The sequence below is a fragment of the Streptomyces sp. NPDC001568 genome (genome assembly GCF_042893755.1).
Classification (GTDB): Bacteria; Actinomycetota; Actinomycetes; order Streptomycetales; family Streptomycetaceae; genus Streptomyces.
Map to the genome: position 1 here is coordinate 54,932 of NZ_JBIAVF010000024.1, position 111,236 is coordinate 166,167.

Annotated in this window: 87 protein-coding genes, 1 tRNA gene, 8 pseudogenes and 2 CRISPR repeat arrays (1 of these 98 cut by a window edge); of the genes and pseudogenes, 56 read left to right on the forward strand and 40 right to left on the reverse strand. The window is 69.2% G+C overall.

The window, feature by feature from the left end; all coding sequences use genetic code 11:
* A protein-coding gene (locus ACFY0I_RS34235; protein ID WP_388903138.1) for an ATP-dependent DNA ligase crosses the window boundary here: on the reverse strand, positions 1–432 show its 5' end (the start). 594 nt of this gene lie to the left of the window's left edge; only the first 432 of its 1,026 coding nucleotides appear in the window; its start codon is at positions 430–432; its stop codon lies off the left edge, out of view.
* 578 nt (positions 433–1,010) lie between these two features.
* Between ACFY0I_RS34235 and ACFY0I_RS34240 the strand changes: the two genes are divergently transcribed.
* The 4 genes from ACFY0I_RS34240 to ACFY0I_RS34255 all read left to right on the forward strand — a co-directional run bounded on the left by ACFY0I_RS34240 (position 1,011) and on the right by ACFY0I_RS34255 (position 8,000).
* Positions 1,011–4,469 (forward strand): DNA polymerase III subunit alpha, encoded by a 3,459-nt coding sequence (locus tag ACFY0I_RS34240; protein ID WP_388903140.1) that lies wholly within the window; start codon positions 1,011–1,013, stop codon positions 4,467–4,469.
* Positions 4,470–4,474: 5 nt separating this feature from the next.
* Positions 4,475–5,536: a hypothetical protein gene (locus ACFY0I_RS34245; RefSeq protein WP_388903143.1), complete on the forward strand. Its 1,062-nt coding sequence runs from the start codon at positions 4,475–4,477 to the stop codon at positions 5,534–5,536.
* A 434-nt stretch (positions 5,537–5,970) separates the two neighbouring features.
* Entirely contained in the window at positions 5,971–7,014 is a 1,044-nt protein-coding gene (locus ACFY0I_RS34250) for a hypothetical protein (RefSeq protein WP_388903146.1), read from the forward strand.
* A gap of 54 nt (positions 7,015–7,068) precedes the next feature.
* A protein-coding gene (locus ACFY0I_RS34255; RefSeq protein WP_388903148.1) for an IS5 family transposase occupies positions 7,069–8,000 on the forward strand; the annotation gives its coding sequence in 2 pieces (ribosomal slippage) (positions 7,069–7,401 and positions 7,404–8,000; 930 coding nt in all).
* A gap of 1,187 nt (positions 8,001–9,187) precedes the next feature.
* Here the strand turns inward: ACFY0I_RS34255 and ACFY0I_RS34260 are convergent.
* Positions 9,188–9,475 (reverse strand): annotated as a pseudogene (locus ACFY0I_RS34260) (HNH endonuclease); the annotation flags it as partial.
* A gap of 126 nt (positions 9,476–9,601) precedes the next feature.
* On the opposite strand from ACFY0I_RS34260, the gene ACFY0I_RS34265 reads away from it, so the two are divergent.
* Positions 9,602–10,393, forward strand: a complete 792-nt coding sequence (locus ACFY0I_RS34265) for a hypothetical protein (RefSeq protein ID WP_388903150.1) — start codon at positions 9,602–9,604, stop codon at positions 10,391–10,393.
* A 100-nt stretch (positions 10,394–10,493) separates the two neighbouring features.
* Here ACFY0I_RS34265 and ACFY0I_RS34270 read toward each other — a convergent pair whose 3' ends face one another.
* A complete protein-coding gene (locus ACFY0I_RS34270) occupies positions 10,494–10,724 on the reverse strand; it encodes a hypothetical protein (protein ID WP_388903153.1) in 231 nt (76 codons plus the stop codon).
* A 112-nt stretch (positions 10,725–10,836) separates the two neighbouring features.
* Here ACFY0I_RS34270 and ACFY0I_RS34275 point away from each other — a divergent pair, with 112 nt between their 5' ends.
* The 22 genes from ACFY0I_RS34275 to ACFY0I_RS34380 all read left to right on the forward strand — a co-directional run bounded on the left by ACFY0I_RS34275 (position 10,837) and on the right by ACFY0I_RS34380 (position 35,937).
* Positions 10,837–10,971, forward strand: a complete 135-nt coding sequence (locus ACFY0I_RS34275; RefSeq protein ID WP_388903155.1) for a hypothetical protein — start codon at positions 10,837–10,839, stop codon at positions 10,969–10,971.
* An 814-nt stretch (positions 10,972–11,785) separates the two neighbouring features.
* Positions 11,786–12,469: a hypothetical protein gene (locus tag ACFY0I_RS34280; protein ID WP_388903158.1), complete on the forward strand. Its 684-nt coding sequence runs from the start codon at positions 11,786–11,788 to the stop codon at positions 12,467–12,469.
* Complete coding sequence (locus tag ACFY0I_RS34285) at positions 12,466–12,780, forward strand: hypothetical protein (RefSeq protein WP_388903160.1); 315 nt, start codon at positions 12,466–12,468, stop codon at positions 12,778–12,780. The genes ACFY0I_RS34280 and ACFY0I_RS34285 overlap by 4 nt, the downstream gene beginning before the upstream one ends.
* Positions 12,781–12,833: 53 nt before the next feature.
* Positions 12,834–13,286: a hypothetical protein gene (locus ACFY0I_RS34290; RefSeq protein WP_388903163.1), complete on the forward strand. Its 453-nt coding sequence runs from the start codon at positions 12,834–12,836 to the stop codon at positions 13,284–13,286.
* Entirely contained in the window at positions 13,283–15,847 is a 2,565-nt protein-coding gene (locus ACFY0I_RS34295; RefSeq protein WP_388903165.1) for an ATP-binding protein, read from the forward strand. The genes ACFY0I_RS34290 and ACFY0I_RS34295 overlap by 4 nt, the downstream gene beginning before the upstream one ends.
* On the forward strand, positions 15,844–18,765 hold the full coding sequence (locus ACFY0I_RS34300) for a hypothetical protein (RefSeq protein WP_388903167.1): 2,922 nt from the start codon (positions 15,844–15,846) through the stop codon (positions 18,763–18,765). The genes ACFY0I_RS34295 and ACFY0I_RS34300 overlap by 4 nt, the downstream gene beginning before the upstream one ends.
* Positions 18,762–19,886: an NlpC/P60 family protein gene (locus ACFY0I_RS34305; protein WP_388903169.1), complete on the forward strand. Its 1,125-nt coding sequence runs from the start codon at positions 18,762–18,764 to the stop codon at positions 19,884–19,886. The genes ACFY0I_RS34300 and ACFY0I_RS34305 overlap by 4 nt, the downstream gene beginning before the upstream one ends.
* On the forward strand, positions 19,883–20,533 hold the full coding sequence (locus ACFY0I_RS34310) for a hypothetical protein (RefSeq protein ID WP_388903171.1): 651 nt from the start codon (positions 19,883–19,885) through the stop codon (positions 20,531–20,533). The genes ACFY0I_RS34305 and ACFY0I_RS34310 overlap by 4 nt, the downstream gene beginning before the upstream one ends.
* Positions 20,515–23,124 (forward strand): ATP/GTP-binding protein, encoded by a 2,610-nt coding sequence (locus tag ACFY0I_RS34315; RefSeq protein ID WP_388903173.1) that lies wholly within the window; start codon positions 20,515–20,517, stop codon positions 23,122–23,124. Before ACFY0I_RS34310 ends, ACFY0I_RS34315 begins: the two co-directional genes overlap by 19 nt.
* A complete protein-coding gene (locus tag ACFY0I_RS34320; RefSeq protein WP_388903176.1) occupies positions 23,121–24,029 on the forward strand; it encodes a replication-relaxation family protein in 909 nt (302 codons plus the stop codon). The genes ACFY0I_RS34315 and ACFY0I_RS34320 overlap by 4 nt, the downstream gene beginning before the upstream one ends.
* Before the next feature lie 451 nt (positions 24,030–24,480).
* Positions 24,481–25,095, forward strand: a complete 615-nt coding sequence (locus ACFY0I_RS34325) for a hypothetical protein (RefSeq protein WP_388903178.1) — start codon at positions 24,481–24,483, stop codon at positions 25,093–25,095.
* 17 nt (positions 25,096–25,112) lie between these two features.
* Positions 25,113–25,964, forward strand: a complete 852-nt coding sequence (locus ACFY0I_RS34330) for an ATP/GTP-binding protein (RefSeq protein ID WP_388903180.1) — start codon at positions 25,113–25,115, stop codon at positions 25,962–25,964.
* Between the two features lie 67 nt (positions 25,965–26,031).
* Positions 26,032–26,748: an SAF domain-containing protein gene (locus tag ACFY0I_RS34335; protein WP_388903182.1), complete on the forward strand. Its 717-nt coding sequence runs from the start codon at positions 26,032–26,034 to the stop codon at positions 26,746–26,748.
* Complete coding sequence (locus ACFY0I_RS34340) at positions 26,748–27,557, forward strand: hypothetical protein (RefSeq protein ID WP_388903185.1); 810 nt, start codon at positions 26,748–26,750, stop codon at positions 27,555–27,557. The genes ACFY0I_RS34335 and ACFY0I_RS34340 overlap by 1 nt, the downstream gene beginning before the upstream one ends.
* A gap of 184 nt (positions 27,558–27,741) precedes the next feature.
* Positions 27,742–29,109: a CpaF family protein gene (locus tag ACFY0I_RS34345; protein WP_388903187.1), complete on the forward strand. Its 1,368-nt coding sequence runs from the start codon at positions 27,742–27,744 to the stop codon at positions 29,107–29,109.
* Positions 29,106–30,035, forward strand: coding sequence for a type II secretion system F family protein (locus ACFY0I_RS34350; RefSeq protein ID WP_388903189.1), 930 nt, complete (start codon positions 29,106–29,108; stop codon positions 30,033–30,035). The genes ACFY0I_RS34345 and ACFY0I_RS34350 overlap by 4 nt, the downstream gene beginning before the upstream one ends.
* A complete protein-coding gene (locus tag ACFY0I_RS34355; protein WP_388903190.1) occupies positions 30,032–30,916 on the forward strand; it encodes a type II secretion system F family protein in 885 nt (294 codons plus the stop codon). The genes ACFY0I_RS34350 and ACFY0I_RS34355 overlap by 4 nt, the downstream gene beginning before the upstream one ends.
* A 23-nt stretch (positions 30,917–30,939) precedes the next feature.
* Positions 30,940–31,137 carry a hypothetical protein gene (locus ACFY0I_RS34360; protein WP_388903192.1) on the forward strand — a complete coding sequence of 66 codons (198 nt, stop codon included), beginning with the start codon at positions 30,940–30,942 and terminating at the stop codon, positions 31,135–31,137.
* 140 nt (positions 31,138–31,277) lie between these two features.
* Entirely contained in the window at positions 31,278–31,628 is a 351-nt protein-coding gene (locus ACFY0I_RS34365) for a TadE family protein (protein ID WP_388903313.1), read from the forward strand.
* On the forward strand, positions 31,625–32,092 hold the full coding sequence (locus ACFY0I_RS34370; protein WP_388903194.1) for a TadE/TadG family type IV pilus assembly protein: 468 nt from the start codon (positions 31,625–31,627) through the stop codon (positions 32,090–32,092). Before ACFY0I_RS34365 ends, ACFY0I_RS34370 begins: the two co-directional genes overlap by 4 nt.
* 57 nt (positions 32,093–32,149) lie before the next feature.
* A complete protein-coding gene (locus tag ACFY0I_RS34375; protein ID WP_388903316.1) occupies positions 32,150–32,569 on the forward strand; it encodes a pilus assembly protein TadG-related protein in 420 nt (139 codons plus the stop codon).
* Positions 32,570–32,589: 20 nt separating this feature from the next.
* Positions 32,590–35,937, forward strand: coding sequence for a LysM peptidoglycan-binding domain-containing protein (locus ACFY0I_RS34380; protein WP_388903196.1), 3,348 nt, complete (start codon positions 32,590–32,592; stop codon positions 35,935–35,937).
* 142 nt (positions 35,938–36,079) lie between these two features.
* Here ACFY0I_RS34380 and ACFY0I_RS34385 read toward each other — a convergent pair whose 3' ends face one another.
* The 11 genes from ACFY0I_RS34385 to ACFY0I_RS34435 form a co-directional block, all read right to left on the reverse strand.
* Positions 36,080–36,349 (reverse strand): hypothetical protein, encoded by a 270-nt coding sequence (locus tag ACFY0I_RS34385; RefSeq protein ID WP_388903198.1) that lies wholly within the window; start codon positions 36,347–36,349, stop codon positions 36,080–36,082.
* A 685-nt stretch (positions 36,350–37,034) separates the two neighbouring features.
* On the reverse strand, positions 37,035–37,220 hold the full coding sequence (locus ACFY0I_RS34390; RefSeq protein WP_388903200.1) for a hypothetical protein: 186 nt from the start codon (positions 37,218–37,220) through the stop codon (positions 37,035–37,037).
* Positions 37,221–37,375: 155 nt separating this feature from the next.
* Positions 37,376–39,774: direct repeats of the CRISPR family, unit length 19 nt; unit sequence CCGCGGGTGCGGGGAGCAG.
* 80 nt (positions 39,775–39,854) lie between these two features.
* A complete protein-coding gene (gene cas2e / locus ACFY0I_RS34395) occupies positions 39,855–40,202 on the reverse strand; it encodes a type I-E CRISPR-associated endoribonuclease Cas2e (RefSeq protein ID WP_388903201.1) in 348 nt (115 codons plus the stop codon).
* The gene (gene cas1e, locus ACFY0I_RS34400; RefSeq protein ID WP_388903203.1) at positions 40,199–41,149 is read right to left on the reverse strand and encodes a type I-E CRISPR-associated endonuclease Cas1e; all 951 of its coding nucleotides are present in this window, start codon (positions 41,147–41,149) and stop codon (positions 40,199–40,201) included. The genes cas2e and cas1e overlap by 4 nt, the downstream gene beginning before the upstream one ends.
* A gap of 3 nt (positions 41,150–41,152) precedes the next feature.
* A complete protein-coding gene (gene cas6e / locus ACFY0I_RS34405; RefSeq protein ID WP_388903204.1) occupies positions 41,153–41,857 on the reverse strand; it encodes a type I-E CRISPR-associated protein Cas6/Cse3/CasE in 705 nt (234 codons plus the stop codon).
* Positions 41,857–42,633, reverse strand: coding sequence for a type I-E CRISPR-associated protein Cas5/CasD (gene cas5e / locus ACFY0I_RS34410; protein ID WP_388903207.1), 777 nt, complete (start codon positions 42,631–42,633; stop codon positions 41,857–41,859). Before cas5e ends, cas6e begins: the two co-directional genes overlap by 1 nt.
* Complete coding sequence (gene cas7e / locus ACFY0I_RS34415) at positions 42,630–43,856, reverse strand: type I-E CRISPR-associated protein Cas7/Cse4/CasC (RefSeq protein ID WP_388903208.1); 1,227 nt, start codon at positions 43,854–43,856, stop codon at positions 42,630–42,632. Before cas7e ends, cas5e begins: the two co-directional genes overlap by 4 nt.
* Entirely contained in the window at positions 43,853–44,599 is a 747-nt protein-coding gene (gene casB / locus ACFY0I_RS34420; protein ID WP_388903210.1) for a type I-E CRISPR-associated protein Cse2/CasB, read from the reverse strand. The genes cas7e and casB overlap by 4 nt, the downstream gene beginning before the upstream one ends.
* Positions 44,596–49,119 (reverse strand): type I-E CRISPR-associated protein Cse1/CasA, encoded by a 4,524-nt coding sequence (gene casA / locus ACFY0I_RS34425; RefSeq protein WP_388903212.1) that lies wholly within the window; start codon positions 49,117–49,119, stop codon positions 44,596–44,598. The genes casB and casA overlap by 4 nt, the downstream gene beginning before the upstream one ends.
* A 136-nt stretch (positions 49,120–49,255) precedes the next feature.
* Entirely contained in the window at positions 49,256–49,471 is a 216-nt protein-coding gene (locus ACFY0I_RS34430) for a hypothetical protein (RefSeq protein WP_388903214.1), read from the reverse strand.
* 588 nt (positions 49,472–50,059) lie between these two features.
* A CRISPR array of direct repeats spans positions 50,060–51,673; the repeat unit is 29 nt; unit sequence CTGCTCCCCGCACCCGCGGGGATGGTCCC.
* A gap of 1,301 nt (positions 51,674–52,974) precedes the next feature.
* Entirely contained in the window at positions 52,975–53,235 is a 261-nt protein-coding gene (locus ACFY0I_RS34435; protein ID WP_388903217.1) for a hypothetical protein, read from the reverse strand.
* Between the two features lie 550 nt (positions 53,236–53,785).
* Between ACFY0I_RS34435 and ACFY0I_RS34440 the strand changes: the two genes are divergently transcribed.
* Entirely contained in the window at positions 53,786–54,247 is a 462-nt protein-coding gene (locus ACFY0I_RS34440) for a hypothetical protein (protein WP_388903218.1), read from the forward strand.
* Entirely contained in the window at positions 54,244–54,717 is a 474-nt protein-coding gene (locus tag ACFY0I_RS34445) for a hypothetical protein (protein ID WP_388903220.1), read from the forward strand. Before ACFY0I_RS34440 ends, ACFY0I_RS34445 begins: the two co-directional genes overlap by 4 nt.
* Before the next feature lie 320 nt (positions 54,718–55,037).
* On the opposite strand, the gene ACFY0I_RS34450 is transcribed toward ACFY0I_RS34445, so the two are convergent.
* Positions 55,038–55,454, reverse strand: coding sequence for a hypothetical protein (locus ACFY0I_RS34450; RefSeq protein ID WP_362883743.1), 417 nt, complete (start codon positions 55,452–55,454; stop codon positions 55,038–55,040).
* A 51-nt stretch (positions 55,455–55,505) separates the two neighbouring features.
* The gene (locus ACFY0I_RS34455; RefSeq protein ID WP_388903223.1) at positions 55,506–56,210 is read right to left on the reverse strand and encodes a hypothetical protein; all 705 of its coding nucleotides are present in this window, start codon (positions 56,208–56,210) and stop codon (positions 55,506–55,508) included.
* Between the two features lie 1,076 nt (positions 56,211–57,286).
* Here ACFY0I_RS34455 and ACFY0I_RS34460 point away from each other — a divergent pair.
* On the forward strand, positions 57,287–57,499 hold the full coding sequence (locus tag ACFY0I_RS34460) for a helix-turn-helix domain-containing protein (protein ID WP_388903225.1): 213 nt from the start codon (positions 57,287–57,289) through the stop codon (positions 57,497–57,499).
* Between the two features lie 1,326 nt (positions 57,500–58,825).
* Here the strand turns inward: ACFY0I_RS34460 and ACFY0I_RS34465 are convergent.
* Entirely contained in the window at positions 58,826–59,455 is a 630-nt protein-coding gene (locus ACFY0I_RS34465) for a class I SAM-dependent methyltransferase (RefSeq protein WP_388903228.1), read from the reverse strand.
* Between the two features lie 36 nt (positions 59,456–59,491).
* On the opposite strand from ACFY0I_RS34465, the pseudogene ACFY0I_RS34470 reads away from it, so the two are divergent.
* Both ACFY0I_RS34470 and ACFY0I_RS34475 read left to right on the forward strand, forming a co-directional pair.
* Positions 59,492–60,401 (forward strand): annotated as a pseudogene (locus tag ACFY0I_RS34470) (IS5 family transposase).
* Between the two features lie 328 nt (positions 60,402–60,729).
* Entirely contained in the window at positions 60,730–61,131 is a 402-nt protein-coding gene (locus ACFY0I_RS34475) for a hypothetical protein (RefSeq protein WP_388903231.1), read from the forward strand.
* 11 nt (positions 61,132–61,142) lie between these two features.
* Here ACFY0I_RS34475 and ACFY0I_RS34480 read toward each other — a convergent pair.
* Both ACFY0I_RS34480 and ACFY0I_RS34485 read right to left on the reverse strand, forming a co-directional pair.
* Positions 61,143–61,283, reverse strand: a pseudogene (locus ACFY0I_RS34480) (ATP-binding protein); the annotation flags it as partial.
* Positions 61,281–61,524, reverse strand: a pseudogene (locus ACFY0I_RS34485) (IS5/IS1182 family transposase); the annotation flags it as partial. The pseudogenes ACFY0I_RS34485 and ACFY0I_RS34480, both read right to left, overlap by 3 nt.
* Positions 61,525–61,803: 279 nt before the next feature.
* Here ACFY0I_RS34485 and ACFY0I_RS34490 point away from each other — a divergent pair.
* From ACFY0I_RS34490 to ACFY0I_RS34500, 3 genes are all read left to right on the forward strand, one after another.
* The gene (locus ACFY0I_RS34490) at positions 61,804–61,869 is read left to right on the forward strand and encodes a DUF6221 family protein (protein WP_388903318.1); all 66 of its coding nucleotides are present in this window, start codon (positions 61,804–61,806) and stop codon (positions 61,867–61,869) included.
* Between the two features lie 374 nt (positions 61,870–62,243).
* Positions 62,244–62,906 carry a ParA family protein gene (locus ACFY0I_RS34495; protein ID WP_388903233.1) on the forward strand — a complete coding sequence of 221 codons (663 nt, stop codon included), beginning with the start codon at positions 62,244–62,246 and terminating at the stop codon, positions 62,904–62,906.
* Positions 62,906–64,129, forward strand: a complete 1,224-nt coding sequence (locus tag ACFY0I_RS34500) for a ParB/RepB/Spo0J family partition protein (protein ID WP_388903235.1) — start codon at positions 62,906–62,908, stop codon at positions 64,127–64,129. The genes ACFY0I_RS34495 and ACFY0I_RS34500 overlap by 1 nt, the downstream gene beginning before the upstream one ends.
* Before the next feature lie 367 nt (positions 64,130–64,496).
* On the opposite strand, the gene ACFY0I_RS34505 is transcribed toward ACFY0I_RS34500, so the two are convergent.
* From ACFY0I_RS34505 to ACFY0I_RS34535, 7 genes are all read right to left on the reverse strand, one after another.
* Complete coding sequence (locus ACFY0I_RS34505; RefSeq protein WP_388903237.1) at positions 64,497–65,441, reverse strand: phosphotransferase; 945 nt, start codon at positions 65,439–65,441, stop codon at positions 64,497–64,499.
* Positions 65,441–66,202 (reverse strand): hypothetical protein, encoded by a 762-nt coding sequence (locus ACFY0I_RS34510; protein WP_388903240.1) that lies wholly within the window; start codon positions 66,200–66,202, stop codon positions 65,441–65,443. Before ACFY0I_RS34510 ends, ACFY0I_RS34505 begins: the two co-directional genes overlap by 1 nt.
* Positions 66,203–66,276: 74 nt before the next feature.
* Positions 66,277–66,588 carry a hypothetical protein gene (locus ACFY0I_RS34515; protein ID WP_388903241.1) on the reverse strand — a complete coding sequence of 104 codons (312 nt, stop codon included), beginning with the start codon at positions 66,586–66,588 and terminating at the stop codon, positions 66,277–66,279.
* A 206-nt stretch (positions 66,589–66,794) separates the two neighbouring features.
* Positions 66,795–67,502 carry an SDR family oxidoreductase gene (locus ACFY0I_RS34520; protein ID WP_388903243.1) on the reverse strand — a complete coding sequence of 236 codons (708 nt, stop codon included), beginning with the start codon at positions 67,500–67,502 and terminating at the stop codon, positions 66,795–66,797.
* A 661-nt stretch (positions 67,503–68,163) separates the two neighbouring features.
* A complete protein-coding gene (locus ACFY0I_RS34525; RefSeq protein ID WP_388903245.1) occupies positions 68,164–68,313 on the reverse strand; it encodes a hypothetical protein in 150 nt (49 codons plus the stop codon).
* A gap of 72 nt (positions 68,314–68,385) precedes the next feature.
* Positions 68,386–70,011 (reverse strand): IclR family transcriptional regulator C-terminal domain-containing protein, encoded by a 1,626-nt coding sequence (locus ACFY0I_RS34530; protein WP_388903247.1) that lies wholly within the window; start codon positions 70,009–70,011, stop codon positions 68,386–68,388.
* A gap of 107 nt (positions 70,012–70,118) precedes the next feature.
* A complete protein-coding gene (locus ACFY0I_RS34535; protein ID WP_388903248.1) occupies positions 70,119–70,802 on the reverse strand; it encodes an RNA polymerase sigma factor in 684 nt (227 codons plus the stop codon).
* 572 nt (positions 70,803–71,374) lie between these two features.
* On the opposite strand from ACFY0I_RS34535, the gene ACFY0I_RS34540 reads away from it, so the two are divergent.
* From ACFY0I_RS34540 to ACFY0I_RS34570, 7 genes are all read left to right on the forward strand, one after another.
* A complete protein-coding gene (locus ACFY0I_RS34540; protein WP_388903250.1) occupies positions 71,375–71,611 on the forward strand; it encodes a hypothetical protein in 237 nt (78 codons plus the stop codon).
* Positions 71,611–71,880 (forward strand): hypothetical protein, encoded by a 270-nt coding sequence (locus tag ACFY0I_RS34545; protein ID WP_388903252.1) that lies wholly within the window; start codon positions 71,611–71,613, stop codon positions 71,878–71,880. The genes ACFY0I_RS34540 and ACFY0I_RS34545 overlap by 1 nt, the downstream gene beginning before the upstream one ends.
* 990 nt (positions 71,881–72,870) lie before the next feature.
* On the forward strand, positions 72,871–73,974 hold the full coding sequence (locus tag ACFY0I_RS34550) for a bifunctional DNA primase/polymerase (protein ID WP_388903254.1): 1,104 nt from the start codon (positions 72,871–72,873) through the stop codon (positions 73,972–73,974).
* Positions 73,971–75,488: a phage/plasmid primase, P4 family gene (locus tag ACFY0I_RS34555; RefSeq protein ID WP_388903256.1), complete on the forward strand. Its 1,518-nt coding sequence runs from the start codon at positions 73,971–73,973 to the stop codon at positions 75,486–75,488. The genes ACFY0I_RS34550 and ACFY0I_RS34555 overlap by 4 nt, the downstream gene beginning before the upstream one ends.
* Positions 75,485–75,859, forward strand: coding sequence for a DUF6009 family protein (locus ACFY0I_RS34560; protein WP_388903258.1), 375 nt, complete (start codon positions 75,485–75,487; stop codon positions 75,857–75,859). The genes ACFY0I_RS34555 and ACFY0I_RS34560 overlap by 4 nt, the downstream gene beginning before the upstream one ends.
* Before the next feature lie 598 nt (positions 75,860–76,457).
* The gene (locus ACFY0I_RS34565; protein ID WP_388903259.1) at positions 76,458–77,051 is read left to right on the forward strand and encodes a sugar nucleotide-binding protein; all 594 of its coding nucleotides are present in this window, start codon (positions 76,458–76,460) and stop codon (positions 77,049–77,051) included.
* Between the two features lie 97 nt (positions 77,052–77,148).
* A complete protein-coding gene (locus tag ACFY0I_RS34570) occupies positions 77,149–77,658 on the forward strand; it encodes a GNAT family N-acetyltransferase (protein WP_388903262.1) in 510 nt (169 codons plus the stop codon).
* Between the two features lie 634 nt (positions 77,659–78,292).
* Here the strand turns inward: ACFY0I_RS34570 and ACFY0I_RS34575 are convergent.
* A pseudogene (locus ACFY0I_RS34575) lies at positions 78,293–78,579 on the reverse strand (hypothetical protein); the annotation flags it as partial.
* Here ACFY0I_RS34575 and ACFY0I_RS34580 point away from each other — a divergent pair.
* A pseudogene (locus ACFY0I_RS34580) lies at positions 78,562–78,786 on the forward strand (peptidase M4 family protein); the annotation flags it as partial. The pseudogenes ACFY0I_RS34575 and ACFY0I_RS34580 sit on opposite strands and share 18 nt — an antisense overlap.
* A gap of 172 nt (positions 78,787–78,958) precedes the next feature.
* Here ACFY0I_RS34580 and ACFY0I_RS34585 read toward each other — a convergent pair.
* The 7 genes from ACFY0I_RS34585 to ACFY0I_RS34615 form a co-directional block, all read right to left on the reverse strand.
* On the reverse strand, positions 78,959–80,269 hold the full coding sequence (locus tag ACFY0I_RS34585; protein WP_388903264.1) for an LLM class flavin-dependent oxidoreductase: 1,311 nt from the start codon (positions 80,267–80,269) through the stop codon (positions 78,959–78,961).
* Between the two features lie 16 nt (positions 80,270–80,285).
* Positions 80,286–81,290 (reverse strand): GNAT family N-acetyltransferase, encoded by a 1,005-nt coding sequence (locus ACFY0I_RS34590; protein WP_388903266.1) that lies wholly within the window; start codon positions 81,288–81,290, stop codon positions 80,286–80,288.
* A gap of 69 nt (positions 81,291–81,359) precedes the next feature.
* Complete coding sequence (locus tag ACFY0I_RS34595; RefSeq protein WP_388903268.1) at positions 81,360–82,307, reverse strand: fatty acid desaturase family protein; 948 nt, start codon at positions 82,305–82,307, stop codon at positions 81,360–81,362.
* Positions 82,304–89,533 carry an amino acid adenylation domain-containing protein gene (locus ACFY0I_RS34600; protein WP_388903271.1) on the reverse strand — a complete coding sequence of 2,410 codons (7,230 nt, stop codon included), beginning with the start codon at positions 89,531–89,533 and terminating at the stop codon, positions 82,304–82,306. The genes ACFY0I_RS34595 and ACFY0I_RS34600 overlap by 4 nt, the downstream gene beginning before the upstream one ends.
* Positions 89,530–90,243: a DUF6875 domain-containing protein gene (locus ACFY0I_RS34605; protein ID WP_388903274.1), complete on the reverse strand. Its 714-nt coding sequence runs from the start codon at positions 90,241–90,243 to the stop codon at positions 89,530–89,532. Before ACFY0I_RS34605 ends, ACFY0I_RS34600 begins: the two co-directional genes overlap by 4 nt.
* On the reverse strand, positions 90,240–91,235 hold the full coding sequence (locus ACFY0I_RS34610) for a TauD/TfdA dioxygenase family protein (protein ID WP_388903276.1): 996 nt from the start codon (positions 91,233–91,235) through the stop codon (positions 90,240–90,242). The genes ACFY0I_RS34605 and ACFY0I_RS34610 overlap by 4 nt, the downstream gene beginning before the upstream one ends.
* Before the next feature lie 398 nt (positions 91,236–91,633).
* Positions 91,634–92,866, reverse strand: a complete 1,233-nt coding sequence (locus ACFY0I_RS34615; RefSeq protein ID WP_388903277.1) for an ATP-grasp domain-containing protein — start codon at positions 92,864–92,866, stop codon at positions 91,634–91,636.
* Positions 92,867–93,594: 728 nt separating this feature from the next.
* Between ACFY0I_RS34615 and ACFY0I_RS34620 the strand changes: the two genes are divergently transcribed.
* Both ACFY0I_RS34620 and ACFY0I_RS34625 read left to right on the forward strand, forming a co-directional pair.
* Positions 93,595–94,869, forward strand: a complete 1,275-nt coding sequence (locus ACFY0I_RS34620) for an MFS transporter (protein WP_388903280.1) — start codon at positions 93,595–93,597, stop codon at positions 94,867–94,869.
* Positions 94,870–94,989: 120 nt separating this feature from the next.
* On the forward strand, positions 94,990–96,183 hold the full coding sequence (locus ACFY0I_RS34625) for an argininosuccinate synthase-related protein (protein WP_388903282.1): 1,194 nt from the start codon (positions 94,990–94,992) through the stop codon (positions 96,181–96,183).
* A gap of 111 nt (positions 96,184–96,294) precedes the next feature.
* On the opposite strand, the gene ACFY0I_RS34630 is transcribed toward ACFY0I_RS34625, so the two are convergent.
* Both ACFY0I_RS34630 and ACFY0I_RS34635 read right to left on the reverse strand, forming a co-directional pair.
* A complete protein-coding gene (locus tag ACFY0I_RS34630) occupies positions 96,295–97,788 on the reverse strand; it encodes an IMP dehydrogenase (RefSeq protein WP_388903320.1) in 1,494 nt (497 codons plus the stop codon).
* Positions 97,789–98,104: 316 nt separating this feature from the next.
* Positions 98,105–99,448 (reverse strand): FAD-dependent oxidoreductase, encoded by a 1,344-nt coding sequence (locus ACFY0I_RS34635; RefSeq protein WP_388903283.1) that lies wholly within the window; start codon positions 99,446–99,448, stop codon positions 98,105–98,107.
* Positions 99,449–99,574: 126 nt separating this feature from the next.
* On the opposite strand from ACFY0I_RS34635, the gene ACFY0I_RS34640 reads away from it, so the two are divergent.
* Positions 99,575–99,721 (forward strand): hypothetical protein, encoded by a 147-nt coding sequence (locus ACFY0I_RS34640; RefSeq protein ID WP_388903285.1) that lies wholly within the window; start codon positions 99,575–99,577, stop codon positions 99,719–99,721.
* Positions 99,722–99,924: 203 nt separating this feature from the next.
* Complete coding sequence (locus ACFY0I_RS34645; RefSeq protein WP_388903288.1) at positions 99,925–100,605, forward strand: DUF6928 family protein; 681 nt, start codon at positions 99,925–99,927, stop codon at positions 100,603–100,605.
* A 320-nt stretch (positions 100,606–100,925) separates the two neighbouring features.
* Here ACFY0I_RS34645 and ACFY0I_RS34650 read toward each other — a convergent pair whose 3' ends face one another.
* Entirely contained in the window at positions 100,926–101,291 is a 366-nt protein-coding gene (locus ACFY0I_RS34650) for a DUF1330 domain-containing protein (protein ID WP_388903291.1), read from the reverse strand.
* Between the two features lie 173 nt (positions 101,292–101,464).
* Here ACFY0I_RS34650 and ACFY0I_RS34655 point away from each other — a divergent pair.
* Positions 101,465–101,583: transfer RNA gene (locus ACFY0I_RS34655), tRNA-OTHER, on the forward strand.
* 7 nt (positions 101,584–101,590) lie between these two features.
* A pseudogene (locus tag ACFY0I_RS34660) lies at positions 101,591–102,224 on the forward strand (IS5 family transposase); the annotation flags it as partial.
* A gap of 9 nt (positions 102,225–102,233) precedes the next feature.
* Here ACFY0I_RS34660 and ACFY0I_RS34665 read toward each other — a convergent pair.
* Entirely contained in the window at positions 102,234–102,656 is a 423-nt protein-coding gene (locus ACFY0I_RS34665) for a VOC family protein (protein WP_388903293.1), read from the reverse strand.
* Positions 102,657–103,109: 453 nt separating this feature from the next.
* Here ACFY0I_RS34665 and ACFY0I_RS34670 point away from each other — a divergent pair, with 453 nt between their 5' ends.
* From ACFY0I_RS34670 to ACFY0I_RS34700, 7 genes are all read left to right on the forward strand, one after another.
* Positions 103,110–103,913 (forward strand): YncE family protein, encoded by an 804-nt coding sequence (locus ACFY0I_RS34670; RefSeq protein ID WP_388903322.1) that lies wholly within the window; start codon positions 103,110–103,112, stop codon positions 103,911–103,913.
* Between the two features lie 48 nt (positions 103,914–103,961).
* Positions 103,962–104,279: an ArsR/SmtB family transcription factor gene (locus ACFY0I_RS34675; protein ID WP_388903294.1), complete on the forward strand. Its 318-nt coding sequence runs from the start codon at positions 103,962–103,964 to the stop codon at positions 104,277–104,279.
* A gap of 327 nt (positions 104,280–104,606) precedes the next feature.
* Complete coding sequence (locus ACFY0I_RS34680; RefSeq protein WP_388903296.1) at positions 104,607–105,326, forward strand: putative 2OG-Fe(II) oxygenase; 720 nt, start codon at positions 104,607–104,609, stop codon at positions 105,324–105,326.
* Between the two features lie 98 nt (positions 105,327–105,424).
* Positions 105,425–106,474 carry a beta-propeller fold lactonase family protein gene (locus ACFY0I_RS34685; protein WP_388903298.1) on the forward strand — a complete coding sequence of 350 codons (1,050 nt, stop codon included), beginning with the start codon at positions 105,425–105,427 and terminating at the stop codon, positions 106,472–106,474.
* Positions 106,475–106,877: 403 nt separating this feature from the next.
* Positions 106,878–107,690: a hypothetical protein gene (locus tag ACFY0I_RS34690; protein ID WP_388903301.1), complete on the forward strand. Its 813-nt coding sequence runs from the start codon at positions 106,878–106,880 to the stop codon at positions 107,688–107,690.
* Positions 107,687–109,087 carry an MFS transporter gene (locus ACFY0I_RS34695; RefSeq protein ID WP_388903303.1) on the forward strand — a complete coding sequence of 467 codons (1,401 nt, stop codon included), beginning with the start codon at positions 107,687–107,689 and terminating at the stop codon, positions 109,085–109,087. Before ACFY0I_RS34690 ends, ACFY0I_RS34695 begins: the two co-directional genes overlap by 4 nt.
* Complete coding sequence (locus ACFY0I_RS34700; RefSeq protein ID WP_388903306.1) at positions 109,084–110,274, forward strand: DNA glycosylase AlkZ-like family protein; 1,191 nt, start codon at positions 109,084–109,086, stop codon at positions 110,272–110,274. Before ACFY0I_RS34695 ends, ACFY0I_RS34700 begins: the two co-directional genes overlap by 4 nt.
* Before the next feature lie 304 nt (positions 110,275–110,578).
* Here the strand turns inward: ACFY0I_RS34700 and ACFY0I_RS34705 are convergent, their stop codons facing one another.
* Together ACFY0I_RS34705 and ACFY0I_RS34710 are read right to left on the reverse strand one after the other, a co-directional pair.
* Positions 110,579–111,097, reverse strand: a complete 519-nt coding sequence (locus ACFY0I_RS34705) for a site-specific integrase (protein WP_388903307.1) — start codon at positions 111,095–111,097, stop codon at positions 110,579–110,581.
* A gap of 56 nt (positions 111,098–111,153) precedes the next feature.
* Positions 111,154–111,236, reverse strand: a pseudogene (locus ACFY0I_RS34710) (IS5/IS1182 family transposase); the annotation flags it as partial.

Genomic DNA, 111,236 nt, shown 5'->3' on the forward strand with positions numbered 1-111,236 from the left:
TCGTCTCTCCCGGTACGGGAGCGTGAGCGTTTCGACGCCGCCCTGTTGAAGAACGTCGAAGGCCACGTACAGGGCGGGCAGTCGGGTCACGAGGGCGGGGGCGGTGCGGGCGCGAGCGGCGGCCCGACGCTGCAACCCCTCGAACGACAGCGCTTCCGCCTCGACGTCCCACGCGAGAACCTCGCCGTCCAGGACCAGGCCGTCGGGCAGCCGCGAGGCGGCGGCCACCAGGTCGGGAAACGCCTCCTGAAGCAGGGCGCCGCGGCGGGTCTGGAGCAGCACCCGCCCACCGGGGCCGGTCGGGGTGAACACAAGCAGCCGGTGACCATCGAATTTCTGCTCGTACGCGAGCCCGGGCCCGGAGCGGGGCGGGGTCGGGATCGTCTCTGCGGCTTGCGCCAGCATCGGCGCGACCGGCGGCCGCAGCACCATCACCCTCCCTTCCACTCCTCGACGGACTCGGGCCCGAAGCCCCACGCGGCACCGTCGGGTCGGGGGCGGTTGGATCCCGCGCGTGACAGGACCCGGCCGGCTTGAACCGGTGCGCCGTCCGGGGCATGTCTGGGGATGTCCGTCATCGTCGCCGGTTCCCATCAGCACCATCGCACGCCCCTGCCCCCGATGCCTCACCGGCGGGGGCAGGACGGATGATCATCGTGAGTCACACATCCACCCGTGTGACTGAGCAGCGCTCGTTCACCCGCCGGTTGTGGATCCGGTGGGCGGTGCCGCGCTGGCGTTGGTGGAAGTGGATGGCGCGGGTGTCCGTGGCCGTGTAGAGGCCCGCAGGCAGGCTTGCCAGGCCAAATGCCAAATTTCCGGCCCATACGGGACGAGCCATGTTTGCCGCCTCCTCCAAGACACCTCGGCTTCCCAGCTGACGACCTCCGCCCGGCAATCGCATCCCTGCTTCGGAGTAACGGATTCGCGCTGTTCGATTTTAGTTCGATACCGTGGAGAGAGAAGTTCCGGCCATATCGGCTGAAACTGTTCGTTCGTGGGAGGTGGGCATGCGTCACGACGTTCACCTTCACGTGGCGAGCGGCTACTCGGCCCGCTACGGCGCTTCCCACCCCCGTGACCTGGTGCAACGGGCCGCCGAACGCGGGATCGGCGTGTTGGCGCTGACCGACCGGGACTCCGTGACGGGCGCGGTGCGGTTCGCGAAGGCGGCGGCCGGCGCCGGGATTCGGCCCGTCTTCGGCGTCGACGTTGCCGTTGCCGTTGCCCCCCACTCCCCGCCCGCCACCGGCTCCACGGGGAGGCCCCGTACACCGGTGCGCGGTGGCGCGCACGTGGTGGAGCCGCCGCTGCGGATCACGCTGCTCGCACGGAGCGCAGCGGGGTGGGCGCGGCTGTGTCGGCTGGTGTCGGCCGCGCATGCGGGCGCCGGGGACGGGCTACCGGTGGTGTCGTGGGAGACGCTCGGCCGGTACGCGGACGCGGAGCTGCTGGTCCTGCTGGGACCGGTCTCCGAGCCGGTGCGCGCCTTGTCGGCAGGTCGGCCGGACTTCGCCGAGCGACTGATCGCGCCGTGGCGGGAGCTGGTCGGTGCGAACCTGCGGTTGGAGACGGTGTGCTGGGGTGTTCCCGGTACGGGGCCGGGCACGCTGCGGTTGGCCGCGCGCACGCTCGGTCTCGCCGACCGGCTCGGCGTTCCCGCGGTGCTGACAAACGCGGTGCGTTACGCCGACCCCGGCCAGCATCGGATCGCCGACGTCCTCGACGCGGGGCGGCTGCTGCGGCCGATCGACCGGCGCCGGCTGGATTGCGGCGAGCGCTGGCTGAAGGACCCCACCGCCATGGAGACAATCGCCGAACGGATCGCGGAGGCGTCCGGCGCCGGGCCGGGCCGCGCGGCCGCGCTGCTCGCCGAGACCGTCCGGGCCGGCGAGGAGTGCCGGGTCGATCCGGTCGCGGATCTGGGTTTGGGGCGGCCGCATTTCCCCGAGCCCGAGGTCGTCGGCGCCGAGCCGGGGCCGGGCGGGGCCATGGCTCTGTTGAGGCAGCGGTGCGAGGCGGGCATGTTCGCGCGTGGTCTGGATCGGGACCGGCGTGCGGTCGGGCAGCTGGAGTACGAGCTCGGGGTGATCGGGAAGCTGGAGTACGAGGCGTACTTCCTGGCCGTCGCCCAGGTCGTCGCGGATGTCCGCGCGATGGGCATCCGGGTCGCGGCCCGGGGGTCGGGTGCCGGGTCGATGGTCAACCACTCGTTGTTTGTGGCGACGGCGAACCCACTCGACCACGACCTCCTCTTCGAACGCTTCCTGTCGGTGCGGCGCCGATCGTTGCCGGACATCGACGTGGACGTAGAGTCCGCGCGCCGGCTGGAGGTCTACGACCGGATCATCGAGCGGTTCGGCACCGACCGGGTCGCCGTGACGGGCATGCCGGAGACCTACCGGGCCCGGCACGCCCTCAGGGACACCGGGCTCGCGCTGGGTATCGCCCCGCAGGTGATCGACCGGATCGCGAAGAGCTTCCCGCACATCCGAGCCTGCGACATCCGCAACGCGCTCACCGAGCTGCCGGAGCTGAAGCAACTCGCGGCGGAGGCCCGCTCATTTGGGCCGCTGTGGGAGCTCGCCGAAGGCCTGGACGCGCTCCCGCGCGGGATCGCGATGCACCCGTGCGGGGTGATCCTGTCCAACTCCTCCCTGCTGGAGCGGGTGCCGGTGCAGCCGACCCCGGGCGGGTACCCGATGGTCCAGGCCGACAAGGAGGACGTCGAGGACCTCGGCCTGCTCAAGCTCGACGTGCTCGGGGTGCGGATGCAGTCCGCGATGGCCCACGCCGTCAAGGAAGTCCGGCGCACGACCGGCCGGCAGCTCGACCTCGACAACCCCGACCACGTCCCCCTCGGCGACCCCGCAGCCTTCAACCTGATCCGCCGGTCCGACACGGTGGGGATGTTCCAGCTGGAGTCGCCCGGCCAGCAGGACCTCGTCGGCCGGCTCCAGCCGCGTGACGTCCAAGACGTCATCGCCGACATCTCCCTCTTCCGGCCGGGCCCGGTCAAGGGCGGCATGCCCGCGCTCTACATCGCCGCCCGCCACGGCGCCGCACCCCGCTACCCGCACCCGGACCTGGTCCCGGTGCTGGCGTCGACGTACGGGGTGACGATCTGGCACGAGCAGATCATCGACATGTTCGCCGTCCTGACCGGCTGCGACAGGGCGCTCGCCGAGGTCGCCCGCCGGGCGCTCGCCGACAAGGAACGCCTGCCGCTGGTGGAGGGCTGGTTCAAGCGGGAGGCCGCCGGCCGCGGCTATCCGCCCCTGGTGCTGGACGAGGTGTGGGAGATCATCAAAGGGTTCGGCGCGTACGGGTTCTGCCGCGCGCACGCGGTCGCCTTCGCCGTCCCCGCGCTTCAGTCCGCCTGGCTCAAGGCCCACCACCCGGCCGCCCTGTACGCGGGGCTGCTGGAGCACGACCCGGGGATGTGGCCGGCGCGGGTCATCGTCTCCGACGCCCGCCGCCACGACGTGCCCGTTCTCCAGGTCGACGTGAACCGCTCCGCCGCCGACTACCGCATCGAGCAGACCGAGCCTGGGGTGTGGGGGGTGCGGCTGTCGCTGTCGTCGGTGAAGGGCATCAGCGAGGACCAGGTTGCCCGGATCGCGGCCGGGCAGCCCTACACCGGTCTCCAGGACTTCTGGCAGCGCGCCCGCCCCGCACTCCCGATCGCCGAGCGCCTCATCCAGATCGGCGCGCTCGACGCGCTGCGCGGCCCACTCACCCGCCGCGACCTCCTGCTACAGACCGCCGAGCTCCACGCCCACACCCGCGCCCGCCCGGCCGACGGCCAACTCCCCCTCGGCGGGGAACTCGTCACCGCCGATCCTTCCGGCCTGCCGGAGATGACCAGCCGCGAAGCTCTGAACGCGGAGATCAGCGTGCTGTCCATCGACGTGTCCCAACACCTGATGACCCACCACCACCGGCTCCTGCGCGAAATTGGCGCCACCGACGCCACCCACCTCAAGGCGATGCATCCCGGGCAGAAGGTCCTGGTCGCGGGCGTGCGCGCATCCACGCAGACCCCGCCGATCCCCTCGGGCAAGCGCGTCATCTTCGTGACCCTGGAAGACGGCTCCGGGCTCGTCGACATCGCCTTCTTCGAGGACAGCCACGACGCCGTCGCCCACACCGTCTTCCACTCCGCCCTGCTGCTCGTACGCGGCACGGTCGAAGCCCGCGGCCCGCGCCGCACCGTCGTCGGGCAGATGGTGTGGAACCTGGAAGAACTCGCCGCCGCCCGCCGCGACCACGGACCCGAAGCCGTCCTCGCCCTCCTCGGCCAGAACGAGCTCTCCCCCACCCCCGCCCAGAGCGGCACCCCCGCCCGAACCCTGGCCAACGGCACCACCGGCGCGCGCCTGCACCCGTACGCAGACCTCCAGCCCGCCGGCAGCCGGGCCGCCGACCTCAAGAGCCTCGGGTACACCAGCCCCGGAAGTCCGGGGTGAGCGCCATGAACCAGCGCCGAATCCTCCACGCCCACTTCCACCTCCCCCACCCCGTCGACGCCGACCTGTACGCGCAGCTCCTGACCCTCGCGGAAGGGATCACGCCGCGTGTGCAGGCCCTCCCGCCGGACGCCGCGCACCTCGACATCACCGGGGCGCTGCGCTACTGGGACCGCGACCCCGCCGAGCTCGCCACGCTCCTGCGGCTGCGCACCCTGGCCCTGCACGGTGTACAGACGACCTGCGCCATCGCCCCCAACCGGATGCTCGCAGCGATGGTGGCCGCGGCCACCCCACCCGGCATGACCACGGTGATCGAAACGGAGGACATCGAACGGTGGCTGCGGCCGCGCCCGGTGGCATCGCTCCACGGGGTCGGCCCGGCGACCGCGGGCAAGCTGCGCACCTACGGCCTGCACACCATCGGCGACGTCGCCGACACCCCCGTGCCCACCCTGGTCCGTCTGTTCGGCGCCGCCGCCGGCCGGGCCTTGCACGCCCACGCCCGCGGCCAGGACCTGCGCACCGTCCAGACCCAGCCGGTCGCGAAGTCGCTGGGCGCGGAGAGGTCTTTCGAGCACGACGTCCTGGACCCGGTCGAGCACCGGCGAGCCCTGCTGTCCCTTGCCGAGGAAGTCGCCGCCCGCCTGCGCGACCAGCGGCAGGCCGCCGGCGGCCTGGCCCTGACCGTGCGCTACGCCGACCGCAGCTCCAGCACCCGCAGCCGCACCCTCACCGAAGCAAGCGCCCACACCCGGGCGATCGCCACGACGGCGTACGAGCTGTACGGCCTGCTCGCCCTCCAGCGCGCCCGCGTCCGCATCATCAGCCTGCGCGCCCAGGACCTCCGCCCGGCCGGCGAGGCCACCCAGCAGCTCACCTTCGGTCCCGGCGACGACCGCGCCCTGGCCATCGAAGCGGTCACCGACCGCGCCCGCGCCCGCTACGGCCCAGGCACCCTCCGCCCCGCCGCCCTCGCCACCAGCACCAAACGCGCCGACAAGGGAATAGCCAGCGCGAAAACGTTCTTGCCAGCACTGCCGCCATCCGAAGGGAACCGTCCATGACCACCCCCCAGACCCCAGCCAGAGTGCCCGCCCTCAGCTGTCCCCCGGCCCAGATCGGCCCCTTAGCGAAGTGACGTGTTAACTGCACCAGGGGCCGGACCGATAACGCATGGCGACCACGCCCGCGGCCGGGCAAGGTGTGGCGTGATGAGCTATCACGATGAGACGTCCCGCACCCTGTCCTATGCACGTCACGACACGCTGGAAGGGCTGCTTCAGCGCGGCCGGGGGCTAGGCGCAGCACGCAGTCTATGAACCTGAGGCCGCCGCGCCTTTCGTGTACGACGGGATCCACCGGGACTGGAAGTGGGACTACCAGACCGACACGCGCTACCTCTATCAGGCGCGGCTGATCCACGATCTGAAGCTGTCGCCGACGCCGGTCGTTGACCAGTTGAGGGGGGGACGACGAGGAGTCCTCGCGGGCCGCCAACGTGCTGGAGCGGCTTGCCCTCGCCGGTTCGAAGGAGGCTCGTGAGGGGCTTCGGGCATACGTCCGGGACGGCAAGGACTGGGTTTCCGTACTGGAATCGATCGCGGATGGATGGCCGGCCGAATGGTGGGAGGACCTGGGCGACGTCGCGCGCGCCCGCATCGCCGGGGAGGAGGATCTTCCGTGGTCTTTCGAGCTGTGGAGCCGTTTCGGGATCGAGGTACCGGGCCGCCGCTTCCCTCCGCGGCCGTCCCTTGACGGGCTGAGCGATGAGCAGTTGCTCGCCTTGCTGGCCGCCAACGGCACGGAGTTCAACACGAAAATCGATGCGCTGCGTGCGCTGGGCGCGCGGGAACCGGCCGAGGGACTGATCCCGCTCGTGCCCTCGCTCGGAACCCCGGACGGCCGCCGGTCCCTGCCGATGCTCCGGCGGGCGGTCGACCGCCTTGGTGCCCTCGCTGTGCCGACGGCGCGCGCGTGGGCCGGGGACAGGCGGGAGTGGCTGGCCCAGCTGGGGGCAGACGTCTTGTCCGACCACCCCGGGCGTGAGGCGCTGCCGGGGCTCGTCACCGAAATCGCGGAACAGTGGCAGGCGCGCGACTGGTGCGGTCCCGACACGACGGCTAGGACTTGTCCGGCCGATCACCGCCGATGCGGGAGTGGATCTATCCTGAGTGCCTGGGGAGGGGGTGACATGGAACGGGACGTTCAGCTGGTGCGGGACTTGGTCGCGGTTGCGCCCGGCTTCAAGGACCTGTTTGAAGCGCACGTCTTCAACGAGGACGGTGTCCTGCCCCACGTCTTCTTCTGGGATGTCGTTCAGGAGACCGTCGAGTCCTTCCTCGGAGGAGACACGACGGACTGGCAAGTCACACTGCGATTCCTAGAAGAGCAGTTTCGACTCGATGTCCTTGAAGTGGGCCAGGTGGTTACCACCTCGTTCCTCTTCAATCTCCCATGGCCTGATCAGCCCGGATATGGCCTTGTTGACCACCTTGGCCCCGCCCTGAGTGCGCGGTTCGCTGCGATCCGGCCGTCCGGCTAGGACCTGTCCGGTCGACCGTGTGACTACCGCGTGTCCAGGGCCGTTGATATGGACATGGGGCGGGGTGATCTGAGTGATGTCGAGTGGGAACGGCTACGGCCGTTCCTGCCGGTCAGCAACAGGCGTTGTGGCCGGTGGCGGGATCACCGTCAGGTGATCGACGGAATTCTGCACCGGGTACGGACCGGCGTGCAGTGGCGGGACCTGCCCGAAAGGTTCGGGCCGTGGAAGACGGTCTATGAACGGCACCGGCTGTGGTCGTCCGACGGGACGTGGGAGCGTCTGCTCCAACAGGTCCAGGCCGAGGCCGACGCCGCCGACGAGATCGACTGGGATGTCTCGGTCGACTCCACCATCGTGCGGGCGCATCAGCACGCGGCGGGTGCCCGCACCGACCCGCCGCCGGCGCCCGCCTCAAAGGGGGCCGAAGGCTCAGAACATCAGGACGAGACGTCGTGGCAGAGCCTCGTCGCCCGCCTGGTGGAGGTGGTGCTGGAGGTGAGGGCCTGGGCCGCTCGCGCGGCGGGTTCACCACCAAGCTCCACCTGAGCGCGGACGGCCGCTGCCGCCCGCTGTCCCTGATCGTCACGCCAGGTCAGCGGGCGGACTGCACCCAGTTCACGCCGGTACTGGAGAAGATCCGCGTCCCGAAGCTCGGGCCCGGCAGCCCCCGCAAGAAGCCCGACAGCGTCGCGGCCGACAAGGCGTACAGCAACGGGCCCTGTCGTGAGTACCTACGGCGCCGGGGCATCCGGCACGCGATCCCGGAGAAGACCGACAGCAAGGCCGCTCGCCTCCGCAAAGGCTCACGCGGCGGGCGGCCGCTCGGCTTCGACGAGGAGCGGTACAAGAAGCGCAACACCGTCGAACGGGCTATCAATCGGTTGAAGCAGCACCGGGCGGTGGCCACCCGCTACGACAAGCGCCGTTACGTCTACCTCGGCACCGCCACCGCCGCAGCCCTCACCATCTGGCTCCGCACATGATCGGCCGGACAAGTCCTAGGAGACTGGCGCTCTTCGGTCCTGAGGCCACCGACGCTGTGCCCGTCCTCTGGCGCTTTTGGCGGCACACCCCGCACTCGTACGAGCGCGCTGACTACCTGATGGCGCTCGCCGCGATCGACCCTTCCGGATTGGACGACGCGTACACCGAATCGCTCTGGGACTGTGAGGAACGGGCGCGGCTCCTGGGTATCGCCTCGGCACCCCGTCACCCGCAGACCCTGCACCGCCTCGCCGTACTCCGCGACGACCCTATGGAGACACACAAGGTACGCGCCGCCGCTGAAGCGCGGTTCGCCTCATAACCGAGCCCCTGACACAACGCGGACGGACGAAGGCCGCCGCGGGGTGCCTCCCGCTCTGCTCCTCGTAAACAGGGCCAGCTGTCGCGCCCCGGATTATGATGATGCCGTCCAGATCCGCTCACCTTGACTAGTGCAGAGAAGCCGTCAGCCCTGTTGCCGCTACGGCGTCGGAGCGAACTCGCTCTGCGTCCCGTGCCGTACCGCACTCCAACAGGCTCAGCAGAAGCCCTAGCCGGAGCCTGTCTTTCCAGGCTTACGAGGTCCGGTCCATGGGTGCGCGTCAGTCATGGACGCGCACGACCGTGACCACCGCGTAACCGACCAGAAGCGGTTCCAGGCCGCGGCTGAGGGGGTCGGCTCATGTGAGCCGACGCCCTGCCCGCCCGACCGACGTCAGGCGGGCAAGGAGAGGGCCCTCGCCTGGAGCCGTGAGACACCAGTGACATCACCATGCGATCACCGGTTGGGGCAGTGCCCCAACACAGCCGGGCCGCACACGCGAACCACCCCCTCGGACGCCGTCCCGGGGACCGCCCGGGGAGCAATTCGCGGGCGGTGAACTTTCCGGTGATGTCACAGCAGGGCCGGTGCACCGACCTGCCCGAGGGGGTGGAGCACGGTCAACGTCACCGGATCCCCCGGGCCAGGCCGGTGAGTTCCCCGCGTGCACGGCTCTGACCTGCGGTGGGGAGTTCGAACCACTACCGATACTCACCGGGAAAGTCACCGCCCTGGTCACCGGGGCGCCGATATCCCTGCACCGTCGAGGGTGTCCCGAGCCGGCGTTCCGCCCAGGGCGAGTCAACCGCCCGGAGGGTCGGATGCTCTCGGCTCCGGCCCGTCCCTCCGTCGTAGCCGATGTGGCTAGGGGGCGGGGGTGTAGGTGACGTCGTTCCCTCCGCAGCCGGCTGCGATGAACTGAAGGCGGTGCTTTTCGTCCTCGTCTACGGCCAGGCTCCAGCGGAGTTTGGTCGCGGTCCACTCCGCCGCGTACCGGCACAGCGCGTCCGAGGACGGAGGCAGCCACTCGAACGGATCCTGGTCGGACTTCTGGCGGTTCGACCGTGCCGTCACCGCGACCAGGCTGTCATCCTGGCCGAGGTCGTTGGCGTAAGCCTCCCGGCGGGCCGCGGTCCACGAACTGGCGCCAGTTGGCGGGGAGCGCTATTCGAAGCGTGCGGTATTCCCCCGATGTCGGTACGACTCCCCTGGGCGACGACGTCGGTGTCTGGGAGGGCCGGGAGCGCACACCCCACGAAGCCAGGCACCAAGTTGACGATGTCTCTCGGGAAGGCGTTGGGGTCCAGAGTCGACTCGAAGCTCGCGGGACGGTTCAATGCCTGGGTGGTGAACTGGGCACGGATGTACGACTGTCACTCTGACGTAGATCGCGTCCCTGAGCTTCTCGCTCGGGTGGAGCGTGAGTACGACTCGGATGCGTGGACGGAGCTGGGACACCGGCTGATCCTCGAGCATGACCTGCTGTCGCCCGCCAGCATCGCTGCCCTGCCCTTGCTGGTACGCCTTGCATCGGGGAACAGGGAGGCACGCCACCTAGCCGGCGAGATCATGGAGCGTGCGGCGAGCCACCATGGCAGCGACGAACTACTGGATGAGAGCGCCGACGTGATCGCCAAGTTCGGCGCTCTCCTGGACTGGCACCTGCAGTCGCGGCCATCCGATTACCTGGTTACCTTCCGCGCACTGCTTGCAGTCGAGGAGCAGTACCACTGGGCCAACGTCCTGGGGGACTTCGCGGACGACTTCTACGACCTGCATTGCCCTCACTGCGGTGTGGAGGTGACCGTCGCCATCGGCGACTACGGGCGCTACTCGGCGATCCGGGACTGGAACCTGGGCGACGTGGACCGGCGTGATCTGCGGCCCAGGCCCGGCGAGGAGCTCACGGGCGTCGGCCGGTGGATGCACGAGATCGCTGTCCGCGACGAGGAAGTCGCACTCGCTGAAGGAATCGCGCATCTCTTCGGCAAGGCCGAGTGCCCGAGATGCGCCAGCGTCTTCACCATCGCGGACGAGTATGAGGCTGCCAACCGCCCAGTCCTGCGCTAGCGCCATTGCTGCATTGCCTCTGCGCCCCCACCGGAACCGGCTGAAGCGGCCTCTCCTCTCACGCCACCTGCGAGACCTGGATGACCGAGGCCGGCAACGATCACGGCCCGGACCGTGATCGTCTGTCCGCGAGCGCGCGCTGGCGTGCCTGGAGGTAGGCGGTCCAGTCGGTTGCGGCTCGGCGGCGCCAGTGCAGCGCGGTGATGACGTGGAGCCCGAGGAGCGGGGCCAGCACCGCGGGCGGCATCTCCTCGGCGAGCTGGACCAGGGCGGTCGCCCGGGCACTCGTGTGCTTCGGCCGGGAACAGGTCCTCGGCTTCGACGCCACCACGGGGGCAAGCCTGTGGCGCCTGCCCGACGAGGCCGCCGGTCGCATCTCTCCCACGGTGACCGCCGTGTGGCACGGGCGGGTCTATGCCAGTGCACGCTCGGGAGGTGTCACCGTGACGCTGGACTCCCGCACGGGCACGGACCTGCCGACGCCTCCCGGCATCGCCCCGTACCTCGTCAGCGGATTCACCGGCATCGGCGTCTCCCCGGCGAGCGACGATCTGATGGCGTTCCCGACCGCCGGCTGACAGTGGGCGAGCACGTACGCCGCGAAGGCCGCGGCCGGCCCGACGTGCCCTCTCGTCCGCGACGCGAATCCCGAGGCGTGGCTGATGAACTCATGTCGAGGCGAGCACTCCAGCGGGTCGGCTCATCAGTGTCCGAAATGGGCAATCGCGCACCGGTGAGTTCCCTTCCGACCTCACCGGTGACCCGCGACAGCACTGGTGAGTTCCGCGTCGTCCAGGGCACTGACCTGCGGTGGGGATAACCGATGTGTGACTGGTGAGGTTGGCGGTGACTCACCGGTGGAAGCGTTCTCACCTTGTGATGACGCAAGGCTGACCGCGGTGATCCGACCGGTGAGAACGCGCCCGTTTCCTGAGGTGACACGAACCCCTCACCTCGGGAAGGCACCACATGAGCCCCCTCTCCACTCCGCGCGGCCGACGGCGGACGCCTCGCCGCTCCGCTGTCCGCACGGCTGAGGTTTCCGGACCGCTGCGCACGAAGCGCCCCGAGACGGTCCCCGTCGACCGGACGCGCACCGCATCCCGTGGGCCCTCTTTCACGCGGATCGGGGTCTGGGCCGCTCTGGCGGCCGGGCCTCTCGCCCTGGCCGTCGCACTCGTGCTCCCCCGCAGCACGCCCGCGATGGCCGCGCCCACTGCGAGCGTCGATCACGCCGCCCAGCCCGCCACCGACCCGGCGGGCGCGGCCGCCATGTTCGTAGAGCTGTGGCTGCGTACCGATGCTGCGGGGTCGGATTCGGGTGTGGCGGGGGCTGTCCGCTCACTCGCGCCGGACGTCGAGTTGCCGAAGCGGCCCCGCACGGAGGGAAGCGTGCCCTCGACAGCCCGGACGGTGGCGGTACGCACGTCCCGTACGGCTGACGGGTGGACGGTGGTGGTCGCGGCGATCGCCGACCGTGAGGCACCCGTGCAGTCGGCTCCCAGCCCGGCCGGCATCTCGTCCGCGGCCGGGGTTCCCCCGCTGGTCCGCTACTTCGCCGTATCCGGTCACGGTGGAAACGCGGGGAGCGCGGTGGTGATCGCCGGGGCGCCGGCGGAGGTGGCCGCCCCGTCCCCGGGCACGGTCCCCACTTCCCGGTTCACGCACACGGTGCCCTCCGCGGCTCCGCTGGCGACCACGCTGGGCGAGTTCGTCCGTACCTATCTGGGCGGCGGGCAGGGTGCGGGGCTGGATCGGTATCTGTCGCCGGAGGTGCGGCTGGCCGCGCCGTCGGTGACGTCTTACGTGCGCGTGGAGGTCGAGGGCATCTCCGCGGATGCCCCGGTCGCGGGCGCTGACAAAGTGCCTACCGACGGGACGAGGGCGCGGGCCCGGGTGCGGGTGGTCGGTGAGGACCGGGCCGGGGTGCGGTGGCCGCTGGTGTACCGGGTGGAGGTCACGGCGCGTGCGGCGCGGTGGGAGGTCAGCGCTCTGGAGACCGGCACCGGTCCGGCCGCCGACGTCGCGGCCGCTCCTTCCCCGTCGCCTTCGGCGGTTGTGGGCGGTGCGCGATGAAGACCTACGTGCTGGCCGGTCAGTTGGACGCGCTGGGGGATTCGATCATCGGCACGCTTGCCGGCTGGACGGATAGCGGTCTCAAGGTCGCCCTGGCCGCCGTGGTGCTGGTCACCATCGTCCGAAGGTTCAGCCTCAAGGCGGGTATCGGAGCCCTGCTGGCGATGGTGCTGGCCCTGGGCATCTACAGCGCCCGTGACTCGCTCTCGGGGAAGGTGAAGGACGAGGTCGAGAACCCGGCCAGGGGCGCCGGCGCGGTCACCGTCGTCATCGGGCCGGACGCGCGCGGTGTGCGGGGCGGAACCCTGTGAGCGGGCAGCCCCGCATCGCGCGGTCCTATACGAGTGCGCGCCGGCATCCGTGGGTGTTGGGGAAGTTGGGTGACTGGACGGTCTGGTTCGGCCCGTACACCCCCGCGCAGCTGGTCGTGTTGGGTGGCGGTGCGTTCGCGCTGGTCAAGGGGTTCGATTGGTGGTCGTGGGCCGGTCCGGTGCCGATCGTGTTGTGGCTGGTGGCGGTGTGGGCGGTGCGCGGTGCGCAGATCGCCGGGCAGAACCCGTTCACCGCCCTGTTCGGGGTGGTGTCGTTGCTGCTGCGGCACCCGGCGGGCCGGGTCGCCGGCCGTACGGCGCGCGATCGGGCCCCGTCGGTGTGGCGGCCGCGGTTCGTCATCGAGGCCGCCCCCGCCCTTACGCCTGTCCCGGCTCCGGGTCGGGCTCCGGCGGACGGTCCGCGCCCGGTTGCGGCACGGGCGGCGGCCGGTTCGGGGCTCTCCCGACTCGCCGGTGAGCTCACGGTGGTGGGGAGGGCGGCATGAGGACTCCGTTTCGGCATATCGCCGGTCACCTGCTGTGGTCGGAGTCGGGTCGGGTGTGGGCCGTGTGGCGGGTGGATCCGCTCCCCGGCGGCTATCTCCCCGCCCGCGTCCGGCAGGAACTCCTCGGGCGGGTTACGTCGCTGGTGCGATCGATGCCCGGGATGGAGCCCAGGTTGTTCGTTCTGGCCGCGCGGACGGATCCGGGGGAGGTCGCCGAGCGGATGGTGGCCGACGTGGACTGGCGGCGGCTTCCCGAGTGGGCCGAGACCTGCGCGGCGGCCGTGGACATGCTGGCGGGTGAGGAGATGCATGAGCGGACCCTGTGGCTGACGGTGCCCGTGGCCACGAACGGGTCGGTCGTGGGCGCGTCTCTGTCGGCGCTGTACGGGGAGCTGTCGGCGGGGTTGGGCGTTGCTCCGGTGCCGGTGCCCGAGGCGGAGGTGAAGGCCGCCCGCGCGCACGCCGCGCGGATCCAGACGTCCCTGGGCGGTGGGCTCGGGCTGCGGCCGGCGGCTCCGGCCGAGATCGTGTGGATGCTTCAGCACGCCGTCCACCGGGGCCTTGCGCAGGAGCCGCTCCTGGCGGACGCCGAGCACAGCCCCCTGTACGGGAGCCGTGTCCACGACGGCCTGCTGCGGTCCCCCTCCTACGCGGACCTCGGCGAGATCCGTCTGGCCGAGGGCGGCCAGGAAGTGAGCGAGGACCGCAAGCCCGCGGTGAGGACGCCGTGGTGGCGCAAGGCCGGCGCGTTGTCGCCGGTGGGCCGCCGGTGGCTTCAGGTCGAGTCCGAAGACGGCACCGGCTACCAGGCCCACCTCGTCCTCGCGCAGCTCCCGCCCGCGGTGATGGTGGAGGCCGCCGACGTCCTGGCCCAACTAGAGGGCATGCCGTTCCCCGTCGACGTCACGGTGGACATGCGGGTGATCTCCGCGAAGAAGGCCCGCGCCCAGGTGCAACGCAAGAAGCGAGAGCTCCTCGACCAGGCCGACCAGTACGGTGCGCAGCCCACCGGTCTGCCGCATTCGTTGCCGGACGCGGCGGAGGATCTGGCCGAGCAGGACGCGCGGATGGCGCGGACGTCGGTGGAGGTCGAGGTCCAGGCGGTCACCGTGCTGACGGTGTGGGCTGCTGACGCACTGACCTGTGACGCCCGTGCCCGCGAGCTGTCGGCGGCCCTGTCCGGTGGCGACTACCGGGTGGTGCGCCCCTACGGTGCGCAGGAAGAGCTGTTCGCCCTGGGTCTGCCCGGGACGGTGCGGGCGCCGAAGCTGGGCCAGTTCGCGCAGCACCAGCTGTCGGAGGACTGGGCGGCGAACGGGGCGTTCACTCTGTCGCGGGTGGGTGATCCGACCGGGATGATGATCGCCCATGACCTGGACAGCGGGACGATCCGGCCCGTCCTGCTGAACCCGGCCGACGCACCGCAGGTCAACGCGTCCGCGTCGAGTGCGGTGATCGGTGACCTGGGCAGCGGCAAAAGTGTTCTGGCGAAGCTGATCACGGCGGGTGTGGTGGACCGGGGCGGGCGGGCGATCGTGATCGACCGGACCCCGATCCGTGAGTGGGCGTCCTTCGCCCGCGCGTCGATGGGTGAGCGGTGCCAGATCATCGACGCCGCCGAAGCCAGGATCAGCATCGACCCGTTGCGGGTGTTCGGCGGTCCGATCGGCGCGCACTACGCCCTGTCCTACCTGACGCTGCAACTGGGAGTTGGAGCGATGACGGCCGCCGGCGCGGTCCTGCACCACGCGGTCGAGGAAGTGGCCGGCGGTCCCGACCCGTCGATGGGCAAGGTCCTCGACGTGCTGACCACGCTCGCGGCAAGCGGCAGCGGCGGCCGCGCCGAAGCGGCCACGACCATGGCCGACCTTCTCAAAATCGTCCGTAGTAACCCGCTGGCTGCCATGGTCTTCGACCCCGCGCTGCCGCCGGTGAACCTCGCGGGGGACCTGGGCGCGGACATGGTCGTGGTCACCACCACCGGTCTGACGCTCCCGCCGAAGGAGGCGTTCGCCGACGTCGAGGTTTTGCGGCAGCAGCCCTTGGAGGCTCTGATCGGGCGGGCGGTGCTGTATCTGATCGCGGCCATCGCCCGCCAAGCGGCATTCACCGACCCGAACAGGTTCTGCCTGGTCCCCCTGGACGAGGTGTACTGGCTCACCTCCTCCGCCGAGGGGGCCGCGCTGATCCACGAGATGCTGCACGACGGCCGCAAACACGGCGCCGGCGCCCTCCTCGGTGCCCACGCGGTCGAGGAACTCGGCAAGGACGCCGGACTGATCGCCTACCGCTATCTGGCCCGCACCGGGGACAGTGTCCGCGCGGCCAAGGGGCTGCGCTTCCTCGGCCTGGACGGCGAGGACGAGAACCTGCTCCGGCTGGTGACCAGTGGTCTCTCACCGGTCGGCCAGGAAGGCCGAGAGGGCGAGATGCTGCTGCGCGACCCGCGCATGCAGGTCGGACGGATCAAAGTCGTCGTCCCGCCGGTGCCCCGCCTCAAGGAGTCGATCTTCACCACGCCCGGCCGCGCCACGCGGCCCTCAGCCGGGGGACCGGCGTGAGGGCCGGGCGGGTCGTGATGGACCGGGGCACGCTGCGGGCGGCCGGCTTCGTCGCGTTCATGACGGTCGTGTTCCTGGTGACGAACACGTCGGTGGCGATGGCCGCCGATGGCGCGGCCGGCGGCGGTCTCCTGGGGCCGCTGGACATCCTCACCCGCGAGGGCGCTCCGCTGAGCGGCTACCAGCTGGAGGCATCCGCCAGACCCAAAACGGTCACCGGGGCGGCGCCGGTCGTGGAAGCGGCCATGACCGGTGAGGCGCCGGACCTCGGTATCGCCCGCGAAACCCAGCGGCTGGTCATGGGCGGCCTGTTCACGCTGGTGCGGCTGCTGGTCGGACTGTGCTGCTGGCTACTGTCCTTCATCTTCCGCTTCCCCCTGCACTCTCTGCTGGTCCAGCCCGCCCAGCGCCTCGCCGACGCCTACCAGCGGCACGTGGTCGACGTACTCGGCATCGAAGGCTTGATGCTGGCCTGGGCGTTCGCCTTCGGGCTGATCCTCTTCGTCCGCGGCCGCGTCGGCAAAGGCTTCGGCGAGATCGCGATAACGCTGGTCATCACGGCTCTGGCCGCGAGCGCCTTCGTCCGCCCCGACTACCTCCTGGGCAAGGACGGCCCCCTGGACCAAACCCACCAGGCCGCCCTCGAAGTCGCCTCCATCACCACCTCCTCCTACTTCGGCACCACCGCGCGAGGCGGCCGCCCCTGCGACACCGCCGTCGGTCCGGCCCACGACGCGTGCGTGCGCGAGCGCGCCGAGGTCAGAACCGTCGTCACCCCGATTCAGCACGCGCTCACCGACGCACTGGTCGTCAAGCCCTACATGCTGCTCCAGTACGGGCGGGTCCTCGACCCGAAGAAGCCGGGCCACGAGGCCGCCTACAAAGCCCACGCCACATGGGTCAAGAGCTCTCTGCGCCAGGGGAAGGGCTCCGGCGGAAAGCCTGTGGACACCAAGAAGTGCGACAACCTCATCGGATCGGTCAAGGAGTCCTGCGAGCGGTCGGTGACGAGCGGCGCTCCGGGCGAGCGTCCCAACCCGAACTGCGTGGGCGTCACCGACCTTCTCAAGGCCGACTGCGAGGCCAACAACCCCGACAGGTACGAGGAAGAGGACGAGGAGAAGGAGAACCCATGCCGGCTTCTGGACGGTGAGTCCCGGCGGTACTGCGAAGCCGGCACCGGCCACGATGAGATGGATCCCCTGTCCCGGCTCTTCAAAGATCTGGAGAAGGCCGGTCCGGTCGGCCGGGCATGCGCCGCGTACGCGGAAGAACCCTCCTGGGATCGGGTGTGGGCGGTGGTCGCCCTGTTGGTCGCCGTGGCGATCATCGCCCTCATGATCATGTCGATGGCCGTGGTCATGCTCGGCGCCCAGGGCGCGGACGCCGCGACCGCGGCCGTGGGGCCGATCGTGTGGGTGTTGGCGATGCTGCCCGGCCGCTCCCGGATGCTGCTGTGGCGGTGGTGGGGCGTGTTCGTCGTCTCCGCCCTGGTCAGCTTCGTGGCGGCCATGTGCCTTCCCCTCTTCGGGATCGCCGTCGACGCCCTGCTCTCCGACAGCGGCCCCGACCAGATGATGGAGCGTCTGCTTCTGGTCGACGCGCTCGCGTTGGCGTTCCTGGTCATGCATCGCCGGATCATGGCCGCGACCGCCTCGCTCGGACAGCGCATGGCCCTGCGCATGCAGTACGCGAGGATCGGCGGCAGCAGCCTGGGAGGGAACCACTCCGGCCTGGGCGCGGCCCTCGCCCTGGGCGGCGGGTTCGCTACCGGGGCCAGCGGTCCCTCGGTGGTGCACGGGGCTTTCGGGTCCAGGCTGCGGCAGCTGGGCAGCCTCGCCTCCCTCGGGGACGGCGCGGGCATGGCGATGTCGCCGGGCCGGCTGCTGGGCGACGCGGTCGCCGAGGGACGACGCGGTATCGCCCCGATCGCGATGGCCTTGCGCGGCGTGCACACCGCCCTCATCGGACCCAAACCCCGCCGGCACCCCGCGGCCGCCCAACTTCACGCCGCCGCGAACGGAAACGCCGCCGGTAAGAAGGGTGAGGTGGTGGCGGATCAGTGGACCGGTGAAATCCTCCACGATCCCGACACCGACCGACCACTGCTCGGATCGCGCATCCACCAAGGCGCCTCACGCCTGCGGGGCTACCGCATCGCATCGCGCACCGCCCGCTTCGCCTACGGCGCCACGCTGGGACTCCCCCGCAACGTCCGGCGCGGCAAGGAGGCCGCGACGACGTTCACCGACGACGCCCACACACAACTACGGGTGGCGGCCCACCGAGTACGCGAGGACGCGGCAGCATGGCAGCCCGTCACCGACGGGCTCCACAACACCGGCAGCGCGGTGGGAGCCGGTATCGGACGCACAGGGCGCGCGGTGGGAGCGGGCATCGGACGCACCAGGCGCGCGGTGGGCACCGGCGCGGTCGGCGCCGTCATCTACACCTCCACACCCACGGGAGCATCCGGCCCCCGACCCGGCGGGCGAGGAACCATCAGCCGCCAGGACTCCCCCGGTTCTTCCGGACCCACACCGTCGGTCTCCTCCATCCGTCCCCCCAGGCGAGGACCCAGCTCCAGCTCCAGCTCCAGCAGCGAGGGTGCCGGATCTGGTGGAAGGGTTCCCTCCCAGGTCTCGGTCAGCCCGGCCCGGCGCCGGTCACAGCCGGCCCGCCCGGCACCGCCCGAACGCCATCACAATCTGCCCGAGGGGTGGCCACGCCCACGGCGGCAGCGCCCGACGGCACAACGGGCACAGGAACCGCCGGAGCCGCCCCGGCGGCCGACGCCCGTCGAGCGCGCGGCGGAACTGGAGCGGTACCGCACGAACATCGAAAAGTTCGCCGCTGAAGCCCGGAAACGACGCCGTGAGGGTAACGAGCGGCCGCGCCGTGAGGGCGGTGCGGGGTGAAGAGCTGGAAGAAGCTGGGGTGTCTGGGAGTACTCGTGATGATCGCGGCGGTGTGCTGCGCCGGCCCGGCGGTTCTGGCGGCCGCGGTGGTCAAGAACCGGGGCGGCAAAGCGGTCGGCGGGAGTGTGAGCGCGGCCGCGGCCGGGATCCCCGAGCGGATGATGGCCGCCTACCTCACCGGCGCCGCCCAGATCGGCGCGCACGTGCCCGCCTGCAAGGGCATGCGCTGGCAAGTCCTGGCCGGGATCGCCCGGGTGGAATCCGACCACGCCTCCGGCCGTCTGGTCGGGGTCAGCGGGGACATCCAGCCACTCATCATCGGCCTGCGGCTGGACGGCTCCGGAGCCGGCGGGAACACCACCGCCATCCGCGACACCGACCAGGGACGTTGGGACAACGACACCGAATACGAGCGTGCGGTGGGCCCGTTCCAGTTCCTGCCCGAAACGTTCCGCGCGTACGGGAAGGACGGGAACGGGGATGGGGTGATCAGCCCGCACAACGCGGACGACGCCGCCGCTTCGGCGGCCATCTACCTGTGCGGGAAGGGCCGCAACCTAGGCGACCGGGAACAACTCCGAAAGGCCATCCACACCTACAACCTGTCCTGGGCCTACGTGGACGACGTCATATCGGGCATCGACCGCTACGACACCCTCGGCCGAACTCCCTCCCTTCCCTCCGGGAACATCGGCGCCGTCGTCCAGGCCGCCCTCGCCCAGCAAGGCCTCCCCTACTCGTGGGGCGGTGGCGGACCCAGCGGCCCCACCACCGGGATCTGCTGCTCCCCGGGTGGACAGGACGGTCGCACCGTCACCGGGTTCGACTGCTCCGGCCTCACCCAATTCGCCTACGCCAAGGCCGGAATCAACCTCCCGCGCACCGCGGCCATGCAGGCCGGAGTCGGACGGCGCATCCCCGCCTCCGCCGGATACAACGCGCTACGCCCCGGTGACCTCATCTTCTACGGCTACAGCCCGACAGCCGATTCGACCATCCATCATGTCGGGATCTACCTGGGCGACGGGAAGATGATCAACGCGCCGAGGCCGGGTAAGCCCGTGCGGATCGATCCGGTGACCGCGATGCCCGACTACGCGGGCGGGGCGAGGCTGCTGTGAACCGCCCACCAACGGGCGGCGGCCGGCTGATCGCCGGCGCCCTCGTCCTCGCCACGGTCGGAACACTCCTGCTGTACGCGGGCACCGGTGACAAGCCCGCCCCCCGAGCCGACAAGGTCTTGCCGGTTGAGGCGGGTCGGCCCTCATCCGCCTCGCCGTCGTCCATCCCGGCCAGGGGCTCAGCGTCGCCGGGCGAAACGGTGCACGCGCGGCCCTCCGTCACGGACTCCGCCACAGCGTCCACGTCGGCATCGGCGGATCCGGCGGCGGCCGGGCAGCTTCCGCCGCCAGGCTCCGGTCCGGCAGCCGACCCGCTGATTCAGCAAGTCCTGGACCAGGCCACCAGCCCTGATCTGCCGCCGGACAACGAGCGGCAGCTCCTCGCCCTCGGCCGGGCCGCATGGGAGCGGGAGACGGCCGGATACACGCAGGTTCGTATCCAGGCCGCCACCGCTCGCCGCGACACCGCTCCCATGCCGAGTCCCAGCGCCGGCACCGGCACTGTCGCGGGCCGGCCGGAGGTGGGGCGGGCGGTGGTGCGGCTGGTGTGGGCGGGAGCCGACCCGGCCGGGAACTTCCTCGACGGACGCCCCGCGGCCGTCCACTTCACCCAGAACGGAGATGGAACATGGAACCGCATTACGTGACCGCGTCCGATCTCGACACCGCCACTGCGGCCATCGAGGGGCTGCTGTCGCTCGCCGCGTGGGTAGGGGCGAACGGCTGGTGGCTCTCCCTGGCCGCAGCCGCCGGACTCCTCGCGTACGAGCTGGTGCAGCGGCACTTGACCGTCAAGGCCCTCGCCGAGCGCACGTCCGTCGAGCTCACCCCGACCTCCCAGTTCGCCCCGGACGCCGAACAGATCTGGCGTCAGGGAATGCAACTGGTACGGGCGGCCGGGTCGGGGCGGTGGTGGGTTCCGCGCCGGGCCCGCACCGTGCGGATGCGGCTGCGCGGCGACGGCGAGCGCGCCCTGATCTACCGTCTCGAAGCCCCGGCGAGTGCCCACGCGCTTATTGCGCAGACCCCTTACGGGCCGCGTGTGCGGGTCAAGCGCGTGGCGCGGATCGCCGACAAGCGGCGCGACCACGTGGTACGCGCCGTCCTGACCCTGCACGGCAAGCCAGGATCCCGACTGCGGGACGTCCCCCTCGACCCGGACCCGCTCCAGCCCCTGCTCGACGCGGTCGCCGGGTTGAAGACGGCGGCGGGCGACCTCGCCGAGGTGTGCGTCGACATCTCCCCCGCGTCCCGGTGGCACCTTGCGGCGCGGCGTTGGACGACCATGCACCAGGCCCGCCAGGAGGCCCGGCGTGAAGCCCGGCGAGAGGCGCAGTGGATCACCCAGGACACCGGCGACAATCTGCCCGTCGCCCTCGGCAAGCTCCTCGACCCGGCCGAATGGAGCGGCCGGCCCCGCGGCCAGATGGTGATCTCACCGCGCCCCAGGCGCATGGAACGGGACGAGGTGCTGGGCAAGCTCGCCCACACGCCCGGTTTGGTGCGGGTTCAGATCCTGCTGCGGTGCGCCTCGAACGCGGAAGGGCAGGCCGAGCAGCGCCTGGCGCGGATCGGCGCGGCCATGGACGTCTACGCCGGTACGTCCCGGCTGTCCTCGCTCGGCTGGTCCCTGGGACCCGTGCGGTTCGGCCCGGACCACCGGCCCTGGCGGAAGCGGTTCGATGAGCAGTGGTCGACGGCGGTGATGCGGCCGGCCCGGGGCGGGTGGGCGCACATCGAGGAACTCGCCGGCTTTCTGAAGCCTCCGACCGTGACGGCGCGGGTGCCGGTGCTGGAGAGCGACATGCCGACCTACGAACCGGACAAGGATCTGCTGCCGCAGGGCTGGTACCAGAACCCGGACGGGAGCGAGCGGCTGCTGGCCACCCACGAGGACGACACCCTGTTCGAGGTCCAGTCGGGTAAGGCGGGCTGGGGCAAGACGATGCGGGCGCAGGTCCACGCCGTGGCCAGTGCCCACAACGGGAGGGGGTTGGCGTTCGTGGACCCGCACGGGGACTCCTTCGCCGACGTCGCCCGCTACCTCGCGCACGACGACATCATGGGCCGCATCGCCCTGTTCGACCTGACCGTCCGCAAGAACGACGACATGCTCGGCTGCTGGAACCTTCTCGACATGAGCAGCGGGCAACCCGCGCACGAGGTGTGCGCGGCCGTCGTCGAGGCGTTCGCCGGTTCCCTGGGCTGGACGGACCCGAACGCGCCCCGCGCGCTGACCATCCTGACCAAGGCCGTCGAGGCACTCCTCGCTGTCAACGCCACGGCGGTGGCCGCCGGGGAACCCGAGGCGCAGGCCACGATCTTCCAGATTCGTCCCCTGCTGACCGATCCGCACTTTCGTGGTCTGGTCATCGGCATGCTCGACCCGCAGGCCCGTCGCTGGTGGATCACCGGCTTCGCCGACCTCCCCAGGGACGCACCCTCGATCATCCTGAACCCGTTGGAGCGCCTCGGGTCCTCCCCCGTCACCCGGGCGTTCCTGGGGTGCCCGGTCAGCGGCTACAACCTGCGCCGGGCAATGGACAGCGGTCAGGTGATGTGGATCTGCCCGCCGGGGACCGGGCCCACCGACCGACTTCTGATCTCACTGATCGTCCACGACTTCCTGCGTGCCGGCCTGTCCCGCCGCGACCTCCCCGAGAAGGACCGCCGGGCCTTCCGCTTCTACCTCGACGAGCTGATCTCCCTGGATCAGGGGGACTCCCATGTCCTCGCGGCGATCACGGAGCAGCTGCGGAAGTTCGGATGCCGACTGCATGGGATGACGCAGCTCCTGCACCGCCTGTCCCCCGACACCCGCGCGGCCCTCATGCAGAACGCCAACCATCTGTCCACGACGGCCGGGTCCGTGGAGGCGATCTCGCAGATCACCGACCAGTGGCCCGCCGCCGTCACCCCCGCCGACGTCGCCGGGCTTGACCGCTGGTGGCACTACGCGTCCTTCACCGTCGCGGGCAAGCGCATCGGACCCCTGCGCATTCGCGGCCCCGAGCTCCAGGAGGTGTTCGGTCACCTCGCCAAGTCCAGGAGGGTCGGCGAACTCCGTCGGGCCGCCGATACCAACACCGGCGCCCGCCCCTTGGCCCAAGCGACCGCCCTGGCACTCGCCCAGGAGGACACGGTCCACGCGTTCCTCACCGCACACAGCACGCCCGCCACTACCGCCGACAACTTGCAGCCCCACGCTCAGACCGAGACCGGAGAGACGTACGCATGACCCTGGCCCTGACATCGGTCCGGCCGCACGCAGGCGACACCCAAGCCCACCGGGCCCTCGCGCTGATCGCCCAGCACCGGCTGCTGACCACCACGCAGATCCACCGGATGATCGCCCCACACATCCCGCCCCGCAAGATCCACAAGGTGTTGGTGCCGCTCCGCGAGGACGGACTGATCGCCCACACCACCCTCGGCGGCCGAAGCCGCCTGCAAGCCCACTACCTCACCCCCACAGGTCACCAGGCGGTCGGGGACTGGCCCGAGCTGCGCGGCCGCGCCGCCACCCCGATCCACACACCGGAAGCGGCCACGCTGCGCGCGGCCCACATCCTCACCGGGGTCCGCGCCCACCTCGCCTTCCTCACCGACGCCCGCGCCCGCGGTGACGACTACGAGCCTCTCGACTGGGTCCCGGAAGTCACCCACCACCTCCCCGACACGGCGGGCGAGGACCGGCTGATCGCCGACGCCGTGTTCCACTACACGACCGCCCAGCCGCGCCTCCAGTACCGGGCCTTCGTGGAAATCGACCGCACCACCATGAGCAGCGAGCGTCTGGCCCGCAAGCTGATCGCCTACGCCCGCTTCCACGACTACACCCCCCAGCCCGCCGGTCGCCGGGGCACCATCGGCGACCAGGCCGCCACGCTCGCCTGGCAACGTTCCTACCCCCGGTTCCCGCGCGTCCTGTTCATCCTCACCGGCGCCACCCGCACCACACTCACCAACCGGATCGCGGACCTACGACGCATGACCACCAACCACCCCCTGGTCACCCGCCTCGCCACCCACGTCCCGCTCGGCGCCGCCATCCTCGAAGACATCGAGGCGCAAGGCCCCCGCGCAGCGCTCTGGACTCCCCTGGCCGGCGACGCCGAACCCCGCAGCTGGACCCAGCTGTAACCTCGCCGCCCCGCCCCCATCTCGAACCGGGTCGGGGGCTGGGCTGCCGGGTGGTGAACTTCGCCGGAACCGCATCGTGACGTCGGTGAGCATTGCTGGTGAGAAAACCGGTGAGGTCTGTTCGCAACCATTATCAACAGCAAAGAACAAGCCAGAAGAAGGCATTCCGGCCACAGCCTGGCAGGAGCCTTCCGAAACCCACCCTTGCGAACCACTGGAGCCGAAAGCCGCACCTCACAGCCTCGCACGCATATGACCGACCGTCATTCATGGGCAAAAGTGACGTTCGATCATCTGAGCCTCAAGAACCCCATAGGCCCTGGGGCGTTGAGGTCGTAGGGTGCCGGATAGGCTCATCACGATCGCACTCAAACACGTTGCATCAGCGATTCACACAGCTCGGACCGGTGCTCTCAGTCCCGTCCGACAAGGTGACCCCGGGGAGACTTCCGTGACCACGGCACGACAGCACCACAACCGCACCAACCACCGCCGACTCCTGGCATCCGCGGCCGCCGTCGTCGCCGTCACGGCCCTCACGGCCGCCTGCACCGGCGAGAGCAAGGACAACAAGGCCGCCGCCCCGAGCACCTCCCCCAGCAGCGCCGCCCCCATCCCCTCCGCTGCCCCCAGCGTGTCCGCCGACCCCGAGGCCGCTGACAAGGCCGAGGTACAGACCGCGTACACCAGGTACTGGGACGTGCTCACGGCCGCCTACTCGACGGCCGACCCCGACCACGCGGAGCTGAGCAAGGTCGCCACCGGAACCGCGCTCGTACGCACACAACAGGGGCTGAAAAGTCTTCGGAAGGCCGAACAGGTCGTCGTCGGGCAACCCACCCACTCGAACACGAACATCGCCTTCAAGCCGGACGCCAAGCTCAAGACCGCCATCATCAGCGAGTGCCTCGACATCTCCCAGTGGAAGCCCGTCGAGAAAAACACCAGCAAAGAGGTCCAGCTCCCCAACACCCGTCTCTTGCGCTACGTCACCACCGTGACCGCAGAGAAGTGGCCGAACGGCTGGATGGTCTTGGAGGAGAAGCAGGAGGGCAAGGCGTGCTGAGACGAAGTGCCCTCGCCATGGGAGCACTCGCCGTCCTCGCAGCAAGCGCCTCGCCCGCCCACGCCCGGGACCCGATCCCCGTGGGCGGTTGCGCGGATGAGCGCTTCTGCGTCGAAGCCAACGACCGAGGCAGCAGCGGCGGCAAGCCCCCTTCCGGCTCGGGTTCAGGGAAGGCCGGCGGGTCCTCGAAGGGTTCGGGGAGCAATGTCGACGGGATGGGTGAGGACTGTTCGTTCCGTCTCCTTCAGCCTCCCCCGCCGGCGGACAGCGCCTTGTGGCAGGGGCATGCGCCCGGTGACGGTGCCATCTATCTGGACCCCTGTGGCATCGGAAACGGTCTCCAGGGCGAAGCCCTTGTGGGCGCGGGACGGGCCTTTTGGGCGCAGGATCCGCCCGGTGCGGTGGCCGTGGACCCTGCGGTGCTTGCGCAGCGTGCGGTGGATTCGATGCTGCTGTCGCCTCCGGCGATCGGAATCGTGCCGAAGCCGGGTGGTGTCGGTGTGGTCGGGATGCCCGTCTACATGTGGACGGCGACGGGCCCCGAGACGTACGGGCCGAATGTCGCGTCGGCGTCGGCCGGTGCTGTGACGGTCACGGCGACGGCGAAGGTGTCGAAGATCGTGTGGGTGATGGGTGACGGGAAGTCCGTCGTCTGCACCACGCCGGGCACGCCGTACCAGGCGTCGTTCGGTAAGAACCCGTCGCCCGACTGCGGGCACCGCTACGGGAGCCCCGGCAAGTACCACGTGACCGCCACCTCGACCTGGACCATCGACTGGACCGGTGGGGGCCAGAGCGGCCAGTTGACGGAGGTCCGCTCCAGTGCCGTGGACATCGCCGTGGGCGAGGTCCAGGTCGTCGGCCAGTAGCCCCACCCCTCCCTCCCCCCGTTCTCTTCTCTGTCTCTCCTTTCCTCTCTTCTTGGAGGCTTCGCACGTGAGCAGCACCGTCACGCCCGCGCAGGGTCGTGCTCCCGTCCCCGGTCCGGGTGGTCCTGTCGGCAAGCCGGCGTCGGCGCCGCGTGTTGTTCGTCAGCGACGTCGCCGCCCGGGGTTGATCGCGTTGTCCGTCGCGCTGATCGCGGCCGGAGGTCTGTCCGGCGCTCTCCTGTTCACCGCGTCCGGCCAGCGTTCGGGCGTCCTGGTCGTGGCGCGCGATGTCCCGATGGGTGCGGCGATCAGCGCTGCGGATCTCGCTCCCGCGTCATTGGCGCTGGATCCGGCGGTGAAGGCGGTCCCGGTCACGAAGAAGGACGGCATCGTGGGCCAGCGCGCGGCGGTCGCGTTGAAGGCCGGTTCGTTGCTGTCGCCGGGTCAGGTGACCTCGACGTCCCTGGTCAAGGCCGGTGAGCAGTTGGTGGGGGTGGCGTTGAAGCCGTCGCAGCTTCCGGCGAGCCGGCTGGCGCCGGGTCAGAAGGTGTTGATCGTCTCGACTCCGGACCCGGCCCAGGCAGCTGCCGCGAACGGTGGGAAGCCGGAGGCGGCTACGGCGCCGAAGGTGTTGGCGGCGACGGTGGTGGCGGTGGGTGTGGCCGCTCCGGCGACGGGTGTGGTCGTGGTCGACGTGGCGGTGCCGGCCAGTGACGGGCCGACGCTGGCCGCGCGGGTGTCGACGGGTGCGGTTGCTTTGATCATCGCGCCGCAGGAGGGCTGATGACCGTCATCGCACTGGCGGGTGGACTCGGCGCCCCGGGCGTGACCACGACCGCGATGGCACTCCTGCTGACGTGGCCGATGCCGGAGGGCCACCGCGTGATCCTGGCGGAGGCGGACCCCGACGGCGGGGCGATCCTCCCCGGGGCCTTGCAGGGCACCCTGGACAACTCCCACGGCTTGCGGAATCTTGCCGTCGCGTCCCGGCAGGGGCAGCTCGGTGACGCGTTCTGGCGGCAGTTGGTGGACATCACCGACGCCGAGACCCGCGATCGTCTGGTGCTGCCGGGGTTGTACGACCCGGCGCACGCGTCGGCGATGGAACCGGTCTGGCGGCCGCTCGCCGCCCTGTTCGCCGGCATCGAGGAGCACGGCCATGACGTCCTGATCGACCTCGGCCGTCGCGGCGCGACGGGCCCCTCGGGGGTCCTGGCGCAGCGGGCCGACGTCGTCCTGCTGGTCGCCCGCAACACCCTGCGGAGCCTGCAAAGCGCGCAGGTCCGCCTGAAAGCGCTGCGTGAGCAGTTGGGGGCCGGGGCGGACATCGGTCTGCTGCTGGTCGACGAGGGCCCGTTCTCGAAGGACGAGGTGCGTAAGAGGTTGGAGGTCGAGGTGGTGGCGGTGATGCCGTGGCGGCCGAAGGAGGCCGCGGTCCTCTCCGACGGGGCGGAGCAGCCTCGCCGGTTCGAGGCGAGCCCGTTCATGCGCTCCGCGCGGTCGGCGGCGGTGCGGGTCCAGGAGATGGTGGCGATCCGGCGCGCGCGGCTGGCCCCGCCGACGGAGGGACGGGCGGTCACCGGTGCGCGCTAACCCCATCCACCACGACCCCCGCGGCGGTTCACTCGCCGCCCGACTGTCCGAAGCACGGCCCGCACCCTCCCGGCAGATCCCGCCAGCACCCGCTCCGCCCGGGGGATGGGGACCGGCCGTACGCCCGGCGGTTGCCACCGTTCCGGCCGTCGTCACCTCGACTCCGGGCGGACCGGTCTCTCCGGTGGACTACGGAGCGGTACGGCTGATCAAGAAGGAGGTCGGTGAGCGCTTGACCGATCTGCTGCGGTCCCGGCCGGGTCTGTCGGTGGCGTCGCAGGAGCAGCAGGGGCGTCATCTGATCGCCGAGCAGGTCGCCATATGGTCGGACGCCGAGGCCATCAAGCGCGGCACGGCGACCAGCCAGGCCGAGGACGCGGCCATCGCCCAGGCCGTCTTTGATCTTCAGTTCCGTGCGGGCCGACTCCAGGCGCACCTCGACAACCCGCTGGTCGAGAACATCTTCATCAACTCGTACTCCGACGTGTGGCTCGACTTCACCGACGGGCGTCGGATCCAGGTGCCGCCGGTGGCCGACTCCGACGAGGAACTGCGCGAGCTCCTGCACGACCTTGCCCGGCGAACGACCGGCCAGAGCGAGCGCAGCCTGTCCACGGCGGACCCCTTCCTGGCCTTGCGGCTGTCGGAGGGCTCCCGGCTCCAAGCGGTCACCGAGGTCACTCCGGGGACGTACGTGACGATCCGCCGGCACAGCATGCGTCACGCGGACCTGCCCGAGCTGGTCTCCAAGGGCATGCTCGACAGCACGCTGGAGGAGTTCCTGCGGGCGTGCGTCCGCGCCGAGAAGAACATCATGGTCGTCGGCGGGCAGGCGGCAGGAAAGACCACCCTGCTGCGGGCGTTGCTGCGGGAGATCGACCCCGACGAGCGGTTCGCGACGCTGGAGACGGAGTACGAGCTCTTCGCCCACGAGAACGGCTACCACCGGCAGGTCGTGCCGATGGAGGCCCGCGAGTCCAACGGCGAGATCGTCGGCGGGATCGCGGCCGGTGAGATCACTCTCATGGACCTGATGTACCGGGCGCTGCGCATGACGTTGACGCGGATCGTGGTGGGTGAGGTCCGTGGGCCGGAGATCGTGGCCATGCTCCAAGCCATGACGAACGGCGCGGGCGGCAACCTGTGCACCCTGCACGCCATCCGCCCGTCCGTCGTCTTCGACCGGATCGCGGAGCTGTACCTCCTCGCCCAGGCCAACATGTCGGAAGCCCTGGCGTACCGGCAGGCCGCCAACGGACTCGACTTCATCGTGTTCGTCGGGCAGATCGACGAGACGCGGATCGGCGGGCACCGGCACCGGTTCGTATCCCACGTGCTGGAGGTCACCGGGATCGGTGAGGGCGGCCGCCCGGAGACGAACACGATCTTCGGGCCGCGCCCGGAGTGGGGTGAGCACCGGGCGGTGCCGCTCATGTTGCCGCGCTGCGTTAACGACCTGCGGCGTGCCGGGCTCGACATGGGGCTGCTGGACGCGCCCACCGGAGCGTGGGGGCAAGCGTTGCCGCTGCTGGTTCCGGAGGTGTCCGTATGACGACGCTACTGATGTGGGTGCTGGCCGGACTCGCCGTCGCGGCCGGTGCGGTGGGTGTCGTGGTCGGTGTGGTCGGCACGACCACCCCCAAGGGCCCCGGATTTGCCGCACGGCTGCGTGCGGGGCGCCGGCTCGCGGGCCGCGACGAGAAGATGGTCCGCCGTACCCGGCTGACCATCGGCGCGGTGGCCGGGATCCTGCTGTGGCTGGTGTCGGGGGTGTTCATCGCCGCCGCTCTGGTGTTCCTGGCCGTGATCGGCGTGCCCTGGCTGCTCTCCCCGACGAAGTCCGCCACGGCCCGGATCGGGAAGCTCGAAGCGCTCGGCGAGTGGACGCAGCGTCTGGCGAACGTGCTGCGCCTCGGTCGCGGTCTGGACGAGGCGTTGCAGGTGTCCCGCAAGGGATGCCCCGAGGAGATCGCCGGCGAGGTCGGCGACCTGGCCGACCGGCTCCAGGTCGGATGGCGGCCCGCCGACGCGCTGCGTGAACTCGGCGACGCCTTGGATGATGTGACGGCCGACAAGGTGGTGGCCGCGCTCGTGCTGTCGGCGGCCGACCGCGGCCCCGGTCTCGCCCAGGCCCTCGACGACCTCGCCGAGTCCGTGCACGAGGAGGTCGCCCGACGTCGGGTGATCGAGGCGGACCGGGCCAAGCCCCGCACGACGATGCGGTGGATGACGATCATCACCCTCGGTGTCATCGGCGCCGGGTTCCTGGTCCCCTCCTACACCGCCCCCTACGGCACCCTCCTCGGACAGTTGGTGTTGGGTGTTCTGTCGGCCGGTTTCGTCGGGGTCCTCGCGCTCATGCGGCAGATCGCCGACACCAAGCCGGTTCCGCGGTTCCTGGTCGCCGACCCGCGCAGTGCCATCGGCCCCGCCCCCGTCGTCGACGAGGCTCCCGAGAACGAGGAGGTGCCCGTATGACCACGCCTGTCGCGGCGATCCTGGCCGGCGCGGCCATCGGTGGCGGGATCGCCCTCGCGGTTCGCGAGGTCCTGCGCCCGGCTCCCGCCCTCGGTCCGGCGCTGCGCCGCCTCAACGAGCCGGCCCAACCGGCCGTCCTCGACGCGGAGGCCGACCGGGATGAGCGGTGGGGGCAGTGGCTGCTGGAGCGTCTCGCGGACGCGCCGGGTGTGCGGATCCCCTACAAGGACCTCGCCCTGGTCGGCACCAGCCCGGCCCGCTTCCTGCTGATGAAGGTGGCGCTCGCGGGCGCGGGCCTGCTGCTCCCGCCGCTGTCCACGATCCCGTTCCTGCTGCTGGGGTTGCCGCTGTATCTCCCGACGATCGTGGGAATCCTCGCCGGCACCGTGTTGTGGTTCGCGCCCGACCTCGCCGTGCGGGACAAGGCCAAGCGGGCACGGACCGAGTTCGCGCACGCCATGGCCGCCTACCTCGACCTCGTCGCCCTACGACGAGCCGGCAACGTGTCCGCCGAGCAGGCCATGGAACAGGCCGCCCAGGTCGGGAAAGGGTGGGCGTTCCAACGCATCCAAGAGGCCCTGGCCCGGTCCCGGGTCGACAAAGTCCCGCACTGGGAATCGTTGGCCCGGCTCACCGCCGAACTCGACCTGCCCGTCCTCGACGACCTCGCCGCGATCATGCGGCAGTCCGCCGACGACGGCGCGTCCGTCTACTCCACCCTGCGCTCCCGCGCCAAGAACCTCCGCACCGAGCTCCTCGCCGCGCAGGCGGCCGAGGCGAACGCCAACTCGGAGAAGATGACCGCCCCCGGCGCGCTCATGGCCGTCCTGGTCATGCTCCTGATCGCGTTCCCCGGCGTCATCCGCATGATCAACACCTGACACATACGAGAAGGAGTCCACCCATGAAGCTCGCCATCCGCCTCGCCCTCGCGCTGCGTTCGCACTGGGAGGAGATCAAGAACCACAGTGACCAGGACCGGGGTGACATTTCCATCACCACGATCATCATCTGGGTCGCCGCCGTCGCCGGGGCCCTCGCCATCGCCGGGACGATCGGGATCGTCGTCACGAAGTACAACACCAAGCTCACCGGCATCTGACCCCACACCAGGGGCAGGGCAACGAACCAGCGGTAGAGGGAGAAGGGGGCGGGGTGTCGGTCACAGCACGGAACACAGGCGGGGAGGCACTTCCCCCGAAGGCAGGGCGGAGCGATCCGCAGGACCGGGGGGAGTCGTCCATCCAGATGGCGATCGTGTTCCCGTTCGTCATCCTCATCACGGTCGCGGTCGTCCAGGCCAGCATGTGGTTCTTCGCCCGGAACATCGCGTTGACCGCCGCCCGCGAGGGTGTGGCGGCGGCCCGGGTCTACCAGGCACCGGAGAGCGCGGGCGCGGCCCGAGCCCGCGAGACCCTCGGACGGATCGCGGGCGACAGCCTGAACGACCCCACGGTCAGCACCACGGGCAGCACCACCACCGAAGTCCGGGTGACCGTCACCGGCACCGCCCCCTCCCTCATCCCGGGCCTGTCCGGCCTGAGCGTCTCGCAGTCGGCGGGCGCACCCCGCGAACGGTGGACCACCCCATGACCGACAAGCGGACGGAATGGGCGCGTGGTTGGGTGAGCCGGCTGCGGGAGGATCGGGGCAGTGAGACCATCGCCGCCGCGATCGTCACCCCACTCCTGATCATGCTCCTGTGCATGGCCATCGCCGGGGGCCGGATCGTCACCTCCGGCGCGAAGATCGACGCCGCCGCCGAGGATGCCGCCCGCGCCGCCTCCATCTCACGCACCTACTCGGGGGCGCAGGCCGAGGCGAGCGCCGCAGCCGCCCGGTCCCTGAACGACCAGGGCATCCACTGCGCCTCGACGAGTACGAGCGTCGACGTGTCGGGACTCGCGGTACCGCTCGGCGAGGTCGGAACCGTCACTGTGACCATCTCCTGCACGGTGAGGATGGCGGACCTCCTACTGCCCGGCGTGCCCGGGTCCAAGACACTCACCAGCCGGTTCACCTCCGTGGTGGACGCCCACCGATCCCGGGAGGGATGAGCCGTGACCTCAACGCAACTACGGGCAGCCGTCGGACCGCGAGCGCTCCCGGCGCGGCTGCGGGCGGGGGACGACGAGGGCGGGATCGCCGTGTTCACCGCCATCGTCGCCATCGCCCTGCTGGGCATCATCGGACTGACCATCGACGGCGGCGGGAAGCTGCGGGCCACCGAACGCGCCGACGCCGTTGCGATGGAGGCCGCCCGCGCCGCCGGACAGGCCATCGACCCCGCCGCCGCCGTCACCGGCACCGGCGTCCACGTCGATCCCGCCGCCGCCCAAGCCGCGGCCCAGGCCTACCTCGCGGCCGCCGGCACCCGGGGCAGCGCCACCCTCTCCCCGGACGGCACCCGGCTGACCGTCACTGTCCACGGCACCTACCCGACCAAGTTCCTGGCGATCGTCGGAATCGAGTCCATGGACGTCACCGGCCACGCCGGCGCCCGCCTCCTGCACGGCATCACCCAACCCCAGTAGCTCCTGACGAAGGACCGGCCATGCCGAAGTCGCCCGCTCCCCCACGTACCCCGGCCCGGCCGGCCCGCAGCGGCGCCCGAACCGCCGCCGCGATCCTCCGAGCCCTGCTCAGCCTCACCGTCCTCGCCGCCCTGATCGTCGGCCTGCCCGTCCTGCTGTGGTGGGCGACCACGCTCGTCGGACCGCCGGGCCTCGCCGCGCTCTCCTCACTCCTGTCGACGGACGACTCCGGCCAGGTCTTCCTGCTGCTCCTGGCCGTCGCTGGGTGGATCGGGTGGGCCTGCTTCGCGGTCGCGGTCCTGCTGGAGGTCCCCGCCCAACTGCGGGGCCGTGCCGCCCCGCAGATCCGCGGTCTGGTCGGCCAGCGGGCCGCCGCCGTCCTGGTCGGCGCCATCTTCGTCGCGCTGCCCACCGGCACGGCACTCGCCGCTCCCACCCTCGCGCCCCCCGCCACAGCCCAACCGGCCGCCGTCAGTGCCACCAGCACCCCCGGCGCCCCCGGCGCCCCGAGCGAGGCCAGGGAGTCGACCGGCACGACGGCCGAGGCGGAAGTGACCCACACGGTCCGCGACGCACGGCCCGCCGAGAGCTTGTGGTCGATCGCCGAACAACGGTTGGGCGACGGCGAGAAGTGGACGGACATCGCCGCCCTCAACGCGGGCCGGACCATGATCGACGGACAAACCTTTGACGCTGACCAGCCCATCCACCCCGGATGGATCCTGCGCCTACCCCCGACGGCAACCACCCCCACCCCCACGGCCCCGGCCCCGGCCCCGGCCCCGGCCCCGGCCCCGGCGGGAACGTCCGTTGCCGCGCCCACGGCCGGCCTCACGGCTCAGGGCAGTCGCGGCGAGTCCGCAGTGGGCGCGGTGTACACGGTGCGCGACGGCGACAGCCTGTCGAGCATCGCCGGCGAACAGTTGGGGCAGCCGGAGCGGTACACGGAAATCTGGACCCTCAACGAAGGCAAGCCCCTGCCCGGGGGCGGACTGTTCACCGACCCGGACCTGATCTACCCGGGCCAGCAGCTGACCCTGCCCGAAGGTGGCAAGCCCCAGGAGGTGGCCAAGCCCGGGGAAGCGGCCCCGCCGGGCGGCCGGGTCGAGGCGCCCACCACGCCCACGCCGTCCCCCGCCGTCACTCCATCGGCGACGACGCCCACACCCCCGGTGCAGACAGTCCCCTCCCCCACACCGACGAAGGCATCGCCCACCGCGCCGGCCACCCAGGTACCCAAGCAGCCGGCTCCCGCGCAGCCGAGCTCGTCCGCCACCCCCGCCGTCGTCGAGGCGCAGCCGTCCGCCGACCACGTCAACTGGGCGTTGGTCGGCGGGGTCGGGACACTTCTCGCCGCGTCGCTCGCCGGAGCCCTCGGTGTCCGCCGCATCCTTCAACAGCGCGCACGGCGTGCCGGGCAGACCATCGTCCAGGACGCCGATCCCACCGAGACCGAGCAGGTTCTGGCGGCCGCGGCGGAGTACGAGGGAGTCGAGCTCCTCGACCGGGTGCTGCGCGCCCTCGCCCGGCAGGCCGCCGAGGACGACGTCGAGCTGCCGACCCTGCGCGGCGCCCACCTCACCGCCGATGGCATGACCCTGCTCCTCGACGAGCCCGCCGCACCGTGCGCGCCGTTCGTCGTCGGCTCCGATGCCCGTTCCTGGATCCTGGACGGAAAGGCCGTCCTGCCGTCCGCCGACGACCTCGCCGACGTCCAAGCCCCCTACCCCGGGCTGGTGACTCTCGGGGCGAGCGCGGACGGTCTGCTCCTGGCCGACCTGACCACCTGCCGCGTCCTGCTCCTGGACGGGACCGAGGACGAGGTCCTCGAAGTCGGCCGCGCTCTGGCCCTGGAGCTCGGCACGTGCGCGTGGACCGACTACAGCGAGATCCTCACCGCAGGCCTCGGGAGCCGGCTGGCCGGACTACTGCCCCAGGGCCGGATCCGCAGCATGCCCCACCTGCCCGCCGTCGCCGCAGACCTCGGCGAACTCCTCCTCGAAGCCCACCAGAACGGCGGCCAGGCCCTCCCGTGGATGGTGATCGGCGCCGGTGACCACGACGAGGAGCACGTCACCCAACTCGCCGACGCCCTCGCCGCGGCCCGCGACCTGTTCACCGCCGTGGTCCTGCCCGCGACCCCCGCCACCCGCCGCGCCTTCCCGGCCGCCGAGATCCTCGCCGTCGCCCGCGACACCGACACGCGCCTCGACCCCCTCGACCTGGCGGTGACGCTCCAGCGGGTCACCGACGAGCAATACCGGCAGTACGTGCACGCCCTCCAGGTCACCACCGAGGACGCCACCCCGGCGACCGGCGCGTGGGAGTTCACCGAAAGCCACGACCAGGCCGCCGGGTCCGGAACGCCGCTCACCGTCCGAGTCACCAGCGAGGACGCCAAGGACCCCGGCAAGCCATACGCCGCACTCCTGGCCGGACTGGCCCCCACCACCGAAGCCACGACCGAGACCACACCCCAGACCGCCGAGGAAGCGGCAGAGCCGTCCGCATCCGAAACGACCGACCACGAAGCGACCGCGCCCGTGACCGGGACGGTTCCTGTGCCGAACCAGAACAGCGGCGAAGCCAACGACGCTCCTGCCGCGCCGGAGAGCGCCGTACGGATCGAGATCCTCGGACCCCTGCGACTCACCGGCACCGCCGTGTCCGCGCATTCCTCCCGCACCACCGCCATCGCCGCGCTGATCCATCTGCGCCCCGGCCGCAGCGTCGAGTCCCTGTGCCAGATGGTCGACCCGATCAGCCCCTGGAGCACCCGCACCCTCCACTCCCGCCTCTCCGAACTGCGCGGCGCCATCGGGACAACGGCAGACGGCGGGACCCTGCTGTCCCGGCCCAAGGCCGGAATCGGCTACACCTTCCACCCCACGGTCACCTCGGACTGGGAGGCATTCAAGGCCCTGGCGTCACGTGGACTCGCCGCCGGCCCCAACGCCGGAATCGCGGACCTGGAAGCGGCCATGGCCTTGGTCCGGGGCAAGCCCTTCGACGGGCGTACCCCTCCGTGGGCCGAACCCGTGGTCCAGGAAGTGATGGCGCGGGTCACCGATACCGCCCACACCCTCGCCTGCTGGCACACCGACAGCAGCGACCCCGACCTTGACGCCGCCCGCCGCACCGTCCTCAAGGCCCTCGAAGTCGAGGCGACCTCCGAGACCCTCTATCGCGACCTGCTCACCATCGAATGGACCGCGCAGAACGAGGCGGCAGTCCGTAAGACGGTCGCCCGACTCCAGCAGATGGCGCGGACCTACGACATCACCCTGGACGAGAGCACGAAATCCACCATCAGCTACGTCCTCTCCCCCCGGGTGCCTGCCACCGCACGGCACCTCACCACGTCCTGACACCTGTCCCTCGACCAGAACACTGCGACACGAAGAAGGCCGGACCCACGACGTCGCGGGTCCGGCCGAGGCTTGCACCGCCAGAGGAATGGCTACTCGGCGGGGCACCGGGCCGGCGAGCGGCCACCGCCACGCGGCCGAGTCAGAGGCCCACACCGGAGCGGCAGCGGGACAGAGCGTGCCGCCCGGCCGCGAGGAGTTCGGCGCGTGCCTGCTGCTCCCCCACCGGCGGCCGCGAACTCCATTCCTGTCGTACTTCCGCGACCGCGGCGCACACGGCCAGCACCTCGCCGACCATCTCCTCGTCGAGCACTCCGACGTCCGGCCCGGTCACGACCACGTCCCCGTACAGGCCGTACGGGATGTCGATGCCCCGCCAGAGGCAGGCCAGGACCCACGCCGCCAGGTTCATCGGGCACTCTCTCTGCCCGCTTCCGTGGACGTGGATATGGGCGCGCCGGTGATAGACACCCAGATCCGTCGGGCCCCCGACAGCCGCTCGCACAACCTGACGTCGTGCTCCGTCGTCGTCGTCGGGCAAGGGCAGCGCGACCGTCGCGCCGTCGGTGTCGATTCGCAGCACCGTATCCATGCAGATCCGTTCTCCCGGTTCTCAATCAGAGAGGGCTACTCACGCCCCTCACGATGATCGTCGAAGCCGGTCACCAGCAGGGGCCGGACCGGACAAGTCCGGTGGGTGGTAGGCGGTGAGGTACGTACTCACCGGCCAGGGGCCAAGTTCACCGGTCGGTGACCGGCCACGGAAAACGTCACCGAAAACCTCACCAGTGAGGTGACCGTCGCCCCAGCAACAACTTCACCGGCCACGGGGCACGTCTGCCGCCAGGGGTTCGGCCATCGGCCATTCGACGGTCGAGGGGGTCGGCCGACGGTGGTGTCCGATGCCGACGGGATCGGCCGTGACCGATGGCCGATCGGCCACGGGCCGGCCGTTGGCGATCCTCGTTGGTTGGTGGCCGATAGCCGATCGGCCACCGGAGCTGTGGGCACTCGCACCCGCTCGTGTGCCACGTGAGCCGACAGCGGCATTGGCCGATACCCGGGTTCGAGCGCGGGCGCCACCTGGGAGCATCCGATCAGGCGTTGGTGCTCACCGAGCACAGATGTGCGCGGCCGGCTTGGCGCCGATGTTCTTCGAGGTGCTGCACAGCGCTCTTGAGTCGGCGCAGACCGGTGCGGGTCGGGACGCCGAGCGGGCGGCCCACTTCCGCCCCGGCGAGCTTCTCGCCCGCGGCTTCGGCCTCGGTCAGCAACTTGACCACGAGCCGGATCTGACGGTCCGTCTCCGTGTAGTTCCTCGTCGTCGGTCTGCTGTGCCGGCAGACGTGCTGCTGTGGTCCCCGGATCGGTGGGCGTCGCTTCCCACAGCGCTGCCAGGGACGTGCCCTGCTGATCTGGCGGGGGGCTGGGGCCATCGCCGCGGGTGCGGGGAGCAGTCCTCGAGGGGGTTGAGGCCCATGCACCCGAGGGGGTCATCCCCCGCGGGTGCGGGGAGCAGGACGTGACGCTCGCGGCGGACCCGGAGGTCGTGGGGTCATCCCCGCGGGTGCGGGGAGCAGATCGGCGGCCTGGACCTCGGTGTCCAGGCCGTGGGGTCATCCCCGCGGGTGCGTGACGGCGGCGGCCACGAGGACCCCGTTCTGCTCCCTGTGGGGGTCATCCCCGCGGGTGCGAGGAGCAGTGGTCAGAGGCGTCCCACCACCGGTAGAGCTGTGGGTCATCCCCGCGGGTGCGGGGAGCAGCGCGGAGGGACATCCTCACATTTCGGTCTGACGGGGTCATCCCCGCGGGTGCGGGGAGCAGGCAGCGGGGAGTGTGCTCGGCGGAGGCGGGTGGGGGTCATCCCCGCGGGCGCGGGGAGCAGAACTCGCGGGCCTCGATCACGCCGCCTTTGCCGGGGTCATCCCCGCGGGTGCGGGGAGCAGTGCCAACAGGCCAACCGGGGGCCAACCTGACAGGGGTCATCCCCGCGGGTGCGGGGATCAGTACCGCTTGGTCCGGTCGTACGGGACGTCGTTGGGGTCATCCCCGCGGGTGCGGGGAGCAGAGCGCGAGGAACTGCGCCGGATCGTGCGCGAAGGGGTCATCCCCGCGGGTGCGGGGAGCAGGATGCCGCCGACCGGGATCTCGGGGGCGTCGCGGGGTCATCCCCGCGGGTGCGGGGAGCAGTGCGGGGGCGGACAGGACTGCCCGCCCCCGGGGGGGGCATCCCCGCGGGTGCGGGGAGCAGCCTCGTTGATGCGTTCCCGCAGGTGCGCGGCAGGGGTCATCCCCGCGGGTGCGGGGAGCAGGCCGGCCCCGCCCTGTACCTGCTGCCCGTCCCGGGGTCATCCCCGCGGGTGCGGGGAGCAGCGGATGAGGCTTAGCACGACGGGCTGCTGGCGGGGGTCATCCCCGCGGGTGCGGGGAGCAGTTCTCCCGCTCGGCCGACATAATCTTGCGCGGGGGGTCATCCCCGCGGGTGCGGGGAGCAGACCGAGGATGTCAGGGGCGGGCGGCCTGCCCAGGGGTCATCCCCGCGGGTGCGGGGAGCAGCTCACCCCTGCCGGCCGTCTCCTGATCGACGGGGGGTCATCCCCGCGGGTGCGGGGAGCAGGGATACCCCATGGCTGCCTCCGCGGTTAGGTGGGGGTCATCCCCGCGGGTGCGGGGAGCAGCAGAGGTACTTGACCGCGTTGCCTCGGTTGAAGGGGTCATCCCCGCGGGTGCGGGGAGCAGCAGCATGGAGGGACTCGAACCCCCAACCTACGGGGGTCATCCCCGCGGGTGCGGGGAGCAGCCCATCGGTCGATCGCTGCTGGACGGTCGAGAGGGGTCATCCCCGCGGGTGCGGGGAGCAGAAAATCCCGGTTTCCTGGACGTACAGGATGCGGGGGTCATCCCCGCGGGTGCGGGGAGCAGCGCAAGCGCGACGTCTTCTTCACCGACGAGGAGGGGTCATCCCCGCGGGTGCGGGGAGCAGATGACCGCGCGCGAACGGACGTCGGCCGCCGAGGGGTCATCCCCGCGGGTGCGGGGAGCAGGTCAAGAACTGGCTCTGGCACAGGCTGAAGCCGGGGTCATCCCCGCGGGTGCGGGGAGCAGCGGTGGACCGTCACCTCCAGGGCCATCGTCGTGGGGTCATCCCCGCGGGTGCGGGGAGCAGGCCATCGCAGTTCCGAGCGTGTGCGCGCTGGAGGGGTCATCCCCGCGGGTGCGGGGAGCAGTCGCTGGTTCATCGGCGCGGTCTCCGGTGGGTGGGGTCATCCCCGCGGGTGCGGGGAGCAGCCCCGCGGTGTCGCCCAGACGATCCGCACGGCGGGGTCATCCCCGCGGGTGCGGGGAGCAGTCGGCGGCGCCGAACGCGGCTCCGATCCGTGAGGGGTCATCCCCGCGGGTGCGGGGAGCAGCAATTCCCTTTTCTAGATGTCGAATGGGAGGGGGGGTCATCCCCGCGGGTGCGGGGAGCAGCCCATGCTGGGGCAGCCGCGGCTGCAGAAGCGGGGGTCATCCCCGCGGGTGCGGGGAGCAGGGCCGGTCATGGCTGAAAAGCGGCCAACCCGGGGGGTCATCCCCGCGGGTGCGGGGAGCAGTCCTGACGCGCGTTGGTCATCTTCGGGTTCCGGGGGTCATCCCCGCGGGTGCGGGGAGCAGAGGTCGGCGTCAAGATCGTGAGTGGTTCCACGGGGGTCATCCCCGCGGGTGCGGGGAGCAGCCGCCCGGCCGGACGTCCATCGCGGACTCCAGGGGGTCATCCCCGCGGGTGCGGGGAGCAGTCGATGCCGTACCGGCGGTAGACGGCAGTCGTGGGGTCATCCCCGCGGGTGCGGGGAGCAGGCTTCCTCACCTGCGCGTTTGTCCGCGGTTGAGGCTGTTTTGACTTACTTGCATCGATCGCGACATATCAACCAAAAAGGTCAACGCGCACCGAACCTTCTGCGTTTCGAAGCCTTGCTCCAACCCTGGGAAGGTGATGACGGCCGTGTGGCGCGGTCGCTGGGGCGGTGGATCAAGGTGACGCCCTCTCGGTCGATCGGGTGCCACTTGTGGTCGTGTGTTTCGAACGCGAAGCCTTGTTCGTTGTTCGTGTTGTAGGCCATGAGGGCGCGTCCGTTCCCCGCGTACTGCTTCACCTCCTCCCACAGCACCGCCCGGATGCGCGCTGACGGACCTCCGATGAAGACTCCGGGCGAGATTTCGAGCAGCCAACGGGTAAGGAACCCTCGGAGCCCGGCCGGGCAAAGGGTGAGGACGATGACCGTCACCAGGTCACCTCGTCCGCGTAGTTCCGGCCGGCGGCCAGCATCACCTCTCGGTCCGACTGGAGCGTGACGACATCGGCGGCTTCGCCTTCCGCAGGAGCCGAACCGGCGGGGAGTAGCAGCATCTTGATGTCGTCGACGCAACGGTCGAGCAGGCGCGTCTTGTTGATCCGGTCCCTCAGAGCACGCCGCGTGCGGGATCCGATGTCCTCCTCGCCCTCGGCTGCCACGTCGAAGGCGACGGGAATCCCAATCTCCGTCTTGTAGAGGTCGGCCACGTCCAGCACAAACGACAGCTCGTGCCCGGAGTGGACGAAGCCGAGGCCGGTGGCGCAGCCCAGCGCGGCCACGACCGCGTGGGCGACGCCGTACATGCACTGGGCCGCGGCTGTCACCGCCTGGTTCGGGGCGTCGCCTGCGGTAAAGTCGCCCGGCACGTAATTCCGCCCGTGCCAGGGGACCCCGGTGCGTTCTGCCTGCAGCCGGTAGCACTCCCTGAGGCGACGGCCCTCGTAGCCGAGGAGCTCCTGTCTGTTCAGGCCCGCCGGGTCCTCGTCCGGGAACCGCAACTGGTACATCGCCCGGGCGACCTCCAGGCGGGTGCGGCGGTTTGCCCAGCGGGTGGCTTGCGCTTCCACGAGAGCGGACGACCGGTTCAGCGCGCGCCCACTCGCGTAGTACCGCACGCCCTGCTCGCCGACCCATGCGACAGCGGCCCCGCTGTCCGCGAGGACACTCATCGCCTGGTGGGTGACGCGTGTCCCCGGCCCGAGCAGCAACGTACCGATCGTGGCGGAGGGAATGTGGGTGGTGCCTTCGGCGTCCTCGGCGGTAATGGCGTTGTCGTCCCGGTGGACGACGCATCGTTCAAGGTAGATGAAGGAGATCCGTTCCCCGACGCGTGTCAGATCACGTGGGGACGACGCCCGGCGCTGTGCCACGGTACCCACCGCTCACCCGGCCTGTGCGAGTGTCATCAGGCCACAGCCGTATGCCTTGGCCTTGCCCAGTCCCAGGGTGAGGGTGCGTCGGAGGGCCACGGGATCCGTGACTTCCAGGCGGCCGTCGAAGGTGACCGTCACGAGGGGTACCCGATTGGTTCTACCTGTGCCGGCCTCGGTCTTGCCGAATTGGTGGCGCTGCTCGTCACGGACGGTCAACTGGTGTTCGTCGCCCTGTTGGAGCCGACGTCGTTCCTCGGGGGTCTCCAGGATGCGGAATCCGGCCTGTTCCTGGTGGGTGAGCAACCAGCCCATCTGATGACGGGGCGTGCGGTGCGCGGTCCGCTTGAGGGGTTCGTCGGGCGTTCGGCGCACGTTGTGGACGGGGTTCGCGGTGAGCCTGAAGGCCCAGGTGCTGCCAGCGGTGAGCCCGTCGAGGAAGGTCTTGTACTCGTAGGTCTGCCAGGTGGAAGTGGTGGGCCATCCTGCCTGTTCGACGAGGTGGGTGAGGTCGGGGCGCTCTTCACTGACGACGAAGAGGAGTACCTCTGCCCGCGCGTTGCGGTCCAGGCGCCAAAGGATCCGCGAGGCATTGTCGTCGCTGGGCAGTGCCCCGGCGAAGGATGACATCACCGCAGCGTGCATACGCTGGGGGGAGGACAGCAGGGGGCGGGCTCCTTGGCGCGCGGTGTTGATGCGGAATCGGGTCAAGAACATCAGTGACCGTCCAACGGGGACTGCGGGGGCAGCGGGTTGAGGAGGGCTTCGGGGTTGTGGCGAGGCACCGGCACGGGGGCGTCCTGAATGCCCTTGGACCGTTGCGCCGCAGGTCGGAATCTGGGGTTGGGGATGTCGACCGTGGTCGCCACGACGTTGCGCAGCGCATAGCGGCGATGTTCGGGGGCGAAGCTGAGCGGTTGGTCGCGAAGGACGGTGCCCAGCGGCCCGCCACCGACCGAGTCGCTCAGGAGGGAGAGCGGGACGACGGCACGGCGCTGATGGCGTGTCTGCTGCCAGTCGGCTGCCTGCCACGGCTCCTCACGCAGTACGGCCGCCGGGTCGTCGCCGCTCCTCACCCCCAGGTCGATCGGGCCTTGCGGCGGGCAGGATCGTCGCCCGAGGTAGGGAAGGTAGACGGGAGCGCGCACTGCCTCGTGGAGGGAACGGATGAACTCGTCCTCTCCGGCGACCGCCGCGACGAAGACGGCGTCGGCGAGGTAGAAGCGTTCCGATACGGGCATGGCCTTGCCTGTGTCGCCATGATGGGCCGTCTGGAAGTCACGGAGCCGGGTCCCGGGTTGATCGATCCGTACGGCGAAGGACAGTGCCGCGAGGTCGTACAAATCGGCGGTACGATCCCGGCCCAGAGCAGCGGCGAGCAAGCCGATGACACCGCTCTTGGTGGGCGCCGTCTCGGTGGTGCGGCGGGCGAAGCGGGCCGACGATCCCCAGGACTGCAGGGGTCCGGCCAGACGGAGGGCCAGGACGCTCATCCACGCTTCTCCAGCCGGCCCTCCACGGCCTGTCCGACCTGGGCGACGAGTTCCCGCAGGTTAACCTCGTCACCCAGGGCAGCCAGGTCCTGGGTCTGCTTGCCGACGCGGACGATCCAGGTACGTTCGGCCGGGGCACCGAAGGCACCTTCGACTGCCGGAATGTGTTCTGCCAGGGCCTGACAGGCGGCGCGGACGTGGCCGTCGGCCGTGTCCTGGGCGACCGGGTTCTCGAAGGCACCGACGAAGCTGATCGGGCGGGCGGACCGGAGCTTGACGATGACGGCGTCCGGCAGAGTGTTGTTGCCGAAAGTGTTGAGCTTGCCGGTGGGCATGGAGAGGGCGAAGCCCTCGACGAACGCTTCCACGGCGCGACGGACCGGCTCCCCACTGCGCTCGCCCTCGGCCAGGCCCGCATCGAGGTTCTTGGTCAGCTGATCGATGTCGACGGCCGCGTAGCGGTAGAGGGTGGCCGAATTGAAGTCGACCGTACCGATCATCCCCGCACCGGATTCGGCGTCGCTGTTCTGATCGTCGACCGCGGTGAAGTAGTCCGTTTCCAGGTCCACGGGGTGCACGCTCAGGGCATGGGCGACCTGCGCCGCGGCGTCCACGTTGATGTCGGCGGTGTCCGCCACCATGCGGCCGAAGAGGGCAATGTCGACGGAGTGCCGTGTGGCCGCGATCTGCTTGGCCTTCGCCTTCAGACCGGGCTCCTTCACGAACACCTTCGGCTCTGCCTTCTTGGCGAGGCCCTCGATGGCCAGTTCCGCCAAGCCGTCGAGTTGACGGGCGCTGAGGAACAGCAGGTAGGAGGATTGCGGGGCTTGAGGCTCCGCCGACGCGTCGCCCTCGTTGTCCGCCTTGCCCTTCCCGTTCGCCTTGGCGGACCCGCGGACGGGTGCCTCGATCTTGGCCCCTGTGGCGGCGTTGATGATCTCGGCTGCCATCGGCCAGATGGCGTCCGTGGTCAGCGACTCTTCACGGGCCTTGATGCGGTGGGTAAGGGCCTCGACCACCTTCTTCGTCCGTACGCCCAGTTCTGCGGGATTCAACAATTCCTCGAAGGCCTTGCGGGTGGCCTTCTTCCACGCCTGGCTGGACACGCGGGAGCGGCGCACCCCGCCGTACACGGCGCTCTTGGGGGCGCCCGTGTCGTCCCTGTTGATGTTGCTCGGAGGAACGGTCTGGAGGATGTGTACGTCGAGGATGGTGCGGCTCATGTCTGGTCCTTCGTCTCGATCTCGTTGGCGCCGTTGTCGGGTACTTCGGGTGCGTCGCCCTGCTGCCCGCCGGAAGCGACACGAGGGCGGAAGGCGTGGAAGCTACGTCCCCAGGCCTGCCGGACGAGGCGGGGGCCGCCGGGCTGCTGCCACTGGTCGAGCTGCTCGGCGAGCAGGCCGTAGTCGAGCGGGATCTCCGCCTTGCGGAGCAGGACAACCAGTTCGCGGAGCCGTTGGCCGAGCACGTCGAAGGTCGTGGCGGTCCCGGCTCGTAACAGCCGCTTTTGGATCGGCTCGTCGCGCTCGGTACCGGACATCAGTCGGCGGACGGCGGTCCCCAGCGAAATCCCGTCGTCCACGTGCATGCGGTGGGAGCGCTGCGACTGCTGATGCAGGGCCCACAGGGTCACGGCCACGTGGGCGGCACGTTCGGCGCGCAGGGCTTCGGCATCGCTCAACCGGCGGCCGTCCGGCTGGGCGTCGTAGAAGGCCTCGATGCCCAGGAGCCCCCACAGGTCCGGCGTCTCGTTGGCTTGGCGGCCAATACCTCGACGCAGCCGCGCCAGGGCTTGGACGGCCTGGGGGCTGTCCCTGTGGTAGGCGTGCTGGAGCGTCCTGACGTGCTGTGCCACGGCCTTGCGCAGGGGCGCGAGTTCCTTGGCCGTCGCGCTGGCCGCTCCCGACGTCCGTTGCGGCTCAGGTGGCGTTGCGGGCGCCGGGATGGGCGGCGCGGGCTGTGTCATTGCACTAGCTCCTTGGTGGGTTCGGTCTCCTCCTCGGGTGTTGCCGGGTCGAGGGGAGCGGGGTGGCGGTGGGGAAGGGCTTTGCTGAGCCGTGAGAGGAAGACTCGTTCGGAGCCGGCGGTGTCCAGCCAACCGCGCTCGCCGGCGTCGACCAGGAGGTCGGAGGCGGCTTTCCGCACGATCCAGTAGGTCGTCCGCTGCCAGCCGGCCCGGGCAGTCGACGGCTCCTCGGAGCCGTCAAGGGTGACGATCCACTGCCGGTACGGGCCGTCGAGCAGGCCGAAGCCCAGGTCGCGGGCGGAGTCACTCGGAGCCTCGGTGAGGCGTCCCGCCGACCGCGCGAGGTCGGCTGCGAGGTCTCCCAGCGCGTTGACGGCCTTGGTGCTGTCCTCGACCGCCCCGATGGCTGCCTGCCCGTACTTCTGGTCTCGCTCGTGCAGCAGCACCACCGCCATGGCCACGCTGTCGTCGACGACCTCATCGATGACCGACTGCTGCGTTCCGTAGACGGCGCAGATCAGCCGAGGACGGATGAGCATGTGCCAGGGCAGGAGTCCCGCATGCATGAGTTCGGCAATCCACTTCAGGACGCCGGCCCGTAGGTACTTCGCGGGTTCCGCACCCTGCAAGGTCCCCTCCTCCGTCTGGGAGGTGAGCAGCGCATCGAGGCTGCGCCAGGCGGAGCGAGCCGGATGATGCTGGCGGGGCATGTACACCCGGGGCAGGCCGAGCTTTTTCTCCTGGGGAATGCTGCGACGCCACCCGCTCATGGGTTCACGCTGATGACTGTTGAAGGCCGGCAGCGGATCCCCGTAACAGAGGACCACCCCGTGGACGGCCTGCCCGTCGTGGTGGAGGCGGATACGGCGGGACTGCCACGTGTACAGGTCGCGGGGCCCGGTGGGCCTCGATGCCAGGTCGCTCTGCACCTGGGGCCCGCACTGGTCACGACGCCAGGCCGGCCGGTCGTCCTTGTCGATGACGAATCCGTAGGCGTCGGATGCGACGAGGTTCAGAAGGAGGGTCTGCTGCAGGTTGTCCGCCTCGGCGAACACCCCTCCGATGTTCCCGGCCCACCCCACTCCCTGCGGGTATCCCTTGCCTCCCTTTGCCCGTGGGTCGCCCACGGCACCGGATTTGATCCCGGACGTGTCGAAAGCGTGGGCGTGGACGAGCCAACGGGCGGCCTCGGCGAAAGGGAGCCGTTCCACACCGGGTTGGCGCATCGTGAAGAAGGGCTCGCCGTTGGGAACGTCGGCGACGATGCGGTTGAGGGAGGCCACCTCGTCCTTCTGCGTCCGCAGGTCGGCCACCTGGAAAAACGGCTGGGTGGGATGGAGGAGGTCGAACCGCTCGCGATGGCGATCGAGGTAGGGGCCGACCGCGGCGAACGGCTCCGCGCTCTCGCTGAGCTCCTGCCACACGTCGATGTCCTCGGGGCCCTCCACCGCATCGTGGAGGATGGCCAGCAGGAGGCGCATCAGTGCGAATTCCTGGGTGGGAACGTCACCCACGAGCCTCCGGATGTCGGCGGATCGTGCGAAGACCTCCTTCAGGGACAACTCCGCGGCTGTTCCGTCCCGTAACTGGACGGGCAGCCATGGTCGGGAGACAAGATCAAAACCCGGCACGCCTCTCACCAACTTCACATCCTTGGTGTCGGCCGGAACGACTTCCAGGCCGTCGGTCTCGCTGTATCGAAGGTCGAAGCCTGCCAGCTGGGTCTGACAATCCTCATCGAGGACGAGGAACAACTCCCCGGCCAGCATGTGGCTTTCCTTGCCCTGCCAGGCCTCGGGGCAGAAATTCTCCAGCTCATCGATTACGCGATCGATGAGCCATGGCCGGTAGAAGTGGTACGAGAGCCTCAGCGCACTCGCTGCCACGGCCCGCGCCGCCCGCAGGGGCGGCACAGCGTCGGTCGGCAGATCGAGCCCCCCGAGGCCGCGCTCCAGCCAGGGCAACGTGGCGTACGTACCGTCGCCGCGGCGCTGAACGACGAGCACTTCGAAGGACTCCTCACCGTCCCTGACCTGGGCGCGGCCCGACCTGCTGTCGTCGGCATCACCGACACCCGCGTCGATCCAACCGACAAGTGAACGTCCGGGCTTGCGGACATCGTCGATCCTGAACGTCTGTGCCCGCCGGCGCTGCTCGGCCATGGTCCGCTCGTGCGCGGCCAGGGCGGTGTCCATGGCTTCGGCCCAGCTCTCGGGCACGGGCGGCGAGGAGGAACCGTACGCCTCCTGCACGAGCGAACTGATGTGGTCGGGCAGTACGACCGGACGGTCGGCCAGGTGCGGCCGCAGTACCGCCAGTGAGCGCATCAGGGCATGGCTTCCGTACACGGCCTCCGACCCGGCCACGGGGGCAGGGGTTTCCGCCGCCCAGTCGACGCCGGTGACCAGGCATTGGGCACGACGCAGCCGGACAGGTCGCTGGGACTGGCCCTCGCCCCGATGATGCCGGTGCAGGCGCCCCATGCGTTGCAGGACCAGGTCGACGGGAGCCAGATCGGTCACCAGAAGGTCGAAGTCGATGTCGAGCGACTGCTCGGCAACCTGGCTGGCCACGACAACGTGCCGATCTTCCGGCCGCGTGCCGGACGGCCCGAACCGCTTGACGAGATCGTCGTCCTTGCGCGCCCGGTCCAGGTCCACGAACCGGGAGTGCGCCACGGTAACCGCGCCGGCCCCTAACCGCTCCCGCAGGATCTCAGCCGCCCTCAGCACCCGATCGACCGTGTTGCGAACCACCAGCGCGCAACCCCCTCCGGCCAGTTCGCTCTCCAGACGGTCCACCAGGGCACCAAGGCCGTCGTCCAGCTGTTCCAACCGGATCTCGGTGCGCCGGTCGGCCGCCGCCGCAGGAGTGCGGGTGATCGTGGCCTGTCCCTCGGACACAAGGCTGATCAGCGGATAGGAGTCGGCTTCGGCCAGTTCGGGTCGTCCGTCGGCTGCGCCTGCATACGCCACGGCCAGTGCCTGCCGTCGGTCCGCCGGCAGGGTCGCCGACAGCATCACCACGGGCACCCTGTATGCGCCGAGCCAGGCCAGGACACGTTCGAGGTACTCGTTCATGTAGGCGTCATAGGCGTGGACCTCGTCGATAACGACGACCTTTCCGGCCAAGGCCAGATGCCTCAGGGCCAGATGCCTGCTCTTGAGCCCGGCGAAGAGCAATTGGTCGATGGTGCCCACAACGAAGGGCGCCAGCATGCCCTTCTTACGGCCCCGCAGCCACTGGTGCGCCACGAGTTCGGACGCGGCGACGCGTTGATCGCCTCGCTCGGAGCGCACGGAGTGGGCCGCCCCGTCGAGGTCGACCGCGGCGATCGTACGGGCACCGGCACGCAGGTCACGGGCGAAGTCGTCGTTGAGGAAGGCCTTGGAGTGCGCCAAGGAGACGGTGCGTTCCTCATCTCCCGGAAGCCGCCGGAGCCAGCTGCGCATGCGACCGTACATGGCGTTGGCCGTCGCACGTGTCGGCAGGGCGATGAAACATCCTCCGGCCCGCGTCCGGGAGGCGAACACCTCGGCGACGGCAAGCGCGGCCTCGGTCTTCCCCTCCCCCATCGGAGCTTCGATGATCATCAAGCCAGGCGACTCGGCCTCGCACGCCAGGCGCAGTGCCTCCTCCTGGAGCGGTCGGGGTTCCGGGAGCGCGAAGCGGGCCGTAAAGTGCTCACCGGCACTCGCGGTCACCTCGGCGGGGAACCACGGCCGAGGAAGTTCGATGCCGCGCCACGCGGATTCGATCCGCTGCGCTTCGCTACGGGGCTGCTCCTCGGGGTAGAGAAGGAACAGATCCGGATTGCTGGCGATCCAGTCGGCCAGGATGACCACTGCGCTGAGTACGACCTGCACGGTCTGAGGCAGCTTGACGAGGCGCCACTGCGGCAGCCGGTCCTGAACCCCGTACGCCGCGGCGCACGCATCGAGCAGTTCCGTCTGGACCTCCGCCCAGAGTTGTTCGCTCCGACCTGGGGTCCGCAGCAGTTCGGTGTGCTGGTGCAGGAAGGGGAAGGCTTCGTGCCCGGGAGGCACGCCATGGTGGCCGCCCACCGCAACCGCGAAGGTCATGGCGGCGCGAGGGGCCCATCCGTGCTGCTTCAGCCACTCCTCCAAAAGGACCTGGCCCGCCAGCCCGTGCGGGGCGCGCTTGCGGATGTCGCCGAACTGCTTCGACGACGGCATGTCCAGCCCCTTGTCCCGCATCCTCTGGGCCAGTTGTTCAACCTGACAGGCAAAGGCCGGAGTGGCCTTCCCGATGTCATGAATCGCGGTCAGCCACACCGCGAGGGCTCTGGCGTCCGAGTCACCTCCGGGGAGACACTCCGCGACCAGCCCACGCACGTTGAGCGGGAGCCATTCGTCCCACAGCCGTTCCGCCATGGCAGCCGAGTCGGCCATGTGCCTCCAGAGCTGGAGCCACTTCTCCGACTTCCGATCGTGTTTCGCCCACACGGAGCGGGCTGCTGTCGTCAGTCCCGCACTCCACTGCGGCGCGTCATGATGCATCCGAATCCCCCCAGGATTGCGGCACTTGCCGGCCGACGCCGGCGCCGGGCTCCTCCGATGGAGCGGGCTCCCTCGCTCACTCCGTGACAGAGGGAGCCCGCTCATGATCAAGGAAGGGGCTACGCCCCGAACCCCATTACCCGGCAATCACCCGTGTGGGTGACCGACGCGCGACAATGAGCACCACGATCACGACCACGGTGACGAACGTGCTACCTCGGATCCAGGCATCGACCGGCGCCGGCGAACCGGCACCCCCCAGCAGCACGGCAATGGTTACGGGCAGCGGCCACGACTGTGACTGCTGCCCGTTGATGACCAGGGAGATCTTCCGACATAAGCTTCCAAGCATTCGCTTCTCCTTCGCGAATCAGGGTCGAGCCCACTGATGTGTCTTGGCGGACTGGTGGGCTCGGCCTGCGCGCTGACGCGCAGGATTCCTGGGACATCTGACGACTTCGAGGCCCTTGAGGGGGCCGTCATGCAGGACCGTACCGCACTGACAGTGGCCCCAAGTGCCGTCTTGTTCAACACGGTTGGGATGATTTCGATGCGCAGAACATGCACAGTTGAGCTACCTGAAGAAGTGGATCTTCTCCAGATGTCACTTATCCCCACCGGAGCGGGGAGCATCGGCGCACTGAGCACGCACACGGGTCGGCGCGCTGAGCATGCACAGGGGTCATCCCCACGAGTAGGCGGGGAACATCGAGCCGGTGGGTCACACCGGCTCATCTCCGGCAGGAACAGTACCCAGCACCCCTACCGCCGCGCAGCCAATGCCCGCAATACGAGCCACCAATCACTACCGCGGCCCGGCTGCCTGACGGCCCGGGGAGTGACTCCACCCGAGACCGAGACCGATTGGCGCCATATGGCCGTTTCAACGAAAGTGAGTGAAACGGAGGCTTTCCCAGCATAAAATCGCAGTTCAGCAAGCCTGCTCCCCGCACCCGCGGGGATGGTCCCGCCTCGACACCCTCGACCGCGAAGAGACCACCCTGCTCCCCGCACCCGCGGGGATGGTCCCCCGCGCTCCACGGCGGAGGCAATTGCTTGGGCCTGCTCCCCGCACCCGCGGGGATGGTCCCCCCGGCCGGGCCTGAGACGACACCCCTGAGATCTGCTCCCCGCACCCGCGGGGATGGTCCCAGAGGCCGTACGAGGCCGGCCGCCGTCGCCGACTGCTCCCCGCACCCGCGGGGATGGTCCCCAGACAGTGACGGCCGTGGAGACATCCAACGGCTGCTCCCCGCACCCGCGGGGATGGTCCCGCGGCCAAGGCCATCGGGATCCTGCAGGACAACTGCTCCCCGCACCCGCGGGGATGGTCCCTAGGATCGACACCTGCACCCTCGGCGCCTCGACTGCTCCCCGCACCCGCGGGGATGGTCCCACGCCGAAAGCCCCGATCGGGAAGCTCCGGGACTGCTCCCCGCACCCGCGGGGATGGTCCCCGCTGCCCCACCTGCGGCCGGAACTGCAACGGCTGCTCCCCGCACCCGCGGGGATGGTCCCATCCCGGAACATCCCGGCTTCTGTCAATACCTCTGCTCCCCGCACCCGCGGGGATGGTCCCCCCGACTTCCGCCCTTCGGAGGAGGACGGTGTCTGCTCCCCGCACCCGCGGGGATGGTCCCACGAAGACCTGGTACGCGGCGAGGCACGCGCCCTGCTCCCCGCACCCGCGGGGATGGTCCCGTGACCGGGTTACCCAGGCGGGACTGCGCCGACTGCTCCCCGCACCCGCGGGGATGGTCCCGCCCCGGCTTCGTCGCTGTCGCCGGCCAGCAGCTGCTCCCCGCACCCGCGGGGATGGTCCCCTGTTCTCCTCCATCACGCTGGAGAACATCGACTGCTCCCCGCACCCGCGGGGATGGTCCCCAGGCCATGTTCTGGCCGCCCTTGGTCGTCAGCTGCTCCCCGCACCCGCAGGGATGGTCCCGCGACCGTGACGCCTGACTCCTGCCCGCTGTCGCTGCTCCCCGCACCCGCGGGGATGGTCCCGCCTCGATCGGAGAAGAGCCCACGGTCAGGTTCTGCTCCCCGCACCCGCGGGGATGGTCCCGCGCCGCCGGGAGTGAGCGATTGCAGTTCCTCCTGCTCCCCGCACCCGCGGGGATGGTCCCGTCCCCGCCGCGTAGCTCGCAGCCTCGACCGACTGCTCCCCGCACCCGCGGGGATGGTCCCATCGACGCCGCCGGCTTCCTCCGCTTCTGGGGCTGCTCCCCGCACCCGCGGGGATGGTCCCCGTGCCAACGTCCAATTCGCGATCTTCGACGGCTGCTCCCCGCACCCGCGGGGATGGTCCCCGCCTACCTGTTCTCCGACTCCCTGGTGCACCCTGCTCCCCGCACCCGCGGGGATGGTCCCCCCGACCACCGCCCGAGGCCCCCTCCTCCCCTCTGCTCCCCGCACCCGCGGGGATGGTCCCGCCGGCGCCGTGTTCGAGGCGTACAGGTCCGGCTGCTCCCCGCACCCGCGGGGATGGTCCCCCCGGCCGATCCACAGTTGGCTGTGGACTGCTGCTCCCCGCACCCGCGGGGGCTTCCCCACGGCAGCATCCCCACCACCGGATGTCGGGGAACTGCTGGCAAGCTGCCGTCCGCACATGCCTTGACCTGCGGCGAGTCAACAACGACGAGAAGTCTCAGAATCTGTTCCCCGACGGCTGTTGCCACCTGAGGTTCGCCGGGTCCCGGCCCGGCAGCCGGCCGGGGCTACGCCCCCCGGCGGGCGATCCTGCTCGCCCTCTCGCTGCGCTCCATGGCAAGCAGGGTGGGCCTACCGCTTCGCCACCAGACGCACCCGCCGTCGGGGCGCGCGAGCGTGAACGTTCATAGCGTGGCTGAGACCGGATCGGGCTGAGCGAACTCGTGAAGGCCGGGAATCGAAGTCCGCTTTCGCTGGGGCGCACCTTCTCTGGCTGAGCTCGAATCAGGCTTCGCGGATCGGTTCCGGTGGAAGGGGTGTACTGGGTGGCGCCGGGCTTCAAGTGGGTGAGGGGCCGGTCCACCACTGGCACCAGCAAGGCCTTCGCGGAGACGTGAGGTAGAGACACGTCGGCAGAGCGCGCGACGACGTGGCCCGTGCAGACGACGGCCACAGCGAGCGCACTTTCGTGGCGCGGGCTGAGCCGCCGCAGTGGGAACGGGCCCGGAGCCACCAGTCACTGGCGCCTGCCTTCTAAGAGGGAGTGCGCAGCATTTTCGCTGGTCAAGCGAATGCTGGCCTGGAGATACGTCGGCCCTGCACTGATACATCTCTTGGCGATAGGTCAGTAGGTCCCGACGTATCCGCGCTCGTTCGTTGCAGTACTGCCACCAAACCTCGTGTCAGCGAAGCCTGGGTTGACGGTGTTTGGTTGCAGTACTGCGACCAAACATCCCGTCAGGACCTGGAGCTGGTAGCAACCCGGGGACAGAGCCGGCAGACCCATCCGCTGCGGCGCAGTGTGGATGGACGGCGGCGGGTGATGTGTCCCGCGGCGCAGCGAATGAGGTGGGGGGCGTGTACGCCGAGCCAGAGGGGTTCGAGGAGAGCGGCACCGTCGGCTGTCAAGCGTTCCAGAAAGGCGTCCGCAGCAGCGGCGGGGTCCTTGCGTGCGCAGGTTCGGCACATGCCCTGGCCCTGTTGGATGTTGGAAGGGCGCGGTGTGCACAGGTGGCCTGCGGGGCAACGGACCCGGTGCGGGGTGCTGTTGCCAAGCCAGGCGGGTTCTAGGAGTTGGGCGCCGGTGGCGGCGAGTCTGGTGCGGAATGCGGCTTCCGCTCGTAAGGAGTGTGCGGGGCGGCGGGGCTGGTACATGGTTTTTCCCGGACGATGCAGGGCTGGCGAGCGGCTGCGGAACACCCGTCATTTCACCTGATTCAGCACGCCGAGCGCTACGGCTGCTCGGCGGCACCCGGACCGGACCGTCACGGGCCCGTCAGGCAGGTACCTCCCGCCCCACTCGACGGGGGCCGCGGCGCGCATCGCTGCCAGGCGCAGCTCTCGATGGGCGGTGTCGGCATCGTCCGGCAGGACGGTCCGGGCGGCGGCTTCGTCGATGAGGTCGAGGAGCAGCGTGGTCTCGCCGGGAGTGATCGGCTGTCTGTGGATGTATGCGCCGAGCATATGGGGCGCGTCCGTTCGCAGTGCTCTGTCCGGATGAGTTCATGGATCGTGCCGATGCCGTCCATGGGCGTCTCCCAGGCGGGGTTGGGTCCGTGCCTGCCTGGTCGTCCTCCCCACCGATTGGGCCCTCGCGGTCACCGGTGAGGAATCGGTTGGTGAGGTGTGTCTGCATTGTGACGTCGTGGGAGTTCGCGTGGTGAGTGAACCGGTGACTGGAGCGGCGTTGCCTGAACGCGGGAGATGCGCCAGTACAGCGCTGACGCTTCTCCGACTTCCGTTGCAGTACCGGCACGGTGTTCGTCGCAGCTCTGCAGCGGTCCAGCTTCTACTCAATGCGAACCAGGACGATGAGGGGCCATCGATGAGCGCAGGCAACACCCTTGCAGTTCCCATGTCTCCACCGCGGCCGGTCAAGCGGCGCCGCCCCCTGCCGTCACCCGCCCCTTCGGAGCGCATCATCGCGGGGCACAAGTTGGAGGTTCCCCCGGGGCACGGAGCGCACGTCTACCCGTTGGCGACGGCGACCGGCTTCATCGGCAGGACGTACAGCATGGACTCCCTGGCCTTCATGCGTTGGGCATCGCAGCGGTACGTGGACCCCGGCCTTCGTTTTGTCCTCAATGTTCTCGTCGCCTGCATCGGTCTTCAGGAAGTCGGCGGCATGATCGAGAAGACCCAGCAGGAGATCGGTGAGGAGCTGGGCGGATACAGCCGTTCGCACATCTCCTGGGCCTTGCGTGTTCTCGTCGAGGACGGCGCACTTCGTCGGGTCCGTCGCGGTGTGTATCAGCTCGCGCCGTCAGCAGCCCTGCGCGGAGGCATGAGGCCTTTGGAGCAGGGGAAGAGCGGGGCGGCCGGCAAGGTGAAGGGGGAACGCGTGGACCAGTTGGACCTGCTCAAGCAGATCCTGGAGGACCCGGACGCTCCCGCCGCGTTCAAGTCCATGGCGCAGGCCGATGCACAGCTGCCGGAAGGACCGCGGCCTGGCACGAAGGGGAAGGCGAAGGAATGATGACCTCGGCCACTCCCCCGACGCCGTACCCGAGCGCGCAGTACAACCCCTACGCGGGCCTCACGTTCGTGCCCAGGCTTCCGCCCACCGCGTACGCCCTGCTTCTGCACATGCTCACCCAACAGCAGCCCGGCGGCCACGTCCGAGCCACCCACGACGAACTCGCCACCGGCCTCGCTCTGAACCGCGGCGTCATCAGCCGCGCTATGCCCTACCTCGTCGCCGCCCGCCTCATCCTCGTCATCGGCCGAGGCCGCTTCAAGATCCACCCCATGCTCGCCCTGCACCCCAACCCACAGGAACGCAAGGCAGCACTGGCCGCACTCGCACGCGAAGACCGACTCGACGTCGGCCACTTCGAGGACGAGTACGAACTCCGCCTGACTCACTACCTGGAAGAGAAGGCTCGCAAGAAGATCGAGCAGGCCAAGGCTCCGACGACACGAGCACACCTTCGCAGCGTCCCCTGAACGCCGGCCAGCCGGCTCACCGTGGAGCAGTGGCTTCATCGATGGATGAAGCCCGAGACTCGCGCCGTACTCCTAGCGAGCGCCGCAACGCGCCGATCCCAAGGGGCCTCGCACTGGTGGTAGCCGGCCTCGCTTGGCGAGGGAACCGGCACCGACGGGCATAAGGTCTCCGCCCGACCCCTCGTCCGCACCTACGGTCGAGTCCGGCTGCCTGCAAGAAACCAGCTCGGCAGATATACTTGAGGACAATTGTTACTCAGGCGCAGAGGGCCCCCACCTTGGTGGGGGCCCTATGCATGTGGCCCGGCCGATCTCCGGCGTCAAGCGACCTGGAGCTTCGGCCTGCCGCTCGGGGCCGGCGGAGCCTGATGGTAGGTCGGCAGCTTCAGGTTGGGGAGGTCCCCCGCCTGGATCCGTGCGAGAGCGGCCCGGAACGCGGCTTCCATGGCGTCGGGGCTCTCGTACTTCGCCGCGAGCGGGTGCAGCCGGTAGGAATTGCCGTTCCGTTCCTCGCTGCGCGGCCTCAGGACGATGTTGAGGTCGCACAGAGGCGCCATGAGTCCACTGATGGCCTGGGGCGTGACGCCGTACTCGGCCGCCATGTCCTTCTGCCGTACCGGCAGCGCTCCCCCGAAGTCGCTGCGGGAGACAAGGTACTGGAGGAACTTGACGGCGGACCCTGACAGCGGCAGGGCCCAGATGCGCTCCGCGACGATCGGAGACATGACGTTAGCCATGGGATGGCCTTCCTCGTGAGCGGTCGCCCGTGCGCGGGCAGGTCAGCACTATCACCCGGTACGTTTCCTTCCACGAAAGCTGGCTTCGGAACCGAAGTCGAGGTCCAACTCTTCCTGGTGGGCGCCTTCCGGTCCCACGGCATAAGGGAATGCCTCGGGGTCGTGGGCGTGCTTGTCGCCAATCTCGGCGAGTACTTCGTGCTGGGCCGTGCTGTTGCCTTGGAACCACAGGCGCACGTTGATCTGGATCCGACCATTGCCGGCCTTCTCCACCCAGTTGTATCCGCACAGCGCCTGGACGGCACGGTTCACGGTGGAACGCGTGATCATCTTGCCGCCCTTCTGCGCGGCAATCTTGTTCAGTCCGTCGGTGATCTCCTGCTGCGTGTACTGGGCGATGCCGGTACCGGGCACCTGCCCTCCGGCCACGAACAGGAAGACACAGAGCTGGGACTTGGTGATGCTGTTGGCGACGGCAAGCTGCGCCAGGAGCTGGGTGAACCAGTTGCTGGCGAGGCTGTACCCGGCGCCGCCGGCCATGTCGTGGACGGACCTCGGGTCTGCGGCGTATTCGAAGTGGACGCCCTTGAGGCGACGTCGACCACCGGGGTCGGTGGCCTGCGCGACCTTTTCCCCGAGCTGCTGGCCGAGGACGGCCAGGATGTCTCCGTATTCGGCGTCGTTCCCTGCCGCGGCGGGTGCCGGGACAGGCCGGGGCCCGCGCTGTCGACGACGGGCGGGCGGATCAGATGTCACAGGACCTCCTTGTTACTCAGGCGGTCTGAGACTACCGAAAAATCAACGTGGGCTTGTCTTTTGGTGCAGCGGCGCGCCGGAGGCCGCCTCTGATGCGCGAACGGCACGGGCCGGGATCCGGAAGTCCACGCCACGTGGACTTTCTTTGCGCCGGCGGTCCGAAAGTCCACGAGTACTTGATTTTCTGTGCCGCCATGGCAGCACATTGACGAACGGCCACTCACGGCAATCCCGCACCGTCCGCCCTGGCACCCGATGCTCTGACCTGCGGCGATCAATCGCAGGAACGAGCGCTCAGAAAATCAACCGCTGCTTGATTTCTTCCCCAAATGTGCCCGCCAGGTACACACTTCACGCCCCCAAGTGTGCCGCAGACGGCACACTCATGATCACAAACATGCAGGTCAGAGGACTGAAACTTACGCGGCCTCTTACTACAAGAGCGACCCGAACCCGTCCTGCTCCCAAATGTCTTCATCTTGTGACAAACAGGTCCCACCAACTCATACCCACAACCACACTGACCCCTCACCAAGTTCAGCCACAGCACCTCAGCGCTCAACCAACGCTCATCTCTACGAATCACCTTCAGCCCCCCACATCAGCTTGAGGCGGCACCAGCCACTGTTGATCTCTGTCCCTCGTGTTCAGGAAGGGCGCCCAGCGCCCGACCGGTGCGCCAACGACCGTAAGGGAGTTGGCGCAGGACATGAGGGTGAGCGGGTCCAGGGCGCCTGAGCGCCTGGCCTGGGGGTCTGGGGGGCCGGCGGTCCCCCATGCTTCGGCCGGTCCAGCGCGGCCAGGCGCTGGCGGGGTCCAGGGGCTGGCCCCTGGGATGATCAGGGCCGCAGTCAGCCGTGGACAAGATCGCAGATCCATCGAGCATCAGCTATGGGTCAGAGTTGTCGAAGACGGACTGCCATGGCCAGCATTGTGTGTGAGGACCTTGCCCCACCGTTGGATGTGATCGGCCACGCCAGGACCATCTCACTCAGGGGCATTTCCCTCTCTGCAAGTTCAGGGACGGCAAGCGATCCAAGTTGTGCGGGTGGTACGCACTCTGAGGTCCTCACGCGGTGCGACGTCCGGAACGGGCGGGCATCAGCCCCTCCCGGGTCAGCCACATCGAGACCGATCTCCTGCCTCTGAGTCTCGAGAATCTCACCGCCTTCGCAGGGGTGCTGTGGATTTCCCTCGGCGACTCCGATGTCGTCATCCGGCCCGAGCGCGACGAGCGCCGCGGCCTGACGGCCTGGCTGCTCAGGAGGGATGACGGTCCCTACGGCTGACCGTGGGGAAGACGCGGATCATCGATCGGGCCAGCGATGTCGGCTTGGACGACCTGGGCGTCCATTCTGGTCGTGACTGGTTCCCCGTGCTGTCCGGCACGGTGGTCCTCTGCCCCGGCGAAGGCGTCATCCGTGTCGAGACGAGGCAAGCCGCCTGCTTCTCCTCCCTGATCCCCCGCGCCCCTGCGCAGGGACCGCGGCCCCACCGAGATCCTGATCATCCTCGGCCACGACGGGGTACGCAGTCACGTCGGAACCCGACCCATCGACAGGCATCGACGGCGGCCGCAGTCAAAAGAGCGATACGCCCCTCCAGCACCCGGGGTCCCGACGAGGTCGAAGTTCGTTGTGACGACAACTGGGTCGATCGAAGTTCGCTGAGATCTGTCAGGGTCCTCTGAGGAGGGACGTGGTGTATGCGAAACTTCATAAACAACAGAAACCGGGTCATAAGCGACCCGCAGAATGGCACCCTGAAGGCTTGATCTCCAGGTCCTTGGAGTGATCGGATCACCCCCTGATCGCAACGCCGTCAGACGGGCTTCCAGGGCGTTCAGTCGGCTCCGGTCCCCCATGAGGAAACTCCAATTCACCACAACGGCCCAATATCACCACGTCCCCGGCCCCCACCGGTACAACGTGGGAGCCGCACGCTTCTCGATCTCAATGAGGTCGCAGACTCCCGAGCCAGCTCGATCACACGCTGCTCGCGGCCTCACCCGTCGGCTTGGGACCGGCACGTGCCACGCCAGCCCGGGGTCGTGAGCACGTGCCGAGTTGGGTGCCTGCCCATGCCTCTCCCTGTTGCTGGAAGTATCGGCTCGGCCTCGAACTGCCGCAGCCGCTCCACACCACGGCCATCGCCGATCGGCTCCATTCACACGCGCCTACAGGCTCCCCTCCCCCCAGAGCTCGGACTCACTGAATCTTCAAGTACGGATATAACGCGGGGACGTCTCGTGCGAACTCCCCGGGGAGATCGCACGAGACGAGCTACTCCGCAGCAAAGCAGCGTGTGACTTATAGCGATAACTGTCACCGAGTGGGAGATCCGGCCTGGTCCTCTCAGCCGAATTCGCAGCGGTAGTTGTCAGCAGTTGCCCGGGCTAGTTGGCACGCCACCGGCACCCGGTCCAACCAGGTCCCGACGGCAAACGACCGACGTCTGATCACTGTGGGCCACAGCCCAAACTCAAGATCGATGCCAGCGCGGGAGCACTCCTGTTCAGTCCCCTAGGGCCTGTCTGACAATTCCAGTCTGATCAGCGAGATTCGGCTGAGCTGGCAATCTGGAGGTGCGCCGAGCGGCCGGGGACTGGGCAGTGGCTACGAACGGCGGGCCAGCAGATGGGCGTCGAGGAAGCCCCGATCAGAGGCTGGATCGTGGAGCAGCCGGGCGAAGGGGTCGAGCCCAGCATCGCCCAGCAGTTCGGCGAGGCGATCCACCGGCCAGCTGTAGGCGGGCGCCACCTTGTGGTCGAACCGGACCGGTTCTTGTCCGTCGGTCCCGAAGAAGGAGACCAGGAGCAGACCGTCCGGCGCCAGGACGCGCACCTGTTCGGTGAGCAGCTCCGGTAGTTCTCCAGGAGGGGTATGGATCATTGAGTAGTGGGCCAGCACGCCGCCGAGCGCGGCGTCCTCGACCGGCAGGGATTCCATCCGCGCCTCTTGGAAGCGCAGCGCCGGATGGGCCTGCCGGGCGTGGTCGACCATGCCGGGGGCAAGGTCGAGTCCGAAGGCGTCCAGGCCGAGTTCGTGCAGCATGGCTGTCAGATGTCCGGGCCCGCACCCGACGTCCGCTGCCCGCGGGTTGCCCGTCGCGCGCACCAGTTCGGCGAAGGTGCCGATCATGGCCCGGGAGAAAGGTTGTGTCTCCAGCCGGTTTGCGAACAGCGATGCGTACAACTCAACGACACCGTCGTAGGCCGTCCTGGTCTCGTCCTGATGATTCACCACGGGCAGGACTCTATAGCCGGTCTGATAATTGATCTTGTGGCAGGTCGAGGTGAGCTGACGGACGCGGCATGGAAACGGATAGAGCCCCTTTTGCCTCATGTGGGCGGACGGGGCCGTCCGTGGCGTGATCACCGGCAGGTGGTCAACGGGGTGCTGTGGCGGCTGCGGACCGGGGCTCCGTGGCGGGATCTTCCCGACCGGTTCGGGCCGTGGCAGACCGTCTACGAGCGGTTCGCCCGCTGGGAGGCGGACGGCACCCGGGCACGGTTGCTGGAGCATGTTCAGGTCCGCGATGACGCGGTGGGCCGCGTGGAATGGACGGTCTCCGTCGACTCCACCATCAACCGAGCCCACCAGCACGCAGTGGGCGCCCGCAAAAGGGGGATGCGAACGGGGACGAACTGGAAGATCCGGGCGGCTCGCAAGCGCGCCAGGCCCTCGGCCGCTCCCGAGGCGGACTGACCACCAAAGTCCATCTCGCCGTCGATGGCCGGGGCCTGCCCCTGTCGATTGTGCTCACGCCCGGCAACGTCAACGACGCTACGGCGTTCGGCCAGGTCCTCGACGGCATCCGCGCCCCGCGCCTCGGCACGGGCCGCCCGCGCACGACACCGGATCGTGTGCTGGGTGACAAGGCGTATTCCAGCAGGTCCGTCCGTCATCTGCTGAGGCGCCGGGGCATCGCTGCCACGATCCCCGAGCGCCGCGACCAGGCGGCGAACCGCCGCCGACGCGGATCCCTCGGCGGCCGGCCGCCGGCCTTCGACAAGGTCACCTATCGCGACCGCAACGTCGTCGAACGATGCTTCGCCCGCCTCAAGCAGTTCCGCGCGATCGCGACCCGGTTCGACAAGCTCGGCGACCGCTACCGTGCCGGAGTTGTCCTGGCTTCCTTGATCCTCTGGCTCCGCGAGTCCACGGTGATCATTTGTCAGACAGGCCCTAGGGGCAGCTATCGATCGGCGTCGACGGGTATTCCACTCATCTGCAGCCGGGCCTTCAGGAACTCCATCTCCAACACGTCCCCACCAGACCATCATGGCTCCGTTCCCCGACCAGTTCACGAGCCCGCGACAACGAGGCTGCTGCGTGTCCACGGACAGCGGGCCATCCAGGTGAGCGGACTCTCAAGGTCCCTTTGGACGGACAGTTGATCTCCCTGCCAGGTATGATTTTTCGTCGCTCGGATGGAGGCTCGCGCGAGCGTTGGGAGACGACGGGCCGTCTACCTCTGCACCGCCTCCGGTATCAGTGGTGACTGCGATGCTGTCGGCATGATCCCTTGGAACCTGCTCGACCTCGACATTGCCTTGCGAGCCAGCTGGGCTGCCGATACTTGCTCGCCCGACAATCAGGCCGAATGGCAGCCGGGCAACCCGGCCTGGGGCCACTGTGACATTACGGCCTTGATCGTCAATGACGTCTTCGGCGGCGACCTCATGCTCGGTGAAGTGCACCTCGATGGGGACCAGCACGGCTTCCACTGGTGGAATCGGCTGCCCAGCGGTGTTGAACTCGACCTGACGCACGAACAGTTCCAGCTGGGCCAGGCCGTCACGGAGGCCCGTGTCATCGAACGCCCGCCGGGCCCCCTGCCCCGCCGCTGGGACGAGTACCTCCTCCTGCGCAAGCGGGTCATCGAGCACCTAGGTCATCTGCCGGAGCCTGCCATTTGAGCCGGCTGGGATCAGCCCGGCTGGTTCAACGGGATCACGCCCTGGCCGGTGGTGGCCTGGGTCAGCCGCAGGCTGGAGCCTTCGGTCAGGACGACGTGGGCCTGGTGCAGGAGCCGGTCGACGGCGGCCGTGGCCAGCGTCTTGGGCATGATGATCCGGTCCGCAGCCGACTTCGAGAGCCCCGAACAGCGGGGTGAACTGCCGCGTGGTCGGGTTCGTTCGTTAGCAAGTTGCGACGAGTAGAGGCCCGGTCCTCCAGTGGAAGGCTCCACGCCTGCCCCTACGGGCAGTCTCCGCACCCTCGCGCCGCAAAACCGTCCCGATCTTCCCGAAGGCGTGAGCGCTCAGGCCTGTGAACGGAGCAGTCCAGGACGACTTGGACGCCGTGAGCACACACCAGCCTCCGCAAGATCTTTCCGCTGTGGAGCGGTCGGCGGGGGGCCTGCGGCGTGGAAATTCAGGCGACCGGCCGGGGCCTGGCGCATCGCCCAGGATGACCGCATGAGCCAAGACTTTGTGACGTTCCTTCACGCAGGACTGGATGAAGAGACCGACCTGGCCCGACGGTGCGACGGTGACGGCTGCGGGGGAGTGGACCGCTGACGGGCCACGTTCGACTTCTGCCACGGAAAACTCTCCGGCTCCCATCCCACGATCGCCCTGCACGTCGCGTTGCACAACCCGGCTCGCGTCCTGCGGGAGGTCGAGGCCAAGCGACGCGTGCTCGCCCGACATTGACTCAGCCCTGCCACGGGAGACCCCGAACTACCGTGGGAAAACCGCGATGACTGTCAGTACGACAGCGAGACCTGGGCATTGAGATGACCTGCTCGACCTCGCGTCTCCTTACGTCGATCACCCTGACCACCCCGACGCCTGTGAGGCGGAGATCGTTTCGGGACTCAGCCGCCATCGACTCGAGGCCGCTGACAACAGTGCGCGCGAGTGGCGGGGTTGGTTTACCGCGGTAAACCAAGGACTGAAGCGGACATACAAGGCAGGGATCCTCACGCCTCGTGGCGTCACGACAAACCGGGCAGCCCGAATCTGGCATCATTCCGTTCAGCCCGAAGTACCGGATTCATCGGGAAGCAAACGGAGCGAGCATCAAAATGCCAGCAAGCGTGTACGTCGTTTCCATCGACCCCCAGGCCTCAACCGTCTGGTGGGCCAACCGCATCAGCGACCTGCCCTTCGACTTCTCGCAGGAACACGAGACCCCCGAGAACCTCAAGCTCCTCAAGGACACAGGAGCCCGGGTCCACGTGATTGCCAATCAGAAGGGCGGGGTGGGCAAGACCACCACAACCCTCAACCTCGGCGCAGTCGTCGCCGACGTCCTGAAGAAGAGTAAGGACGGACTGCAGCACGTCTTCATCGACACCCCCGGCAGCCTCCAGGACGAAAATCTGCTCCTCGAGGCCCTCAAGTACGCGCACGACGTGATCGTGCCGATGCCACCGGAAGGCCTCGCGTTCGACCCCACGGCACGCACCATCGCCAAGGTCATCGAGCCCACCGGACTGCCGTACAAGGTCATCATCAACAACTGGGACCCCCGCGACGGGACTGCCGACCTCGTCGACACCCAGGAGTACATCGACGCGCAGGGCTGGCCCCGTGCCGAGACAGTCATAAGGCGCTACAAGGTCCACACCCGTGCCTCCGTCGAGGGCAAGGTCGTCACCCAGTACGCGAAGAACCGGGTCGCCATGGAAGCACGCGAGGACTTCTTCCGCCTCGCCCTTGAGATGGGATACGGAGGTCGCGCCTGATGGCCGCCGGACGCCGCACCAGCCTTGCCTCGCTCGCCGGCCAGAAGGTCGACGACGTTCCCGGCAGGAGCGACCCGCTGCTGCTGACCCTTCCGCTCTCCACCATGGTGCCCACACGGTTCAACCCCCGCCGCAACTTCGGCACCGAGGACGATCTGAGAGAGTTCGGCCTCAAGCTCAAGAAGCGCCAGCTGCAACCGGCCGTCGTCGTCTCACGCGCCGCCTACCTCAAGCTCTGGCCCGAGGAGGCAGACAGCGTCGACTCGACGCCCTACGTCATCGCCAACGGCGAACGCCGCTTCCGGGCCTCCCTCGCCGTCGGACTGACGACACTGAACGTCGTGCACAACGAGGACGTGGCGAAGTCCAGGGCCGACTTCCTCGACGCCGTTCTCTCCGAGAACAATGACCGTGAGGACCTGGACCCCATCGAGCGGGCCATCGGTATCGAAACGATGGTCGAACAGCTCGGGGGAGCGGATCAGGTCGCTGCGCACTACGGGAAGACGAAGGGCTGGGTGAGCCAACAGCGCAAGCTCCTCAAGCTCACCTCAGAACTCCAGGTTCTCGTGTCGCAAGGTGAGATGCCCATCAGGGTCGCCCGCGACATCGCCGGACTCCCCCACCCCGAACAGGGCGAGGCGTGGGAGCTGGAGGTCCAGCGCCGTGCGGAGGCCGAACGGGCGCCCCGCACGCCCCGGGCTGCCAAGGTCACGGCCGCAGCCCCTGTGGCCATGCCGTCGCCGAAGGCGTCTGAGGAGCCCACCCGGTTTACCGCGGTAAACCAGAGTGCTCCGGAGACTGCTGAGGCGGCGCCGCAGCCAAACCCGTTGCCGACTCAGCCGGTGACTGATCTGTCTCGGTTTACCGCGGTAAACCAGGCCGCGCCTCCGGCGGCGGAGGGGGACAGGTCTCAGGAACCCCTCGACGTAGCTCCGCAGAGCCCCGACTCGCAGCATGTGCCCGACCCTCGCTCACCCGCACCTGCGCCGGCCCCGGCCCCGTCCCAGGCACCGCGGGCTCCCTTCTTCATCCCCTGGACCGATGGGGTGGCCACCATGGACCTGTTCTTCGCACGGGTTCCGGAAGCTCAACGGCACCTGGCAATCAACCGCTACGCCGAGCTGCTCGGCTCGCCCGAGGCATTCGTGAACGACCTCGCCGCCGCAACCGACCCAGCATTCCGCGCTCAGGTCGCCGAGTTGCTCCTCAAGGACCTGTAGCCGGGGCATGACCGCCAGCCTGTGAAACATTGAAAGGCCCGGGTTCCTGCGAGTCACGTCGCAGGAACCCGGGCCTTCAGGTTGTCCGGAGCAGGGCCTGACGTGCAGCGCCTCGAGGTCCCACAGCCATGGAACCGGGCGAGCCCGTCGAGACGACTGCCACTTCAAGCAATCCAGTACGGCGAATGTTATGGCTCTGAAATTCACCTGCGTGCCGACAGCTCCAAAACCGCAGGCACCGGTGACGACGCAGCCCACGGCGGGGGAGTAGTGGCAGCACCGGACGCCGTCGAGGAAGTACGTGCCAGGGTGGGCATCGCCGCTGACTTTGAAGATCACTCCGGCGCGGTCGAGGAGGTAGTCGCGTTCACGGATGGTGGCCAGCGCTGTGCCGAGTGGCGAACTCGTGGAGGCCGGGGAAGAGGGCGGTATCGACCGTCCTGGTTCGCTCATACTGCTCGAGTCCCTTCGTGAAGAGATGACGGCGGTACTGCCACTTCATGTGCTTGTCCGCACGGGAGGGGTGGGCGGGCCGCATCAGGGCGAGGAAGAACAGGGCCTTGACGAGCAGGTATGCGCCCAGGTTCTGACTGACCGGCTGTCCGGTCGTGTTCAGGCTCGCTTCGTCCAGCACGGCGAGGTAGCGGTGCCGCTGAGCGGGGCCTGCGGTGTAGCCCTTGCTGCCGCCCTTGAAGGCGATGATTTCCAGGGCGGGGAGGACGTCGTAGCCGAGGGGTACCAGGCCGTGGTGCTGCCAGTCGATGACCCCGCCCGCCAGGACGTTGGGCAGCCCGTAGTCGAGGTGGCCCCCCACCAGCGGAACCGTACCGAGACTGTCCAGTGCGTGGTCGAGCGCGGCGTGTGTGCGGGTGTTGTCCAGGTCGGGGTTCTCCTGGAAGACGTTCTGGGTGAACCCGGCGCTGTCCAGCCACTGCCGCAGTGCGCCGGGCTCGGGTGCGACAAGGTGAGCAGTCTGGGCGCGCAGCAGCCGGGCGCCGACCTGTCCGGCGGTGTCGACGACGTCGTCGTGCAGGGCGCGGACGCCGTCCAGGGATGCCATCGCTCGGTCGTGCAGCGTCTGCTCGCCCAGCGATTCCTCCACGACGTAGTAGTGGCCGTCGCCGGTGACGCCTTCCTCCAGGACGTGGGGGACCGGGTAGTCCAGTTCCGCGATCCGGCGCTGGAATTCTGCCTCGGTCCGGAGCTCGGCTCCGCCGGTGCGTCGGTAGCGTGTTCCGTCGCCCGACACGTACACCGCGCCGTCGGCAGCGGCAGTCCGCCTTTTGACGAACCTCCAGTCGTTCTCATTCATCAGCTCGCTCCTTCTGGCTCCTTGGCGGAACCCTGGGTGATCGGGTCCTCGGGAATGGCTCGGGACAGGGTCCGGACTTCCATGACCCAGCGCATATCACCCACCGCGACGCGGCGCCGCAGTTCGGTGAGAACGTCACTCCCCGGTAGGTCGGGCCGGGCCAGGTGGGCGCGGCGCCAGAATTTCAGCAGGGCCGGGAGCTGTGCCGCGGTGATGCCCGCCCGCAGGTGCAGGGAGCACACCGGTAGGAACCAGGTGAGGAACAGCTCTCGTAGCGGCGGGCTGACGCGATGCACCTCGCAAAGGCGCCGCAGCGCTGCGGTGTCGTCGTAGGGGATGCGCCCGTGCAGCGCGTACCGCAGTCGCGTTCCGTCGTGCCACCGGAACGGGGCCCCGTAGGCGGCGACGTTCGCCGCGGCGTTCTCGGTGAGCGTCATCACCGGCTGCCCGGCGTCATGCCGGGCGGCGGCGGCCAGCACGGCGATGTGCACGCCGGCCCGCGGGTCCAGGACCAGACCGTCCAGCCCGAGCGGCGCGAGACTGATCCCATGCGCGCGGGAGCGGGACAGGATCAGCCTCTCCGGAACGTTCTGGGCGATGGTCAGCAGATGTCCCGGTGGCCGAGCCTGGTGGGCGTGGAAGTCATCACGTACGAGTACAGGCTCGCCGGGGGTCCGGTCCCAAACCAGCAGCCGCCGGGTGTCAGGCCGGGAGCCCTGGTGCCCGCACGCCCGGCAAGCGTGGGCGACGGCTCCGGTCATGTGACCGCAGCGGGAACAGAGATGGACTGCCGTAGGAACGACCGACAAGACGCCCTCCGCCAGACGGCGTTCGATCATCTCCAGCGCGAGAGCGGCCACGAGGGGCGCGGTATCGGTGAGAACACCACCGGGGCGGGGCCCGGCGCGTACTTGGCGGCGATCGCGCGTTCCTCACGCTCCTGCCGCCCGAGGGTGTCCCGGTCGGGGGCGTCACGGTGGCGCAGGTCCCCGGCCAACGTGACCGTGTTCCACAGATGTGGGACCGGTTCTGCGCCCAGAACGGAGTTGAGTGCTTCGGCCGCGCGGATCCCGGCCGCCTTGCCCGGCCGCTCGGCGATGCTGAACGAGCCGTTCTGCACAGGCCCGTTGAAGTACAGGACGTTCATAGCCCCAAACTCCTCAACAGTCCGGCGGGACGGCCCCGCAAACCAGGAACAGTCCGTTGTCCTCCTCGGTAGACCAGAACGGCGGAGTTGCATGTCTTACGCATGAGCGTGACGACCCTCTCCGCGCCGCCTACAGCGTCGTCGTAGGGCCACCTGTCGCCGCTGGGACACCATGCGCGGGGCGTTTCGGAATTCGGAATGGCCGCCTACCAGGCCAGGGGTTCGCCCTCTCGGAAGAAGCCGCCAGTGGGGCCGGAATCGGGAAGGGTCGCAGCCCAGACGACACCGGTGGCTCCCTGATCAACGGATCCGCCTCCCGGGCCACCCATGTCTGTGGCGATCCAACCCGGACAAACGGCGTTGACCAGGATTCCCTCGCCCAGCAGTTCGTCAGCGAGCTTGCGAGTGAGGGCGTTGAGGGCCGCCTTGGAGATCCCATAGGCGGGGGTTCCGCCGGACATGCGCTCCAGGGATCCGGACTCGCTGGAAACGTTCACCAGACGTGGGTGCGCCGAGCGGCGCAGCAGAGGCAGGAACGCCTGCGCCGTTTGCCAGGCGCCGAAGAGGTTGGTTTCCAGGGTGCGCCGGACTTCGTCGAGATCGGCGAAGACAGCTCGCTGGGCGGTGTCGTAGTTGATGGCGGCGTTGTTGACGAGGACATCGAGGCGCCCGAACTCCGCGTCCACCTGGTGGGCGAGGGCGCGGACACTGTCGGTGTCGGTCACGTCCAGTTGGTGCGGCAGCAGCGTGCCAGAAACGCCTGGGGCGAGGCCGGTGACAGCGTGTTCGGCATCCTCCGGACGGCGGGCACACAGCAATACGGTGTGCCCGAGCTCGGCGAGCTGATGCGCGGTCTCGCGACCGATTCCCCGGTTGGCGCCCGTGACCAGCGATACCGGTGAGGCGGTGCCCAATGTCTCTCCTTAAGCGGACGATCTTGACCCGGACAGCACGCTATGCGGTCGCCCTACGCATAAGGATCAGGCCCGCGGCGCAGACAGGCCGCGACCTTGGGCGTAGTCCTGACGGTCCATCGCGGCCTACGACCATCGGCTTCCTCCCGCACCCTGAGTTCTGCCGTTCGACGACGGACGCGTCGCCCCGCCGCGCAGCCAACAGCCGCATCAGAGCAATCTCCCAGAGCTCGCCGGGCTCTGGGCTCCCGTCCTGCCTGCCAGGAACTCGGCCGCCGGGCTGCCGCCTCGGTGAGCCCGGCCTGAACCCGATGCCTTGGTCATGCCCGGGTCAGGGCTTTCACCAGTTCGTTCGCGGGTCATGTTCGAGAGGCCGGGGAGGGGGCGGCGGTCGCCTTCCTGTAGAGGTCGGTTTTGAACGTCCGGGACATGTGGTTGGTGACGGTGGCTGCCAGGGCGAGCGGACCTGCAGCATGGCCCGCTCGCCGGCGGCACCGTGTTACTCCAGCAAGATCACCGCAACCGTGCCAACAGCCCGTGGCCAAGCTGCCATTGGTGTGGGTGTGCACGACCCATCTGCGGCCCTTGGCAACGTCGGGCTGGGGTATCGGCCCCGGCAGACACGTGGCTGTACCTCGACGCGGGGCAAGGCTTTCGGAGCTCAGTGCCAACTGTCCAGGATGGCTGTTGCGTGTCCGATGATTTCCAGCAGGAGGAGGGTGGGCACGAGCCAGTTGGTGATGGCTTGGGCGGTGGTGTGTGTCTGTGTGGGTTCGGCGGGCAGGTCTGGGTCGTTGGCGGGTTTATCCATGATGTTGACCTTTCGGGCCGGGGGAGCCGTGATGGTGGCGGCGGGGCCGGCGGCTGAGAGTGGCTGTTGCTGTCAGCCGGTGGTGATGGTGAGCCGGGTGTGGGGGTGCACGATGTGCGGGGTGAGGACCGGTGCGGGGCCCGGTGTCCACAACTGATTCGGGGCGGGTGTCAGGGCGGGTTCAGGGGCAGGCTGCGTTGTTGGGCTTGGCTGTGTCAGGACAGGTGTGGCGGGTTCTGGGTTGGTGGCGAGGACGAGGGCGAGGAACAGGCCGATGGAGCGGTCGCTGAGGGCTCGTGCGGCTTCGAGCAGGCGGTGACGGGCGGCCGCGGGCAGGGAGAGGGCCACGGAGCAGACCTGGCCGGCGAGCGGCAGCGAGAGCGCTACGCACACTTCCATGTCGCTGTACTCGAAGACGTCGAAGTAGGTGCTCTGTGGGCCGTGGCGGTCGATGCTGTTGATCAGTTCGACGGCGTCGGTGATGGTGCGGCGGGTCAGGGGTTTGGGCTGATGGCGGGAGAGCAAATCGGCTCTCCCGGCGGGCGGCAGCTGGGACAACAGGCTTTTGCCGACCGCGCTGGCGTGGGGCGTCTCCTTGAAATCGACGGTCATGGTGACCTGCGGAGCGTCCGGACCCCAGGCGAGGTGGGGAATGACGATCTCTCCGTCGGTGTAGGTGGAGAGGTAGATCGCCGCGCCGGTGTCGTCGCGGAGCTGGTCCAGGACGAGTTGCATGACCGAGTTGCCACGGGCGATCTCGGCCAGCAGCGGCCCGGGACCGTGTGTGTGGTTGTCCAGCGGGCGGGTGAGGCTATTGGTGTCCAGCCAGGCCAGCAGTCCGGCGGCACCCTGTGGGGTCAGTCCGGCGGTTCGGGCCACGGTCTGCAGATCGACGCAGCCGGATTCGCGGACGAGTTGGAGGACGTCCAGGATCCGCAGCGAGTCCTCCCACTCCGCCGGGGCATGCCCGTCGTGCTGGCCGGGCAACGGCCGCCGTGCGGGCGGCGGCGTCCACAGCCGCCTGGAGGCAAGCCCCATCGGCGCCGTCCTTCCTCCCGGAGGGACTGAAGGGCCGCCTGCCACCGGGTCCAGCACCTCTTCGCGCGACTGCTCGTCGGCCGTCGAGTCGCTGGTTGTCGGTGCGGTCGAGATTTGCTGAGTGATCCCTTGGGGTGCCGGGTTCGTGGCAGGGGTCGGAGTGGCAAGGGCCATGAGTGCCTTCGCCAGGCGCGTGGTCGGGAGCCAGATGTTGCCAAGATCGTCGTGTTCGTGAACTTCGGCGTACCTGGCGGTCCGTCGCAGACTGTGGCGCAAGGAAGCGGTCAGCTCTGGCTGCTCCGTCCATCCCGGACCGCTCGGCGTTCCGTGAGGGCGGGGCTCGAGTGCGGCCTTCAGCCGGTCGCGCCACATGGCCTCGTCGCGGGGTTCGACCCGTCGTTTGTGGTCCAACATCAACAGGTATGCGGCCTCGGGCTCGCCTGCGCCGGCGGCGAATTCCCACCAGAACCCTGCAGCTTCCTCCCCGGCGAGGTGGAGCAGGCATCCGAAGGCCACGGCGCCGGCGGTGGACAGGCCGCAGTCATCGACGAGGAGCGCGATGTCCCGGCTGGCCTGCGGGTGCAGGACGACGCTGACACACAGCGCTTCGAGTTCCAGGCCCGCCCTGTCACTGGCTGCCATCTCGGGCAGGTCGCCCACCGGGCAGGGGTAGCCGGCCGATGCCATCAGTCGGGCGTAGGCGGCCGGTACGTCGTACCAGTTCCCGGCGTCGGTCCCGCTCCCGGAAGCAGGGTGAGCCTGACTCATCACTGCTGCCCCCGCTCATTCAGCGCCTCAAGCTCCCGCCTGAGGCGGGCACGGGCCCGTTTGAGATTCATCTGCGCCGATTCCTCCTTGATCCCCATCAGCTCGGCGACCTCCCGCAGCGGCACGTTGAGCCGCTCAAGCTCCAGCGCCTCCTGCAACCGCTGAGGGAACTGTTGGATCACCCCTTCCAGAGCCATCAGGTCCACGACTTCCGTGCCCGGATCTCCACCGGGACAGCCCTTGCCCATGGCAAGCAGTTGCTCGTCGTCGACCGGGATGATCCGGCGCCCGGCCCGCTGCAGGTCGGCGATCCGGCTCTTGAGTACCCGCCACGCATACGCGCCAGGGTTCTCCGTCTCCGACAGCCGTGGCCAGTGCTTCACCATGTACTCGAAAGCACTGTGGACCGCGTCCTCGGCATCGCAGCGGTTGAGGAGCTTGCCCCGTGCGAACAGGAAGAACCTCTGGGAGTGCCGGCGGTGGAGCCGCTGGAACGCCGCCTCCTGCTCCGGGGTCCAGTGCGCGGGGGCTTCCGGCAACAGGGGCAGCTCGTCGAGTGCGGATGCCTCGCCAGGGGCCCCGCCGTTTCGGGCGGCGGGAACAGGCTGGGGTAGCAGTCGGCCCCAAACATCGCGCGTCATACCGGCCGGGTCACCGTGCTCCGCGGTGCCCACCTCGCTCACCTGTCCACCTTGCCCATGGCACGGCGCGGTCCTGCGGAGGCTCGGGCCGCTATGCCGCGTAGAGCTGATTGACCGCTCCGGTCCGAATCGGCGGATGGCACGGGTGGCCGCTCTGCGTCCACCAGCGGCGCAGCGTTCAGCTGCACGTGTCCTCCTAGGAAGATCAAGCACCGTGTCGTTCCTCTTCCGGTACTGGAGGCGGGTGCCTCTAGGAAGGACAGCGTGCGCACCCCCCTACTGCGGTACACGCGATTGGAAAGTTTTTCGGGTGAACGAAATGCAGTGCAGACGCAACCGGAACAGACCGATTCGAGTGCTGGAAATGACATAGCCGCAGTCCCAGCAGCCTCTGCCGTCGGGTGGGGCCGAGTCAGGTTGTCGAGGCCGCCCGCACGGAGGCAGCCGAACCCAGGGAGCCTGGTGCTGCTCGATCAGAACAAGTGGTCACCTGGCGCGTTGGGTGATCTCCCTCCTGGGCGGGGACGCGGGTTGGTTTCGTCCGGAGTGGTCCCGGGCCCACTCACCCGGCGATACCGTGGTCTGACACACCCGTTCGGCCCATGGAGTCCGTAATGAGCGAACAGCCGGCCCCCGCCGATGCCACAGCCCGGCAGCTGCTGGCGCCCGCCGCCGCCGACGCGGTGCGCGCGTACGCGGCCAGGACCCGCGCCCAGGCCGACCAGTTCGCCGCGGTCCTGGAGGACGTCGCGGCCAACGGCCTGCCCGACCCGGAGCAGTGCACGCCTTGGGAAGAGCTCCGCGAGTTTCACCTCCACCGACTTGCCACCCAGCGTCCGGCCGTAGCCTGATGCCCGGACGCAGTGGCCGCCGCGCCCGCATCGCCTTCTCCGACGCCGCGGCCAAGCAACTCGAGAACATCACCAGCGAGGCTGAGATCCACGCCCTGGACCGCGCCTTGGTCGTCATCTCCGTCGACCCGGACATCGGCGATCCGATCCCCGACGCCACCACCGGTCCCCGACTGCTCCAGTACACCGACGAAGTCGAATCCGTCCGCGTCCTGTACTTCGTCACCGCACTGTGCACCGTCGTGGTCGTGGCCTACATCGAGGTCTGATCCACGAAGCAGCCGGAGCCCGTCCCCCGACCAAACGGCCGCCCTTCCCCAGGCGCTCAGCAGTGTCGCTGGTGTTTCTTGCCTGGGACAGCTCTTCGGCAGAGACCTTGCCGTGGAAGCCATGACCGGCTCGGCGTGGGCTCTCGTTCCTGTGCCCATCCTCGTGACCTGGCAGCAACGTCCACACCGAACGCGGGCCGAGTGTTGTACGGAACGGTCAGGGAGTTACGCCCGCTGGCGGGGCCTAACCGCCCCACATTGGACCGGGTGGATCGTGTCTTGAACACCCGCGTGGACGAGCGCCATGCCGTCGGGGATACGGGGGCACGGTCACTGTGATCGATATGGCTCACTGATCGGCGGCCGAAGCGGGTTTCACCGAGGCCGTTATGGCCACCGGCGGAGGGGGCCTGCCGGATCGCGGGTAGCGCCTTCCGCTGCCTGAATGTCTCTTAGAGAAGCGCCACGAAAGGCGCGGGATGATCTTTCCCGTAATCGGCGTCCTGCCCCTGCACCGCCTGCCTCGTCCTCCCGTTCAACCAAGTGATGGACCCTACGTGGTGACGTGCTGGCCAGCCGTGTGTGAGGGGCAGCGACCCTGGTGAAAGTTCGGTAGCTGGCTTGAGTCGCTCGAAGAACCAGCAGGTCAGAGGCATGTACTAACCAGAACAGCGACTGAAGCGACTGAACTTCAGGTATATGAGTACATTCCTGTGTGCGCGTGTGCGTCATATATAGGAGGCTTCAGTCGCTTCAGTCGCTGTTGATGGTGCTGTAGGGCTCTGACCTGGTATTTCTTTGGCAGCGACTCAAGCGACTGAAGTGTGCTCAGTCGCTTCGGCAGCTGGGTTCGGTCGCTCAGCAGGCTCTTCGGGCTCGCAGGGACGACACGCCGGGAAGGTGCGTGCGAAGGACTGCCCCCGCGCCCCGGCCGCTTTCGCTAGGCTGTGTCTGTTGTTGAGTCGCTTCAGTCGCTGTAAGGGGAAGTAGATGCCCGCTGAGCTGCGGTTTTCTCGCAGCGACTCAGGGCAGCCCACCCCTGAGCGTTCAGTTGCTGGTCTCCGCCTGGCTCAGTGGTGCGCCAGCCGGGGCTGGCCCGTCCACCCGCTGGCCCCGGGCCGGAAGACCCCTGCCGCCAACTGTCGGGACTGCAGTACTCCTGGGCACGTTCACACCGACTGCCCTTGCCACGCCGCCGGCCGTTGGTGCCATGGCTTCCACGCCGCCACCCTGGACTACGACCGCATCCGACAGTGGTGGGGAACCACGCCAGGACTTGGCGTAGGAGTGGCCTGTGGTCCGGCGGCCCTGGTCGTCATCGACATCGACGCCCATCAGAGCGAGCCCCCGCAACGGGACAAAGCCCTTCCGGGAATCCCGATCGGCGAACACATCGACATCTCAGGCATTGCGACTGGCTACCACTCGCTCGCCGTACTCGCCGCGCTCCGAGGCGAGGCCTCCCCGGCCGAGGACACCTCCACCCTCCGCGTCCGGACCCCCTCGGGCGGCATGCACGTCTGGTACCGGGCCACCGACGGCCGCCGCTGGCAGTGCTCCACGGGCTCCGGCAAGCGCGGCCTCGCCTGGCAGGTCGACGTCCGAGCCCACGGCGGCTACATCATCGCCCCCGGAACCACCACCGCAGCCGGCACGTACACGCCCGTCGGAAGCAATCGACAACCCGGACCGCTCCCCGCCTGGCTCGCCCAGGAACTGCAGCGAACCGGACACCTCCCGGCCCCTCACATCCCCGCGCCCCGGCCGGTCCCGCCACGGGCCCGACAAGCCGTGCTCGCCGCTGGAGGGGGCCAGGACCAGACCTCTCGCCTGCTCACCGCCCTGCTGGCCGACGTCGCGGCCTGCGCCCAACTCCAGGAAGGCGCAGGGTTCACGGAGAAGCTGAACAGGGCCGCCTACACCCTCGGCGGACTTGCCGCGGCCGGGCACCTTGCCGAATCCGCAGCCGAGCAGGCTCTGCGAGAGACTGCGGAGGCGGCCCGCCCCGGCCAGGCACACCGCATCGACCAGATCATCCGCAGCGGCATGACCGCCGGCGCCAAGCGCCCCCTGCACCTCGGAGGCCGCCGGTGAGTCCCACGCCCGAAACCGACGACTTCCTCTTCGACTTCAACCCCGAAGCAGTCGCCGCACAGATCCTCGCCCAGGCCCCGCCGACCCCCCTCCCCTCACAGGCCGGTGAGCAAGTCCACCTCGATCACGCCACGCCCGCCGGCCTGCTCCCGGACACCCTCAGCGACCGCGGCAACGCGAAGCTGTTCGTCCGCCTCTACTCAGGCGACTACCGGCACGTGCCTGGACTCGGTTGGTACCGATGGGACACCACCCGCTGGCAGATCGACGAGGACGACACCGTCGTCTGGGCCGCCGGAGACCTCGCCGAGGCCATCGCGACCACAGACCCGCGCGGAATCCACAGCAACCAGGCACTGCAGAAACACCGCCGCCGAGCTCTCAGCACCTCCGGCATGAACGCCATGCTCACCCAGGCCAAAGCCGCCCCCGGCATGGTCCTTCGAGCCGAACTCCTCGACGCGGACCCCTACTCCCTGTGCACCCCGGCTGGCATCGTCGACCTTCGCACCGGCCTGAGCCGTGCCCCACAGTCTGACAAGGACTTCCACTCCCGTTCCACCTCCACCGGCCCCAAGTCGCAGCCCACCCCGCGCTGGAACCGCTTCCTCACCGACACCTTCGGCGACGACGCCGAAGGCAAGGAGATGATCGACTTCCTGCACCTGATGCTCGGCTACTCCATCACCGGCGACGTCGGCGCGCAGGTCATGCCTTTCCTCTTCGGCTCAGGAAAGAACGGCAAGTCCGTCCTTCTGGACGTCCTGATGAAACTTCTGGGCGACTACGCCGACGCCGCCCCACCCGGGTTCCTGATGGCCCGCACCTTCGACGGCCATCCCACCGAACTCGCCGAACTCCACGGCCGCCGCGTCATTGTCTGCTCCGAGGTCAAACCCGGGGACAAATTCGACGAAGCTCGCGTCAAGCTCCTCACCGGCGGAGACCGGATCAAAGCCCGACGCATGCGACAGGACTTCTTCTCCTTCGCCCCCACCCACAAGCTGTGGCTCATCGGAAACCACAGGCCCGAGGTAGGCACCGGAGGCTTCGCGTTCTGGCGCCGCATGCGCCTGGTCCCCTTCGAGAAAGTCGTCTCCGACGACCGGAAGATCGACAACCTGGCCGACATCCTCGTCACCGAAGAAGGCCCCGGCATCCTCGCCTGGCTCATCGACGGCGCCCGCCGCTACCTCACAGGCGACAAGGACCTCACCGGACCCGCCCCCGTCCGCATCGCCACCAACGCGTACGCCGAGACCGAAGACCACACCGGCCGTTTCTTCGAGGAGTGCTGCACCTTCCACACCGACCACAAGGCCGAGCAGGCCCGCCTCTACAACGTCTACCGCACCTGGTGCCAGAATGAGGGAGCGCCCACCGTCTCCTCCCGCGCTTTCGCAGCACGGGCACGCGAACTCGTGGGCCTTGCCTCACCCAAAGAAATGATCTTGTCCAACTCCAAGAAGTACTACCCTGGCATCGGCTTGCTCGCAGAGGAGGAGAACGCGTGAGCTCCCTCATCTCCGACGACGAGATCCACCACGAAGTCGACCTCGTCTGGCTCGAGGACGTCACCGAACTCGATTACGTCCGCCAATCCCTCGACCGCCTCCCCACCCGCCGCGGCAAGCCCGCGTACCACCGAGACGGACGCCTCGTCGGCTACGCACAACTCGACAGCAAGGCCAAACCCTCACGCTCCAGCGGCACCTTCCGCCGTCGCGTCTTCTGGCTCCTGCCCCACGACCGCGACACCGTGCCCGACGGCCTCTACGCCAGCGGCGCACCGGCCGAAGCCGTCGACCCGACCACCCTGGCAGCCGGCAGCAGAGGCCGAAAGACGGAACGCTCCGAACGCCCGGCTCAAGCCGCGGACGCCTGATTTCCTGCGCTCTCCGTCGGGCGTCATCAAAACAGGCTAGAGGTATCGAACCTTGAGTCGCTTCAGTCGCTGCTAGTCGCGCCAGACAGCTCTGACCTGCGTCGATGAGACAGCGACTCAAGCCCTGGACCCACGTCAGGCCAGGATCACCGCAGCGCCGGGTTCACCCTTTGTGGCCCCGAACGCCCACCGGACGATTGGAAGCTGGGACATCCACTTCCGGACGGCCCTGGACGTGGCGTCTCCGTCGAGCTCGGACGGGTCCATGCAGGTTGATTTGCATACCTTGAATTCTGAGTCGCTTCGGTCGCTGAAAGCTCTTCATCGGTGCTTTGACCTGCACTTACGTGATAGCGACTGAGCGGTCCCGGGCGAGTCCGACGTTGCTGCTGCAGGTACCGCGGCGTCGGGACCTCGCGGAGATCGTTTCCCGGTTCGGCCCGACACTCCTGTCAGGGTGCCGGGCCGAACCGGCGTCCGTGGTGCTGGATGTTTTTGCCCGGGTCGTGGTGTGAGGCTTGCCGGAGAGCGATGACATTCCTGGGCATTCCCATCCGGTACGGGGTGGCTTCCTAACGTCCACCAAGTGGATCGCCCGATGCCGACACCGAAGCTGGTCGTACGAATCGGCGCAGCGCCTCTAGGAACGACACGGCTTTGTCGAGGTCGAGCGAACGGACGGTCTGCGCAACGACGAGCGCGAGACGGACGTTCGCTACCTCTGGCAGCCCCCACCGGCACGCTGACGGTGAAGGCGGTCACCCGAACTCCCGGGTGGCCGCCTTCACCGTCGCAGGCCGGGCTACGGTGTCGAAATGACTGTTCTGACGTTGGCGGCAGCGGCCTTCTCGGGACTGAGCTGGTCCGGCAGGCGAGAACAGCGGGGCAAACGATCGTCGCGACGTACGCGACCAAGCCCGGCCCCGTCTCCCCAACCTCGTGGTGCCACCTTGATCTGCGGGACGCAGGAAGGCTGGACGCCGTCATGTCCGACGTGCGTCCGCAGCTCGTCGTCAACGCACCGAGCGGATCGGCCGACTGGGCGACAACGGCAGAGGGTCCCATCGGGCTCGCGATGGTGGCGGCGAAGTACGGAATCCGCATAGTCCACGTGTCCAGCGACGCGGTGTTCTCCGTCGTTATCTCGGGTCACAGCGTGCTATCAGCAGGTCAGCTCGATCTGGTGACGTAAGGGACGTTAGGCATGTAGCGGCGGTGGAGAGGGATGACTGTCATCGGTCGCGGTAGTGTCCCGGTGCATGAGAGCTGATCTTGGATGTGGGGGCGTTGTGGTTGAACTGCGCGCGTTCACTCTTGCCGACGCTGGCGTGATCGCGTCGTGGATATCCGGGCCGACCGAGCTGTTGACGTGGGCTGGTCCGGGGTTCACCTGGCCGTTGGATGATCCGCAACTCGCCGCCTATGTGGTGGAGCCGGGGCGCCGGACCTGGACGGGCATCGGTCCGGATGGCCGGCCCGTAGGGCATGCGTCGCTGCGTCTCGATGCTGATGGTCTGTCTGCCCGGCTCGGGCGGGTCCTCGTCGCTCCGGATGCCCGAGGTCACGGATGCGGGGCCGCGTTGCTCACTCAAGTACTGAGCTTTGCCTTCGCTCCACTGGGACTGGAGCGAGTGGAGCTGGGGGTTTTCGCCCACAATGGAAATGCTGTGCGGCTGTATGAACGCCTCGGGTTCCGCGTGGACCAGGTGCTTCCCGACGTGGAACGAGTAGACGGGCAGTCCTGGTCCGCGCTGCAGATGAGCTTGGCGAAGGCAGACTGGTCCGCAGGCGTCGTATAGAACGGTTGCGGCAGCCGGAGGCTGGAGCCGGGAGCAGACACCCTCCGGCGAGGCGGCTCAGGGCTGCTCTAGTGAGCGGGGAGCGGGCGGTTCTCGTCACGGATCATGCGGCGGAGGCTGGTGTGGGCTGCGGTGAGCTCGTCCTCAAGCCCGGTGACCCGTTGCTGGAGCTCAGCGTTCTTCGCGGTCGCCTGCCGTTCCGCCGTGGACTGCCGTAGGTTCTCTTCTGGCCAGCTCGTTGACGCGGTCGACCAGGCCGTGGTTGCCGAGCTGGTCGACCTGCTGCCCGAGATGGACGCGAGCCTGTTGCCGCAGCTGACCGTTCTCGGTCCGGAGTCGTTTGATCTCCTGGCGGGCGAGAAGCAGGTCGGTCTGCTCGCTGGCGGTGGAGACCTTTCGCCTGCTCTGGTGGTCCTGGTGGTCCTGGTGGTCCTGGTGGCCTTGGGCGGCCTGGCGGGCCCGTGCCTGATCGATGCGTTGCGCCCCTTGGCCTGTGGTTCTGTGACCAAATGGGCCTCCGCTCTGCGAAGACGCGCAAGGACAGTCACGCAGGCGCCCACGACTGACGCTGACGGTCTGCGACGTCGACGACGCGGGCGGCTCCGGCGCACACGGACGAGGAATCGCCCCGGGCCCCCGCGGCCCTCGGAAGGGGGGCCTCGGAGATCCAGGGGACGGGGCCGTCCAGGGCATAGTCGAGCTTGAAGGCGGCCGCGCCGTACCTGTAGCTGTCGTGTACCCGTCCGAGGCGGGCGATTCGGGCCAGCGGTCGGTGGGGTGTCGAAGACGTACGCGCGGGCCGGGGAGGGTCGTCGAGGCGCTTGATCTCGAAGCCGGTGTGGACGGTGCCGCCGAGGTCGGCACGTATGCGGCGAGGGCGTCGGAGACGGACTGCGGGCCGCCGCGCGGCATCGGCCAGCCGCTGTCGACGTCCAGTACGGCGCGGCCGTCACCTGGGACCTCTACAAGTCCGAGTTCGGCCGCAACGGCATCGCCGGTGACGGCAAGGTCGCGTACTCCCGCGTCCGCTACGGCAACGCCTACGTCAACGCATTCTGGTCCGACAACTGCTTCTGCATGACCTACGGCGACGGCGCGAACAACCAGAAGTCGCGCACCTCGCTAGACCGATCCCCCGCACGTACCAGCAAGGTGGCGACCGCTTAGAAGGCCGTCAACGTCAACTGAGCCCTGCTCGGGCGACGCCGACGGGCAAGGCGTTGGCCGGGAGCGCGGAACCGCGCTCCCGGTGCGGGCCCCTTCCAGACGTTGCCCAGCCGACTCTTGGGGGAACCGCGCGCTATCCCCGGTCCGACCCGGTGAGCGGGTCGAGCCCGAGGTGGTCGCGCAGCGTCGTACCGGTGTAGTCGCTGCGGAAGAGCCGGCGCCTGCGCAGTTCGGGGATTATCCCGTCGACGATCAGTTCCAGGCCCTCCGGAAGGTAGGAGGGAAGGAGCATGAAGCCGTCTGCACCACCCTCGGCCACCCACTTCGCGAAGCGGTCGGCGATCTGCTCCGGGGCGCCCACGACCACCAGGTGGCCCGCGGACATCACCTCGGCCTCGATCAGCCTGTTGATGCTGTACTTCTCCTCCACGGCCAACTGCCTGAAGATCTCGTACCGGCTCCTGCGCTCCTGGACCGTGTCGACCGCGGGCAGGAGTTCCTCCGGAACGGGCTTCGACGGGTCGAGGCCGGAGATGTCGATGCCGCCCAACTGCTTGGACAGCCAGGCCATCCCGGTGTCCATCCGGATGAGGTGGCGGAGCTCGTCCTCCATCCGCAGCGCTTCCGCCTCCGTGCTGCCGACGAGCGGGTGGACCCCAGGGAAGACCTTCACCTTCTCGGGGTCGCGGCCCTCCGCGCGGACCCTGGCCTTGATGTCGCTGTAGAAGTCCTGGCAGCCGGCCAGTGTCTGCTGGGCGGTGAAGACGACCTCGGCGTGCTTCGCGGCGAAGGTCCGGCCCGTGCCGGACGAGCCGGCCTGGACCAGCACGGGGCGTCCCTGGGGGCTTCGGGGCACGTTCAGCGGACCCTCGACCTTGAAGTGCTTACCCACGTGGTTGATCCGGTGGACCTTCGCCGCATCGGCGTATACCCCGTTGGCCCGGTCGAGAACGATCGCGTCGGACTCCCAGCTGTCCCAGAGCGCGCTCACGACCTCCAGGTACTCGTCCGCCCTCTCGTACCTGTTCGAGTGGCTCGGCAGGGGGGCGTCCCCGAAGTTCAGCTCTCCGTGTCCGGAGGTGACGATGTTCCACGCGGCGCGGCCCGCGCTGATGTGGTCGAGGGTCGCGAACTGCCGGGCGACGTTGTAGGGCTCGCTGAACGTCGTCGACACGCTGCCCACCAGGCCGATCCGGCTCGTGCGAGCGGCGAGCGCGGAGAGCATCGTCATCGGCTCCACGTGCGGGAACGAGGCACTGGCCAGCCGGGGTCCGTTCACGGACAGGCCGTCTGCCATGAGCAGGGCGTCGATCTTGCCGCGCTCGGCGAGCGCCGCGATGTCGCTGTAGTAGTCCAGCGTCATCGCGCCTTCGGCTCGGCTGTTCGGACGTCGCCAGGCTCCCTGGTGATGTCCGACTCCGCCTATCAGCGAGAACAGGTGCATTTACATCTCCTGATTGTCAATAACGTGCATCGATCACGCGCAGGGTCGTCCGGCTCAAGAACCCCGCACCGTAGGCGTTCGTATCGGTTTCCGGGTCACTCGCGAGGACTTCCAGGTGCAAAGGAACGACGGGCATCGACCCCTGCCCGTTGGCGTTCCTGAGCCAGGCGTCGTCCGTACGGTGACCCGTCGGCCGGTCGCCCTGGTAGGCGACGAGGAGGGTGGGGTCGGAGAGGGCCGTCAATCGAAGCACCAGATCCGCCTCGTCAGCGGTCTGCATGGGGTGGGCATCCGGCTGCAGCAGCTTCAGCGGGACCGGGAAGAGCCCGAACCTGCTCTTGAACACGAAGAGACCCGGCTGAACTTGATGACCGTAGGTGCTCGGATCACTGCCCAGCGAGACCCACCGGCTACCTCGATCGCGCGCCTCCTGAAACGCCGTCAGATAAAGCGCGCGCACGAGCTTGCCGTCGCGGTCGTCGTCCCCCAGGGCGGTGAACCGGACCCGGACGATCGACATCGCCGGGTCGATTTCGCAAAGGCACGCGCCGATCAGCGTGCCGTCCGCGCCCTGCGCCCTGACGGTGAAGTACGCCTCCGGCCTTTCCAGCAATTGATCCCGGACGCGCCGGGCGTAGGGAACGCCGTTTCGCAGTGTCGCGACGTGGGCTTCGTACAGCGTGAGGAATTCGTCCATCTGGAGGGAGTCGAGGGGCGACCTGACGGACAGCTTGATTCCGCGTTCCGCCAGAGCGGCGGGACCACTGCGGGCTCCTCGCCGAGAGCGGCGCGACATGCGCGTCAGGAATTCCTCCTCACTCGCGCACGCGGGCGCGAGCCAGGTAATCCATCCGGGCTTGACGGTGAATCCCGCTCCGCGAAGGGCCGGCCAGTCCGCGACGTCGGGAGCCTTGACCCGTATCAGGTCGGCATCCGGCCGTTCCTCACGCCAATCGCGGGCAAGGGCCTCGTCGACATCGACGTGGGCGATCGTGATGCCGTTTTCGTAGGTTGTGTTCAAGTGATTCCCTCCCTCTCGTGGCGGCTGCGATCGCCGGTCCGCGGCCGGGCGGACACGGACCGGCGATCACTACTGCTTCGGGGATCGGCCCGCCCTCGCGTTGTCCGAAGCCTCCCGCGCGATGGCACGGAAGAACGTCGGATAGCTCGGCGAGGTGTGTGCCGCGAACGCCAGGGTGATGTCGTGCCGGTCCCGCAGCCGGTTGATCGGCACCACCATGGCGGCGTGGTGCTCGATGTGCAGGTTGTTCCCGTTGGTGTACCAGGTACTGAACCAACTACCCGTGATCGAACGGGTGTTGCTGAGGACATTCGTGGTGGAGTTGTCGCACATGATGTGTTCGGGCAACTCGACCAGGAAGTGCAGGGGCACCGCGATGAGCAGCGGGAGCAGCCAGACCCACAACACGAGGTCGCCGTGGCCGAGCACGACCAGCACGGCCGCGCCGAGGAGCGGCAGGGCGAACAACTTGTACTCCGCCTCGACGTCCCGCTCGCGGTCCTTCGATATCTGGCCCATGTCGTAGGACCAGGTGCCCCTCCAGCAGCGCACGATGTCCGCCATGGAGCCGATCAGTCGGCCGAAGGCCAGCGCCTCGCGTATCAGTGCCGGCCAGGTGACCAGCTGTCGCGAGTCGAAGCCGAAGAACTCCGAGTCCTGGTCCGTGCCCAGGTAACGGTGGTGCTGGAGGTGACGCACCCGGTAGTGGCTGTACGACACCAACATCGGCACACCCAACGGCACGCCCGCCAGCCGGTGCAGGCGGGCTCGCCGGAATGCCGAGTGGTGCAGGCACTGGTGTTGGAGCTCCAGCCAGTGGCAGTACATCGCGCCGATCAGCACGACTCCGAGCAATCGGATCGGCCACGCCCCCACGAAGAGGGCGAGCGTCACGCCGATGGCCCAAATGCCGTACGCGAAAACCAGTTTGACGATGAAGATGCGTTCGTCGGCAGCGGTGAGCTTGGCCCGCCGAAACAGATCCTCCGGCGATGCGGTACTCGCGTCGGGCGTCATGAACGGAACCCCTTTCCTGCCGCATCCGGCATTCGACCCCGCGGATGGTCGGCTGGGTCGGTCGTGGCGACGGCATGGTGGAGTTCACTGGCCGTGAGCATGCTCTTCTGGTCCCCCGGGATCGTGGTGACGGTCACGCCGGCGCCGAAGGGCCGCCAGGTCTCGCTGGCGTCGTCGCAGCCCGGTGAGACGACTTGCGGCACGTACAGCCGAAGGCGGGGCACCTGGCCGGCGGGCCGCCACCCGGCCATCGCGAAGTGACAGCTCAACCGCATGCGCATCTGGCCGAGCACTGGATAGTCGCGAACACCGGGGGCGGAGGTGCCGAGGAGGTCGGCGAGCGCCTCCGCACGATCCGTGATGGGCAGGTGCCCGGTCGCGGCGAGCGCCTCGGCGACGGCGTCCTTCGTGTGGTGTGGGACCCCGTACCGGAGGTGCACGATCATGTCGTCGTCCGGGTTCGGCGGCTGCTCGGCGCGCGGCGGGTCGAGCAGGTACAGGTCCTCGATACGGTCCGCGTCGCCGTCCTCCTGTGCCTGCCGGGCGATCTCGTAGACGATCGGCGCGCCCATGCACCAGCCGGCCAGGGAGTACGGGCCGGACGGCTTGGCCGCCCTGATCCGGGACAGGTAGCGCCGGGCGAGTGCCTCCATCGTGGTGTTCTCGTCGGAGTGGTCGTGCGGCAGGCCGTAGCAGTCCCAGCCACGGCCGAGGGCGCCCGCGAGCGGCGTGTACCAGTCGATCAGCCCGCCGCCGGGATGGATCATGAAGAGCGTGCGCGCGGGGTGGCTGATCGGTCCGGGGGTGAGCGGGACCATACGGGCGACGTTCTCCACCTCGGCGGCGAACCGGTCGGCGATCCGCTGCGCCTCGTTGGCGTCGAGCAGTTCCGGGTCGATGGAGAAGTGGCAGGTCACGGTGCCTTCGCTATCCGGGCCCACGGTCACGTCGACCGGTGTCGGAAGCACGTTGGCGGGGGCTATGGTCGCTGCCTCGGGCCCGGCGGCCGGCCGCAGGACGTGGTCGCCGATGGGCGGCTGGTACCCCCCGAGGTAGTTGAAGGTGACCTGGGGTGACCTGACTTCGTCCAACTGGCTGCCGAGGGGCGACTCGGGGTGCAGGAAACGCGCCCGGCCGAAGCCGGTGCCCGCGTCGGGGACCGAGGCCAGCTGTCGGTCGATGCCGGCAGCGGCGTCGACGAGACGGGACTGATCCGAAGCGAGATCCGTGAGGAGTGCAGGGTAGAGCGAGGTCAGCCAGCCGACCACGTTCTCGAGGTCGCCGTTGCCGGTGTGGGTCCGGCCGTGTCCTTCCAGCCACACGTACAGGTCCGGGCCGTCGTTGTACGGGACCAGCGCGCGGTGCAGTGCGGCCAGCAGGAGGGCCTGGGCACTGATGTCGTGCAGCCGGCGGACGTCGTGGCCCAGGTACGCCGTGGCCCGGGGCGACAGGCGGTGGCTGATGCGGACTCGGTCTGCGGCTTCCGTCGCCCGTCCGGCCCTCGAAGCGCCGGCTCCGGAAAGGGCCGGCTTCGGGGCCTTGGCGAGAGTCTCCCAGTGCGTATCCGGCACGGGTTCGGCAGCGGCCTGGGCCGGCATGCCGGGTGCCGCACCGTGGGGCAGGGTTCGCTCGTCCCGCAGTGCCCGGTAGCCCCGTTCGATGTCGTCGGTGACGATCTGCCAGGACACGGCGTCGATGACGAGGTGGTGGGCGATCAGGTAGAGCCAGGCACGGGTGCCGGCCGGATCGCGCACGATCGTGAAATCCGCCATCCGGCCGTCGGCGATGCTGATCCGCCGGTGCAGGCCGCGCAGACTGGCCCCGAGCCGCTCGGTCAGCGGCTCGTGGCCGTCCGGCAGGACGTGTTCACCCAGCAGGTCGGCTGCCGGCGCCGCGGCGAGGACGGCGGTCCAGACGTCCCCCTGGTGGCTGAAACGGGTGCGGAACGCGTCGTGACGGCGGATCGCCCAGACCAGTGCGGCTCGCAGCGCAGCCAGGTCGCAGGGATCGGCGATCTCGAAGAGGCGCGCCTGGTGGAAGTGGTCCGGCTCGGCGAACCGCTGGGCGAAGAACCAGGCCTGGATCGGGGTGAGCGAGAGGGCGAATCCGGCCGGCCGACGTTCGGCCACCACGGCGATGTCGCGATCCGGGCGGGTGGTGATCAGGTGGTCCAGGCCGCGGACGGTCGGTGCGGTCAGGAGATCAGCGACGCTCACGTCCACGCCGAGGGCCCGCGTGCGTGCCGCCGCCCGGATCGCCTGGAGGGAGTCGCCCCCGCGGGCGAAGAAGTCGTCGTCCACGCCGGTGTCCGGCTGCTGGAGGATGTCCCGCCAAACCTCCAGCAGCAACTGCTGACGGGGGCTCTCCGGCTCGGACGTCGCGCCGAGGCCTGCCCTGGCCGGCGGCGCCGGCATCCGCGACGTCTGGATCTTCCCCGTCGACGTACGGGGAAGTCGCTCCATGATCACGAAATCAGCGGGCACCATGTACGACGGCAGTCGTCGGCCGGCCCACTCGCGCAGCCGGTCCGGGAGGACGGTGCGGTCGGCAGGGGCGGCGACGTACGCCAACAGCCGCTGGGTACCGCCGGTCTCCTGGAGGAGCACCGCCGCGTCGGCGACGTCCGGGTGCTTCAGCAGGCAGCTGGTGACCTCACCGAGTTCCACCCTGAATCCGCGGATCTTGACCTGGTCGTCGAGGCGCCCGAGGATTTCAAAACGTCCGGCGCTGATCCGGGCCCGGTCTCCGGTCCGGTAGAGACGCTGTCCGGCGAGCGGGTCGGTCGTCGCGACGAGGAACCGCTCATCGGTCAGCTCGGGCCTACGGTGGTAGCCGGCGGCAACCCCCGCCCCGCCGATGTACAGCTCTCCGGCCGCACCGACGGGCAACAGGTGGCCGTGAGGTCCCAGCAGCACCATGCTGTAGTTGGCCAATGGGGCACCGACGCTCAACCGTGTCGCCACGCCGGGGTTCGCAGGGTGGAGGCGCTGCGCGGAGCACCACACGGTGCCCTCGGTCGGCCCGTATTCGTTGTCGAGGGCCACACCGGGTATGCGGACGGCGTGTTCGCGGAGGTCGTCCGGGCCGCACGCCTCACCGCCGATGGCAACGACCCTCAGCCCCGACCGCCAACCGACCGGGAGCGTCCGTACCAACTGCCGGTAGAAGGATGCGGTGAAGTTGACGTGCGTGACGCCGCTGCGCTCGATGAGGGAGCGGATCAGGTTTGCGTCCCGGGCGTGGTCGACGGTATCCGGAACCACGATGGTGCCGCCCGACCACAGCGTCCACAACATCATGTGCGGCGCCACGTCGAAGATCACCGGCAGGGTGACCAGGGTCTTCACCGGCCTATCGGGCGCCGTCCCCGCAGTGTCCAGGAACCTGGTGCGGGCGTGCACGGCGGCGCATGCGTTGGCGTGGCTGGTCAGGACCGCTTTCGGAGTTCCGGTGGAGCCGGAGGTGTAGACGAGGTACGCGCCGTCGGCCGGTTGGACGTCCGCATGCGGGTCGGGCGGCACGGTGGTGTTCCGGGTCGTGTCGCACGACGGATCGTCGGCGTACAGGTAGGGAACGCCGACGGGCGCGCCGGAGAGCGCCGCATCGCCGGAGGCGGTGCGGCCGGCGACGATGACGCTCGGGGCGGCATCGTCGAACATCGCGGCGGTGCGGGCCTGGGGCTGAGCCGGATCGATGCACACGTACATCGCGCCCGCTCGCAAGGTGGCCAGGATCGCCGCGACGAGGTCGATGCCGACGGGGCAGGTGATCGCGACGACCTCTCCGGCCCTGAGCCCCGCTTGCTGAAGTCGCCGCTGGAGGTTGCGTGCGTGCTGGTCGAGCTGGTGGTACGTCCACGCTGATCCGGCGTGCTCGAGCGCGACGGCGTCCGGGTGAGCGGCTGCCGCGGCGTCGAAGCCGGCGTGCAGCGTGTCGAACGGCACGTGATCGGTCGGGCCGGTGCTCAGACCGAGAATCCGTGTCGTCTCGGCGGCACCCAGCAGGTCCAGCTCGTGAACGGCCTGGTCGGTCGAGCGTGACAGGCTGGTCAGGACTCTTTCAAACCCGCCGAGCAGTTCCTGGGCGGTGTCCACGTCGAACAGGTCGGTGTCGTACTCCCACAGGATGGTCATCCCGCCCGGCCCGCTCCCGTCCGGGTGACGAGGGTCGGGTACGCACACCACGTTGATGTCACCCTTGGCGGTGGCGTTGTGCTCGATGACCAGGGACGCCTCCACCGAACCCATCCGCAGGTGCGGCCGGGGGGTGTCGTGGAACGCGAACATGAGATTGAACAGCGGATTGCGGCCGGGATCGCGGGGCATGTCCAGGTGTGCCAGCAGGTCCAGCAGCGGCAACTCCTGGTGGTCCTGCGCGCCCAGCAGTACGGTCATCGTCGCGCGCAGGAGCTCGCCCAGCGAGGCGGCGGGGTCGACACCGACCCGCAGCGGAAGCGCGTTGACGAACATCCCCAGCAGCCGGTCCGTACCGGGCTGACGTCGATTGACCAGAGCGGAACCGATGACGATGTCCTGCTCGCCGGTGTGCTGCCATACCTGCACCGCGAACGCCGACAGGAACACGGCGAAACGGCTCACCCCGTGCCGGGCGGCCAGATCGTCGAGGGCGCCCATGACCTCGGCCGGGATGTGGACGGCCAGGCGGCCGCCGCCGGACGAACGGACCACGGGCCGCTGCCGGTCCGCGGCGAAGGTCGCCCCGTCACGGGGGCAGCCGGACAACCGTTCGCGCCAGTAGCTGACCTGATCGGCGTAGTCGCCGGTCTCCCGCCATGCCCGGTACCAGGCGGCGAAGTCCCGGTACTGCACCGGGAGGGCCGGCAGGTCCGGCTGTTCCCCGGCGGTGATCGCCGCGTAGGCATCGCGGAGTTCGGTCAGGAACAGCTGAGCGGACCAGCCGTCGTGCGCGAAGTGGTGTTCCACCTGCAGCAGCCGCCACTCGTCAGCAGCGAGGCGGAACAGGTGCCAGCGGACCAGCGGCAGGATACCTACGTCGAACCCGGTAGCGACCTGCGCCCGCATGCGAGCCGCCAGCTCCACGTCGCGGTCCGGCTCGGGAATGCCGGTGAGGTCGACGGCCTCGACGCGCGCCCGCCAAGGTTCGCGGACGACTTGGACCGGCCCGTCGGATCCGTCGTGGAAAGTGGTGTGCAGGATCTCGTGCCGGGCCACGATGTGCGTCAGCGCCGTTTCCAGCGCGTCGATGTTCACCGGACCACGCATCCTCAGGGAGAACTGGGTGTTGTACGCCAGCGCCTCGGGTGTCAGCTGGGTCAGGACCCAGATCTGCTCCTGCTGGCCGCTGAGCGGAAACGCGGCGACACCCTCCGGGCCGGTCTCGGTGGGGCTGGCGCCCGACTGGATCCGCGGACGGGCGGACGGTGTGCCGTCACGGACGAGGGCGGCGATGCCGGTGATGGTGGGGGCGGCGAACAAGGCGCTGACGCGAACGTCCACGCCGTGGTCGGCGGCGACGACGGCGGCCAGCTGGATCATCGCGAGGGAATTGGCTCCGAGCATCAGCAGCGACCGGTCCAGCGGTACGTGCGACACGCCGAGGATGCCCGCGGCCGTGGCGGCCAGCTGCGCTTCCAGGGCGTCCCCGGGCCGGGCCGAGGACGGGCCGGCCGTGACCGAGGCCGGGTCCGGAAGCCGCCGCTCGTCGATCTTTCCGGACGCGGTCCGGGGCAGTTCCCGCAGCACGACGTACGCGGAGGGTACGAGATAGGCAGGGACCCGCTCACGCAGATGCCGGTCGCAGTGGGCGATGAACGACGCGTCGCTCTCGGCCTCATCGTCCGGGCCGGGGACCCTCGGGCCGGGTGCCGCTTCCGGCACCGGCATCAGGTAGGCGACGAGGGAGACCGACCCCGCCTCCCCGCCCACAACACGTGCGGTGACGTGCGCCTGCACGATCCGGGGGTGGCCCATCAGGACGGATTCGACGTGGCCCGGTTCCACGCGGTGCCCCCCGACCTGAACCTGCCGGTCGGCGCGCTCCAGGAACACGAAGTCGCCCGACGGGTCCTGCCGGACGAGGTCGCCGGTCCGGTACGCCCGTTCGCCGTCGATGGTGACGAACCGCTGGGCGGTCACATCCGGGCGGTCGAGGTAGCCGAGTGCGAGGTTCGCTCCGGTGATGGCCAGCTCGCCCGTTCCCGTGGTGGGCCGGCCATCGGCGTCGAGGAGGAGGTAGCCGGTGTTGCGTACCGGTCGGCCGATGCTCATCGATGCCCGCCGCCCGGTGGTGGCGTCGTAGACCAGCCCGTAGCTGGAGCAGACGCACGCTTCCGTCGGGCCGAACTCATTGACGAGGGAGGTGTTCGGCAGCAGGGCGGCGTGCCGTTCGATGACGGCGGGACTCCACCGCTCGCTGCCGATCCCGACGGCCTCCAGATGAGTCGGCGGGCGGCCGACGGCACGATCCAGGAAGACGCTGTACAGCGACGCCGGGTAGATCAGGTGCGTAATGCGGTGCTGGTGCACCAGGTCGAGTGTCCTGGCGACGTCGGTGAGACCGGCCGGATCGATGATCAGTGTGCCGCCGGTCAGCAGCGTCCAGAACAGGACGCCGGTGGTGAGGTCGAACGCCGGTGAGTGCAGCATGAGCACACGGCCGGCCACGCCGAACCGGTCGAAGCGTGCCGCGGTGGAGTTCAGCAGCGCCGCATGCGGTACCAACACGCCCTTCGGCGCTCCGGTCGAACCGGACGTGTAGATGACGTACGCCGGCCCAGCGGGGTCCGCCGCGATATCCATGACCTCGGCGGGCCGCTCCCGGCCGAGCAGGTCCTGGTACGTCCACACCGGCGCGGAGGTCTGTTGCCGAAGCCGAGCGGCCCGGTCGGCGGTGGTCACGACGAGCGTCGGCCGGGCCTCGGCGAAGACCTGGCGCAGGAAGGCGTCCGGTGCGTCGGGGTCGAGGGGCAGATACACGGCACCGGCGGCGAGCACGCCCAGAACGGTGGCGACGAGTTCGGGCGAACGTCCGAGGACCAGCGCCACGACGGGGGTCTCACCGGACGGGCCGGTACCCGCGGCGCGCACGCCGTCGGCGACGGCGTGCGCCTTCGTGGCCAGGTCCTGGTAGGTCCATGACCCGTCCGCGGTGACGACCGCGTCGGAGGACCGGTGTTCGTAGTAGGCGGTCTCCAGAGCTGCGGCGAGGGTCAGTTCGGCGAGACCGGCCGGGGGATGCAGCGTCACGATGACTCTCTCGGTGGAAGGGCTTGACGGGCGGCAGCCAGGTGGGCGTGCAGGCCCTCCCGCGCCGCGGGACTGAGCCGGGGGCCGATGTGCCGCTCGTACGCCAGCAGGAAGCTGAGCCGGTCGGCCGGTGGGGTCCCGGGCTGATCGGCGAACAGCAGGTCGTGGGGGGTCATGGCGCGGATGGCGAACATCGGTTCCGGGCAGCGCATCACCGGGAACGTGCGGTTGTGTACACCGCCGACGGTGCTGCTCTCGTGGAACTCCCCGAGCATCAGGCCCCGTTCGACGGCCTCGGCCCGCAGCATGCGGTGGCCGCCATCGATGAAGTCGGCGGCGTCCTCCTCCGGCAGGCCGGGGAAGAAGCCGAGCAGGGCGGTGGATGCCCGCTGCGGCCCGGTGGCGATGCTCTCGAACACCTCCTCCAGGAGCCGACCGGCGTCGGCGGCGTGCGCCGGGGTGGACCCGGAGACGGTGACCGCGACCAGCCATACGGTGTCGGCGCGGATCGCGGGTGCGAGCCGCGGGCAGACCGCCCCCGACCGGCCCAGGTCGGGGTGCGGCTGGGTGACGAACTCCTCCAGCCAGCGCATTCCGGCCCGGTACTGGGGGTGGCGGTCGTAGGCCGCGGCGGCGTCGGCAGCCCGGGTCAGCGACCCGGGGATGACCGACGGTGCCATGGCCGAGATCACCAGTCCGGCTGTCCTCACCGGGTTTCCTTCGGGGACGAGCCGGCGACGGCAGGCTCGATCAGCGGCTCGCCCGCCACCGCGTACGAGGTGAAGCCGTCCGGGCCGACAGGGGTGTCCCCGACGGTCGACGTCCGGTGCATGATGCGGATCTCGTCCTGGAGGTGGTCGATGTCGGCGGCGGCCAGGTGCGCCGTGGACCGGTTGTCCCACACCGCCACCGATCCCGCCTCCCAGGTGAACCGGACCGTGTACTGCGGCCGCGTGAGCTCCTCGAACAGCAGCTCCAGCAGTTTGCGGCTCTCGACGGGGTTCATTCCCATGATGCGGGCTGTGCGCGACGGGTTGACGAACAGTGCCTTCTCGCCGGTCTCCGGGTGGACGCGTACCACCGGGTGCACGGCCATCCTCTTATTCCCGATCATGTCGAGAGCCTTCTTCTCGACCGGGTCCGCCGGGTCCAGCTGCTGGGCGGGCCAGAAGGTGTGCTCCGCCTGGAGGCCGTCGATCATCTTCCGAATCGGTTCCGACAGGCCCTCATAGGCCGCCACCAGATTCGTCCAGTGGGTGTCGCCGCCGAACGCGGGGATCTTCTCCGCACGGAGGAACGCGATCGCCGGCGGGTTGACCACCTGAGAGGCGTCGACGTGCCAGCCACTGATGCTGGTCACCCACTTGTTGCGGAAGACCGCTTCGTAGTCGGCGCCCACGAGCTGCTTGTCGAGCTGCGGAGAGATCGTCAGGATCTGGGGGAACGGTGCGAGTTCATCGGTGTCCTGTTCACGGGCCCGTACGGCGAGCGGGCCGAACTTCTGCCCGAACGCGACGTGCGCGGCGTGGTCCAGGTGCTGGTCGCGGAAGAACAGCACCTTGTGCTTGTACAGCGCCAGGCGCAGCTGCTCGACCGTGACGTCGTCGAGATCGGCGGCCAGGTCGATGTTGTCGACGTACGCGCCTATGAAGCCCGCGGCCTGACGCAGGCCCAGCTCGGTGGTGGTCGGCGTTTGCGGCATGGTCTAACCCCTTGGTGTTCTGTGTCCTGCCGAGTGGCGAGACGGATGTGATGTGTTCATGGCAAGTGCGCGAGTGCGCGTCGCCATCGAGATGACCCGCGCGCAGCTCGGCTCGCGGCGAAGGCCTGTGCAATCGGTGGGTTTCGTACGGCGGCGCCTGACGGACCGGCCCCGGGCGGGCAAAGCGTTCGGCCATGGGCCCCGTCACGATGCGCCGGTCGGAGAGGGCGGATGTGGTCGGCGGTTACCGTCCATTTCGGCGTGCAGGGTGCCCACGCAGGAGCCAGGCGCAGGGCTGGCCCCGCGGCGAAGCGGGCCGTGCGCACCTTCGGCACATCGTGAGTGTTGTGGGCCTACGGCTCACAGGGGGACGGCGGGTGGTCACCGCCTTCGCACGGTCACTCCACTTCTGCCCACACATCGCGTGCCGCTGCCGCGGCGGCGTTGAAGGACAGGTTCGGGGAGGGGGCTACGGTCAGGATCTGGCACAGCCAGCCCCGGTAGTCCATCGGGGGGAACACTTGCTCGCCGATCTGCGTGCCGGGAAGTACCGCCGCGACGAACGGAGCCCGTCGAGCCTCTTCGAGACCGTGAACCGCGCGAAGTTGACCGGCCACCGGCGGGTAGACCGTCATGGTGGTGGAGGCCCGACCGTTGTGTTCCAGCGACGGTAGCGCCGTACCGAGGGCGGCGGCGGCGAGAATCTCGGCTACCGGACTCTCCAGGCAGCCGTTCATCATCAGGGGGATCCCGGCACCGGGGGGCCGAATGTTGATCTCGATGATCACGGCTTCGTCGCCGAGCACGGCGAACTCGGTGTGGAGCGCTCCCTGGGGGATGTCCAGGGCGGCCACACACGTCTCGACGGTGCGCCGCATACCGGCTTCGATCGACGTCGGCATCCGGACGGGGAAGGTGTAGGACACCTCGCAGAAGCCGGGATTGGGGCCGAGCTGGCGGTCGGTGATCCCGAGATGGTGACAGCGGCCGTCCACGATCAGCGTTTCCAGGCTGTAGACGGGACCGCGGGCGTACTCCTCGGCCAGCAATCCCCCGCCCATGAACGGGTTGTCGCCGCTCAGTTCGGCGAAGGTGGCGGGGGCGTCCGCCGGATCACGGATGAGCCTGACGTGCAGGCTGCCGGCGCCCTTGCTGTTCTTGAGCACCACGGGACCGTCCAGCTGCTCCATGAAGGCGACCAGCTCATCGGGGGTCCGGGGATCACACCAACGAACGCTCGGCACACCGACTTCGGTGTAGAAGTCGCGCGCGGAGCGCTTGTCACGGATAGTACGGATCGCGTCCGGACTGGGGTACGGAGCGCCAATCCGCTGCGCCAGCACGGCGGCGAACTCCACACTCCGGTCCAGTGGACAGATGACCCCTACAGGACTGCCGGCGGCGACGATCCTGTCGACGAGATCCGACGGAACCTCACCGGTCATGGTGGAGGGGACCTGGAAAACGCGCCCACGCCGTTCGAGCTCGTCGACGACCTCGCCGTCGAGGCGTGATTTCGGCACCTCGAGCAGCTGGTCGGTGACGTACGCGACGTCAATGCCGTGGTCGACCGCCCACTTCACATGTGACATTCCGGCGCCGGTTGAAGCGGACTCTATGAAGAGCAGCATGGAGCACATCCCCCGATGTGGTTGAGCAGGAACACGTTCTGATGCCGGTTTTGTGAGCCCTGCACCAGGAGCGGCACGGTGACATTCCGGTCGCGGCGGTGGCGGCACTGCCGACCTGCCGGGTGTCGCGAAGAACCCACCGACCGACCTCGCCGCAGGGCGAAGTGGTCATGAGGCAGGTCGTGAATGAGTCCACGTCTCCGAGTTGACCGATTCAGCAGAACACGTGACGACTTGGATGAAACGACGATAGCCACTGACTGGCCATCCTGGATGAAGGTACGGCCCGACCATACGTCAATTCGTACGATCGCAAAAGATCTTTTCTGGCGATCGGTGGAGGACGTGCCCGCAAGTGGGCTGGAATCGCGACGGCTTGCGGGTGCTCGTCCATGTCTGACCCGGGGTGGGTCGACCGACCGCGCGTGCGCCGAAGTGGACTTACTCACGGTCGCGGCAGCTCCTTGTGCGCCTCGGGCACCCCCGGTCGGCGGTCGGAACCGGCGGGCCGCGCACCTGGCGAACGTGTGTACAGTGGCGCTGCCGCAGCCCCGAGTTGGGCGGCAAGCGCCCCCCTGACCGTATGCGGAAGCGAAGCGGGCGCATGCCGGAACTGCGAAGACTGATGGGTGACTCGCGCCCCTGCAGGCACAGTTGACCTGAGATCCGAACTGGTGGTGCTTCATGCGAGTTCTAGTCCGCGCCTCACTCAGATCCTGGTGGGGCGCATGAGGGCCGCCGACAAGTTCGGCGCCCTTGCCGAGCGCAGGTTCCGGCTCCTGTGGGTCGGGCGGACGACCTCAGCTCTCGGCGACGCGCTGATGCCGGTGACGCTCGCCTTCGCCGTCCTGTCGGTCGGCGGCAGCGCGACCGACATCGGGCTCGTCATCGCCGCCATCATGGTCGTCCGCACCCTGCTGCTCCTGATCGGAGGCGCGCTGGCCGACCGATTGCCGCGCCGTTTGCTCCTTGGCAGCAGCGACCTCTTCCTGTGCGTGGTGCAGGCGGCCGTCGGCATCCTGCTCCTCACCGGCCACGGCAGCATGAGTCTCCTGCTGGGCACGGCGGTCTGCTACGGCGCCGCATCGGCCGTCACCCGGCCGGCCATCATCGGCTTGGTGCCCCAGACCGTCAGCCGGGAGAGGCTGCAGCAGGCCAACGGCCTGATGGAGCTCTCACGTGGCGCGTCACAGGTGGTGGGGCCGGCCATCGCCGGCGCGGCTGCGTCGATGGCCTCCCCCGGGTGGGCTTATCTGCTCGATGCCCTCACCTTCCTCGTGAGTGCCGCCACAATGGTGTTTCTTCCCCTCCCCTCGGGCCGGCGGACGGGACAGGCCCATATCCTCAAGGATGTCGCCGCCGGCTGGAACGAGGTCGTTCGCCGACCCTGGTACTGGGTGACGCTCTGCGGCCACGCGATCTCCAACCTTGGTTCCAGCGCGTTCTTTGTTCTGGGACCGGTCCTCATCGCCCATCGAACGGGCAGTGCCGCCGACTGGGGCCTGGTAAGCGCGAGCATGGCCGTCGGCGCCCTCATCGGCGCGGCCACCGCCATGCGGTACCGCCCGCGCAGACCCCTCATCACCTCCCACCTCGCACTCCTGCTGGGCGTGCTACAGCTCGCCGCACTCGCCGGGGCATCCCCCACCCTCGTGGTCATGGGGGCCGGATTGGCGAGCGCTGCGGGAGTCGCCTTCGCAAACAGCATGTGGACGACCGCGGTGCAGCGCCTCATTCCCGAGGAGGTGCTGTCCCGCGTGGCGTCGTACGACTGGCTCATCTCCTTCACGGTGGCGCCGCTCGGCTACGCCGCGGCGGGACCCCTGGCTGAAGCGATCGGCGCGACCTGGACGTTGCAGATCGCGCTCGCATCCATCGTGGTCGGTGTGGCGACCGTGCTCCTCGTCCCGCGCATCCGGCAGCTGCGGCAGACCGGTGAGGGCGATCTGCACGGCTGGCCCGACCTCGAGGACCCTGACCCCCCGAGCGGTCGTCGCGGCTGACGCCTGCCGGAGAGCCACGGTGAGCATGCCCTTCCACGGGCCGGCCACTCGACCGCGCACGCGCCTGCGGCGCCAACCGTCCCGTTCATCCGTTCTGACGGCCGACCCTGGAAGAGTCCCGTGCGTTATCAAGGTAAAGTCATCCGTTCGTTCCGACAGCTCGGAACCGATGTCCTCCCACCAGATTCCCCTGTCGTCACCCTGTTCAGCGGCGGATTGGACAGCAGCTACCTTCTGCTGCGGCTCAGGAACGCGGGCTTCGGCAACGTCCATGCCGTCAGTGTCGATCTCGGCGACGACGAAAGCAGTGCGGACAAGCAGCAGATCGCCGACGCACTGGGCGCGACCCTCCACGTCATCGACGGCCGCACGGCCTTCGCCGAGGAATTCGTCCGCCCGGCCATCAGTGCCCAGGCCGTGTACCTCGGTACGCACCCGGTCAGTTCGACCCTGAGCCGCCCCCTGATCGCCCGCTTCGCGATCGATCTGGCGCGCGGCCTGGGCGCGGGAGCCGTCCTGCACACTGCGAACCGCTCCCAGAACACCCTGCGCCGTCTCAACGGGGCGCTCTCGCTCCTCGGTTTCGAGGGCCGGTACGGAAGCCCGTACGACCTGGAGCCCGTCGACCGCGACCAGAAGATCCAGGAGCTCAAGGAAGCCGGCCTCGACGGGATGAGCCAGCGCATCGTCAGCGGAGACTCCAACCTGTGGTGCCGCGAGTTCGAATCGGGGATCCTCGACGACCCCGAGGACCACGCGGTGCCCGAACAGATGTACCGCTGGAGCAGCAAGGGTTCCGCAGACGGCACCGACGTGGTGGAAGTGCGCTTCCTGGAAGGCGTTCCGGTGGCCGTCGACGGCGTGGACATGCCGCTGGTGGACCTGATCCGTGAGCTGAACTGGCGGGTGGGCGCCTTCGGCCTGGGAAGGTACAGCGGACTGGAACACCTCGACCAGGGTGAGAAGGTGCTCGAGGTGAGGGAGATGCCGGCCGCATGGCTGTTGCTGCGCTCCTACCGCCACCTCGAGACGGCCACCCTCGAAGCGGAGACGATCCGGGAGAAGATGCACCTGGAGCAACTGTGGGTGCGCGAGGCCCTGGAGGGACGGTGGTTCGGTGAGCTGCGGGGTGCTCTCCAGAGCTTCGTCGACGCCTGTGCGCAGCGCGTGAGCGGCTCGGTGCGCTGGAAGCTAACCATGGGGTCGGCGGAGACCCGGGCCATCGTGGCGGACGAGCCCCGCTATCTGAGGGACAGGGAGGCGTGGGAGAAGGAGTCCGTCCTCCTCGAACATGCAGCGCACGCCTTCGCCTGAGGAGCACCGGCGGCCAACAGTGCGGCGGCACGCCGAACGGCCCCGCTCCGAACGGCGATCGAGCCGACGGAACGGGGCCGGACCGGCCGGGCGGCAGCCCGGCCGGTCACGTCACTCCCCGGCGTCGATGGCGGGCCGGCGTACCTCGATCTCCGCCCCGGTCTGCTTGAACGACTCGGACGACACCGCAACCAGCACCGCGTCCCGGTGGAAGTCCCGCAAGTTCGTCGACCCACAACTGATCATCGTGGAGGTCAGCTTCGTCCGGGTCCGCTCCACGTTGTCGTACAGGCTGCCGGCGTAGGGCACGTAGCCGTCGACGCCCTCCTCGAAGACCATCCGGCCACCCTGGCCGTAGCGGGCCGCGTTCTGCGCCCGCCGCGAACCCTCACCCCAGTACTCTTTGTACCACTGGCCGCCGATCTGCAGCTTTCGCGACGGGCTCTCGTCGAGCCGGGCGAAGTAGCGGCCCAGCATGATGAAGTCCGCGCCCATCGCCAGCGCCATCGCCATGTGCGAGTCGTTGAGCAGACCGCCGTCGCAGCACAGCGGCACGTACACCCCGGTCTCCTGTGCGTAGGCGTCGCGAGCTTCGACCACGTCGAGCAGCGCGGAGGCCTGTCCGCGGCCGATGCCCTTCTGGGCCCGCGTGGTGCAGATGGCCCCGCCACCGATGCCGACCTTCACGAACGCCGCGCCGGCGTCGGCCAGGTAACGGAAAGCCCGACCGTCGACGACGTTCCCCGCACCGACCGGGACGTCGTCCCCGAACTTCTCCCGGGCGAATTCGAGGGTCTTCGCCTGGTATTGGGAATAGCCGTCGGAAGAGTCCAGGCACAGCACGTCCGCGCCGGCCTCCACGAGCGCGGGAATACGGTCCTTGTAGTCCCGGGAGTTGATGCCGGCACCCACGCGCAGACGCTTCTCACCGTCCACGGTCGCACGGTGGTACGTCTTGTGGGCCTGGTAGTCCCGCTTGAGGACCAAGGAGGCGACCCGGCCGTCCTCGAGCATCGGCAGCACGTCCAAGTGGTGCTGCCAGATCAGCTCGTTCGCCTCGGACAGTGAGGCGGAAGCAGGCGCGGTGACCAGGCCGTCACGGGCTCGCATCCGGTTGCCGACGGTCTCGGAGGCCCCGTGGCGTTCCAAGTGGAAGTCGTCGAGGCTGATGATCCCGAGGAACTCGCCGTCCACTTCCCCGCTCTGCGTGACCACTGCCACGCCCTGCTCGTTCTCTGACAGCTGTCGGGCGACCTCACCGAGGGACGTCTGCGGCGCGACGGTGACCTCGCTGGTGCGGAAGCCGGCCTTGTGCCGCTTCACCGCCAGCACGTCCGCGGCCTGGTCCTCGATCCGCTGATTCTGATGGATGAACGACAGCCCGCCGACCTGGGCCAGTGCTACCGCCAGGGTCGGTGACGAGACCGCCTGCATGATGGCGCTCACCATGGGCGTGGCGACCCGGATTCTCGGATCCTCGCCGACCCGGTGACGTACCAACGCCGCACCGAGATCCACATTGTCCGACGTGCAGTCTTCTGTGGTCAGGCCCGGGATGAGGAGGTACTCACTCAGCGTACGAGAGATCTCGGGGAGGATTTTCACGTCGTCTCCAGAAAGGAGCCTGCGAACCAGTGCGGTGAATTGGCGAGGCTCATGCGGGTGGTGCAGATCGTCGCCAACCGGTAGCGCGCTGTGGATGAGCTGCTCTCCGGACATCCTGAGAGCAGACCCACTCGGTGGGACGGTGCTCGCGCGTTTGGCCGAATCGACCGTGAGGGCACTACAGACCCGACCTGCGCGGCGCTGCACAGGCGTTGATTTCCATTACGCCATACGAGATGGTACCCCACTTGACGTGTCCACTGATCAAGCTCCGCAGGCTGGGAGCCCTGTGGGAGAGGCGTTTACCGGGCCCCGCTCAGCTCGGGATGAGTGCGACCCACTGCTCCCGCGTCGGGCCGTCGGACTCGGGCGAGAAGTCCGGATTGGCGTCCAGCCAGGCGGTGACGTGGCGGTCCACTTCGTCGGTGCCGTAGGCGTCGTCCGCCGGTCGCAGGAGATGTCGTACCTGGGCCCGGGCCCTCATGACGACGGGGTCGTCGAACGCGCAGGCCGCCCGGGCGGCAGCCCGCCGGTCCGAGAGCGGTGCGCTCTCGGCGAGGCGCTGCCCGTTGACGCGGTCGGCGGTCACCTGTGCGTCGAACCACGGACGCAGGGCCTGCGCCGTCCAGCGGTGGTAGACCAGGGTGTCCGCGGATATCCGGTCCGCGTGGGTGGCGAGCTGCTGGGCGGCGAGCAGGCCGAGAGCGACGCCATGGCCGAAGGTGGGGTTGGTGTGGATGAGGCTGTCCCCCGCGTTGACCAGGCCGGCGACCACGGGTCCGGCATCGTCGGCGAGGGCGGTCCAGCGGTTGTCCAGGCCGGCCATCGCCAGGACGGGCGACTGCGGCTCGGGGTCCAGGTCGAGCCAGGCGGCGGTGGCGGGGAAAAGGCGGGCGGCGGCCTCGAAAACGGCGGGGTCGGTGAGCGCGCCGCGGGTCGGATCTCCGGTGGAGAGCACCAGGTTCACCGCGAAGGTGTCGTTGTCGGAGGGGAATACCCCGGCGAGCGCGAACGGTGCGGCCGAGCCGGTCTTGACCCGCCCGGGGTCGCGCGGGCCGTCGGCACGCAGTCGGTACCAGCGGCACAGGTACGCGAGCCCGGTGCGGTGGCTGTCGACCACCAGCGGGCGGCAGCCGGCCGCGATCAACCAGGCGGGCACTGGCGAGCGGCGACCGGAGGCGTCGACCACGAGGTCCGCCCGGTGCGTCCGCGCGCCCACCCGCACGCCGGTGACCCGCGGCGGGCGGCCATCGCCGATGGCGAGCCCGCGTACCGGGCAGCCTTGCCGCACGTCGACGGTGCGCTCCCGCCGCACGGCCGCGGCTAGGGCGGCCTCCAGCACGATGCGGCGGGTGCGCAGGGTCACCAGCTCCTCGTCGCCGTCCCGGTGCGGCGGATGCGAACTGAACCAGTCGAACTCGTGGTACTCCCGGGCTCCGCGCGCCAGCAGGTCCGCGTAGACATCGGGGGTCTCGGTGCGCAACACCGTGCGCACGGGCGCGAGGAACGAGTGGGGCTGGACGGCCTGCGGGACCCGGGGCCTGTCCCAGTGGAAGAAGTCCCGGTCCAGGTCCTCTCCGGCGTTCCGGCCGTCCTGCTCGAACACCGTGACCGCATGTCCCCGCCGGCCGAGCATGAGGGCCGTACCCAACCCGGTCATACCCCCACCGATCACCGTAACCCGCGCCACTCGAGCCCCCTTAGCGTCGTGTTGCGCAACGAGCCTACTGTCGACCGTCTCTGAACGCCGGGATGACGTGCTGTCACTCCCCTCGCTGGCGATCAGGTGGCTGCCGAGCTGTCGGCTGACCTGCCCGAGTCGGGCGTCTGCGGCGGCGCGTGCCTGTTTGACCAGCCCGAGGCCGAGCAGGGGGCCGACGGCGGCGACTTCTGCGCCGCCCGGTTCCCTGCAGGGGGCAAAGCCGTTTCGTGATAGAGCAGGTGCTTAGAAGGCACCTGGTGCGTGCTGCGACGATGCGCCCCTGACCTGCACGAACGGCCACGACCCCCGACCAGTCGCCGAACCCGTTCCGCCGTTTTCGGGAAACCCCTGTCGGCCCCCACAACCTTCATCTGCACTGTCAGTGGCTATGGCTAGCGTCCATCCCGCATGGATTCGAGGGTGGGAGGGTGCTCGTGGGAGCCAAGACAGGCCTGCTGGCGTACGCGGACGGGGACATCTCGGCCGCGCTGCGCCAGGTGCCCGCAGCTGGTATCGCGGAGACGACCGAACTCGTCGGGCGGCTGTATCCGGGCTGGATCATGGAGGCCGCGGAGGGCGAGATCCTGGGTGAGGGCACCTATCCCGCCGACGGACTCACCTACGCCGCGAGCTTCCCGGGCGTGGGCATCGTCTGCGACCGGCGCCTGATGATCGACCGCCCGTCGCAGCTGTCGGAGCACCTGGTCACGGCAAGTGCCGGACGCAGGATGGTCCTGCACGCGATGCACAGCGTGGTGGACTGGCTCGCCTTCGCGGTCTGGCAGGACGGCCGGCTCATCCGCTCGCTGAGCCTGTCGCCTGACAGCGGAGTCATCGAGGACATCGGCGAGCCGTTCCCCTTCGAAGCGCCGTACTGGGCCGGTCACCACCCGGTGGAGCCGGACCCGGAATGGGAGGACGAGGCACCGTACCCGCTGCCCTTCCACCCTCTCGAACTGGGCGAAGCAGCGCTCCGCGCATTCTTCGGCTTCATCCTGGAAGGCTGGCCGGCCCCCGACGACATCGACGCGGACGAGCTCCGGCTCCACGGCTTCCGCCTCACGGCCCCGGCCGGTCCGGACCCCACGCAACGTCGGGCTGGCCTGGAGCTATGAGCTTGGACATCAACGGTTCTTGAGTGGTAACACTCGCTCTGAACTGCATGCTCGATCGAGATGTGAGATGGCGGAAAGGATTCCGGACGCGCAGCTCACTTCAATGCCTCCGACTACGTCGCGCACGCCGACAGGTGTGTTGCGCTCCGTGCATAGCCGATGACAACATCACGGCCTCCCGGCTCCCGCGCGTCGGCCAGGCCGCTGTGTGGCTCGTACTGGCCGCGAGCGCCGACACGCACCACCCCATGAGAGTGGTCGCCGAAGTGCAGGTGAGTGACCTCGCATCACCGGCGACCACCCCAGTACCCGCCACAGGCCTACGCGCCGGCGGGCTCTCCCGCGCGCTCGGCTTCGGCCCGCAGCTTGCGAGCTCGCTCGGCGGGGTCGTAGGTCGGCCCGACGCCCTCGATCAGCAGCAAGTCGCCCTCGATGTGGTCGGCACGCAGCCGCAGGATGGCTTGGTAGGCCGGAGAGTCGTACCAGGCACGAGCTTCGGGCAGTCCGGGAAACTCGATCAGCACCATGCTGCCGGGCCACGTTCCCTCCACGACCTCGGCCGGCGGGCCGTGGATGACGAAGTGGCCGGCGAAGGGATCGAGGGTCGCCCGGATACGCTCCAGGTACTCGATGACGTCGGGGTGATGTCGGCGGCTGCGGAGATGAGCGAATCCGTAAGCGGGCATCATCGGGCTCCTTGCTTCCAGGGGGACGCCCTCGAACGTAGCCGGCGGCCGCCCGGTGGTGCGATAACCCCGGAGGTAATCGACACCACCCTCGCTCGCATAAGCGTTCGCCCGCGGAGAGCCTTGTCCCTAACCTGAGTTGGAGCGGGATCGCGCGTGGTTCCGTAGGTTGCGGTGCCGTGGCAGAGCGGTCCAATGCGATCGCCGTGGGCGAGGTTCCTCCCACGGCGACTGACGGAGACGGGGCGGGCCTGCTCCCCTCTGTCCGCGGGTTCAAATCCCGTCGGCCCCGCAACCGACCTGGGCTGGGTGGCTCGACCTGGACCATGGCACGTGTGCGGCGGTTCTCCGAGTGGAGCAAGGCCCGGGTATGGGCCAAGCTCCACCGCCTGGTCCTCGACGAACTCGACGCCCGCGGCGAGCTCGACTGGTCCCGCTGCGCGATCGACTTGGTGAACATGAGGGCCTTGAAAAGGGGGACCTGACAGGTCCGAATCCTGTCGATCGGGGCAGGTTCGGCTCGAAGATCCACTTGATCACCGAGCGGACCGGTCTGCCCCTGTCCCTCGCGATCTCGGGTGCGAACCTCCACGACAGCCAGGCCCTCGAACCTCTCGTCCGCGGCATACCGCCCATCAAATCCCGCCGCGGACGCCGACGACGCAAGCCCGGCAAGCTCCACGCGGACAAGGGCTACGACTACGCCCACCTGCGGCGATGGTTACGCGAAAGGGGTATCAAGCACCGCATCGCTCGCCGAAGCATCGAGTCCTCACAACGGCTCGGCCGCCACAGATGGGTCCTCGAAAGGACCATGTCCTGGCTCGCCGGCTGCCGACGCCTCCACCGCCGTACGAACGCAAGGCCGAGCACTTCCTCGCCTTCACCAGCCTCGCCTGCACCCTCATCTGCTACCACAGACTGGCCAAATGAGATGACTTCTTACACCGGTCCCGAGGCGAGGAGTTCGATTTCGAAGCCGTCGCGGGATTCGAGGTAGGCGGCATGTTGGTGGGTGCCGCCGGCGTGGGGGTGGCGGTCGGGGAACAGCAGGGTCCACCCGTTCTCGCGGGCTTTCGCGGTCAGCAGGTCGACTCGCTCGGGGGTTCCGGCGTGGAAGGCGAGGTGGTTCAGGCCGGGTGCGCATCGGTCGTGACGGCTGTCGGTGAGGGCGGGGGACTGCTCGAAGACGAGGTAGGTGTGCCCGAGTTTCCAGCTGCGACCCGCTTCCCAGCTCTGGTGGAGGGTGTATCCGAGGTCTTCGAGGAGCCAGGCCCAGTCGGCGATCACGCGGGTCAGGTCGGGGACCCAGATTTCGACGTGGTGGAGCGTGCCGAGGGCGGCCGCATCCGGGGTGTCTGTCACGGAGAGTGCACTCCTTGGGGAAAGTTGGGGCGGCAGCCTATACCGGATCATCCGGTTTGCTACCAGACGGCACTGTCGGTCATATGCCAGTCAGTTACGGACAGTTGACAGCTTTTTGCACCTTTCGCCGAGCGGTGCCGATATCACGGTAGGGGCGGACCTCGACGCGAGTGCGCGAAGTCGGGACACCACGAGGGTCATGCGCCGGACCGGAACGGGGGTGAGCAGGTGGAAGTGGTGCTGATCTCCAGTGACACGGCGGCCGGGCGACTCACCCTGACGGGGAAGTCCGGCCCCTCCTCCTACCTGCCACTCGGATCGGTGATCACAGGTCGGAGCCCGTTGGTCACGGCCCAGTGCCTGCCCGGGGGAGAGGCCTTCGTCGCTCTGTCCGTCTCGGACGAGATCCTTGTCGTGAACTTGGCTTCGTGCCAGTTAGGGCCGCGGGTGCGGGTGGGCTGGGCACCCAGAAGCCTGACGCCGGTACCCGGCACGCCCTACCTTCTGGTCGCCAACGCGGGCTCCGACAGCGTCTCGGTCGTTGACACCTTGGCGAAAGCGGAGGCGGCCCGGATTGCGGTGGGGCGCGAACCTGGCCAGATCGCCGTCTCTGCCGACGGCGCCCTCGCGGTCGTGTGCGAGCGCGGCGACGGCGCCGTCGCGGTCCTGGACCTCGCCGCCCTCGCGCTGGGCCGCGCAGGCAGGATCACGGTCGCCTCCAGGACGCGTCTCGGCGATCACGTCCAGCCGCGGGCAGCAGCGCTGTGCGGGGACTTGGCTCTCGTCGCCGCCGCCCGCTCGGATGTTCTTGCCGTCCTCGACCTGGCCGACGGCCGGATCGAGGCGACCGCACCGCTGCCCGCCGCAGCGGGTCCGGCGGGTGTCGCGATCACGGGAGACGGCCAGTACGCGCTGGTCACCCTGGAGCGAGTCGGATCCCTCGCCGTGGTGGATCTGCTGGAGTGGACACTCACCCGTCGGATCCCCGTCGGCGCCGGCCCGCGCGGCATCACCATCGACCCGGCCGACCAATCCGTCTACTGCGCCCTCGCCCACGCCGGCTCGGTGGCGGTGGTGCACCTGGACGGCGTCGACCTCTCCAACACCGACGGCCACCCCCAGTACGAAACCATCCGGTCAGGCTCCCGCCCCAACACCGTCGCCCTCGCCCGCATGCACACCCCCGACCTCCGGACCAGGCCGACCCCGCCGCCAGCGGCAGGCCGGTCGGCGCCGGTGCCCCGACCGGCGCGATGACCGCGACATCCGGAACCCTCCATCCCCCTTCGGAGTAGAGCGAGACCTATGGCCACCACCAACTCCAGCGCGCCCGGTTCGGACCGCAGGCCACCGACCCGCCACCGCGCGCTCGCAGCCCTCCTCGGCGCAACCCGGGCCCAGGTCCTCCTCCTCATCGCCATCCATGCCGAGGCGACGACCAACGACCTGGTCGACGAACTCGCCGTGAGCGCCGCCACCGTCTCCCACCACACCAGCGTGCTACGGCACTCGGCGCTGATCACCACCCGCCGCGACGGCGTCAGCGTCCACCACGGCCTCACCCCGCTCGGCGACACCCTCCTGCGCGCCCACGGCCTGCCCGGCGCACCCCGACACCCCTGACCCCGGAGCCCGGCGCACCGCCGGCTCGTGCCGTAGCACCCGCGCACGCCCCCACCCAACACCGCGGCCAAGGGGAACGAGGCACGCCGTGCGGCGCCTGTGCCGCGAGTGAAACCCGGCAGCATCCAAGCGCTCGACGGCGCCTCCGAACGCGATCCGATTAACACTCCGGAGCGGCGCACGGAAAGAGCGCACGCCCTTTTAGAGCAGGATCGAAAAGCTTGCCGTCTCCCGAATCCGGGGAACAGAATGATGGCTGCTCCCCGATAAAGCCGACCAATCAAGGCCCGCGATATCGGCTCCATATTTTGTGGAGGTTGCCGAATTATGCCCGTCTCCCAGAGCGCCGAGGCCACCACCCAACCGGACACCGCGCCCGGCCCGTCACAACCCCTGCCGGGGACGAGAGCCACGATCGCCCAACTCTTCGCCACCCCCATCGCCCGCACCCAGTGCCCGTTCGCCGCCGAGATCAACGAACGGCTCGCCGACCGGATCGGGGACGAGGCCGGCGCCGGGGCGAAGGAGTTCGGCTACAAGCAGGAGACCGCGGGCGAGCTCACCACGTGGGCCGGCCCGGACGCCGTTCGCCTGTCGCGATGGGTGTGCGCGGTCGCGGGCCGATTCACCGAATCCCTGACCGGAGCACCCCTGCGAGCGGCCTTCGACCGCTCGCGGCAACGCGAAGGCGAGCGCGCACAGGTGGGCGATGGAGGGGTGGCGGTGGGGGTGACCCGAAGTTGGGCCTCCCTCTACCGGGCCGGGGACCGACACGAGGCGCACTTCCACCCCAACACCGCACTCTCGGCCGTCTACTACGTCGCCGCGCCCGGACTCTGCGAGATCGACCTCCTCGATCCCCGTCCCGCCGTCGACTACTACGACCCCGGCATCACCCTCGCCGGCGAGAGCCACCGAGTGCGCCTGTCCTGCCCGCCCGGAGAACTGATCATCTTCCCCGGCTGGCTCAAGCACGCCGTACCCGAATTCCAGGACACCGAGCCGAGGATCTCCATCGCCTGGAACCTGAACTACACCCACGGCTGAAAATTTCGTTACATCCGATATTTTCGGCCATCCGTCGACCTTTATCCCGAAGCGTCGACCGGCTGTCCCCGCCCGAATGAAGAAAAGGAAACATCGCCATGCGCAATATCCAGTTCTTCTCCACCGACACCGACGACGGAGTCGTGTCCGTCGTCGCGAAAACCGGCCCCGGCGAGCACCGCACCATCGCCCAGATCCCCATCGGCAACGCCCCCCGCGGCGGCGTCAAGTTCACCAAGAACGGCCGGGGCTTCGTCTGCAACACCAGCCAGAACACGATCTCCGAAATCGACGCGGTCGCGTTGAACGAGGTCCGCCGCATCGAGGTCGGCCACGGCCCCCGCGGCCAAGGCCTCCTCCCCGGGGACAAGTACCTCCTGGTCTCGAACAGCGGAAGTGACACCGTCTCCGTCGTCGACCTCGAACTCAACCTGGAGGTCCACCAGATCCCGACCGGCCGCGACCCCCGCCACATGGGCATCAACCAGGCCGGCACCATCGCCTACGTGTGCGTATGGGGCGAGGGCTACATCAGCAAGCTCGACATCAGCCCCCTCGCGGAAGGCAATCCCCAGGGCATCACCGAACTCGCCCAGATCCCCGTCGACCGCGAAGCCCACCCCTACAGCCTCGGCATCGACCCCTCCGGCCGCCGCGTGTTCGTCGCGAATACCCAGGCCTCGTACGTGACCGTCATCGACGTCACCACCGACGAAACCCACCGCGTCGACGTCGCCTCCACCGGCGGCCGCGGCGTCGCCTTCAGCCCCGACGGCCGCCACGCCCTGGTCACCGTCGAGAACTCCTCGACCATCGCCGTCATCGACACCGACACCCTCCAGGTCACCCGGCAGATCCCCACCGGCTCCGGCCCCCGCGGCCTGGTCGTCGACCAGGGCGACCAGACCGTCTACATCACCAACTTCGCCCGCGCCGGCATGATGTCCGCCGCCCACCCCAACTTCGCCCCGAACAGCCTCACCATGGTCGACCTGACCTCCGCCCCCCTCGACCGCGACGAAGGCGTCTTCACCTACGACGAGATCACCGTCGGCTACGGCCCCTGCAGCGTCGTGATGTTCGACCTCGACACCCTCCCCGAGACCGAGCGCACACGCCGCCTCACCCGCGCCGACACAATCGCCTGACCCACAGGACCCCGAGGGCGCAGGTGCCACCACCCTCGGGGCCCCGCCCCTGCCGCCCGTAGGCCGCGCCGCGCCAGCCGCCGCAGGCCCAGGACGGCACCCCCTTCGCCGTCCCGGACCCTCCCCGCAGACAAGGGGCCCGGGACGGCGAAGGACTTTCCCCAGCCACCCCTCCCAACACCCGCGCCGTGCACCGCGACCACCTACAACCGGGACCCGGCACAACTCCGCGCCTCCACCATGGGCTCGAGCGAGAGTCCGGGCCAGGATCCGAGCCCTGGGAAACGCCCACGACCGCTGAGCCGAGCCAGGACCAGCACGCCAGCCGCACCGCCCAAGAACCCAGCCGGCCGCGACACTCGCAACCGGTCGGGCCCGGATCCGCCGACAGAGAGCAGACCGCATGCCCGAGGTCACCTTCCGCCCCCTCCACCCCTGGGCAGTCCTGCCCGACAAGCCACGCGTCGACCGGGCCGAAGCCCGGGCCGAACGCGACATGTACGCGGGCTCGTTCCGCTACCTGCGGATCCCGCGGCTACCCGCGGACTGCCCGCCCTGGATCCTGGGCCAGGAACTCGGCTGGGCCGTGCGTTCCCCGCTCACCCTCACGATGAAGCCCCTCGACGACATCGGGCTCGCCGTCCCCAACAGCGAGGATCCCCAACAGGTCGGCCGACGCCTGGGCGGCCAGGGGATGTGGCAGCGAGGCAGGGACTGGATCGCCACCGGCAACACCGCCTGGCTCCACCTCGGCGACCACCGCACCCCAGGCGGCACCTGGGAGGGCATGTTCCTGCCCAACGGCTCGGGCACCGTCGAATGGCGCCTGGGCTGGTCGGCCACCCTCCCACCCGGGACCTTCCTCATGGTCATGCCCCCACCCAACGGCCCCCCACACGGCCTGACGATCCCGCTCGGAGTAATCCCCGCCAAAGCCGTCAACGCCATGGCCGGCCGCGGGGGCATGAGCATCGCCATCCGACCCGACCAGGACGTCACCGTCCACCGCGGCCAGGACATCGCCCGACTCGTACTCCTCCACCCCGACTCCCTACGCGCCACCGCCCACCTGGACACCACCGAGCCCGACATCGAGGCCGCCTCCCGTACCGGCGAGTCCGCCAGCGCGGCGCCATCGGGCACCACCCCTCTACCTCAGGTCCGCTCGGCGACCGCCGATCACGACGCGACAACCAGTCCGGAGACCAAGCGGTGACCGCCCCCGCCGCCCCCGGCCACCGCAAGACGCCCAGCGCGCTCCGGCAGCTGACCCGCCCCCCCGTACGGGGCCTGCTCACCCTCGCCTTCCTCGCCCGCACCACCGCAGCCGTCCTGCCCATCACCCTCCTCCTCGCCCTCGCCCAAACCCACGGCTACGCCCGCGCCGCCACCGTCGCCGGCAGCTACACCCTTATCCTCGCCCTCTGCGCCCCACTACGCGGCCGACTCCTCGACCGCTACGGCGCCCACCGCGTCCTCACCCTCATGGGCATCACCACCGCGGCCTTCCTCGCGTTGGTGGCATGCAGCATCGAGTTCCGATGGCCGTGGTGGACCACCCTGCCCCTGGTCATCGCCGCGACCCTGTCCAGCCCACCGCTCAACTCCGCGCTCCGCGCCTCCTGGCGGCGCCTGGCCGTCGACGAAGGACAGCTCAAGGCCGTGCACAGCGCCGACTCGATCCTGGAGGAGGCCGGGTTCGTCCTCGCCCCGCTCACCGCCGGAGCGGCCGTCGTCCTCCTGGGACCCCGTCACGCCTACGAGGCGGCGGCCGCCTCCTTCGTCACGGTCACCGTCCTCTACCTGACCGCCGCCCGCCGCCACCAACTCGGAACCACACGCCCGACACCGACCAAGCCCATCCCGGCGACCATTCCACGGCGCCGTGCCCACCCGTCCCGACGCTGGCTCGGTCCGCTCACCACCCCGGGCATGCCCGCGATCCTGACACCCCTGTTCGCCTTGGGCGCCATCTTCGGAGGCACCGCAATCCTCATCCCCGCCTACCTCCAGAACCAGCACGCCACCGCATGGCTCGGCCCATTACTCGCCGCGATCAGCATCGGAGGCGTCATCGGCGGCATCCTCTACGCCACCCTCGACTGGAACACCGGCCTCTGGCGCAAGTACCAGCTCCTGACCCTCGGCTTCACCCTCCCCACCCTGCTCCTCTTCCTCGCCCGCCCACTCTGGCTCCTCGCCACACTGCTCCTCGTGGCGGGCCTCTTCGTCACCCCCCTGTTCATCAACGCCTTCCTCCTCGTCGACGCCACCGCCCGAGATGACACCCGCGTCGAGGCCAACACGTGGATCGGCGCATCCACCGACATCGCCAACGGCATCATGGCCGTCATCATCGGCACCCTGGCCGAACACCAACGATGGGACACGGCCCTGCTCGCTCTCACCTGCTGCGCGGCCGCCGGAGCCATGAGCCCGCTCCTGGCGCCCGCCCGCTCCACACCCAGGCCGCCCAGCGGCCCAGCCGAGCCGGTGGCGGAACCGCCCACGACCCGCATCGAGGGCGCTACCGACCCGCGCCCCAGCCGAGCGAAGGAACCCGGCTTCGCCCCCACGCCCGCCTCGGAGCCCGTGAAGGAGCCACGCACATGACCGCAGTACCCGGCACGGAGGTGGAGTTGTCCCTCCCGGAGGCCCGGGACCTGGCGATCGCCGCTTCGCTGCCCGCCGACGGATTCCCGGACGTCACCGCCGCGCTTGCCCACCTGCACATCGTCCAACTCGACAGCATCAGCACGTTGGCCCGCGCCCACCAACTCACCCTCACCACCCGAATCCCCGACACGATCACCACCAGCATTGACCAAGCCCTCTACAACGGCACTGAATCAATCGCGTTCGACTACCCCGCCCATGCCCTCGCCCTCGTACCGCTCGCCGACTGGCCCCTGTGGGCCTTCCGCCGCCGGGCATCGCGTCGCCGACCCCAATACCCCGACCAGAAAGCCCGCTCCTCCCTCTTAGACCGAATCACGGCAGAGGGCCCGCTTCCCCTACGCCACCTGCGCGAAAACACTGCAGCGGGCGCCGGATGGGACTGGGGCCCGGTCAAGACCGCGATCGAGTTCCTCGTCTGGTCCGGAGACCTCGCCTCCTCCCGCCGAACCGGCGGCCAGAGACTGTTCGATCTCGCCGACCGCTGCATCCCCGCCGAACACCTCAACGACGACCTCACCGACGACGAATGCCTGACCCGACTCCTCACCCACGCGGCAACCGCACTCGGCGTGGCCACCGCCGACGACCTCGCCGACTACATCCGCATCCCCACCCCCATCGCCGCCCGCCTCCTCCCCGCCACCGGTCTCACCCCCCTCCGGGTACAGGGCTGGGGACCGGCATGGGCCAGCCACGAGGCGCTCACCAGTCCGCCACGGCGATCCCGGGACCCCATGTTCCTGGGGCCGTTCGACAACCTGATCTGGTACCGCCCGCGCGTCCAGAGACTGTTCGACTTCACCCAGGTGTTCGAGGCCTACAAACCCGCCGCTCGACGTATCCACGGCTACTACGTGTGCCCCCTCCTTGCCGAGGGCCGCCTGATCGGCCGAGCAGACCTCGCCCGAAACAACGAAACCCTGACGATCCTGAAGGCCGGCTTCGAGCCCGGAGCCGGACTCGACGCGCCCACCCATTTCGCCGACGCCTGCCGCTCACTCGCAGCAGCCACGACACAGACCCGAATCGAGCTCGCCGACAGCGCAGCGGAACCCGCCATCACACGCCGACTCCGGGCCACCCTTGCTCTCAAGGGGGCGAAGCGGCAGGGAAACCGCTGATCGTGCTTCCGGTCTCCGCGAAATTCGGTGCTGGACAGACGCAGTGGCGTTTCGCCGGCGAATCGGGCGCCCGGGAGGGTGAACCGCCCTTCGCGCGCGCCCCGTTGATGTTGTCCTGTCGAGACCGTACACGCAGGTGGGCGCCACGATGGGTGCACCCCAAGTGGGTCGCATTCGGTAGGAGATGCATGTCCTCCCGCCGCAGCCCCAAGGCTTCGCCGATCCGCAGGCCGCTGGCGAGGAGAACACACAGCAAGAGGCGATCACGCGCTGCCCGCGCTGCCGCGACAATGTGCTGCGACTGTTAGGCGGTCAGCGTGGCCGGCGCCTCCTCGATCTCTGGTGCCTTCAGGATGCGGGCCCGAATCGTGCTGTGCTCGCCGTGCTCGCCACGCTGGTATCCACGCGGCGCGTGGTGGAGGAGACGGGGCTCGACCAGCCGTTCGGCGACCTCCTGCGGAATGTAGCCCTGCGCAGCGGAGAAGCGCAGGAACTCGCAGACTGTGGAGAGGTGTGCGTTCGCCGTCTTGCCAGTGGGTAGCTGCTGGGTGTCGCGGACCGGGGTTTGTTCCAGCGAGAGCTTGTACCAGGCCAGGTCACCCAAGGCTGCTGTCCGCCAGTCGGTGCCCCTTGTGCTGCACCAGTTCAGATATCGGCCAACTTGTGGCAGGTAGTTCCGCCTCGTGTGGGGCGATCGGCCACGGGCTTGAAGGTGCAGCGAAAAATCCCGGGCTTCCGGGTGGATCTCATAGGTCCGGTCGTCAACCAGAACCATGGTCACGGTGCCCGTGCTCGGTGACTCGGCCCGTTCCGTGCGCAGCATCGATACTCCTTAGTGTTCTCGTGCCTCACTCCATGCTCTAGGGTCTGTCCGCAATGTCATTGTGGGAGCCAGAGTCGTAGGCAGGCGAGGGTGACGAGGGCTTTGTAGTGACGGGCTCGTTTGTCGTAGCGGGTGGCGA

Coding starts and splice junctions, on each gene's coding strand:
- ACFY0I_RS34330 (WP_388903180.1), top strand. CDS start 25,113: ATGGGAGCACTCGCCGTCCTCGCAGCAAGCGCCTCGCCCGCCCACGCC.
- ACFY0I_RS34475 (WP_388903231.1), top strand. CDS start 60,730: ATGATCCCTTGGAACCTGCTCGACCTCGACATTGCCTTGCGAGCCAGC.
- ACFY0I_RS34545 (WP_388903252.1), top strand. CDS start 71,611: ATGCCCGGACGCAGTGGCCGCCGCGCCCGCATCGCCTTCTCCGACGCC.
- ACFY0I_RS34370 (WP_388903194.1), top strand. CDS start 31,625: ATGACCGACAAGCGGACGGAATGGGCGCGTGGTTGGGTGAGCCGGCTG.
- ACFY0I_RS34340 (WP_388903185.1), top strand. CDS start 26,748: ATGACCGTCATCGCACTGGCGGGTGGACTCGGCGCCCCGGGCGTGACC.
- ACFY0I_RS34705 (WP_388903307.1), bottom strand. CDS start 111,097: ATGCTGCGCACGGAACGGGCCGAGTCACCGAGCACGGGCACCGTGACC.
- ACFY0I_RS34595 (WP_388903268.1), bottom strand. CDS start 82,307: ATGACGCCCGACGCGAGTACCGCATCGCCGGAGGATCTGTTTCGGCGG.
- ACFY0I_RS34380 (WP_388903196.1), top strand. CDS start 32,590: ATGCCGAAGTCGCCCGCTCCCCCACGTACCCCGGCCCGGCCGGCCCGC.
- ACFY0I_RS34620 (WP_388903280.1), top strand. CDS start 93,595: ATGAGGGCCGCCGACAAGTTCGGCGCCCTTGCCGAGCGCAGGTTCCGG.
- ACFY0I_RS34360 (WP_388903192.1), top strand. CDS start 30,940: ATGAAGCTCGCCATCCGCCTCGCCCTCGCGCTGCGTTCGCACTGGGAG.
- cas5e (WP_388903207.1), bottom strand. CDS start 42,633: ATGAGCGTCCTGGCCCTCCGTCTGGCCGGACCCCTGCAGTCCTGGGGA.
- ACFY0I_RS34510 (WP_388903240.1), bottom strand. CDS start 66,202: ATGACCGGAGCCGTCGCCCACGCTTGCCGGGCGTGCGGGCACCAGGGC.
- ACFY0I_RS34245 (WP_388903143.1), top strand. CDS start 4,475: ATGAACCAGCGCCGAATCCTCCACGCCCACTTCCACCTCCCCCACCCC.
- ACFY0I_RS34525 (WP_388903245.1), bottom strand. CDS start 68,313: ATGGATAAACCCGCCAACGACCCAGACCTGCCCGCCGAACCCACACAG.
- ACFY0I_RS34550 (WP_388903254.1), top strand. CDS start 72,871: ATGCCCGCTGAGCTGCGGTTTTCTCGCAGCGACTCAGGGCAGCCCACC.
- ACFY0I_RS34285 (WP_388903160.1), top strand. CDS start 12,466: ATGAAGACCTACGTGCTGGCCGGTCAGTTGGACGCGCTGGGGGATTCG.
- ACFY0I_RS34515 (WP_388903241.1), bottom strand. CDS start 66,588: ATGAACGTCCTGTACTTCAACGGGCCTGTGCAGAACGGCTCGTTCAGC.
- ACFY0I_RS34610 (WP_388903276.1), bottom strand. CDS start 91,235: ATGCCGCAAACGCCGACCACCACCGAGCTGGGCCTGCGTCAGGCCGCG.
- ACFY0I_RS34385 (WP_388903198.1), bottom strand. CDS start 36,349: ATGAACCTGGCGGCGTGGGTCCTGGCCTGCCTCTGGCGGGGCATCGAC.
- ACFY0I_RS34540 (WP_388903250.1), top strand. CDS start 71,375: ATGAGCGAACAGCCGGCCCCCGCCGATGCCACAGCCCGGCAGCTGCTG.
- ACFY0I_RS34315 (WP_388903173.1), top strand. CDS start 20,515: ATGGAACCGCATTACGTGACCGCGTCCGATCTCGACACCGCCACTGCG.
- ACFY0I_RS34295 (WP_388903165.1), top strand. CDS start 13,283: ATGAGGACTCCGTTTCGGCATATCGCCGGTCACCTGCTGTGGTCGGAG.
- ACFY0I_RS34500 (WP_388903235.1), top strand. CDS start 62,906: ATGGCCGCCGGACGCCGCACCAGCCTTGCCTCGCTCGCCGGCCAGAAG.
- ACFY0I_RS34350 (WP_388903189.1), top strand. CDS start 29,106: ATGACGACGCTACTGATGTGGGTGCTGGCCGGACTCGCCGTCGCGGCC.
- ACFY0I_RS34450 (WP_362883743.1), bottom strand. CDS start 55,454: ATGGCTAACGTCATGTCTCCGATCGTCGCGGAGCGCATCTGGGCCCTG.
- ACFY0I_RS34430 (WP_388903214.1), bottom strand. CDS start 49,471: ATGCTTGGAAGCTTATGTCGGAAGATCTCCCTGGTCATCAACGGGCAG.
- ACFY0I_RS34445 (WP_388903220.1), top strand. CDS start 54,244: ATGATGACCTCGGCCACTCCCCCGACGCCGTACCCGAGCGCGCAGTAC.
- ACFY0I_RS34505 (WP_388903237.1), bottom strand. CDS start 65,441: ATGAATGAGAACGACTGGAGGTTCGTCAAAAGGCGGACTGCCGCTGCC.
- ACFY0I_RS34615 (WP_388903277.1), bottom strand. CDS start 92,866: ATGCTGCTCTTCATAGAGTCCGCTTCAACCGGCGCCGGAATGTCACAT.
- casB (WP_388903210.1), bottom strand. CDS start 44,599: ATGACACAGCCCGCGCCGCCCATCCCGGCGCCCGCAACGCCACCTGAG.
- ACFY0I_RS34685 (WP_388903298.1), top strand. CDS start 105,425: ATGCGCAATATCCAGTTCTTCTCCACCGACACCGACGACGGAGTCGTG.
- ACFY0I_RS34680 (WP_388903296.1), top strand. CDS start 104,607: ATGCCCGTCTCCCAGAGCGCCGAGGCCACCACCCAACCGGACACCGCG.
- cas6e (WP_388903204.1), bottom strand. CDS start 41,857: ATGTTCTTGACCCGATTCCGCATCAACACCGCGCGCCAAGGAGCCCGC.
- ACFY0I_RS34265 (WP_388903150.1), top strand. CDS start 9,602: ATGTCTCTCGGGAAGGCGTTGGGGTCCAGAGTCGACTCGAAGCTCGCG.
- ACFY0I_RS34650 (WP_388903291.1), bottom strand. CDS start 101,291: ATGCCCGCTTACGGATTCGCTCATCTCCGCAGCCGCCGACATCACCCC.
- ACFY0I_RS34440 (WP_388903218.1), top strand. CDS start 53,786: ATGGACTCCCTGGCCTTCATGCGTTGGGCATCGCAGCGGTACGTGGAC.
- ACFY0I_RS34355 (WP_388903190.1), top strand. CDS start 30,032: ATGACCACGCCTGTCGCGGCGATCCTGGCCGGCGCGGCCATCGGTGGC.
- casA (WP_388903212.1), bottom strand. CDS start 49,119: ATGCATCATGACGCGCCGCAGTGGAGTGCGGGACTGACGACAGCAGCC.
- ACFY0I_RS34690 (WP_388903301.1), top strand. CDS start 106,878: ATGCCCGAGGTCACCTTCCGCCCCCTCCACCCCTGGGCAGTCCTGCCC.
- ACFY0I_RS34675 (WP_388903294.1), top strand. CDS start 103,962: ATGGCCACCACCAACTCCAGCGCGCCCGGTTCGGACCGCAGGCCACCG.
- ACFY0I_RS34565 (WP_388903259.1), top strand. CDS start 76,458: ATGCCGACACCGAAGCTGGTCGTACGAATCGGCGCAGCGCCTCTAGGA.
- ACFY0I_RS34240 (WP_388903140.1), top strand. CDS start 1,011: ATGCGTCACGACGTTCACCTTCACGTGGCGAGCGGCTACTCGGCCCGC.
- ACFY0I_RS34700 (WP_388903306.1), top strand. CDS start 109,084: ATGACCGCAGTACCCGGCACGGAGGTGGAGTTGTCCCTCCCGGAGGCC.
- cas7e (WP_388903208.1), bottom strand. CDS start 43,856: ATGAGCCGCACCATCCTCGACGTACACATCCTCCAGACCGTTCCTCCG.
- ACFY0I_RS34435 (WP_388903217.1), bottom strand. CDS start 53,235: ATGCTCGGCGCATACATCCACAGACAGCCGATCACTCCCGGCGAGACC.
- ACFY0I_RS34585 (WP_388903264.1), bottom strand. CDS start 80,269: ATGCACCTGTTCTCGCTGATAGGCGGAGTCGGACATCACCAGGGAGCC.
- ACFY0I_RS34495 (WP_388903233.1), top strand. CDS start 62,244: ATGCCAGCAAGCGTGTACGTCGTTTCCATCGACCCCCAGGCCTCAACC.
- ACFY0I_RS34635 (WP_388903283.1), bottom strand. CDS start 99,448: ATGACCGGGTTGGGTACGGCCCTCATGCTCGGCCGGCGGGGACATGCG.
- ACFY0I_RS34320 (WP_388903176.1), top strand. CDS start 23,121: ATGACCCTGGCCCTGACATCGGTCCGGCCGCACGCAGGCGACACCCAA.